Source organism: Candidatus Tisiphia endosymbiont of Nedyus quadrimaculatus (assembly GCF_964059235.1).
Classification (GTDB): Bacteria; Pseudomonadota; Alphaproteobacteria; order Rickettsiales; family Rickettsiaceae; genus Tisiphia.
Genome location: NZ_OZ060452.1, coordinates 865072 through 980414, shown reverse-complemented (window position 1 = coordinate 980414; position 115343 = coordinate 865072). Strand labels below are relative to the sequence as shown.

The 115343-nt window shown below is 32.5% G+C and carries 91 protein-coding genes, 1 tRNA gene and 7 pseudogenes (1 of these 99 running past the window's edge); 40 read left to right on the top strand and 59 right to left on the bottom strand.

The genetic code is table 11. The features are described from left to right. Nucleotides 1-288: 288 nt before the first annotated feature. From AB3211_RS04600 to hemC, 5 genes are all read left to right on the top strand, one after another. Nucleotides 289-2604, top strand: a complete 2316-nt coding sequence (locus AB3211_RS04600; protein WP_367363752.1) for a hypothetical protein — start codon at nt 289-291, stop codon at nt 2602-2604. Between the two features lie 374 nt (nt 2605-2978). After that, a complete protein-coding gene (locus AB3211_RS04595; RefSeq protein WP_367363751.1) occupies nt 2979-4796 on the top strand; it encodes an AAA family ATPase in 1818 nt (605 codons plus the stop codon). A gap of 470 nt (nt 4797-5266) precedes the next feature. Beyond that, a complete protein-coding gene (locus AB3211_RS04590; protein ID WP_367363750.1) occupies nt 5267-5416 on the top strand; it encodes a hypothetical protein in 150 nt (49 codons plus the stop codon). Further along, entirely contained in the window at nt 5370-5702 is a 333-nt protein-coding gene (locus tag AB3211_RS04585; RefSeq protein ID WP_367363749.1) for a transposase, read from the top strand. The genes AB3211_RS04590 and AB3211_RS04585 overlap by 47 nt, the downstream gene beginning before the upstream one ends. A 62-nt stretch (nt 5703-5764) precedes the next feature. Then, nucleotides 5765-6670, top strand: coding sequence for a hydroxymethylbilane synthase (gene hemC, locus AB3211_RS04580; RefSeq protein WP_367363748.1), 906 nt, complete (start codon nt 5765-5767; stop codon nt 6668-6670). Nucleotides 6671-6699: 29 nt separating this feature from the next. Here hemC and AB3211_RS04575 read toward each other — a convergent pair whose 3' ends face one another. Both AB3211_RS04575 and AB3211_RS04570 read right to left on the bottom strand, forming a co-directional pair. Beyond that, complete coding sequence (locus AB3211_RS04575; RefSeq protein ID WP_367364819.1) at nt 6700-7668, bottom strand: LD-carboxypeptidase; 969 nt, start codon at nt 7666-7668, stop codon at nt 6700-6702. 28 nt (nt 7669-7696) lie between these two features. Then, nucleotides 7697-8149, bottom strand: a complete 453-nt coding sequence (locus AB3211_RS04570; RefSeq protein ID WP_341754554.1) for a 23S rRNA (pseudouridine(1915)-N(3))-methyltransferase RlmH — start codon at nt 8147-8149, stop codon at nt 7697-7699. 267 nt (nt 8150-8416) lie between these two features. On the opposite strand from AB3211_RS04570, the gene AB3211_RS04565 reads away from it, so the two are divergent. Continuing rightward, a complete protein-coding gene (locus tag AB3211_RS04565; RefSeq protein WP_367363747.1) occupies nt 8417-8965 on the top strand; it encodes a DUF1543 domain-containing protein in 549 nt (182 codons plus the stop codon). Nucleotides 8966-9073: 108 nt separating this feature from the next. Here the strand turns inward: AB3211_RS04565 and lon are convergent, their stop codons facing one another. Then, the gene (lon, locus tag AB3211_RS04560; RefSeq protein ID WP_367363746.1) at nt 9074-11413 is read right to left on the bottom strand and encodes an endopeptidase La; all 2340 of its coding nucleotides are present in this window, start codon (nt 11411-11413) and stop codon (nt 9074-9076) included. Between the two features lie 90 nt (nt 11414-11503). On the opposite strand from lon, the gene AB3211_RS04555 reads away from it, so the two are divergent. Further along, nucleotides 11504-12505 (top strand): serine/threonine dehydratase, encoded by a 1002-nt coding sequence (locus tag AB3211_RS04555; protein WP_367363745.1) that lies wholly within the window; start codon nt 11504-11506, stop codon nt 12503-12505. A 107-nt stretch (nt 12506-12612) separates the two neighbouring features. On the opposite strand, the gene queF is transcribed toward AB3211_RS04555, so the two are convergent. The 3 genes from queF to acnA form a co-directional block, all read right to left on the bottom strand. Beyond that, entirely contained in the window at nt 12613-13446 is an 834-nt protein-coding gene (queF, locus tag AB3211_RS04550) for an NADPH-dependent 7-cyano-7-deazaguanine reductase QueF (protein ID WP_410521617.1), read from the bottom strand. Further along, the gene (locus AB3211_RS04545; protein ID WP_367363743.1) at nt 13443-13799 is read right to left on the bottom strand and encodes a hypothetical protein; all 357 of its coding nucleotides are present in this window, start codon (nt 13797-13799) and stop codon (nt 13443-13445) included. Before AB3211_RS04545 ends, queF begins: the two co-directional genes overlap by 4 nt. Nucleotides 13800-13916: 117 nt before the next feature. After that, entirely contained in the window at nt 13917-16568 is a 2652-nt protein-coding gene (gene acnA / locus AB3211_RS04540) for an aconitate hydratase AcnA (protein WP_367363742.1), read from the bottom strand. A gap of 147 nt (nt 16569-16715) precedes the next feature. Here acnA and ccmA point away from each other — a divergent pair, with 147 nt between their 5' ends. Beyond that, complete coding sequence (gene ccmA / locus AB3211_RS04535) at nt 16716-17318, top strand: heme ABC exporter ATP-binding protein CcmA (RefSeq protein ID WP_367363741.1); 603 nt, start codon at nt 16716-16718, stop codon at nt 17316-17318. Here the strand turns inward: ccmA and AB3211_RS04530 are convergent. After that, entirely contained in the window at nt 17299-18837 is a 1539-nt protein-coding gene (locus AB3211_RS04530) for an Npt1/Npt2 family nucleotide transporter (RefSeq protein WP_367363740.1), read from the bottom strand. The two genes, ccmA and AB3211_RS04530, sit on opposite strands and share 20 nt — an antisense overlap. A 342-nt stretch (nt 18838-19179) precedes the next feature. On the opposite strand from AB3211_RS04530, the gene AB3211_RS04525 reads away from it, so the two are divergent. Next, nucleotides 19180-19761: a transposase DNA-binding-containing protein gene (locus tag AB3211_RS04525; RefSeq protein WP_367363739.1), complete on the top strand. Its 582-nt coding sequence runs from the start codon at nt 19180-19182 to the stop codon at nt 19759-19761. On the opposite strand, the gene AB3211_RS04520 is transcribed toward AB3211_RS04525, so the two are convergent. Next, entirely contained in the window at nt 19751-20743 is a 993-nt protein-coding gene (locus AB3211_RS04520; RefSeq protein WP_367363738.1) for an IS630 family transposase, read from the bottom strand. The two genes, AB3211_RS04525 and AB3211_RS04520, sit on opposite strands and share 11 nt — an antisense overlap. A 52-nt stretch (nt 20744-20795) precedes the next feature. Between AB3211_RS04520 and AB3211_RS04515 the strand changes: the two are divergent. Together AB3211_RS04515 and AB3211_RS04510 are read left to right on the top strand one after the other, a co-directional pair. Continuing rightward, a pseudogene (locus tag AB3211_RS04515) lies at nt 20796-21011 on the top strand (transposase family protein); the annotation flags it as partial. Between the two features lie 216 nt (nt 21012-21227). Continuing rightward, nucleotides 21228-21749, top strand: a complete 522-nt coding sequence (locus AB3211_RS04510; RefSeq protein WP_367363737.1) for a pyrimidine dimer DNA glycosylase/endonuclease V — start codon at nt 21228-21230, stop codon at nt 21747-21749. 141 nt (nt 21750-21890) lie between these two features. Here AB3211_RS04510 and AB3211_RS04505 read toward each other — a convergent pair. Both AB3211_RS04505 and AB3211_RS04500 read right to left on the bottom strand, forming a co-directional pair. Next, nucleotides 21891-22266: pseudogene (locus tag AB3211_RS04505) on the bottom strand (helix-turn-helix domain-containing protein). Between the two features lie 585 nt (nt 22267-22851). Then, nucleotides 22852-25101 (bottom strand): tetratricopeptide repeat protein, encoded by a 2250-nt coding sequence (locus AB3211_RS04500; RefSeq protein WP_367363736.1) that lies wholly within the window; start codon nt 25099-25101, stop codon nt 22852-22854. A gap of 290 nt (nt 25102-25391) precedes the next feature. On the opposite strand from AB3211_RS04500, the gene AB3211_RS04495 reads away from it, so the two are divergent. After that, nucleotides 25392-26275, top strand: a protein-coding gene (locus tag AB3211_RS04495) for an IS630 family transposase (RefSeq protein WP_367363735.1) whose coding sequence is annotated in 2 segments (ribosomal slippage) — nt 25392-25712 and nt 25715-26275 — 882 coding nt in all. Because the reading frame shifts where the segments join, the coding sequence is not laid out codon by codon here. A gap of 150 nt (nt 26276-26425) precedes the next feature. Here the strand turns inward: AB3211_RS04495 and AB3211_RS04490 are convergent. The 7 genes and pseudogenes from AB3211_RS04490 to AB3211_RS04460 form a co-directional block, all read right to left on the bottom strand. Further along, complete coding sequence (locus AB3211_RS04490; protein ID WP_367363734.1) at nt 26426-26575, bottom strand: hypothetical protein; 150 nt, start codon at nt 26573-26575, stop codon at nt 26426-26428. 392 nt (nt 26576-26967) lie between these two features. After that, complete coding sequence (locus AB3211_RS04485; protein ID WP_367363726.1) at nt 26968-27678, bottom strand: ATP-binding protein; 711 nt, start codon at nt 27676-27678, stop codon at nt 26968-26970. Continuing rightward, the gene (locus AB3211_RS04480) at nt 27679-28761 is read right to left on the bottom strand and encodes a transposase (protein WP_367363733.1); all 1083 of its coding nucleotides are present in this window, start codon (nt 28759-28761) and stop codon (nt 27679-27681) included. Next, nucleotides 28719-28880, bottom strand: a complete 162-nt coding sequence (locus AB3211_RS04475; protein WP_367363732.1) for a hypothetical protein — start codon at nt 28878-28880, stop codon at nt 28719-28721. The genes AB3211_RS04480 and AB3211_RS04475 overlap by 43 nt, the downstream gene beginning before the upstream one ends. Then, entirely contained in the window at nt 28852-29142 is a 291-nt protein-coding gene (locus AB3211_RS04470; RefSeq protein ID WP_367363728.1) for a LuxR C-terminal-related transcriptional regulator, read from the bottom strand. Before AB3211_RS04470 ends, AB3211_RS04475 begins: the two co-directional genes overlap by 29 nt. A 166-nt stretch (nt 29143-29308) precedes the next feature. Next, nucleotides 29309-29866: pseudogene (locus AB3211_RS04465) on the bottom strand (MFS transporter); the annotation flags it as partial. A 121-nt stretch (nt 29867-29987) separates the two neighbouring features. Beyond that, nucleotides 29988-30170, bottom strand: coding sequence for a hypothetical protein (locus tag AB3211_RS04460; RefSeq protein WP_341757657.1), 183 nt, complete (start codon nt 30168-30170; stop codon nt 29988-29990). 349 nt (nt 30171-30519) lie between these two features. Here AB3211_RS04460 and AB3211_RS04455 point away from each other — a divergent pair, with 349 nt between their 5' ends. Next, a complete protein-coding gene (locus tag AB3211_RS04455; RefSeq protein ID WP_367363731.1) occupies nt 30520-30825 on the top strand; it encodes a toxin in 306 nt (101 codons plus the stop codon). Beyond that, nucleotides 30812-31093 carry a CopG family antitoxin gene (locus tag AB3211_RS04450; RefSeq protein WP_367363730.1) on the top strand — a complete coding sequence of 94 codons (282 nt, stop codon included), beginning with the start codon at nt 30812-30814 and terminating at the stop codon, nt 31091-31093. Before AB3211_RS04455 ends, AB3211_RS04450 begins: the two co-directional genes overlap by 14 nt. A 547-nt stretch (nt 31094-31640) precedes the next feature. Here the strand turns inward: AB3211_RS04450 and AB3211_RS04445 are convergent. Next, nucleotides 31641-31907, bottom strand: a complete 267-nt coding sequence (locus AB3211_RS04445) for a PIN domain-containing protein (RefSeq protein ID WP_367363729.1) — start codon at nt 31905-31907, stop codon at nt 31641-31643. A 210-nt stretch (nt 31908-32117) separates the two neighbouring features. Between AB3211_RS04445 and AB3211_RS04440 the strand changes: the two genes are divergently transcribed. Genes AB3211_RS04440 through AB3211_RS04430 form a run of 3 tightly spaced genes read left to right on the top strand, consistent with a single transcriptional unit; the run spans nt 32118 to nt 34298 of the window. Beyond that, nucleotides 32118-32408 (top strand): LuxR C-terminal-related transcriptional regulator, encoded by a 291-nt coding sequence (locus AB3211_RS04440; protein ID WP_367363728.1) that lies wholly within the window; start codon nt 32118-32120, stop codon nt 32406-32408. Further along, entirely contained in the window at nt 32380-33582 is a 1203-nt protein-coding gene (gene istA, locus AB3211_RS04435) for an IS21 family transposase (protein WP_367363727.1), read from the top strand. The genes AB3211_RS04440 and istA (AB3211_RS04435) overlap by 29 nt, the downstream gene beginning before the upstream one ends. Nucleotides 33583-33587: 5 nt before the next feature. After that, the gene (locus tag AB3211_RS04430) at nt 33588-34298 is read left to right on the top strand and encodes an ATP-binding protein (RefSeq protein WP_367363726.1); all 711 of its coding nucleotides are present in this window, start codon (nt 33588-33590) and stop codon (nt 34296-34298) included. Between the two features lie 166 nt (nt 34299-34464). Here AB3211_RS04430 and AB3211_RS04425 read toward each other — a convergent pair whose 3' ends face one another. Both AB3211_RS04425 and AB3211_RS04420 read right to left on the bottom strand, forming a co-directional pair. Then, entirely contained in the window at nt 34465-35688 is a 1224-nt protein-coding gene (locus tag AB3211_RS04425) for an IS256 family transposase (RefSeq protein ID WP_367363661.1), read from the bottom strand. 24 nt (nt 35689-35712) lie between these two features. Next, entirely contained in the window at nt 35713-35988 is a 276-nt protein-coding gene (locus tag AB3211_RS04420) for a transposase (RefSeq protein ID WP_367363725.1), read from the bottom strand. 223 nt (nt 35989-36211) lie between these two features. Here AB3211_RS04420 and AB3211_RS04415 point away from each other — a divergent pair, with 223 nt between their 5' ends. From AB3211_RS04415 to AB3211_RS04395, 5 genes and pseudogenes are all read left to right on the top strand, one after another. Then, nucleotides 36212-36601 carry an ATP-binding protein gene (locus AB3211_RS04415; RefSeq protein ID WP_367363724.1) on the top strand — a complete coding sequence of 130 codons (390 nt, stop codon included), beginning with the start codon at nt 36212-36214 and terminating at the stop codon, nt 36599-36601. Nucleotides 36602-36797: 196 nt separating this feature from the next. After that, a complete protein-coding gene (gene tnpA / locus AB3211_RS04410) occupies nt 36798-37238 on the top strand; it encodes an IS200/IS605 family transposase (protein WP_367364806.1) in 441 nt (146 codons plus the stop codon). Nucleotides 37239-37521: 283 nt separating this feature from the next. Beyond that, nucleotides 37522-37745 (top strand): annotated as a pseudogene (locus AB3211_RS04405) (transposase); the annotation flags it as partial. Between the two features lie 32 nt (nt 37746-37777). Continuing rightward, nucleotides 37778-37882 carry a hypothetical protein gene (locus AB3211_RS04400; protein WP_367363723.1) on the top strand — a complete coding sequence of 35 codons (105 nt, stop codon included), beginning with the start codon at nt 37778-37780 and terminating at the stop codon, nt 37880-37882. Between the two features lie 62 nt (nt 37883-37944). Continuing rightward, nucleotides 37945-38088 (top strand): annotated as a pseudogene (locus AB3211_RS04395) (IS6 family transposase); the annotation flags it as partial. Between the two features lie 63 nt (nt 38089-38151). On the opposite strand, the gene prfB reads toward AB3211_RS04395, so the two are convergent. Next, nucleotides 38152-39262 (bottom strand): peptide chain release factor 2 gene (gene prfB / locus AB3211_RS04390; protein ID WP_367363722.1). Its coding sequence is split into 2 segments (ribosomal slippage): nt 38152-39192 and nt 39194-39262, totalling 1110 coding nucleotides; the frame shifts between segments, so codons are not numbered across the junction. An 83-nt stretch (nt 39263-39345) separates the two neighbouring features. Here prfB and lepA point away from each other — a divergent pair. Continuing rightward, nucleotides 39346-41148: a translation elongation factor 4 gene (gene lepA, locus AB3211_RS04385; protein WP_367363721.1), complete on the top strand. Its 1803-nt coding sequence runs from the start codon at nt 39346-39348 to the stop codon at nt 41146-41148. 111 nt (nt 41149-41259) lie between these two features. Here the strand turns inward: lepA and AB3211_RS04380 are convergent. The 6 genes and pseudogenes from AB3211_RS04380 to AB3211_RS04355 form a co-directional block, all read right to left on the bottom strand. After that, nucleotides 41260-41427, bottom strand: a pseudogene (locus AB3211_RS04380) (IS6 family transposase); the annotation flags it as partial. A 126-nt stretch (nt 41428-41553) separates the two neighbouring features. Beyond that, nucleotides 41554-41982 carry a ribonuclease P protein component gene (gene rnpA / locus AB3211_RS04375; RefSeq protein ID WP_367363720.1) on the bottom strand — a complete coding sequence of 143 codons (429 nt, stop codon included), beginning with the start codon at nt 41980-41982 and terminating at the stop codon, nt 41554-41556. Nucleotides 41983-41985: 3 nt separating this feature from the next. After that, complete coding sequence (rpmH, locus tag AB3211_RS04370; RefSeq protein ID WP_341748129.1) at nt 41986-42120, bottom strand: 50S ribosomal protein L34; 135 nt, start codon at nt 42118-42120, stop codon at nt 41986-41988. Nucleotides 42121-42559: 439 nt separating this feature from the next. After that, nucleotides 42560-43459 carry a DUF2608 domain-containing protein gene (locus AB3211_RS04365; RefSeq protein ID WP_367363719.1) on the bottom strand — a complete coding sequence of 300 codons (900 nt, stop codon included), beginning with the start codon at nt 43457-43459 and terminating at the stop codon, nt 42560-42562. 144 nt (nt 43460-43603) lie between these two features. Further along, nucleotides 43604-46030: a DNA topoisomerase (ATP-hydrolyzing) subunit B gene (gene gyrB / locus AB3211_RS04360; protein WP_367363718.1), complete on the bottom strand. Its 2427-nt coding sequence runs from the start codon at nt 46028-46030 to the stop codon at nt 43604-43606. Between the two features lie 377 nt (nt 46031-46407). Beyond that, nucleotides 46408-47661, bottom strand: coding sequence for a hypothetical protein (locus AB3211_RS04355; protein ID WP_367363717.1), 1254 nt, complete (start codon nt 47659-47661; stop codon nt 46408-46410). A gap of 436 nt (nt 47662-48097) precedes the next feature. Between AB3211_RS04355 and AB3211_RS04350 the strand changes: the two genes are divergently transcribed. The 3 genes from AB3211_RS04350 (at nt 48098) to AB3211_RS04340 (ending at nt 51981) form a co-directional block, all read left to right on the top strand. After that, nucleotides 48098-49447, top strand: a complete 1350-nt coding sequence (locus AB3211_RS04350) for a TolC family outer membrane protein (RefSeq protein ID WP_367363716.1) — start codon at nt 48098-48100, stop codon at nt 49445-49447. Between the two features lie 152 nt (nt 49448-49599). Further along, nucleotides 49600-50142 (top strand): DUF2497 domain-containing protein, encoded by a 543-nt coding sequence (locus tag AB3211_RS04345; protein WP_367363715.1) that lies wholly within the window; start codon nt 49600-49602, stop codon nt 50140-50142. A 405-nt stretch (nt 50143-50547) separates the two neighbouring features. After that, nucleotides 50548-51981 (top strand): hypothetical protein, encoded by a 1434-nt coding sequence (locus tag AB3211_RS04340; RefSeq protein WP_367363714.1) that lies wholly within the window; start codon nt 50548-50550, stop codon nt 51979-51981. Here the strand turns inward: AB3211_RS04340 and rpiB are convergent. After that, the gene (gene rpiB, locus AB3211_RS04335) at nt 51978-52412 is read right to left on the bottom strand and encodes a ribose 5-phosphate isomerase B (RefSeq protein WP_341757886.1); all 435 of its coding nucleotides are present in this window, start codon (nt 52410-52412) and stop codon (nt 51978-51980) included. The two genes, AB3211_RS04340 and rpiB, sit on opposite strands and share 4 nt — an antisense overlap. Before the next feature lie 90 nt (nt 52413-52502). On the opposite strand from rpiB, the gene AB3211_RS04330 reads away from it, so the two are divergent. Beyond that, nucleotides 52503-53417, top strand: coding sequence for a murein hydrolase activator EnvC family protein (locus AB3211_RS04330; RefSeq protein WP_367363713.1), 915 nt, complete (start codon nt 52503-52505; stop codon nt 53415-53417). A gap of 201 nt (nt 53418-53618) precedes the next feature. Here AB3211_RS04330 and AB3211_RS04325 read toward each other — a convergent pair whose 3' ends face one another. Together AB3211_RS04325 and AB3211_RS04320 are read right to left on the bottom strand one after the other, a co-directional pair. Further along, on the bottom strand, nt 53619-55397 hold the full coding sequence (locus AB3211_RS04325; protein WP_367363712.1) for an ABC transporter ATP-binding protein: 1779 nt from the start codon (nt 55395-55397) through the stop codon (nt 53619-53621). Nucleotide 55398: 1 nt separating this feature from the next. Next, the gene (locus tag AB3211_RS04320; protein ID WP_367363711.1) at nt 55399-57183 is read right to left on the bottom strand and encodes an ABC transporter ATP-binding protein; all 1785 of its coding nucleotides are present in this window, start codon (nt 57181-57183) and stop codon (nt 55399-55401) included. A gap of 144 nt (nt 57184-57327) precedes the next feature. Between AB3211_RS04320 and AB3211_RS04315 the strand changes: the two genes are divergently transcribed. From AB3211_RS04315 to AB3211_RS04295, 5 genes are all read left to right on the top strand, one after another. Further along, nucleotides 57328-59931, top strand: coding sequence for an AsmA family protein (locus AB3211_RS04315; protein ID WP_367363710.1), 2604 nt, complete (start codon nt 57328-57330; stop codon nt 59929-59931). A gap of 314 nt (nt 59932-60245) precedes the next feature. Further along, complete coding sequence (gene pgsA / locus AB3211_RS04310) at nt 60246-60794, top strand: CDP-diacylglycerol--glycerol-3-phosphate 3-phosphatidyltransferase (RefSeq protein ID WP_341758125.1); 549 nt, start codon at nt 60246-60248, stop codon at nt 60792-60794. A 227-nt stretch (nt 60795-61021) separates the two neighbouring features. Then, nucleotides 61022-62455 (top strand): hypothetical protein, encoded by a 1434-nt coding sequence (locus AB3211_RS04305; RefSeq protein WP_367363709.1) that lies wholly within the window; start codon nt 61022-61024, stop codon nt 62453-62455. Then, the gene (locus tag AB3211_RS04300; protein ID WP_367363708.1) at nt 62448-64700 is read left to right on the top strand and encodes a tetratricopeptide repeat protein; all 2253 of its coding nucleotides are present in this window, start codon (nt 62448-62450) and stop codon (nt 64698-64700) included. The genes AB3211_RS04305 and AB3211_RS04300 overlap by 8 nt, the downstream gene beginning before the upstream one ends. 6 nt (nt 64701-64706) lie before the next feature. Then, nucleotides 64707-66947, top strand: coding sequence for a tetratricopeptide repeat protein (locus AB3211_RS04295; protein WP_367363707.1), 2241 nt, complete (start codon nt 64707-64709; stop codon nt 66945-66947). Here the strand turns inward: AB3211_RS04295 and AB3211_RS04290 are convergent. Beyond that, nucleotides 66944-67357, bottom strand: a complete 414-nt coding sequence (locus tag AB3211_RS04290) for a helix-turn-helix domain-containing protein (RefSeq protein WP_367363706.1) — start codon at nt 67355-67357, stop codon at nt 66944-66946. The two genes, AB3211_RS04295 and AB3211_RS04290, sit on opposite strands and share 4 nt — an antisense overlap. 434 nt (nt 67358-67791) lie before the next feature. On the opposite strand from AB3211_RS04290, the gene AB3211_RS04285 reads away from it, so the two are divergent. After that, nucleotides 67792-67881 (top strand) — tRNA-Ser (locus tag AB3211_RS04285). A gap of 112 nt (nt 67882-67993) precedes the next feature. On the opposite strand, the gene istB is transcribed toward AB3211_RS04285, so the two are convergent. From istB to AB3211_RS04190, 19 genes and pseudogenes are all read right to left on the bottom strand, one after another. Then, entirely contained in the window at nt 67994-68743 is a 750-nt protein-coding gene (istB, locus tag AB3211_RS04280) for an IS21-like element helper ATPase IstB (protein ID WP_367363705.1), read from the bottom strand. Continuing rightward, nucleotides 68743-70239: an IS21 family transposase gene (istA, locus tag AB3211_RS04275; RefSeq protein WP_367363704.1), complete on the bottom strand. Its 1497-nt coding sequence runs from the start codon at nt 70237-70239 to the stop codon at nt 68743-68745. The genes istB and istA (AB3211_RS04275) overlap by 1 nt, the downstream gene beginning before the upstream one ends. Before the next feature lie 160 nt (nt 70240-70399). Continuing rightward, nucleotides 70400-70876 carry a transposase gene (locus tag AB3211_RS04270; RefSeq protein ID WP_367363703.1) on the bottom strand — a complete coding sequence of 159 codons (477 nt, stop codon included), beginning with the start codon at nt 70874-70876 and terminating at the stop codon, nt 70400-70402. A 24-nt stretch (nt 70877-70900) separates the two neighbouring features. Continuing rightward, entirely contained in the window at nt 70901-71998 is a 1098-nt protein-coding gene (locus AB3211_RS04265; RefSeq protein WP_367363702.1) for an IS4 family transposase, read from the bottom strand. Nucleotides 71999-72131: 133 nt separating this feature from the next. After that, nucleotides 72132-72323 (bottom strand): type II toxin-antitoxin system Phd/YefM family antitoxin, encoded by a 192-nt coding sequence (locus AB3211_RS04260; RefSeq protein ID WP_367364818.1) that lies wholly within the window; start codon nt 72321-72323, stop codon nt 72132-72134. Between the two features lie 15 nt (nt 72324-72338). Next, on the bottom strand, nt 72339-73643 hold the full coding sequence (locus tag AB3211_RS04255) for a citrate synthase (protein WP_367363701.1): 1305 nt from the start codon (nt 73641-73643) through the stop codon (nt 72339-72341). Between the two features lie 352 nt (nt 73644-73995). Then, the gene (locus AB3211_RS04250; protein WP_367363700.1) at nt 73996-75201 is read right to left on the bottom strand and encodes a dicarboxylate/amino acid:cation symporter; all 1206 of its coding nucleotides are present in this window, start codon (nt 75199-75201) and stop codon (nt 73996-73998) included. A gap of 366 nt (nt 75202-75567) precedes the next feature. Then, a complete protein-coding gene (gene cutA, locus AB3211_RS04245; RefSeq protein ID WP_367363699.1) occupies nt 75568-75882 on the bottom strand; it encodes a divalent-cation tolerance protein CutA in 315 nt (104 codons plus the stop codon). Continuing rightward, nucleotides 75883-76299, bottom strand: a complete 417-nt coding sequence (locus tag AB3211_RS04240; protein ID WP_367363698.1) for a 6-pyruvoyl trahydropterin synthase family protein — start codon at nt 76297-76299, stop codon at nt 75883-75885. 127 nt (nt 76300-76426) lie between these two features. Further along, the gene (atpC, locus tag AB3211_RS04235) at nt 76427-76822 is read right to left on the bottom strand and encodes an ATP synthase F1 subunit epsilon (RefSeq protein ID WP_367363697.1); all 396 of its coding nucleotides are present in this window, start codon (nt 76820-76822) and stop codon (nt 76427-76429) included. Beyond that, complete coding sequence (gene atpD / locus AB3211_RS04230; RefSeq protein ID WP_367363696.1) at nt 76822-78255, bottom strand: F0F1 ATP synthase subunit beta; 1434 nt, start codon at nt 78253-78255, stop codon at nt 76822-76824. The genes atpC and atpD overlap by 1 nt, the downstream gene beginning before the upstream one ends. 161 nt (nt 78256-78416) lie before the next feature. Next, nucleotides 78417-79307, bottom strand: coding sequence for an ATP synthase F1 subunit gamma (gene atpG / locus AB3211_RS04225; protein ID WP_367363695.1), 891 nt, complete (start codon nt 79305-79307; stop codon nt 78417-78419). A 324-nt stretch (nt 79308-79631) separates the two neighbouring features. Beyond that, nucleotides 79632-81188: a F0F1 ATP synthase subunit alpha gene (gene atpA / locus AB3211_RS04220; protein ID WP_367363694.1), complete on the bottom strand. Its 1557-nt coding sequence runs from the start codon at nt 81186-81188 to the stop codon at nt 79632-79634. A gap of 50 nt (nt 81189-81238) precedes the next feature. Beyond that, nucleotides 81239-81802, bottom strand: a complete 564-nt coding sequence (gene atpH, locus AB3211_RS04215) for an ATP synthase F1 subunit delta (protein WP_367363693.1) — start codon at nt 81800-81802, stop codon at nt 81239-81241. 316 nt (nt 81803-82118) lie between these two features. Further along, nucleotides 82119-82313 (bottom strand): hypothetical protein, encoded by a 195-nt coding sequence (locus tag AB3211_RS04210; protein WP_367364856.1) that lies wholly within the window; start codon nt 82311-82313, stop codon nt 82119-82121. A gap of 80 nt (nt 82314-82393) precedes the next feature. Further along, nucleotides 82394-83782, bottom strand: a complete 1389-nt coding sequence (lpdA, locus tag AB3211_RS04205) for a dihydrolipoyl dehydrogenase (RefSeq protein WP_367363692.1) — start codon at nt 83780-83782, stop codon at nt 82394-82396. Between the two features lie 259 nt (nt 83783-84041). Further along, nucleotides 84042-85009, bottom strand: a pseudogene (locus tag AB3211_RS04200) (Fic family protein). A gap of 169 nt (nt 85010-85178) precedes the next feature. After that, a complete protein-coding gene (locus tag AB3211_RS04195; protein ID WP_367363691.1) occupies nt 85179-85439 on the bottom strand; it encodes a type II toxin-antitoxin system RelE family toxin in 261 nt (86 codons plus the stop codon). Further along, entirely contained in the window at nt 85429-85653 is a 225-nt protein-coding gene (locus tag AB3211_RS04190; protein ID WP_367363690.1) for a DUF6290 family protein, read from the bottom strand. Before AB3211_RS04190 ends, AB3211_RS04195 begins: the two co-directional genes overlap by 11 nt. An 83-nt stretch (nt 85654-85736) precedes the next feature. On the opposite strand from AB3211_RS04190, the gene AB3211_RS04185 reads away from it, so the two are divergent. Further along, nucleotides 85737-86429, top strand: coding sequence for a M48 family metallopeptidase (locus AB3211_RS04185; RefSeq protein WP_367363689.1), 693 nt, complete (start codon nt 85737-85739; stop codon nt 86427-86429). Here the strand turns inward: AB3211_RS04185 and rpe are convergent. Further along, nucleotides 86418-87068 (bottom strand): ribulose-phosphate 3-epimerase, encoded by a 651-nt coding sequence (rpe, locus tag AB3211_RS04180; RefSeq protein WP_367363688.1) that lies wholly within the window; start codon nt 87066-87068, stop codon nt 86418-86420. The genes AB3211_RS04185 and rpe overlap by 12 nt on opposite strands. Nucleotides 87069-87331: 263 nt before the next feature. Between rpe and AB3211_RS04175 the strand changes: the two genes are divergently transcribed. From AB3211_RS04175 to AB3211_RS04160, 4 genes are all read left to right on the top strand, one after another. Next, complete coding sequence (locus AB3211_RS04175) at nt 87332-88876, top strand: acyl-CoA carboxylase subunit beta (RefSeq protein ID WP_367363687.1); 1545 nt, start codon at nt 87332-87334, stop codon at nt 88874-88876. Nucleotides 88877-88897: 21 nt separating this feature from the next. After that, entirely contained in the window at nt 88898-90895 is a 1998-nt protein-coding gene (locus AB3211_RS04170) for an acetyl-CoA carboxylase biotin carboxylase subunit (protein ID WP_367363686.1), read from the top strand. A 267-nt stretch (nt 90896-91162) separates the two neighbouring features. Then, nucleotides 91163-93010 (top strand): sensor histidine kinase NtrY-like, encoded by a 1848-nt coding sequence (locus AB3211_RS04165; RefSeq protein WP_367363685.1) that lies wholly within the window; start codon nt 91163-91165, stop codon nt 93008-93010. Nucleotides 93011-93224: 214 nt separating this feature from the next. Beyond that, complete coding sequence (locus tag AB3211_RS04160; protein ID WP_367363684.1) at nt 93225-97235, top strand: autotransporter domain-containing protein; 4011 nt, start codon at nt 93225-93227, stop codon at nt 97233-97235. Nucleotides 97236-97291: 56 nt separating this feature from the next. Here AB3211_RS04160 and AB3211_RS04155 read toward each other — a convergent pair whose 3' ends face one another. From AB3211_RS04155 to rpsU, 3 genes are all read right to left on the bottom strand, one after another. After that, complete coding sequence (locus AB3211_RS04155; RefSeq protein WP_367363683.1) at nt 97292-101302, bottom strand: Sca4 family protein; 4011 nt, start codon at nt 101300-101302, stop codon at nt 97292-97294. Between the two features lie 908 nt (nt 101303-102210). After that, nucleotides 102211-103239 carry an IS110 family transposase gene (locus AB3211_RS04150; protein ID WP_367363682.1) on the bottom strand — a complete coding sequence of 343 codons (1029 nt, stop codon included), beginning with the start codon at nt 103237-103239 and terminating at the stop codon, nt 102211-102213. Between the two features lie 427 nt (nt 103240-103666). Then, entirely contained in the window at nt 103667-103867 is a 201-nt protein-coding gene (gene rpsU / locus AB3211_RS04145) for a 30S ribosomal protein S21 (protein ID WP_341748434.1), read from the bottom strand. A gap of 97 nt (nt 103868-103964) precedes the next feature. On the opposite strand from rpsU, the gene AB3211_RS04140 reads away from it, so the two are divergent. Together AB3211_RS04140 and ileS are read left to right on the top strand one after the other, a co-directional pair. Continuing rightward, the gene (locus AB3211_RS04140; protein ID WP_367363681.1) at nt 103965-104594 is read left to right on the top strand and encodes a COQ9 family protein; all 630 of its coding nucleotides are present in this window, start codon (nt 103965-103967) and stop codon (nt 104592-104594) included. Between the two features lie 16 nt (nt 104595-104610). After that, nucleotides 104611-107769, top strand: coding sequence for an isoleucine--tRNA ligase (ileS, locus tag AB3211_RS04135; protein ID WP_367363680.1), 3159 nt, complete (start codon nt 104611-104613; stop codon nt 107767-107769). Nucleotides 107770-108020: 251 nt separating this feature from the next. Here ileS and AB3211_RS04130 read toward each other — a convergent pair whose 3' ends face one another. From AB3211_RS04130 to tgt, 5 genes are all read right to left on the bottom strand, one after another. Beyond that, nucleotides 108021-110255, bottom strand: a complete 2235-nt coding sequence (locus AB3211_RS04130) for a tetratricopeptide repeat protein (RefSeq protein ID WP_367363679.1) — start codon at nt 110253-110255, stop codon at nt 108021-108023. A 134-nt stretch (nt 110256-110389) separates the two neighbouring features. Further along, nucleotides 110390-112144 (bottom strand): PHA/PHB synthase family protein, encoded by a 1755-nt coding sequence (locus AB3211_RS04125; protein ID WP_367363678.1) that lies wholly within the window; start codon nt 112142-112144, stop codon nt 110390-110392. A 330-nt stretch (nt 112145-112474) separates the two neighbouring features. Then, entirely contained in the window at nt 112475-113965 is a 1491-nt protein-coding gene (locus AB3211_RS04120) for a UbiD family decarboxylase (protein WP_367363677.1), read from the bottom strand. Beyond that, a complete protein-coding gene (locus tag AB3211_RS04115; protein WP_367363676.1) occupies nt 113962-115044 on the bottom strand; it encodes an LptF/LptG family permease in 1083 nt (360 codons plus the stop codon). Before AB3211_RS04115 ends, AB3211_RS04120 begins: the two co-directional genes overlap by 4 nt. A gap of 224 nt (nt 115045-115268) precedes the next feature. Continuing rightward, nucleotides 115269-115343: the 3' end of a tRNA guanosine(34) transglycosylase Tgt gene (tgt, locus tag AB3211_RS04110; protein WP_367363675.1), read on the bottom strand. It continues 1011 nt past the right edge of the window; only the last 75 of its 1086 coding nucleotides appear in the window; its start codon lies off the right edge, out of view; its stop codon occupies nt 115269-115271.

Genomic DNA, 115343 nt, shown 5'->3' with positions numbered 1-115343 from the left:
TTAACCAAAATTAACTAATTTTTTTATGTGGTTAGGGGGGGCAATAGTTTATTACAATAGGGGGGCAATAGCTGATTACAATTTACAGGAGCTACTATTTCTTTTTAGGTGGGTCAATTCTCTTTACAATTCTTGCTCTAAATACGTCAATAGTTCATTACAATTTACAGACTTAGAATTAGCTTTAGACTTTCTAGCAGGCAAAATATCATTGCTTAAATACGTGGATGTGTTACTATTACCATCTTTGGCTTACTAGATTATTTATATATAGAGATTGAGGTTCTTATGTCTAAAGATAAAGTTACCGAAGAGTCCTTACAAAAACAACTCTTTGAAGCTTTGAAAACTAATGCTCAAGTTAAAGATAAGAAAATATCTGACGTATGCGAAGTAATTGCAATGGCTACAATGGATATTCCTCAAAACCCATCATCGGATAAGCTAGATTCATATAACACTATATATAAATATCAATTAAAGAAATTAGACTTGGATATTAAAGATTTACAAAAGCTATCAACAGTAATAAATGACTCGTTTCCTGGCAATGAATATCAGGGATTAAGAAATGTTATAGATACCCATCTTGCAGAAGAACTAGCCAAAGAAGAAAACAGAATACGGCAAACCGAATTAAAAGCTGAGTTAGCTGGTAAGAGAAAAGCTTTCAATGAAGCCCCAGATTTCAAACTGGTCAAAGATTTGTTGCGTGATAAAGGGATGGCGGAGCAGAAAGCTTTTGTAGGAAAGGGAGCTAAGCAAGCAGGTTTGTCGGCTGGTTATATTGCTCAAGAAGAAGCCACCAATAATAGTTTCATTTTAAAGCAATTTTATAAAAGTCATACTGATTGTTTGGCTATAGACGATATAAATAAACGAATGCAGGCTTTGAACGATAGAAGAGACGGTGTGCAAGAGTTGATTGGTTCTAGCCTGTATCAATTACTATTATATGATCGCGCCCCTAAAGAAGAATTAGTAAAACCTGATCAGAACAATTCAAATTCACTTTTTGTTCGCTCTAAATTCTTTGACAATGTTGTGCAACTTACTGAATTTTCTAGCTCTTCACCTAATATAATGAAGGCAGATAGTAAAAAATTACAGAAACTAGAAGGGTTTGAAAAGGTAATTGCTGCTTGTCATATGTTAGGGGAGCTAGATTATCATGCTGGTAATTTGATGGTACAAGATGGTAAAACTGTAACTAAAATTGATCATGGTCGATCTTTTATAGAGTTCCATCAAGATTTTCCTGCTATGATTCAGGCAACAAATAGACATTTTGTACACTTTAACTATGCTGATGCTATTAGGCAAGGTAACTTATCATTTAGTATCGAAAAATATAGTGAATCATTGAAGCAAATGATCACGCAACTTGATGAGAGGCAAATAGAAGATATAGTGGATCAACGAATTGCTGAATTACAAAAAGCTGGCTTTAACCCTGAAGGTATTACTACAACGGCTAGATTCCAAGGTGGTAATGCTAAAGCTACACCTATTAATAATTTTGCTGATTTAAGACTATTTTATAAAGAAAATCTAAAAGAAAACCTGACTAACATGAAAGAGGTAGCAAAATCAGCAGAGATAGTGAGCAAATTTAGTAACGTCTCTCCTGCATTTAAACAAGGTCAGTGGGTAGAAGGTTTTGCTCGCTCAGGAAACCAAGATCCGGTAGCCTATGCTTCTAATTATGATATTAAAATTGAGGGAAAGAATGCTTTGCAATGGGCTCATGACAATGATTATCAAATAAAACTTCCAGCTACCCCAATTACGGAAATCGTTCAGGAACAGCAATGGCAGAAAAACACAGCAGATGGTAAATGGCAAGAGGCAGAAGTTTCGGTTACTAAAACTCGTAAGGCTACAACGAATCTAGAACCAGTAGAATATATTATACATGCAAAAGATCAGTTGAAGCTGCCACTCTCAAAATCTGAAACAGAGTTTCTTAGTTCAGCGGTTGCTTTAGAACTAACAAATGCTTCGGGCAAAACTTATCAGTCTATGGTGGAAAAATCAGTGGTAGCACAACTCAGCCTAGATCAAGGACTCAAGAAAAAAATGCACGATCAAGATCAAGCTGTTGGTAATAAATTAGTTCCTGTGATTGATAATTTTGTTGGTAAAACACTAAATAAAGAAGTAACAGCAGAACAAGTAGAACAGTTTTATGATAAGTTACTTACCCATCTTAAAGTAGAACATTATCTTACCAATAAGGATATTGCTGACATAAAGAAAGATCAGGATTATAAAAAGAATATTAAAGAAACAGCCAACTTAATAAAAACAACGACACCTGATTTAACTGGTAGCGATAAGACTTGTTACAAAGTAGCAAACTTTTGTAAAAAAATAGGATTATCTGGTTTATCAAATTATTTTATGAAGAAAATCACTCCTGACAAATTAGATAAGATTCATCAGGTAGAGAGGACGTTAACTGAAAGCATAAAAATCAATGAAATATTGTCAAAACCTAGCGGTGGTAAAGAGGGTATACAAACAAAAAGACTTGAAGCAGTTAAAAAAGTTACTCAATCTGATTTAGAAGCCAGAAAGTTAAAGCAAAGAGGTCGAGGATAAATCCTGACTTTGTCCTTTTATAGATTGTAAAAGGGAATTGTAAATATTGCATAGCATAATGCGTATTCGTACCATTTAATTAGAGAACTTAGAGTTTGTCCGCAAACTAAAATTAAGGTATGATGAAGTGAACAAAACATAGTAAAGCGCCAAAAGCAGATAATAATCGTCGTAATGATAGCTATAGAAGACAGTAATTGATGATGATGGTCGTAAGTCGTAAGTTGATGGTAGAAGTATCAGGAGATCAGGAAGGATTGACTTCAATATTGATAAAAAATAGTATGATTAGTAAAAATTTTACTAATATCTATTAGTGGATAATAAAACAGGTGTATAATGGTATTTATAGTTAGTAGAAACTCGTAAAAACAATGACAGAAAAAAAGAGTAAAAATAATATTAATTATCAACCAAAGATGTTAGTGGGTAGTGATGACTTCTATGATCTGCTAATTAATAGCGATATATTCGTTGATAAAAGTTTAATGATCAAGGAGTTATTAGAAGATAGCGGTAAGGTTATCCTCATCACTCGACCAAGACGTTGGGGTAAAAGCCTTAATATGGATATGATTAGGAGATTCTTAGAAATCGAAGTAGATGAAAAAGGCAAGCCTTTAGCTCAAGAAAAGAGAGTAAATCATAAACTCTTTACTGGAGGCATAGTAGATTTGGGCTTTGATGAAACCAAAGAGCTACAGCCTTTAAAAATATCCATTCATAAAAATATAATAAAGCGTCAAGGACAGTTTCCAGTAATATATATAAATTTTAAAGAAGTGAAGGGGAGTAATTATAAAGAAATTGTTAGTAGCATTATAGATCAAATAATAGAATTATACGAAAGATTTAATTATTTAGAACAATATATTCAAGAAGATAATAAATTTTTCAGTATTTCGCAAAAAGTAAAGTTAAAAAATTATCTAAGTGGTGATATTAATATAAGCTATTTAAAAAATAGCCTGAAGTTTTTAAGTCAAATATTGTATAAACATTTTAAACAAAAAGTATATATATTAATAGATGAATATGATACACCAATTAATAATGCATATTTAGAACTTGGACATAAAACAAAAGAGTTTGACCGAATTCTTAAGCTGTTTAGAGGAATACTTGGTAGCAGTTTAAAAACGAATCCCTACTTAGAGAAAGGAGTAATAACCGGCATTTTGCGTATTGCCAAGGCTAATTTATTTTCCGATTTGAATAATGTTACTGAATATACCTTACTTGATAAAAATTTTGCTAAGTTTTATGGATTTATCCAAACAGAAGTTGATGAGCTATTAACAAAAGTACCAACAATCATAAATACAGAACCGATTAAAGATTGGTATAATGGTTATACATTCGGTGGGGAAATAATCTATAATCCATGGTCAATTATGCAATGTCTAGCAAGTGGCGGGGAACTTGATCATTATTGGCTAGATAGTGGAGGAACAGGGCTAGTTGATAAGGCATTATTGTCAGATGAGATGCAGGAAGATTTACAGAACTTAGCTGCTGGGAGAAGTATTATCTCACCTATTACCAAACAAATAATTTTTGCTGATATCAATGAACCAGTAGGATTACTTAGCTTATTATTATTTAGTGGTTATTTAAACCCTACAGTTCAAAATTCAGAAGAAAATATATATGAATTGTCAGCACCGAATAGAGAAGTACGGTATATATATAAAGTAAGAATGCTCCAATGGGTTACCGATCAGTTAAAAATTGATAGTTCTAGATATTATTCGTTTATTAGTTTATTGCCAACAGGTAAAGTGGAGGAATTTAAAGAGCGTTTACAAGAATTGTTGCTAAATTCTACAAGTTTTCATCAAACAGGAGAGAAAAAGGCAGAATTATTTTATAGTGGCTTTATGCTAGGGCTTATTAACATGTTATCACCTAGCTACATAATAGCAAGTGAACAGGAGTCAGGAAATGGGAGGGCTGATATTATCATGATCCCAAAAGCTAGTAAAGGAGATAAGGCAATTATTATTGAGTATAAAATAGCTAAAAATAAAAAAGATTTAGCCTTAGTAGCTAAAATAGGATTGAACCAGATTATAGATAAACAATATGATACTAAGATAAAAGAACATTCTCATGTCAAAAAAATCATTAAACTTTCCATGGCTTTTTGTGGTAAAAATATGGATTTACAATATCAGGTTACAGAGCTTTAGTAATAGACTGTAAGCGTTTGAATAATCAGTAATTTTATGTCTATCGTGGTTCTGAAATTGTCCACTACGCCCCGCCACTTTGGTACAAGTTGTCGTTTTTTCAAAAATATCGAACGGGAAACGTAGGACAGGGTCTCTTTTAGTGTTTCGGAGTCCTTTTCTGATGCCTATTCTTTTAAAAACCTCTTCTATTTGCTTTAAAACCTCATCTTCCCTTATATATATTTTCTTGTTTAGGTTCTTATATCTTAAAAACATGTTATAAGTAGTTATAAGAGGGTGACTTGATAGGTTCTAGACTGAAATAGTCGTTCACAGAATAAGTACCCTCTTATCGTTAAGTTTGCTTTGAACAAATTGCAGAAGGTGCTGGAAGCAGCAGTATTGTACAATAAGATGAAGGAGATTATATCATCAATAAAATAATAGGTCTAGATGTAAGTAAAAAATGGCTTGATATATGTGTATATATGCCAAATAATAAACCAATATATCACCGTTTTGCAAATGATAATTTAGGTCATGAGGAATTTATAAAACTGACAAAAAATCAAGGAATTGAGCTAATAGTGTGTGAACCCACTGGAGGCTACGAGGCTGAAATTTGCCAAAAATTATAGTAGTAACGAATTATCAGCGATGCTTGGGATAGCTCCATATGCTCGGGATAGTGGTAGTAAACAAGGGCGAAGATTCATTAGAGGCGGCAGAAAAATACCACGAGATGCACTATATATGGCAGTACTAACAGGTAAAAATGGCTTTCAATATTTAAAAGCTTTATATGACAGACTTATTAATAATTTTAAACCTAAAAAAGTTGCGATAGTAGCTTGTATGCGTAGATTACTAGAAGTTTGCCATAAGCTTATTCAACAAAAACGTGTATTTGTTGTTAATCAATAATATTTTTTATTTATATAAAATACAGATAAAAAATATTTAATTTTTTTTAAAAGATAATTGCTATGAAGAAAGTAATAAAAATAGGTACAAGAAGAAGTCCTTTGGCTTTAGTACAGACAAATTTAGTAGTCGACCAAATTAAAATTCATTACCCAAACATAAATTGTGAAATAGTTCCAATAATTACCTCTGGTGATTTGATTAAGGATAAAAATCTGTATGATATAGGTGGCAAAGCTTTATTTTTAAAAGAAATAGAAAATGCTCTTATAAATGGCGAAATTGACTTAGCTGTACATTCCTTAAAAGACGTACCTTGCAAACTACCGTCAGAATTGATGATATGTGCTGTACTTGAGAGCGAAGATGCACGGGATGTATTTGTCTGCTTAGATTATAAATCAATAGAAGAACTGCCTTTTGCTAGTAAGGTAGGTACATCTTCAGTGCGTAGAAAAGTCCTAATACAAAGAAAAAGACCTGATTTAAAAATTGTTACTTTTAGAGGAAATGTTGATTCAAGAATAAAAAAATTAATGCAAGGGGATGTTGATGCAACCATTTTAGCTTATAGTGGTTTAAAAAGATTAGGGCTATTTGATACACAATATTGCCACTTAATAGAGACAAAGGAAATGTTGCCATCTGTAGGACAGGGTGTTATAGCGATAGAGATAAGAAAAAATGATAATAAAATGCAAGAAATATGTAATAAAATTAACCATTTTGAAACATGGGAGCTAATGCAAGCTGGAAGGGCATTTTTGGAATATTTAGATGCAGATTGTAAAACTCCTATAGCTGCTTATTCAACGTATATAGGTAATGATATTCATACAGAGTTTATGCTGTCTGATTTTGACGGTAGTAAAATAGTTTTTCATAGTGATATTTCTAATCCAAAAGATTGTAGAAATTCTGGCATACAGGCTGCAAAAGCTTTGATGTTAGATATTGACTATAGCTAAAACTTTCTTGGGTTAATTTAGAATTATTCTTAATAGCATTTCATTATTAATTCGAACTGGTTATCATTAGAAGGAATAATTTTCGTACTAGTATTGTAAATAATTGGATCATTAATTTGCTCATGACCAAACCTATTAGTCTTAAATACTGGAATTTTTAAGGTTGCTGCAAAATCAGTAAGAACAGTAATGATACTCTTACCATCACTTCCACAAGTCCCAAATATTATAGCGTTTACATGATCTAACAGCCCTGCTTGTTTTAAATGATATAAAGTACGATCTAGCTGATATGGTTTTATGTCAACATCTTCCAAAAAAAGGATCTTATCTGCTGTTTTTATTTGCCATGATGTACCTATAGATGTTTGTACAATAGTTAGATTACCACCAGTAAGATTACCTGTAACAATTTTGCTAGATTTTGCGGCAGGGTTGATTGCTGATAACCCTTTAATTTTAGCTAGAGTTTCTTTACCAGAAATTATTTTTGCTATTTTTATAAAATTCTGATGATCTCTTGTTGGATTAAATATTTCAATGATTCCATTACCATGAATTGTCTTCCATCCCCATTCTTGAGAAAAGAAAATATGTAAAGCAGTCATATCACTAAACCCTATAAAAAACTTTTCCTTTATAGGTTTTGTCATGCGTTGTAAGTCAGGAATCAATTTTGCTGAACCATATCCCCCACGAAGTGTCCATACTACGTCATTTGATTGATCCAGTAATGCGTTTTCCAAACACGATAACCTTGTTTTATCATCGGTAGAATGGAATAAGCTTTTTCCTCCAAAGCAACTATTTGGAATATCTAGTTTTAATGAAATAATATTTTTTAAATTAGATAATAATTCACTGCTTACCCCTGAAGCAGGAGCGACAACAGTAATTTTTGTATCTTTCAATAAGCTAATAAATTCCTTGTTATTTTTGTTAAAGTCTAGATTCGAAAATGCTGATAATAACATAAAAACAATTGGTAGGAGGATTATACGAATATTGATTCTCATCGGGTATAGCCTATTTATGATATGGATGGTTTTCTATTATAGTCTGAGTCCGATATATTTGTTCTAATAATATTATTTTTGCCATCTGATGGGGCATAGTCATTTTTGAAAGGCTAAGATTAATGTTTGCTTGTTCAAGAATAGTCTTATCTAAACCAAACGCACCACCAATAATAAATTGTATATTTTTACCGGATTGCAAATTATTTTCTATTAATTTTGTAAATTCATGGCTAGTATAACTTTGTCCAATAATATTTAATACTATTTTATAGGATTTTTCTTCTAAAAATTCTTTAATTAATTTGCCTTCAAATTGTTTAATTTGTTCAGGTGGTAATTTTTTTGAATAAGAAATTTCTGTAGATTTTATATTATATTTTATCAGTTTCTGATAATCTCTAGCAATTGGCTGATAATAATTATTAAGTTTGCCAACAGAAATTATTTGTATTTGTCTCATTATTTTATTATTGATTAATTAATTTGATTATACACGATAAAAGTTATCCACTAAGTAAAAATTAGTCAATGGCATCAATATTTTTTCTATTTATAATTAAGATGTTAATAAGATTTAATCAATACTTTAAGCAATTATGGTAATATATTTGTTTGTTAATAAGACATAAAATTAACTTGAACATGGATTTTACAAAATGATTATTCATTTTTTATTCACAAACTTATCCACAATGTTTTTATATTATAGAGGACTATACATAGTTATATGCAGCAATTCCAAAATTTTATATTTAATACTCCTAAATTAGGTATTTTTTATCTTGGTGGTAAGATTGAAGGATGTAGTATAGAAATACATGATGTAGTTTTCGTTGTTGGGAAATCAAATATAGATATGTCGGAGCAAATTAGAAAAAAATGGATTGGGTCGCCTAATTCTTTGCATATTGATTCTTGGTTTATAGCTGAAACTGTAGATGGTTTTAATATTCGTATTTCTGAAACAACTCCACAAACTAGAAAAAATCGTTTATTTTTTGTCAACCTTGGTTCTTATAAAAAGAACTTTTTTGGAGAATTTCATTTTATGTCCCTTATTGTTGCAGAGTCAATGCATGCCGCCATTGAAAAAGCAAAAATAAATGCACCCAAAAATGAAGAAATGCAGCATTGTGATAACATCTATGATATTGATGAATGTATCAGAATTGATAAAATTGATAATTATTATATTGTTCTTGATTACACTGGTATTGAACAAGAAAATACTGTAATCAATGGTTATCAAAAGCTGAATGGCAGTGTTGCGAACTGAATAGACTTATAGCACCCCAATTCGGGATAAGAATTAGTTAATTCTTATCCCAAATTGGCTTGAATATGTAGGTTTTAAGTCTATTCAAGTTTCTATCTTAATGTTTTTTTAGTTAGCAACCGTAAAATTATTATTCACTAAAGCTAATTTTAGTACTTCATCTATATTTGACACTGATAAAATTTCCAAGCTATTCTTTATATTCGGTGGAATATCTTTTAAATCCTTGATGTTCTCTTCAGGTATTAGTACTGTTTGTATACCCCCTCGGCTAGCAGCCAATAATTTTTCTTTTAGTCCTCCAATTGGTAACACTGTACCCCTTAGGGTGATTTCTCCAGTCATTGCCACAGTTCTTTTGACTGGTATTTTGGTCATAAGTGAAACAATAGTGGTAAATATTGCACATCCAGCAGATGGTCCATCTTTTGGAATTGCACCAGCTGGTACATGTAAATGGATATCAAGGTCTTTGTAATCTTCATACTTCAGTCCAAAATTATTAGCTCTAGAGCGGAAACAACTATAAGCTGCTTGAGCGGATTCTTTCATTACATCCCCAAGCTTGCCTGTAGTTTTAATATCTCCCTTTCCAGGGAATGACAATGCTTCAATGGTTAATAGTTCTCCGCCAACTTCTGTATAAGCAAGCCCCGTGGTACTACCTATTTGGTCTTCTTTCTCAGCTAAACCAAAATTATGTTTTCTAGCACCTAAATATTCTTCAAGATTTTCAGATAATATTGATATGCTTTTTACTTCTTTGTTACTCAGAATCCTTTGCAATACTTTTCTTGTAACAGAGCTAATTTCTCTTTCAAGCGATCTTACCCCTGATTCTTTGGTATAATATCTGATTAACTCTAAAATTGCTCCATCATCAATAGTTAGTTCATTTTTCTTCATTTGATGTAGTTTCAATTGCTTTGGTATTAAATAGTTTTTAGCAATTTGTGATTTTTCTTCTTCAACATAACCAGAAACATTAATGATCTCCATACGATCTAGTAAAGCTCTTGGCAAATTATAAGAATTGGCTGTTGCAATAAACATTACTTCTGATAAATCATATTCTACTTCTAAATAATGATCAACGAAATGGCTGTTTTGTTCAGGATCCAAAACTTCAAGTAAAGCAGATGCTGGATCGCCTCGGAAATCAGAACCCATTTTATCAATTTCATCTAATAACATAACAGGGTTATTAGTTTTAACTTTTTTAATTAAGTTTATGATTTTTCCTGGCATAGAACCAAGATATGTTTTTCTATGACCTCTAATTTCCGATTCATCTCTAATGCCGCCAAGAGCAAATTTAGTATATTTCCTACCCATTGCTTCAGCAATTGACTTGACCAGTGATGTTTTTCCCACTCCTGGAGGACCAATTAAACATAGTATAGGTCCTTTAATTTTTTTAGAGCGTTGTAATACTGCTAAATATTCAATGATGCGATCCTTGACTTTCTCAAGACCAAAATGATCCCGATCCAAAATTTCTCTAGTTTTATTTATATCAGTTTTACTATTATCAAATTTTCCCCATGGCATAGCTAATATTGTATCAAGATAGTTACGAACAACTGAGGATTCACCTGACATTTGATTCATAAGCTTTAGCTTTTTCAGTTCTGATTCGGCTTTTTCTTTTGCTTCTTTTGAAAGTTTTAAGGTCTTAATCTTTTTTTCTATATCAGAAAAGTCAGATTTATCCTGCTCAAGTTCTTTTTGTATAGCTTTCATTTGTTCGTGCAAGTAATAATCACGCTGAGTTTTTTCAATTTGTTTTTTTACTCGTAGTTGTAAAGCTTGTTCTGCTTCCATTTGAGCCATACTAGATGTTAATGTATCTATTATAGTTTTAATTCGTGTTTGAGGTTTTGTTTCTTCTAATAAAGTTTGTTTTATTAGTAATGGTGCAGTCAGATAAGAGGCTAGCACATTAGTAATATAACTAAAATTTGTCGGATCTTTGGTTATTTCATCAGCTATTGTTTCTATTATTTCTGGATTAATTTTTTTATGATTCTTGGTATATTTCATAAATAACTCAATGACAATTGATGTAGAAACTTTTAAAGCTTCCACATCAATTACCTCTTCATCTTGTAGTATGCTATATTCAGCTTCAAATGTTTCTTTATTAGTTATGTTATGAAGTTTAACCTTCTGCATTGCTTCAACAAGAATTTTTGCATTATTTTGTAATCTTACTGTTTGTATAATTTTAGCAATTACTCCTGTAGAATGGAGATCTTGAATATCTGGAGTGTCTTGATCTTGTTGTTTTTGTAACACCAATAATATATATCTATTAGTATCTGTAGATTTAGTATTAAGTAAGGCTTTTAGAGACTTTGTCCTACCGACAAATATGGGAGCAACCATGCCGGGAAATATCACCATATCTTTTAATACGAGTAGGGGTAATTTTTCTTTATTTGTCATACTAAAACCTTGAAAAATTTATATACTAAAGGGATTGTTAACTATATAATGTTGCCGTGCTGGGATTTCAAGCTACATTTAGTTTTATATATGCATTTATCACCTCAACCTTCAAATATAATATCAATAGCAAGTAATAGGGTAAAACAATATCTTCATTTGACTCCAATAGTCCAGTCTGAAACTTTAAATGAAATGCTGGGGCATAAAATTTTCTTTAAAATAGAATCGTTGCAAAAAACTGGAGCATTTAAGGTTAGAGGGGTATTAAACCATTTATTAGAGTTACAAGAACGAGAGCGTTTACTAGATAAAATTGTTGCATATAGTACAGGTAATCATGGAATTGGTCTTGCTTGGGTAGCAAAAATCCTTAATCTAAATGCAAGAATTTATTTGCCAAAAGATACTTCTCCAATTAAGCAACAAGCAGCAAGATATTACGGAGCAGAAATTATACTGACCGATACTAGGCAAGTGGCGGAAGATAGGGCAAAAGGTGACATAGAAAATGATTTCTACTATTTGCATCCTTCTGATAGCGATTCGAGTATAGCTGGGGCTGGTACTATGTGTTATGAAGCCTTGCAACAGCTAGGGTTTAGCCCAGATGCTATTTTTGCTTCTTGTGGAGGAGGTGGATTACTTTCTGGATCATATTTAGCAAAAAAATTACTGTCTCCATCCAGCTTGCTTATAGGTTCAGAGCCGGTTAATGCGAATGATGCTTTTTTATCTATTAAGCAAGGTTCAATATATAGATTTACTGATTCACCACATACTATAGCAGATGGCTTGCGTACTTTAGCAGTTTCAACACGTACATTTAATTATCTAAATAAACTTGATGATTTCTTTCTTGCTGATGAATATTCTATATATTACTGGACCGCTTGGTTAACGCATTTGCTAAAAATTGCTTGTGAACCATCATGTGCTTTAAATATGGTTGGAGTAGTTGATTGGTTAAAGAGACAATCAAAACCTAAGAGAGTTTTAGTACTTATATCAGGTGGAAACATTGATCCTGTTCTTTATCGGGAGCTTTGGAAGGGAAACTATCTATCTAATTTACCGAACCCATTAATGTAACCTGAGTTCGATATAAAACATCGGTTTAATCCCGATGTCTTCCCTACCCCTTCGCAGGGGTGACATCGTTGTGAGTCACTACAACTGTAGTACTAACTACTTTAGCATTATTGACGAATATGCCTTATATTACTAAGTTTCGTAACATCTACACTACAACTAGACCGTATAGGATTAATATCTATGCCACCACGTCTTGTATATCTCGCATAAACAGTTAATTGATCGGGAGTACAAAACTTATTAATATCACAAAAAATACGCTCAACGCATTGTTCATGAAACTCATTATGATTACGAAATGATACAAAATATTTTAATAAAGAACTATGGTCAATTTTTTTGCCTCTATAACTAATTTGTACTGATGCCCAATCTGGCTGGTTAGTAACTAAACAATTCGATTTTAACAAATTAGAATATAGCACCTCATCTACTACTTGCGTATTGTCTTCAGACAATTTTGGTAAATTTTGGCTAGTCTCAAAACTAATAATTGTTACTTCCAACTTATCCAAATTTATGCCTGAAAAGGACTGCAGCTTTGTTCCCTCATATGATTCTAAATCTTTTATAGCAACAGTCACAGGTGCTTGAAATATTAGACTTAAGTCCTTTGCAATTAATTCTTCTACTTGGTCTCCACTGTCAAACTTAGTGTTATTAAAAGAATTTAAATAAAGCTTTAGTGATTTTGATTCTATAATATTAGGCGAATCGCTACCTACCACAAACTCCAATATTTTTACTTCAGGTTTACCACTTTGACTTAGCCAAGAAACTTCATAACAATTCCAAATGTCAAAGCCATAGAAAGGCAAACAACCTACTATCTGTAGTTGACTTCTTGCAAATTCACGACTGATTGGGTATAGTAAACTATTGTCATACAAATCTGCATATTTACTTTGCTTTCCAAGTACGGTTTCAATAAACATTATTTTATCCAATAAGTCATATAGTTTGGGTGTTCTGTATCATTCAACAAATATTTGAGGCCTATAGCGATCCTTAATATAAACCAAACAAACAAGCATGCGTACAGCACCGGACCAATTAGTATTATAGTGGTTATCATAGATATTATAATACCAATAAATCCTATGCAAAAAGTACGTAATATAAAAGTGTAATGGCTAGCTAAAAGTCCATCTTTAATATCCTTATTAATATATGCAAAAACTGCTCCAATAATAGGTAATAACGGTGCAACTACTCCACACAGAAATAATATATAAATTACTATAAGGTTTGTTTTTCCTGCATTTATATATTTCTTAATCTCCTTATCCATGTTCATCTCTTTAAAATTAGCGTGTCTAACGTCATTGCGAGACCACGCAGTGGTCGTGGCAATCCATTTCTAATCACTTTTATGGATTGCCACTAAAGTGACTCCTCGCAATGACAATTAGGTAAGTCTACTAAAATTCTTAACCACTAAGTGCATTATACTACCATGTTTTATATAGTCTATCTCATTATCTGTAAAAACTTGTAATATTACTTTGATAGTCTCAACTATACCACTTTTTCTCTTTATGATACAATTAAGTTGCTCATAAGGCGTTATTTCATTACTCAAGCCGGTAATGGTGACATACTCAGAACCATCAAGTTTTAAGTCATTTACAGTAGAAGAAGAAAGAGCAAGCGGTAAAACACCCATACCCACTAAGTTTGACCTATGAATTCTTTCAAAACTTTCAGCAATTACTGCTTTTACTCCGAGTAAACTAGTACCTTTTGCTGCCCAGTCTCTTGATGAACCAGAGCCATATTCTTTGCCTGCAAAAATTACTAAAGGCACAGAATGAGCTTTATAATCCATTGCAGCATCATAGATACTCTCTTGATTACCTAGTTGGTTTATAGTTACCCCTCCTTCAATTCCGGGACACATAGCGTTTTTAATCCTATTATTGGCAAAAGTGCCTCGCATCATTACTTCATGATTGCCACGCCGTGATCCATAAGAGTTAAAATCAAGAGGTAGAATGCCCTGCTCAGTTAAATACTTAGCGGCAGGACTTGTTTTACTAATATTGCCGGCTGGAGATATATGATCAGTCGTAATAGAATTGCCAAAAATAGCTAATATTCTAGCTGATTCTATATCGTGCAAGCTACTAGATATATGTTCAATACCTTCAAAATAAGGAGGATTGTTGATATAAGTACTATCTTTACTCCAATTATAAGTATCGGTTTTAGTTACCTTAATATCTTGCCACTCTTTATCACCTAAAAATACTTCACTATATTTGTCTTTGAACATTTTAGAGTTAATAGACTGATCTATTAACTCTTTTATCTCTTGGTGGGTTGGCCAAATATCCTTAAGATATATATCCTTACCATTATGGCCTTTACCTATCACGTCAGTTTCAAGATCAATGTTCATAGTACCTGCTAGGGCATAAGCAACGACTAAGGGAGGAGAAGCCAAATAACTAGCTATTGTCAAAGGGTGTACCCTTCCTTCAAAATTCCTGTTACCAGATAACACCGAAGCAACAACAAGATTGTTCCCGGCAATAGTCTCTTCTATTTCCTGCATAAGCGGACCAGAATTGCCTATACAAGTAGTACAACCATAGCCGACAAGATTAAAACCTAAATGATTTAGATACTGGTCAAGTCCACTTTTTTTCAGATATTCTGTTACTACTTTTGAACCAGGGGCTAACGAAGTTTTAACCCATGGTTTTTTAATAAGTCCAAGTTCTACTGCTTTCTTAGCAAGCAAGCCTGCCCCAATCATCACAGTAGGATTCGAAGTATTTGTACAGCTTGTGATTGCAGCTATTACGACATCACCATGACCTATACTATATTGTTCATCAACAGGGTACTTTTTATCAATATCAACATCACCTCTAGTTAGAGAAGGTAGTTCAGTTTTAAAATTACTAGCAGCATTTTTTAGATTAACCCTATCTTGCGGACGTCTTGGACCAGCTAGGGAAGATTCTAAAGTAGATAAATCCAACTCTAATATATCAGTATATTCTGGAGTAATTATTGGATCAAACCATAATGACTGTAGCTTGGCATATTGCTCTACTAGCTTTATTCTATTTTGATCTCTAGCTGTAAAATTAAGGTATTTTATAGTCTCATTATCAATTGGGAAGAACCCACAAGTAGCACCATACTCAGGAGCCATATTTGATATAGTCGCCCTATCTGCCAATGTAAGGCAGGAAAGTCCATCTCCATAAAATTCAACAAACTTGCCGACTACATTTCTCTTTCTTAGCATTTGGGTAACTGTTAGCACCAAATCTGTAGCAGTAATCATACCATTTAAAGAACCACTTAACTTAAAGCCAATTACCTCTGGTAAAATCATTGATAAAGGTTGACCGAGCATTGCCGCCTCAGCCTCAATTCCTCCAACTCCCCAACCAAGAACTGCTAAACCATTAATCATCGTAGTATGACTATCTGTGCCAACTAATGTATCCGGATAAGCGAAAGTTACACCATCTTGTTGTTTACTCCACACAACATTGGCTAAATATTCCAAATTAACTTGATGACAGATTCCTGTTCCTGGAGGTACTACTCTAAAATTATCAAATGCTTCTTGCCCCCATTTCAAAAATTCATAACGCTCTAGATTCCGTGCTACTTCCATTTTAACATTCTTAGCAAACGCATCACTTGTTCCATAATAATCAACTTGTACAGAATGATCTATGACAAGGTCAACCGGGATCAGAGGATTAATCTTTAATGGATTACCCCCTAGTTTTTTTATAGCATCACGCATAGCAGCCAAATCAACAATAGCAGGAACTCCGGTAAAATCCTGCATTAGCACCCTAGCCGGCATAAATGGTATTTCAGCGTCGGATTTTCTAGCCTTAAGCCATTCTTTAAATAGTAATAAGTTTTCTTTACTACCAGTTAGACGAAGGACATTTTCAAATAATATCCTTAAACTATAAGGTAGACGCTTTAATTCAAGATTAATATCACTTGCCGCTTTATTTATATCAAAAATTTTATAAAGATTATCTCCTACAAATATTTCTTTAAGATAATCAGGATTCATGCCCGTTCCTCCAAATTTTTTTAATCATTAGGGTTTCACTTTAAGTATACACTTTAAAATACCTACCACTAAGCCTTTCATTTAACTTAACTTGAAAAAATAAATATTTGAAGTAAATTATATAAAAACTTTCTTAGAATCGTATAAATGCTGTCATTTGAACAACTCACTCTTATTATAGACGAAAAAACTATCTTCACTAATATTAGTATGACTTTTTTACCATCATCTATAGTTTATTTACAGGGAGCAAATGGCTGCGGGAAGACTTCACTACTTAGAATTGTAGCTAATATACAAAATCCAACAAGTGGTAATGTTTTGTATAGATCATTGAACTGTAAATATTTAAAGAAACCTTATTGTAATTATATTGGACATAATCTTGGATTAAAATCCCAAATAACTGTATTAGAGCATCTAAAATTTTGGTCTACAATTTATGATTCCCTTGAAGTTTTAGAATCTTCGATATACTATTTCAAGTTACATAATATTTTGTATGAGAAATGTTACAAGCTGTCTGCTGGTAACCAAAAGAAAGTTGCCTTAGCAAAACTCATTGCTTGCCAGTCAAATTTATGGCTATTAGATGAAGTAGAAGCAAACCTAGATCAAGAAAACAAAGAATTACTATATAACTTGATTATTTCGAAAGCAAATAATGGTGGAGTTATTGTGGCTACTTCTCACTCCAATATAGATATTCAGTCAGCACAAATAATCAATCTTAAGGATTATAATTTTTAGACCTTAGTAAGTTTTTGTAATATCGATTTAAGACTTTTACACCCAAAATCCAAACTACACAAACAACAAGAAAAACAGCCATCAGAAAACCAGCTAGATCGTTATGTACAGTATTTGGGAAAATACTGAAAGAGACAAATTGAATAATTGCTCCAGAAGATTTTCCTATTTTGTATCCAAGTACATCTACTGCTGCCTTTCCCTTAGTTTTCATTTCACTATCAAGAGGTATATATACCATTTCTTTAGTAGAATCAAACAGTGAATATTTTACGCTTTTCCCTAAAACATGCCACAAACCACCTACAAAAACAATGATCATTAATGGAGAAAGATAACTAAGACCGGTCATAATTGCCAACAGAGGTTTTTCTAGTACAACAAAGGTAAAAAACATCATACCTGATAACAGTGTTACGATAGGGGTGATCACTGCTCCCCAAAACCAACCACAAATCCTGACTAAACTACTACCTAGAAAAGAACAAATTAAAGTAAGTACTCCCGTCCAAAAAAACACCTCACCAGTGTAAGATATAAATGCTTGGGTAGAGGGATATAATTGCTTGGTTTTAGACATCCATAATCCTTCAATTAGGTTGATTGTCATGGAATATGAAATCATTAATACACAAATAATTCCTAAATATTTAGATGTAAAAATTATTTTGCTGCTGTCAACTAACCCTAGTTTTAGTATATCGGTTCTTTTGTTTTTGTATCTAATATTTTTAGTAGTTTCTATAATTTTCAATTCAACAAATCTATGTAAAATCAAACAAATCAGCCCAGAAATTATAATGATTAGCATAAACGATTTAAGGAGAATTTCTGTTTTGTCGTTAAGATGGGAAAATAGAGGTAACAAAAAATGTTCACCTTTTGCAAAATATATAATTATACTGCCAGATATTAGTAAGTTAGTTTGGCCAAATACAGAAAAAAACGAATAAAATCTTGGAGCTTCTTCAATACTGGTAATCTTATTAGCAAGTTGCCAGTATAACAGTGTAAATACAATTACTGGCCACAACTCCCCCATTATATAAAATAACACAATACTCCATTTTCCCCAAATGATGATAAACCATTTTAAATGTGGCAGTACGGTAACATAATAGGCTATTACTTCAGGATTTGGATGAAAATATTCCCGATATGGAAACAGCACAAAAGCAAATAATATGAAAAATCCCAAGAAAAAAGATACTACTATCCTAAACACTTGCTCAGTTGTCATAATATTACAAAGTTTGGAGTAAAGAATGACAAATAAGACACCCATAGGCATCTCGCCCCAAAGTTTTATAAAGCTTAAAACTTCCGTACTAATTAATGTCACTACCAAGCTATCTTTAATACTACGTACTAAATTCTGGTTAAGGAGAATACAAAACATTAGTAAAGCCATAGGTATAAACTTTACTAACTCGTTAGATCTAATAGGCCAAACAACGTGTCTAAATTTACTATTTCTAGCCCTATTCCACATATTAAAAGAAGAATTTACTGTATCCATTTTATACCCATGCTCATTTCCAAGCAACCTAAACTATAAGAAAAACCCTGTCAAGTAGTTTTATAATTTAATACAAAATCCTCTTGTGTAAAAGATATACTTCTCCTACTTCAAGAGTTGTTTTCACAACTCTTGAAGTAGGAAATTATTTAATTCTGAACAAAAGAAATTTACTAATGCTTTAAAGAAAGGTATAGTAACCTCAGTTTGATGTAAGAATAATTATTATTCTCTGCACGCTCGATGTCAATCCCCTAACAATTAGCCTTAAGTTTTAATTGCAAGGATAAAAAAGAAATAAGATAATATTAAATTTTATTTTTTAAGATTTGAGGCAAGCAATTGAGTAGTGTAGGACTAGGAGAAGGAAGTAATAAGTTATTTTTTGAATCAGAATTTGAAAGTTTAGTTTTAAAAGATCAACGTCTTAAATCAAGAGCTTTAAAGATTTTTACAGCCCTAATGGCAAAATTTACAAGCTGTATTAAAAATCTTTTTGATAATCCACAAGATCAAAGACAAGCTTATGATTTTTTTGTTAATAACAAAGTTAACAATGATCATTTAATAGAGTCGCATTTTAGGCAAACTACTGATAGAATTAACAACAATAATGATAATTTATTGCTAGTGATACAAGACAGTACGTATCTTAACTTTACTAAGCACAAAGCCAAGATTGACATTGGTAGGATAGGGAAAAATGGTAATACAGAGCAATATGGTATTATCCAACATTCCAGTTTGTGTACTACTTTAAATAATGAACCTAGTATAAAAGAGGTAGTTTTATTAATTGCTAGACTTAGTGGATACAAACATACAAAACACTCTGCTCCTCCAGGTATAAAAACTATGTGGACAGCTCTGAAAATTTTTTATTCAATCACACAAATGTTTTATTTGATGTCAACTAAAACTTAAGGCTAATTGTCAGATCTTTATAATCGGCGATGTTGCTGAAAAATTTGTTTATTGCTTCCGAAAATTGTTCAAAATTATGATAAAATTTATTATTAGTTGTAATACTGTGCATAAACTTCCATAATCTCTCAATTGGGTTAAGATTTGGACTATATGGTGGCAAAAATACTAGCTCTATTTTAGTATTTACTAGGTATTCCTTAACTTTCTTGGATTTGTGGTAACTAGCATTGTCACAGATTAAATATATTCTTTCCTTGTCACTATTCTCCTCTTCCAACCTTTGTAGAAAATTAACTATCTGCTCCCCATTTATTTTTGGGGTCTCTGTGCTTACTAATTGCAAATTGGCTAGGTTAATAGCACCAATCATGTGCTTTCTTCTCCAGCCACTGAATGTTGGTAAGGTCTTATCTTGGTTCTTTCTTATCCAACCGCACCTTGCCCTTGCTTGATACTGAGGATGAACACCATCCATAAAATATATGGCTTCCTTATCTCTGAGATTCCCTTTTAGCAAACTGTAGTTTAACTTAAATAATTCTTGCTTGTCAAAATCCAGCTTAGCCGGTACTATTTTCGGCTTCTTGTAAACAAACCCCAGTTTGTATAGTAATTTTGTTACTCCCGTTATCGTATATGTCACCCCATATTTATTCTCAATGTGATGCATGATATCTTTTGCATAAACATAATTATTTGCTTCTAGGTGAGTCACTAATTCTGTCTTCTCACCATCACTTAATTTGCTTGCGCTACCCCCATTGTCGGTATTAAGCTTATTGGCTTTTTGATAATCAACAATATGTTTTCTTATCGCTTCGTGGCTCAATAGTAGTACCTTAGCAATTTCTATATTACTATACCCATCGTCATACATCAAAACTGCCTTAATACGATCACGTATGCGTCCGTCTCGTTCTGTCTTATGACGTTCCTTCAACTTTTCTCTTTGTTCTGCTGTCAATACATTCTTACTCATAATGTCCTAAACTTTATAATATCTTTCCTATCTTTGCAACTCTTCATTTATGAGTAGTATACCAAAGAAAAAAAGCAAGAAAAATCCTTTAACTAAAAATGATAAAAAGAATAATCGTAGGTTAGCAGGAGAAAGAGTTCTGAATGAAAACGTTATTGGTATGCTAAAACGGTTCAAAATTATTGCTGACAAATATCGAAATAGACGTAAAAGATTCGGTCTTAGATTTAATTTGATCTCTGGCATTTATAATTTTGAACTACGTTAACCAGTTTCGAAAGAGGTCTAATGGTTTCCACCACAGCAAAAATATCTAGTTGATAAAGCTCACGATATTCATACAGAAGGAGTAGTACAAATATTTGATATGAAAGGTAAATTCTGTAATAAAGCAAAAGTAATCAAGGATTAAATATGCAAATAAAGACCAAATTCGATATGAGAACGGTAGATCAAATTAAAGAAATTGAGTATAATTAATATTATGAACATTTTTATTACTAATATTTGTCCAATATTATCAGCACAGGCACTTGATAATAAACGAGTCCTAAAAATGATAGTTGAGTCTGCTCAATTACTTAGTACTGCTATTTTCTGCAATAGTCAAATTGTATATCCTGATATTTATAAACCTACCCATTTGAAACACCCTTGTACTATTTGGACATCTTCAAATAGAAATAACTGGTTTTGGCTTTCTGAACATCTTATAGCTCTTTGTCATGAATATACACATCGTTATCATAAGAAACATAAAACTCAACAATTAATCAGCAACTTACTTAAATATTCTTCGCATTTAATCGACGATAATAATATGACACCATTCGTCAATTGCACTAAATCAGACTATTTACAAATTGATTTTTCTAATCACTCTAATACTTTTAAAGCATATCAGCAATACTTAACTGTAAAATGGAATAACGATATAATAAAACCAAAATGGACAAATCGTTCTATTCCAGAGTGGTATACTCAGAAATATATTCAAAATTATTAACTGATGTTACGCAGCTAACCATTCTCGCCTTTACACTGCCTAATTTTATAAAAATACTTAGTTGTTGTAAATCTTATGTCTGTTTATCGCTTTCTCTTATTCCATACTCTTGTTTTTCAAGCACTATTACTAATTATAACTTTATGATGTTTTAACTTCTTTAGTAATTAAAGATCGTATCAATGCATTAACCGCTTGCTGCTGCTCTGAACTACGAATTTTCATAAAATTCTTTGAAACCTCTATGTACATATGCTGATTTTCAACAAATACTGGCTGTACAGTATCAGCATCTTCTAAATCTTTATAAAAATACTCTATATTTTTATCTAGTGCCTTAGCAATAAGAACTAATCTACCTATTAATGCCTCTTTCGTATTTTTGTAACTGCTGCCCCGTTACTTCTACTATATCCGCCAGTTGTTGTCGTGACAATCCTTTAGCAAGTCTTAGAGAATAAATCTTTTCTCCAATAAGTTGATCGATCTTATGTAAATAGTCATTTCTTCTTGCTATCATTTTTTTAACATTGATGGTATCATATCTTAAAAGCCTTCATTATACTCTTCAAGTTTTCTAAGATTATGTTATGATAAGTTACTTAACGTGTCAATAATTTAATTTATTATTATAAAAGTAACCTTATTTTTACCTTTGATATATAACTAATAAAGCAATAAAAAAGTCGAACTTATTGATCTATATTAAAATTTAATCATTCGTTACCAAATCTATAAAAGTTTTTATAATAAGTATAGCTGCTGCATGCAGTAAATCATCGTTTTCTATATCTACTCAAGTATCCCTAGATGAAATGATTGGTAGGATTGCACCTACTAAAGATACTGACAATGGTAAATCTTCTGAACAAAGCTCTAGTAGTGATCCTGATCTGAATAATTTATAGCAATTGCTTTTTTAATCTTACATATTACTAACCATCATACCCTAAAACTCAACATTTAGTGAAGTTACAGGAAATAAAATATAACTTACAATCGTAATTGGGGTAAGGCTAAAAATAGTAACCCATCTTTAGTAAGTTGTTTAAAACCTGATCCTTAGTCCTAGACCTATATAAACTACACAGCTTAGATCCCCTTAACGGTTCTTGGCCCACAAATCCATATTATATTGTTTGCAATATTCAAACATATCAACGGTATTAGGATGGTGTATGCCAAACTCCTTAATTTGTGACTTGCCAAAAAATTTATAATTATATAAATCTTTGTTTTTACAGGCAGCTTTTGCTCCTTTTTTGTATAACTCACTTACTTGAGCAATATTTTTACTTTTATCTTTATATAAATAATGATATATAACAAACGCTTTTTTATAAGATTCTATGGCTTGCTCAAGGTTATTTTGAGTAAACAAAATATCACCTTCTATTGCATAACTGACGGCTAAATTGAAATTTTTAGAATAATTTGTTGCCTTAGGATTTATGTTTTCATGTGCTAAAAATATTGAAATAGCTTTATTAATGTATTCAGAAGCTTTATCTACTTTACCTAAACCTAATTCACTTCTTGCCATTTCTACGTAAAGATCTGCAAATATTTCATTATCCTTATACTTTGTCTTAAGCATATCATATAGCTGCTGAGCTTGAATATAGGCTTCTTGATATCTACCAAGAGAATTCAATATACTTGCTCTCAATATATAGGATCCAGAAAAGGTTAGGTCATTACTATGTACTCCATTGTTTATACGTAGCTCAATAACTTTATCTTCCCATTCTAAACTTTCCTGATATTTGCCTTGCATCTCACATAATGCACTTTTTAAATTATATATCATAGATATATCAATTTCTTGTATTACTCCTTGTTTTACTAGTTTTTCTGCTTTGTTAAGAAATTCTTCAGCTAATTTAATTTCGCCTAAAAGTATATAAGATAGAGAGATATTAATAAAAACATTAAATTTCAAGGAATAAGTAGTTTCATCATTATCAAGTTTCTCTAAAATCTTTAATGATTTAGTAAAATAAACAATAGCGTTTTCAAGATTTAACATTATATGATAATATCCTCCTATTATCATTAAATACCTAGCATAGTAAGACTTTTGAGATTCAGACATTTGCCACAATTTAAATGCCTTGTTTTTATCTTCTTGATCAAACAAATCAGCCATTTGTTGCACTTTGCTGTTATAGTTATAAGTGTTCATATATAGAGCAACTAACTCAACTCTTAAAGTAAGTATTGTGTATAAATTAATATTATATTTTTCAGAGTTACTTAAAAGAATTTCTAAATTTTCTGGTATAGTGTTGCCACTTCTCCACAAATATCCCGAATAAGTTCCTTTTGGTTTAGGTAATTTGCTAATAATATTTTCTAAATATATTTTATTATTATCACCATTTAGTTCCATTATTTTATTGCTAACTATGTCATGCATTTCAAAAATAGGGTTATCCTCGCTAGAATTAATATTACTGATTAACATAAATTTAGATAATTGATATACGTCATCATCTAAAGTATCTTTATGATCAGTAATGATGGTAAGAAGCTGTTTTGAAAAAGCTTGGTTATTTAATAAAGCTATTTTATTCAATAACTTTATTGCACTTGGTGTTAATTCTTGAATAGCCATATTAACATTCGTTGCTATTTTATCAGTCGATTGATAAATTTTCTTTTTATATTCCTCTTTATCTAAACCTTTAATTTTGTTAAGTAATTGAGCTCCCTGTACTATAAGTATTGGGTAACCACTGAAAGATCGCATTAAAAATTCGATACTGTTTTTTTCTTTATTATCCAATAAACTATTAGCCAAAGCTACGATAGTAGGCTTATCAAGTATAGGCATTGCTATAATATTAGGTAACTTTTCATTATCTTGCGAACAAAACACAACATGACCATTATGTTCCCAATCAATTAAGTCCTGTACTTTTTTATTTTCATTAACTTTTAAATTATCAAACACCAATAACCACTTATTAGTAGAAGTTAAATATGATATTACTTCTTTTTTTGCTAAAACAACTGCTTCAGATATATTAGTTTGTTTGATCATATTGAGTTGTTTAGCTAATCTGACAAATTGTTCATTAAAATCAAGGTTACAATCAAAAAACCAAATTAGATCATAATTATTTTTATTCTCATAACTATACATCCTAATTAGTTGAGTTTTCCCTATACCACTAGTACCAACTATACTTGCTTGTCTATATTTACTTAAATATTCATCAAGGATTTTAAGTTGTTGTTCATGATTGACAAAATAACTAACTGGAGTGATTAAATTAGATACTTGTTCTTGAGCAAAAGTATTACTATAAATAATTAGTAATATAAATAATGTTAAAAATTTTTTCATACACTGAGCTTCTGCATATATCTTTTATTTGACTATACCTAATTTTTCTACCATTTACAATAGATGCGATAGCATCCCCCAAGACATCGATTTATACTAATTATCTTTCAATATAGAATGAAGATGGTATAATTTAAGTTATAGAATAAAAATAAAAAAGCTAATGTCAGGTTATCAATATGTTTATCCATCAGAAACAGTTTGTCGGATGGAATTTTTGTTATAGCAGTTAACATATAGTTAGATATTAGTTATAATAATAGATAAGAAAAAAATTATATAATAGAAATATGCCGTCACCATACAGTTATGATTTACGTTCTAGAGTTATAGAACATTATGAAAAACATAAAAAAATAGCATTTACATGCGAGACCTTTAAAATTAGTCGGTCAATGCTCTATGTATGGATTAGATTAAAGAAACAAACTGGAGATATAAAGGCAAAAGAAGGATACCAAAAAGGGTATGGTCATAAAATCCCTGATTTATTAGCGTTTGGTAATTTAATAAAAGAAGATAACTCTTTAACGCTTACAGAGATAGCAAAAAAACTAGATAATACTGTAAGTATAATGACTATCAGTCGTGCATTAAAGAAACTCAATATTACTCGAAAAAAAAGACATATGCGTATAAAGAAAGAGATGAAGGAAAGCGACAAGATTTTCTCAGTGAATTAGAAAAAGTGCTGATAGAGAAACGAGTTTATCTTGATGAAGCTGGCATAAATGATAATGAATCATATGAATATGGATGGTCAATGAAAGGAAGTCGTTGTAATGGAAGTAAATCTGGGAGACGTAGTGAAAGAACAAGTTTTATTGGTGCGTTAAATCGGAATAGTTTAATCGCATCACTAGTCTTTACAGGGAGCTGTGATAGTAAGGTGTTTGAAGCTTATATAGAAAATTGTCTTGTGCCGGAGCTAAAGCTTGGACAGGTTGTCATTGCTGATAATGCAAGCTTTCACAAATCCAAAAGGGCTAAAGAATTAATCGAAAAAGCTGGCTGTAAACTAAAATTCTTACCGTCTTATTCCCCTGATTTAAATCTTATTGAACATCATTGGTTTCCGATAAAAAATAACATTAGAAAATTATTAGATAAAGGAATTTCTGTATTTGAGGCAAGTTGTAGAACATTTAAAATAATGTATGAACCTATATGTTAAGTGCTATAATAAAAGTTTTAGAGGAGGGAAAGATGTAAATTAGTAAAGAGCAATATTGTAATAAAAAAATTATCAACTGAGTATAGTGAAATATTATCTGAATCTGAATTTTAATAATGGTTAAAATCTGATCAAAAAACTATAATTCATTTAATTTTTTACTATGGTTTGGTGGGTCAATAGTTCATTACAATTTACAAACACTGCCTTAATACGATCACGTATGCGTCCGTCTCGTTCTGTCTTATGACGTTCCTTCAACTTCTCTCTTTGTTCTTTTGTCAATACATTCTTACTCATAATCTCCTAAACTCTACAATATCTCTCCTATCTTTGCAACCCTTCATTTATGAGTAGTATACCAAACAAAATGCTAGGCATTAAAGTTAAAAAGTATTCATATTTTTTAAGAAATAAAAATAATAAATGGTTGTAAATAGCTAATATTTTAGTTTAGTATAATTATAAGAATTAAAATAATGTGTTAGGTATTTAATGGATGATATTAGTTGTTGGCAATCAAAATTTCAATCTTGTTTGTAAATTGTAATCAGCTATTGCCCCCCTATTGTAATAAACTATTGCCCCCCCTAACCACATAAAAAAATTAGTTAATTTTGGTTAAAATTCAGATAGAATTTTCTAAAATCATTGTAATTTTTAATTAATACCGTAGTCTATTATTTTAATCTTTAATCTACATCTTTCCCTCCTCTAAAACTTTTATTACCAGTTTCTATGATTTGACAATGATGTGTCAATCTATCGATAATTACTTTTGTTGCCTTAGCATTACCAAACATATCATTCCATTCTTCAAATCTCAAATGGGTAGTAATGATCACTGAAGTTTGCTCATACAATTTAGCAAATAACTCAAATAACAGGAATCTAGCTTCGCCTTTTATTGGTACATAGCCTAATTCATCTACTACAATCAGATGGAATCTCTTAACTGAATCGATGAATTTGCTTTCATAATTATGGATTCTAGCATTAAGCAATTGGCTAGCTAATTCATTTAAAGTATAAAATCTTACCCTGTAACTTTTTTCAATGGCGGTGAACGCCAAACCAATTGCTAGATGAGTTTTTGCAGACCCAGAACCACCTATGAACATGATATTCTGATGATTATCAATCACTTTTTGTATATCAATATTTTCAACCAATTTAGCTTGGCATGTATCTGATAGTAACTTTATGGTTGGGAACTTAGCTAGTTGCAACCTATAACCTAGCGAGCGTGACTTCTTATATTCACACTCTGCTTCAAGAAGTTTCTTTAACACATCATACACACTAGTAGTAGGAACATCATTTGTTAAATTACTTGACTCAGCTAACTGCATCTTCATACCGACTAAACCTAATTTATCTAATAACAATATTAAGTCTTTCATTTAATTTACCTCCGTTGTTAAATGCAACTTGCTATAAATACTACAATCAGCATCAGGAGGATTTTTTAGCTGAATAAACTCAGTCTCTTGGATATCTAGTTTCATTGCTGGTTGCAACAAATATTGCTCAACTAATTTAGAGCTACAGCCGCCAGCAGCAATTGTTAGGTTACAAGCATTTGTTACCTTTTCTAATCCATACTTATTAACAAGTAGCAGGATATCTATAAATTGTTTATCACCATCCTTGTAAGTCTCTAACTTATTTCGTAGTTTGCCAAATATCTCAGGTAACAAACTCATTAACTCTTTGAACGGTCCACCATTACGTAAAGCACCGGGTTTACGTTCTAGAGCTGCTATATAGTGCCATGGATTATAATTCTTCTGATAGCGTTTAAAACTACGAACATGCTCTGCAATAATCTTGCTTTTATGTAAAATCACTATTTGCCAAGCATAGGATTTAATCTGTACGCTAAGTCCCACATATTCACACGGAACACTATACATATTGCTGTCGTATTGTATTAAACTCAAAGGTGATACGGTCGTTGGATGTAATCTATAACCGGTAAACTGCCCTCTATATCCTATTAAATATGCCTTCTCTTCCTCATATATTTCTAGAATCGTTCTTTCTGTAAATTCAGGATGTCTTTTAGTTTTAGCCCACTCTATAGACATCTCTCTTAGCTGAATGTTAATAGCTTCATAACTATCTCCTTTCAATATTGGAGTAAAAAAGTTACGTCTAGTGTCTCCTACTTGTTTCTCAACCTGTCCTTTCTCCCATCCTGATGCTGGAGTACAGGCAAGTGGCTCAAATAAATGGTGAGAGACCATTTGGATAAACTTCTCGTTAAAGATACGATCCTTGCCAATCAATATTTTTTTGACAGCCGTCTTCATATTGTCATAAATACCATTCTTACAACAACCAGCAAAAAACTTGAAAGCTTGATCATGGGCATCCATAACCATTTCCAGCTGCTCATTAGGATAAACCACTACCAAAGAATAACGACTATAGCATAGCTTTATTCTCGCTGCTTTAACTCTAGTAACCTCCCATTTAAACATATTTCTTCCTCTCCCCAATCAAACTGAAACGCCTGACCAGCTTCAAAATTTAATGGAATAAAAACTTGCCCGCCCCTTGCCTCGTATTCTCTACGGAAGTTTCGTACAATTAGATTCACAGATTCGTAACTTCCTGTATAACCCGATATCTGAAGCTGTTGGTATAGCTGCCGTCATTCTACGTCGAACCGACTCCTTGCTATTCTCTGCTAATAGCTGATTTAGTACTTCAAGATGATTGCCAAGAACAGGCTTACCTTTGCTATATTTTGCTAACTCAAATTTAGTTTGATTGCTGCAAATGACTTTTTTTACTGTATTCTTTGATATATTCAGTTCTCTAGCAATTGCTTTAATTGCTTTGCCATCAACGTAATACATTCTACGTATTCTTCCAATTGTTTCCACTATAAACAACCTTTTAAAAACTCCTTAAAAAAATATTAAAAATATTAATTTTTTGGAGATATTGTTACTTATTTAGGGGGGCAATTTTCATTACAATTTTTCCCTTAAAGGGGTCAATAGCTGATTACAATTTACACTTAGTTGCAACGAAGGCAATGCCTAAAGCTGTTGTTCCCCCTAAAATAGAAAAAATTGCAATTAACATTACAGCAGGATATTGCATAGGGGGTCTTACAAATTCAGTTAAATAAATCTCTGCCCCTACTATTTCTCCCATGGAAGAAATACCTTGTAGCATACGACATAGGGTAACTAGCCATGCTGCTGCTATACCTATTTGTTCATATGTCGGAAGAGTAGCTATTATAATACATGAAAGAGACATTAAAAATGTTGTAATAACAACAGTTATTTTTCGACCAATCTTATCACCTATTTGACCAAAAACGAATGCACCAACTGGTCTTAAAACAAAAACGGAACAAAATGCAAAAGCAGACTGTAATGAAGCACTAAAAGGATCAGCTTTTGGAAAAAACAACTCATTCAACAATACAGCCATGTGTACGTATAGCATCAGATCAAAATACTCTAGGAATGTACCTATCGAAAGCAACCCAACTGCTTCTTTTTGTTCTTTAGTTAGACTAGTCTGATTATCAATAATTCTTATATCTGCTTGGACAAATTTGCTCATAATTATCTAACCATATATTTTAAGTAGTTACTCAATAACACTATGTACTTTGTATTTCACGTAAGTTCTTGATAAATTCGATAAAGATTTTCAATTGTTTGCTCATAATCAATAGGTTATGCTATAGTCCAATTAAACTGGTTAAAGATATTATTGTTTTATTTAACTTGAACGCTGAACTAAGTTTTCCTTTATCTAATGCAGGACTACCATGTATTTTACCTTTTAGTCTAGCAGTGTTTATGCTTTCCTTAGTACGCTCTGCAATTAGAATTTTATCATCAATCGTGGAAATATTATCCATAGCCATCTTGATTTTTATACATATTGAACTTGTCTATGATAAAATCACAATATATTGAACTTGTCTATGATAAAATTGAACTTCACTTTGATAATTCTAGAATGAATTTATAAGGTTTTTACACAATCTGCTGAACTCAACTTTGAAAAATGACATAAATGGCGTAAATATTTAATAGATAAATGACGCAAGCAAACTGGTTAGTTTTGGATAACTGTAATTTTTTGTAAAATGAAGTCCAGCTAAAAATGGGGGGTACGTCTTGATGGGTATCTGTTCAGGTGAACGGTTAGTGACAATTACAATGATATATGTTGACAAAAGGCATATATTGTCATACCATGATTGAATGATAAAAAAATATATTTACAATTTTTCATCAGAAAAAAATCAAAAACTTATACTGGAAAGGGGGATAAGTTTTGAAGAGATAATTTCGGCTATTGAAAGTAATTGTATATTAGACGTAATTGAGCATCCTAATTCACAAAAGTACGCTAATCAACGAATGTATGTTGTTAAGTTTAATCATTATATTTATCTTGTCCCTTTCGTTACTGGAGATGACGGAACAATTTTTCTTAAAACAATTTTTCCTAATCGTAAAGCAACACAAAAATATTTAAAGGAGGTGAAGAGCTATGAAAAAAAATGATTTCTCAGAAATATTACTTGATCAAGAAGAAGAACTGCTATCTAATTCTTTTGATAATGAAGAATGGCAAACAATAAAAAACATTCAGCAAGAAAAAAAAAGAGCTTTAGAAGCAGCAAACAATTATTTACAAAAGGATATGAGAATTAATATTCGTATTTCTAGCAGCGATTTGAATCGTATCAAACAAAAAGCTGCTTATGAAGGATTACCTTATCAAACTCTTATAGCTAGTATTCTTCATAAATATTCTGCAGGACATTTATAAATTGAAGATGTGTAGCCACAAATGAATAAGCTATTATGTTGTATTTAGGTTTTGGTTTTAGTACAGTCAAAGTAAAGTTTTATTGTACCAATTAAGTTGCTACTTATATTACAAAGTAGTTAAATTATCCTAATAATTTTGTAATAATTGTGGGTGATCCATTAAAGTAATAATGCAGCCCTAATGTGACCACTAACAATTTCATATTTTGCTTTATTTCAATATTATTTAGCAAGAATATATTACAAAAACATTAAATATCCCTAACCATTCTATAATTTCTATCTTTTCCTAGGAAAGATCGTCTAATTTAGAACGCTTTTAAGTATAAGTGACAAATTTACACTTCAACCTTTGGTGTGCCACGAAGTGTAAATGAGCTAGCTGATGAAAGATCAGCCATAGAAGTGTTGACCTAGCACACTATGTATCGAGTCTTGAGCTAACTTTGGTACAAATACAAAACATATTTATCTTATACTAATTATTATCGATTAAATAGATAATAAATTAGAATTATGGTGATTAGGTAACTTGCAGAAATCGGCTAGGTTGACAACGATTTAATATGCCCTAAATTAGCCCAGGTAAGAATTTTTTGGTCTCTGGTAAGTAACGTAGCCCCATAACATTTTGCTGTAGCCACAATAATTCTATCAGTTGGATCGCCATGAAACTCATCCATAAGAGAAATACTTTCTGCAGCAATTTCTGGGGAAATATCTTTGATAGATAATCCGTTAATATTAGCTATGGATTCTAGGAAGTCTTTTATAGGTTCATAAATGTTAATACGTTTTTTTAATTTAAGCATAGCAATTTCCCATAGAGCCCAATACTAAAGATCATGCAAGGAGCGGCTGTAAATTGTAATCAGCTATTGACCCCTTTAAGGGAAAAATTGTAATGAAAATTGCCCCCCTAAATAAGTAACAATATCTCCAAAAAATTAATATTTTTAATATTTTTTTAAGGAGTTTTTAAAAGGTTGTTTATAGTGGAAACAATTGGAAGAATACGTAGAATGTATTACGTTGATGGCAAAGCAATTAAAGCAATTGCTAGAGAACTGAATATATCAAAGAATACAGTAAAAAAAGTCATTTGCAGCAATCAAACTAAATTTGAGTTAGCAAAATATAGCAAAGGTAAGCCTGTTCTTGGCAATCATCTTGAAGTACTAAATCAGCTATTAGCAGAGAATAGCAAGGAGTCGGTTCGACGTAGAATGACGGCAGCTATACCAACAGCTTCAGATATCGGGTTATACAGGAAGTTACGAATCTGTGAATCTAATTGTACGAAACTTCCGTAGAGAATACGAGGCAAGGGGCGGGCAAGTTTTTATTCCATTAAATTTTGAAGCTGGTCAGGCGTTTCAGTTTGATTGGGGAGAGGAAGAAATATGTTTAAATGGGGAGGTTACTAGAGTTAAAGCAGCGAGAATAAAGCTATGCTATAGTCGTTATTCTTTGGTAGTGGTTTATCCTAATGAGCAGCTGGAAATGGTTATGGATGCCCATGTTCAAGCTTTCAAGTTTTTTGCTGGTTGTTGTAAGAATGGTATTTATGACAATATGAAGACGGCTGTCAAAAAAATATTGATTGGCAAGGATCGTATCTTTAACGAGAAGTTTATCCAAATGGTCTCTCACCATTTATTTGAGCCACTTGCCTGTACTCCAGCATCAGGATGGGAGAAAGGACAGGTTGAGAAACAAGTAGGAGACACTAGACGTAACTTTTTTACTCCAATATTGAAAGGAGATAGTTATGAAGCTATTAACATTCAGCTAAGAGAGATGTCTATAGAGTGGGCTAAAACTAAAAGACATCCTGAATTTACAGAAAGAACGATTCTAGAAATATATGAGGAAGAGAAGGCATATTTAATAGGATATAGAGGGCAGTTTACCGGTTATAGATTACATCCAACGACCGTATCACCTTTGAGTTTAATACAATACGACAGCAATATGTATAGTGTTCCGTGTGAATATGTGGGACTTAGCGTACAGATTAAATCCTATGCTTGGCAAATAGTGATTTTACATGAAAGCAAGATTATTGCAGAGCATGTTCGTAGTTTTAAACGCTATCAGAAGAATTATAATCCATGGCACTATATAGCAGCTCTAGAACGTAAACCCGGTGCTTTACGTAATGGTGGACCGTTCAAAGAGTTAATGAGTTTGTTACCTGAGATATTTGGCAAACTACGAAATAAGTTAGAGACTTACAAGGATGGTGATAAACAATTTATAGATATCCTGCTACTTGTTAATAAGTATGGATTAGAAAAGGTAACAAATGCTTGTAACCTAACAATTGCTGCTGGCGGCTGTAGCTCTAAATTAGTTGAGCAATATTTGTTGCAACCAGCAATGAAACTAGATATCCAAGAGACTGAGTTTATTCAGCTAAAAAATCCTCCTGATGCTGATTGTAGTATTTATAGCAAGTTGCATTTAACAACGGAGGTAAATTAAATTAAATGAAAGACTTAATATTGTTATTAGATAAATTAGGTTTAGTCGGTATGAAGATGCAGTTAGCTGAGTCAAGTAATTTAACAAATGATGTCCCTACTACTAGTGTGTATGATGTGTTAAAGAAACTTCTTGAAGCAGAGTGTGAATATAAGAAGTCACGCTCGCTAGGTTATAGGTTGCAACTAGCTAAGTTCCCAACCATAAAGTTACTATCAGATACATGCCAAGCTAAATTGGTTGAAAATATTGATATACAAAAAGTGATTGATAATCATCAGAATATCATGTTCATAGGTGGTTCTGGGTCTGCAAAAACTCATCTAGCAATTGGTTTGGCGTTCACCGCCATTGAAAAAAGTTACAGGGTAAGATTTTATACTTTAAATGAATTAGCTAGCCAATTGCTTAATGCTAGAATCCATAATTATGAAAGCAAATTCATCGATTCAGTTAAGAGATTCCATCTGATTGTAGTAGATGAATTAGGCTATGTACCAATAAAAGGCGAAGCTAGATTCCTGTTATTTGAGTTATTTGCTAAATTGTATGAGCAAACTTCAGTGATCATTACTACCCATTTGAGATTTGAAGAATGGAATGATATGTTTGGTAATGCTAAGGCAACAAAAGTAATTATCGATAGATTGACACATCATTGTCAAATCATAGAAACTGGTAATAAAAGTTTTAGAGGAGGGAAAGATGTAGATTAAAGATTAAAATAATAGACTACGGTATTAATTAAAAATTACAATGATTTTAGAAAATTCTATCTGAATTTTAACCAAAATTAACTAATTTTTTTATGTGGTTAGGGGGGGCAATAGCTGATTACAAGGCTCTGTCCAAAAAACTGTGTAAATTCGAAAAAATAGGTCATTAAATTTTGTTAAGCCTATCCTCAAATTTAACCATCAAATGAGCCATAGCTTCATTCCAGTTTGGAATGGGCATAGTCCATTTTTTGGTCATATAGTCAATTGTCAAATATAAACTTTTAAAAACAGCATTATCATTAGGAAAAACCCGCTTATTATTTGTTACTTTACGCAATTGACTATTGACAGATTCAACTGAATTAGTTGTATAAATTACCTTTCTAATTGACTCAGGATACCCTAGAAAAATCATTAGATTGTCCCAATTATTATACCATGATTTGGCAATTTGTGGATATTGTTTATTCCATTTTTCTTCAAAAGATACTAAAGCTAAATGGGCTTGTTCTTCCGTTACTGCAGTATATATCGGCTTTAAATCGCTAGACAGTTGCTTCCTATCTTTATACGACACATATTTTAAACTATTTCTAATCTGATGTACAATACACAATTGATGTTCTGTTTTTGGATAAACTGCTTCTATTGCCTCAGACATACCAGTAAGATTATCGCTACAGGCAATCAGTATATCTTTTAGCCCTCTATTTTTCATTTCGGTAAAATTACCGAGCCAAAATTTTGCCCCTTCATTTTCACTGATCCATAATCCCAATATATCTTTTTTACCAGATAAATCAATTCCTAATGCAACATATACTGCCTTATTGATTATCCTTTTATCTTGCCTGACTTTTACTACTAAACAATCAAAAAATACTATCGGATATATCTCTTCTAATGGTCGACTCTGCCAAGCTTTAACCTCATCCATTACATCATCAGTAATTTGGCTGATTAAGCCTTCACTTATTTCAACACTGTATAACTCCTGTAACTGAATCTTAATATCAGATATACTCATGCCTTTAGCATATAATGATAGTACTTTATCGTCAAAACCATCAAAACGTTTCTGGCGTTTTGGTAGTATTGCGGGTTCAAAGGTATTATGCCTATCCCTTGGTACTTCTATTTCTACAGCTCCATGTTCGGAGATCAGTTTTTTGCTAGTTATACCATTACGAGCATTATCATTATCTGCACAACTGTATTTATCATAGCCTAGATGATTATTCATTTCTGACTGCAGTGCCTTCTCTATTAAACGTTTGGTCAATTCTTTTAATAAACCTCCTTCTTTCAGTATTGTACTTACATCTGTATCATTATCTATTAATAAATCTACTGCTTGCTTTATTGATTCATTAGTTTTTTTATTCATGTAATTTCCTTTTTTGTTATACTTTTATATATAACCTATTTCGAAATTTACACAGTTTTTTGGACAGAGCCGATTACAATTTACACCTTTGTCAACCCATCTCTTAAATCTGCGATAAATACTGTACCAACAACCATAATCATCAGGTAGAAGACGCCATTGGCAACCTGTTCTAACAATAAACCATATTGCTTCAATAAAATGTCTCATTTTTTCTTCATTCTTGTTGTGTATACCATTTTTTTTCTTAAAAAATGATAAAATTACTTCCCATGCTTGTTCTTCTATGTAATACTTCATATTGGTAGTTCCTTTTTTTGATAACTAGAAACTACCATTTCTTCTTACTATGGCAACTTTTTATTCCTCTTTCCTAACTATAATTTTTGTCAACAGAACCTAGTAAAGAGCAATATTGTAATAAAAAAATTATCAACTGAGTATAGTGAAATATTATCTGAATCTGAATTTTAATAATGGTTAAAATCTGATCAAAAAACTATAATTCATTTAATTTTTTACTATGGTTTGGTGGGTCAATAGTTCATTACAATTTACATACAGGGTGAGGTTCTACACTTTAAATGAACTAGCTAGCCAATTACTCAATGCTAGAATGCATAACTATGAACTCAAATTCATCGATTCAGTTAAGAGATTCAATGTTATTGTGATAGATGAACTGGGCTATGTACCAATAAAAGCCGAGGCTAGATTCTTATTATTTGAGCTGTTTGCTAAATTATATGAACAATCTTCGCTCATTATAACGACCCATTTGAGATTTGAAGAATGGGGTGATATATTTGGTAATCCTAAGGCAACAAAGGCAATTATTGATAGGATAACGCATCATTGTCAAATCATAGAAACTGGTAATAAAAGTTTCAGAGGAGGGAAAGATGTAGATTAAAGATTAAAATAATAGACTACGGTATTAATTAAAAATTACAATGATTTTAGAAAATTCTATCTGAATTTTAACCAAAATTAACTATCCCAAATGCTAAGCCACCGCTTTCAGCGGTGGAATCATAGAGTTTGACATATACTAAAGATATCCCTAAATGATTTTGCCGCTCAAAGCAGAATCAAGAAGGATAATGTATATGCCAAACTATAATAGTTTAAACCACTGTACATGGGAATGTAAGTACCATGTTGTTTTTACACCCAAATATCGCAAGAAAACGATATTTGGATTAATTAGGAAAGAGTTAAAAGAAGTGTTGCATCGTTTAGCGGGTCAAAAGGAATGTAAGATAGAGGAAGGATATTTAATGCAGGATCATGTGCATATGCTAATATCCATTCCTCCCAAACATTCTATTTCAACCATTGTGGGTTTTATTAAAGGTAAAAGTTCTATATGGGTAGCACAAAATATAGCAAATAAACAGCAAAATTTTGTTGGTCATAAATTTGGGGCAAGAGGATATTTTGTGAGTACCGTAGGAGCGAATGAAGAGGTAGTACGTAAATACGTTCAAAACCAAGAATCTGAGGATAAAAGAGCTGATCAACTTAACCTGTTTTACAGGTCAAAATAAGTAATATTAACCCGCTTTGAGCGGTTCTATAACAAACTCCCACTTCTAGGGGGAGTAATTGGCTAATTTTTTTATGTGGTTAGGGGGGGCAATAGCTGATTACAATTTACATATTTACACTTCGTGGCGCACTAAAAGGAACAACTATGAAAAATAAGGTAAGAATTTTCAGTGCCGAAGAAAAAACAAAAATAGTGCTAGAATTATTAAAAGAACCTCAGTTCGATATAAGAATTAATAATTCTTATATCGAACTGAGGTTACTTATGTCAGAACTAATGATGGTTTTATGTATTTAGCTGCTATTATAGATTGGCATAGTAAAGCCATATTGAGTTATAAATTATCAAATTCAATGGATGTGACTTTGGTAACTGATGTATTAAAGATGCCCTTAATAAATACAAAGCTCCAAAAATATTTAATAGTGACCAAGGCAGTCAATATACTAGCCATGACCATACACAGATGCTGAAAGATCATAACATTCAAATCTCAATGAACGGATTAAAGAACTAAAAGATAGTATTGATAATTATATGAATAAATATAATTATCAAAGATTTCATTCAGCTATTGGTTATAAAAAACCTATGAGTGTCTACCTTAATTATATGCAAAACTACATGCAAATCACTGCTTAATAAATGCAAAATAGGAAACAAAATTATCTTTTTTTTGTGTTGATTTTTCAGTCCATTATACCAAACCGATGCTGGGGTTTAAGAGTTTTCGCTCTGCTACTATTACTGGTATAGAAAATATTCGTATGATTCAAAAAAGACAAATTACTGGAGCTAATAATAATTTTGCTACTTTTGAGCATTTTGTTATGCTCATGGCATCATAATGTCCAAAATCCAAAGTTTTACGATTTTCGCTAGACCACGATTTACAAATGCGACAGAACCGTCTAATGACTAATATTACCAACACTCATTGATAGGCTGGCTGAAACGAATTTCTCTAAATCACCATCAAGTATACCCTTAGTATCAGAAGTTTCATGGTTGGTACGTAAATCCTTAACCATCTGATAAGGCTGTAATACATAAGATCTTATTTGATGTCCCCAACCATTTTCAGTCTTGGATGCATTTTGTTCATTAATATCATCGGTACGTTTTTTTAACTCTGACTCATAAAGCCTTGCTTTAAGCATTTTCATAGCTTGTGCTTTGTTTTTATGCTGCGATCTATCATTTTGGCACTGGGTTACGATATTAGTCGGTAAGTGGGTAATCCTTACTGCAGAATCAGTAGTATTTACATGTTGTCCCCCAGCACCGGAAGACCTATAAGTATCAATTCTAAGATCTTTTTCATCTATTGTAATGGAAATATCATCATCAATTTCTGGATATACCCAACTGCTAGCAAAACTAGTCATCCTTTTACCTGCGGCATTAAAAGGTGATATCCTAACTAGCCTATGCACACCAGATTCTGTTCTAAACCAACCATATGCTTGGTAGCCATTAATTTTAATAGTACATGATTTTATTCCAGCTTCTTCGCCATTAATAAGATGAATAATTTCACTTTTAAAACCCAGCCTTTCTGCAAAGCGTAAATACATACGCATCATAATTGATGCCCAATCGTGGCTTTCTGTTCCTCCAGCTCCAGCGTTGATTTCTAGAAAGCAATTATTACTGTCAAATTCTCCAGAAAATAAACATTCAGTCTCAAATTTTCCGGCAATAATAGATAGCTTCCCTAAATCTTCTTGAACTTGCTGCAAAACTTGTTGATCATTTTCAATAAATGCCAAATCCTCAAGTTCTAAACATTCCGTAAGATTAGACTGAAGTTGTTTAAACGAGTTAAGCTTGATATCTAGAAGTCTTTTTTCTTTTAGAATACTCGAGGCCTTCTCTTGATTATTCCACAGATCCGGATCTTCTGATATATTTTCTAGCTCTAAAAGCCTTTTGGTTGCGTTATCGAAATCAAAGCGACCTCCTGAGCAGTTCTAAAGACTGTTCAATTTTTTTTACATAATGTTCAATTTCAGCACGCATTATTAATTTTCCTACTATAAAATGGAATTTTATTATATAAAGATAAAACTTCTTTCTAATTTTAACATTATACCAAATATACCATGAATAATCAAAACTTTATCAGAAATTTTTCAATCATCGCTCATATTGATCATGGTAAGTCTACTCTAGCAGATAGATTAATTGAATATTGTGGGGGGCTGGCAACTCGAGAAATGAGTCATCAGGTACTTGACTCAATGGACATAGAAAAAGAACGTGGTATCACTATCAAAGCACAGACTGTTAGATTAACCTACAAAGCAAAAGATGGTAATACATACTATCTAAACCTAATGGATACTCCTGGTCATGTGGATTTCTCTTATGAGGTGAGTAGATCGTTAGCTGCTTGTGAAGGTTCTTTGTTAGTAGTGGATAGTAGCCAAGGTGTTGAGGCACAAACTCTAGCAAATGTTTATCAAGCGATCGATAATAATCATGAAATTATTCCAGTCCTAAATAAAATTGATCTACCAGCTGCTGATCCTGATAAAGTTAAGCAACAGATAGAGGATGTAATTGGTATAGATGCAAGCGATGCATTATTGATTTCTGCAAAAAGTGGTATAGGAATAGAGGAGGTACTTGAAGCAATTGTTAATAGGCTGCCATGTCCAAGAATTAATCAAACAGACATTTTAAAAGCATTACTGGTTGATAGTTGGTACGATTCTTACCTAGGGGTAGTAATTTTAGTTAGAGTTATCGATGGAGTTTTACGCAAGAATATGCGTATTAAAATGATGGCTACCAATTCTAGTTATAATGTTGAAAATGTTGGGTATTTTACTCCTAGAAAACATATATCAGATATTTTATACCCAGGAGAAATAGGCTTCTTTACTGCTTCAATAAAACAAGTTGCTGATTGTAAAGTTGGGGACACAATAACTGACGAGAAAAGACCTTGTAAGGAATCTTTGCCTGGTTTTAAACCGCATTTACCGGTAGTGTTTTGTGGTTTATATCCTTCAGATGCTTCTCAATTTGAGCATTTAAAAGATTCTTTAGCTAAATTAAAACTTAACGATGCTAGCTTTGAATTTGAAGCAGAGAGTTCAACAGCCTTAGGTTTTGGCTTTCGCTGTGGGTTTTTAGGGTTACTACATCTTGAAATAGTACAAGAAAGATTGGAACGCGAATTTGACCTTGATATGATAACCACCGCTCCTAGTGTGATTTATAAGATTAATATGCGTGGTGGAGATCAATTAGAAATACATAACCCAGCTGATTTGCCACCTGTGCAAAATATCGACTCAATGTTAGAGCCTTGGGTTAAGGCAACAATATTAGTACCAGATGAGTTTTTAGGTAATGTGTTATCTTTATGTACCGATAAAAGAGGGGTGCAAATTGAATTAACTTATGTAGCCGGTAGGGCTATGGTAATTTACCGATTACCGTTAAATGAGATAGTATTTGATTTTTATGATAAGTTAAAAAGTTACACAAAAGGCTATGCTAGCTTTGATTGGGAAATAGATGTTTATCAGGAGAGCGATTTGGTAAAATTATCTATTTTAGTTAATAGTGAGCCAGTTGATGCTTTATCTACTATAGTACACCGTTCAAGGTCAGAATATCGAGGTCGAGAATTGTGTAAACGCCTCAGTGATCTAATCCCAAGGCAATTATTTCAAATTGCTATTCAAGCTGCTATTGGCAGTAGAATAATTGCTAGAGAAACTGTCAAAGCAATGCGTAAAGACGTCTTATCTAAATGCTACGGCGGTGATATAACTCGTAAGCGTAAATTATTGGAAAAACAAAAAGCTGGCAAAAAACGTATGCGTAATATTGGTAATGTTGAGATCCCTCAATCTGCTTTTATAGCTGCTCTTAAAATAGGAGATGAGTGATATCATAACCTGAATTCAATACAACATTCTAGGGTTCTTATATCTTAAAAACATGTTATAAGTAACCTCAGTTCGATATAAGAATTATTAATTCTTATATCGAACTGAGGTTAAAGTAGCATGATCTATTCTAGCGCCTCTAATAATAGCCATTTCTTCTAAATCTTGATAGCTCAAAGAAAATCTACATTTCATATAAACAAATAACATGATAATTTTTGGTGAAGAACAGAATCCTTTAAAATATTTAAGCAGTTTCGGAGAAATATAAAATGGCATAGATATACTTTCTTTACACTATTCTACTCTTCCCTTGTGTTATTTGCAATAGATGCGACAGAACCGGGGGTATTTGTATATTAATAGGTTTATTACAAGCAAGGTAATTTATGCATTATACAAGGATTACACCTTTGAAACTATCTTATATAGTTCACTTAATAAAGTTGCAAATTCAATTTGCTCAAAACCTTTCCTAGGGACAACTATCATTGCCCAACTATTTTGTTTGAATTTTGATTCCTTGCTTAGCAGTCTAACTAAATGCCTAATGCGTCTTTTGATTTTATTACGAATAACAGCGTTTCCTAACTTTTTTCCGACTTTCATGCCAAAAAGTAATGTATTTGACGAATTATGTAGAATCTCACCAGATTTCTTACATAGCTGCACTTGGGTAGTTTTGTCGTCAATATTACCTTTCACATTTAGTTTTGCAAAGAGTTTAGTAGAATTCTTTGCTATTATTGTGATAAAATAAAGACAATGGAACTTTTTTCCTAATTTATTAACTAGGTCAAATTCTTTCTGATTTTTTAGGGATGAGATAAGCACTTACTACGCTGATAATTTTTTTCTGCCTTTTGCTCGGCGTTTCCTTAAAATTTCTCTACCGCCGACAGTCGCCATTCTTGCCCTAAATCCATGTCTTCTTTTTCTTACTAAATTGCTAGGTTGAAATGTACGTTTCATAAATTCACATCCAATACGAAATAATATATTTCTTTATAGTTAGATAATGTTAAACTGTCAACTTAAATAACCTGAATTCGATGTAACAAGTTACATCGAACTTTCGTGTTATATATAGAAACAATCAGGTTTGAAGCGGCTGCCCACCTGATTGTTAAAATATAACACTCCATTCAATATGTGATTTTAATAATTAAAATCACATATTGAATGATGAAAAAAGTTAAAATGCACTCGCGTCAGCCACTTCAAGAGTACATTTTTCCTTATAACAAAGCCAGTTCAATATAAGAATTATTAATTCTTATATCGAACTGAGGTTAAATAACATTATTTAAAACTAGGGCAGTTTGAAAGTCACAGTCAATAGTTGATATAAACTTAAATTTAACTACTACCGATGTCATTCGAGGGTTCTGTCACATTTGTAAATCGTGGTCTAGCGAAAATTGTAAAACCTTAGATTCCGGACGAAGCTCCTATTCAGTCGAGCTTGTGCCTCATCGTCACTCAACCATATATGCTCTTGAGATAATACCTGAAACTGTTTATCTGCTATATCCTGATTTAATACCTCATTTTTATCTTTGAGCTCAGTATAATGAATACCTAGATAATTAATTTGAGGATCTTTATCTTTAAGTACATTTTGTACTGAAATTAGATTTTTCAATCTGTCATCAACAAGAACGATATTTTTGTAATTTTTATTTAATTGCTCCAAGAAACCTAAAAGCACTTTCCCTTTATCTGTTTTGTTCGTGAATATAACACGAGAAATACATTCAGGAAAGTAACCCTTTAATAAATCATCATTATCTTTAAAATGATACCCAAGAGACTTTAAGCGTGATAAATGAAGTTGTGCTTCATTCTGAACGATACCGTATTTCCCACTGCTGTTGGTCGTAAACCCGACAATAGTCATTTTTTGAGAATCAAGTTCGTTAACAAAGCTTGGCATGTCCGAAGAAACCAACTCAACCTTACTAGAAGATAAAATCTGACTAGTTAAATACTCTTCCATCGGTACTTTACACCCATTAAGTACAATCTCTTTTCCTTGAAAATCTTTAAAGATGGCTTTGAGGTGTTTTGAACGATAATTGTCTTTCTCGCCCGCATATCTTAACACGCTATCCCGTGGCACAAACAGTACATAATCGAGGTCAAATAAAACAAGAGTGTTTTCGCCGTCAAATTGAGAAGTATATGTTTTAATCTCGTTAACCGAAGATGCTTGTACAATTTGAGCATTTGCTTCAAAAGCGAAAAAGCCCATGAACACCATGAATCCAATCTTGATACCCAATTTAATCTGGTTCAAGTAATTTTTCATCGTTACACAACCTTCTTGATGATGTCTAATAAAGGATAAGCATTCTCAATGGGAAATTAACGCAATTCTTGATTTTCATCGAGTATACACTTCTACTTCTTGCTATAAAAATTTAGTTAACCTTTAAGGGAGTGCCTATGAGTTTTAAACATCTAAATTAACTACATTCAAAGCATTTGCTTGAATGAATTGTCTTCTAGGTTCAACAATATCTCCCATTAATGTTGAAAAAATCACCTCAGCACTATCTTGTTCATGTACTTTAACTTGCAGTAAAGTTCTTTTTTGAGGATCTAATGTTGTCTCTCCTAACTGATCGGAATTCATCTCTCCAAGACCTTTAAAACGTTGAATAGCTATACCTTTTTTACCATGTTCTAATATATAATTCAGTAACATACTAGGTAACGTAATCATAAATTCCTGGTTTTTAATCAACAACTTTGCTTGTCCAATAAATAAATTTACAAGTGGGGTAAATGCTTTAGCTAGCTGAATAAATTCAAAAGACTCAAGCTGTTCTTTTGATAAAATTTTACTTTCTTTTACCCCCCGAACAAAGCGAAAAAATTCTATATTATTTGCGTTAACTATAAACTGCCAATCTGTCTTATCAGGTGTGATATCACCAAGATTTAAAATATTTAAAGCCTGATTTATTTCATTTGTCTTATCGTTATCAAATATTTGATTACCTAATAAACCTTTTATAGCTAGAGATTCTGCAATTTGCCGATTAAATTTTTTGCTTACTTGGTCAAGTAACGTAGTGAACCTGATAACCGCCTTTATTATCCCCTCAAGATCATTACCAATGATCTCTACCCCATTATACAACATAATTGTTGCATCACTAATAGTAGATTTGACTAAATAATCTTGCAGAGCTTGTTCATTTTTCAAGTAAAGCTCGTTATTACCTTTTTTTACTTTATATAAAGGCGGCTGAGCTATATATAGATATCCTTTATCAATTAATTGACGCATATGCCGGTAAAAGAAAGTAAGTAATAAGGTTCTGATGTGCGAACCATCAACATCAGCATCAGTCATAATAATTATTTTATGATATCTTAACTTATCCAAAGAAAAGTCTTCATTACCAATAGCAGTGCCAAGAGCTGTTATTAGAGTCCCTACTTGCTCAGAGTTTAACATTTTATCAAATCTAGCTCTTTCAACGTTTAAGATTTTACCTCGCAGTGGCAAAATTGCTTGAAATTTCCTATCTCTACCCTGCTTTGCTGTACCACCGGCAGAATCTCCTTCCACAATAAATAACTCTGAAAGAGCAGGGTCTTTTTCTTGACAATCGGCAAGTTTCCCAGGTAAGTTAGAAATTTCAAGAGCCGATTTCCGACGAGTTAATTCCCTTGCTCTTTTTGCTGCTTCTCTAGCAGTTGCAGCTTCAATAATTTTATTAATAATTATTTTTGCGTCACTAGGATGTTCTTCAAACCATTCTAAAATCTTAGTATATACGGCATTTTCTACGATAGGTCGAACTTCAGAACTAACTAATTTATCTTTAGTTTGTGAAGAAAACTTAGGGTCTGGTACTTTTACTGATAAAATACATGAGAGACCTTCTCTCGTATCATCACCAGTGAAATTTACTTTATTTTTTTTGTTAAGCCCAATATTTTCAATATAAGTTGTGACAACTCTAGTAAGAGCGGCTTTAAAGGCAATAAGGTGCGTACCACCATCACGCTGCCTTATATTATTGGTAAAACATAAAATATTTTCATGATATGAATCATTCCAATTCATAGCTAGTTCGAAAGTAATCCCTGTTGCTTGGTTATTGGTATTGAGTGCTATACATTTATGTAATGAGGTTTTGGCTCTATCAACATACTTGACATAAGCTTCTACACCACCGGTAAAGCAGAATTCTACTTCTTGTTGTTCAGAAAAACGATGATCCTTTAATAATATCCTTACACCGGAATTCAAAAAGGCTAGTTCTCTAAGCCTATGCTCTACAGTAGCAAAATTAAATTCAATCGTGCTAAAAGTTGTAATAGACGGGAAAAAAGTAATTTCAGTACCATTTTTCTCTGATGAATCTCCTTTCAGTAACAGTGGTACTTCAGTAGCACCATCTCTGAATTTTATAAAATACTCCTTATTAGCCCGCCAAATTTTAAGTTCTAACCATTCTGACAAAGCATTTACCACAGATACACCAACACCATGTAATCCACCAGATATTTTATAAGAATTCTGATCAAACTTGCCTCCAGCATGCAGTTGAGTCATAATAACCTCAGCTGCTGATATGCCTTCTTCATGAATATCAACAGGTATCCCACGTCCATTATCACGCACTGTTACAGATCCGTTTGCATTTAGTATTACTTCAATTAAGTTACAATAACCAGCTAAAGCTTCATCGATTGCGTTATCAACAACCTCATAAATCATATGATGTAATCCTGAACCATCGTCAGTATCACCAATATACATACCGGGTCTTTTTTTTACTGCCTCAAGACCTTTTAAAACTTTGATGGAGTCAGCTCCATATTCTAATTCTGCTATTGATTGTTGTTGATTAGTTGACATATTATACATAAAATGAAAGATAAAGAATAACTATACACCAAAATTACAGCAAGTGTATAGTTTTCAAGTAGTTTATTAAAATAAGGAAAAATGCATTCTTAAAGCGGCTAACGCGAATGCATTTTAAACCTTTCTAAAGCTAAAAACTCGATAATCAAGTTTTTTTCTGAAGGCTACAATTCATGGTAGTTTATGTCATCCCAGCGTAGGCTGGGATCTAAAAAAGTTTAAATAGTCTTTCAGGCTATTTTTTAGATTCCGCTACCTGTGCGGGAATGACATCTTCTCAGCTTCTTTTCATGATTTTCACACTGCCATGAATTATATAACTTAATAAAAACTTGATTATCGAGTAAAATCATGTTTTTAGCAAAATGTTACCTTTTTCGTACTACACCTTGGGTTTTACTACTACTATTTTCAAGGACTACTTTCATAGCATTTCCTACTTGTAGTAGTTCAGGTAACGATTCTAACGGGGTTCTTAACGATGTAAGGTTTTTCAAAAAATATGCTGGTAGAATATTTTTTGTCTTATCCTTAACTAAATTTGCAAAAGATGTGGTGATTTTTTCCCTGTCAGGTATTAATTTGACTGTTTCTTGTATTTTAGATTCAATAATCAATATATTTTTGGCTGCTTTGTGGCAATATCCTAACTTCTCAAGAATGCTTTTATTGGGATCTAATACAGCAAGGAGGTTTTCTTTTATGTGAGATAATTCGGTTTCAATTGATTTTTTTAGCTCTTTTCCTTGATCAGGTATATTTCCAAGGATTCTAGTCATACCTTTACGCAGAAGGTCAACACCTACCATTATACCATCTTTAGTATGAGGGATTTCTTCAGATAAGTCAATAAGTTTTTTAAAAGATTTTTTTTCTTTTGGATCTTGTGCAACCAATTTATTAATTTTCTTCAAAGAGTCAATATCTAACCCTAATTCTGCTACAGCTACAGGTGATACTCCTGCTATTTCTGTGATTTCAACAATCTGCGTAGCTTTGGAATATTTTTCTTTAAGATTTGTACTTTTTTCTATTTCGGCTCGTTTTTCTCTAACTATTTCTAGTTTTTCTTGCCAATTATCTACTGTCTTTGTTAGATTCTCAGTACTGAGAAAAGATTTTACTGAGTCTAATAAGCCACTTCCCTTGAGTATTAAACCGACTACAGGCATTTGCACAACTATTATACCAATTAATAAATTACCTAAATAATCAACGATCTCTTTTGACGCTCCAGGATACAAGATATCTAGTCTATTTTGAAACTCCACAATACTTTCAAGAACTTTTATTATTAGCTCAATGAAAGCATCTTCAAAGAATAATATCTCTTCCTTTACCGGTTGCTGTTCATCAATGTACTTTTCTAATTCATCTAAGGAATTACCTACTGTTTCTCTGAATGATTCAGCTATTTCTCGTTCCCTTTGTTGATCTTCTGAATCAAGAAATATGTTATATATATAGTCAACTCTTTTTTTAATAGCCCTTAAGTTCCTAGGAAACGTTTTGAGTGTTTTCATAGAATCAAACTTTAACTGTTCTATAGCACTAGCAATAGAAGCATCTGATAAGATAGTGGGTAAAGCGACTTTTGAAAGGAAAGAGTATATATTAGGCATATAGATAATTGAATTATATTAAAATTTTTAAATTATTACTCAAATAATACAAATAAAAACTGCACTTTAAAACTGTTATATTGCTCTGACAGTTAGTTTTTGATATGTTATAGCTAATTGATTTGATCTGAGCTATTATATAGTTAACCCGAGAAGGTTTTAGCCATATGTTAATGTTATCTTAGCTAAAGCTATGTCATCCCTGCATAGGCAGGGATCTACGATATATAATAGCCTTTCAGGCTATTTTTTATATTCCGCACCGAAGAGGGCATGACATCAAGGCTATCATCATTACTACGGCTTAAATATTTTTTGGTTAGCTATACGTGCTAGCTTTATCACAACAAATCAAGTTTTAGATCAAGAATACCTTTAACTTCTTGCATAAGCTAGCAAAATTTTTTAACATAAACATATTTTTAGAAAACCAATTATGCATAAATTCCTATACTTCACCGTTATCATTTTACTAAACTATTCAGTTTATGCTGTTAACTTATCTGATGCTCTAACTAGTGCATATAATAATAATGGTGAGTTACAAATCAATAGGCAGACTTTTTTAAATGAAATTGAACAGTTTTCTGCAGCTTTTTCAGGTTTTATGCCCAGTGCGTCTTATAATATTGATTCTGCTATTAATACGAATAAACCGAATAGTCAATATGCTGCTTCTTCTAAAAGAGAACTGAAATCACAACAGGGAGCTTTAGTAATAGAGCAGCCTATATTTAGTGGTGGGAGTAGTGTTGCAACTTTGAAAGCCGCCCAATCAGCTTTTAGGGCATCGCGCGCTAAATATTATGCAGAAGAACAAAAAATTCTTCTTAACCTAATAAAAACTTATCTCGATTGTTATGAAACAAAAGAAAAATATGAGATTTCTGAAATTAGTGTAAAAGCTAACAAACAGCAATTAGAAACCATTGAAGAAAAACTAAAATTAGGTGAGGCAACATCAATAGATTTAGCTACTGCTAAGGCTGGTCTTGCAAAAGCTGAAACTGAGAAGTTAACCGCATATGCTAATTATCAAGCAACAAAAGCAAGCTTCATTCGGATGTTCGGTATAGAAGCGAATGATATTGATATGCCTCCTATACCTGATAACTTACCTAATTCATTAGAGGCTTTAATGCAAAGAGCGATAAATGTTAATCCTAACATAGATAGTACAAGACATAGTGTTAAAAGTTATAAAGCTAGTGAACTGGCAGCAAAAGCTGAACTTTTACCCAAGGTAAGCTTTAAAGTTCAATCTGGTAAAACCCATAACACTCCAGAAAGCCCATATAATACCAATAATAGAAGTACTACATCTACATTATCAGTTAATATACCTATTTATTCTCACGGGGGTAGCGAATATTCAAAAATTAGGAAAGCTAAAAATAGTACTAGGAGTGCAGTTATTCAGCTTGATGATACAATAAAACAAATTCGGGCAAGTGCTATTGGTAGTTGGGAAGGATTTGAAGCAGCAAAGTCTAAAGTTATTGCCACATCACAAGGTGTAGAATCTGCTCAAATAGCTTACGATGGGACAATGCAGGAAGAAATTGTTGGTTCTAAAACAATCTTAGACGTTTTAATTGCTGAAGAAAAATTACATAGTGCTAGGGTGTCAAAAGTTGATGCACACAGAGACTCTATTTTAGCAGCTTACCAAATAAAATCTTTACTTGGGGAATTGACAGCAAAAAGCTTAAAATTAAAAGTTAAATATTTTACTCCTGAAGATGAGTTTAAAGGACTCAAGAAGAAACTTATTATAGGTTTTTAATTATACTCGATGAAAATCAATAATTGCGTCGTCATTATCCAAGATATGTGGTGTTCACGTACTAAATGTACGCCTAGCACCTCGACTTGGTAATTCCTGCTACTATCATGATTTTCATCTTCGTCTATTAACTTTTGGAATCATAGTAGTGTATGAGTAAAGATCATAAAAAAAACCAAGATATGTCAGTTGAAGAGATATTGAAATCAATTAAAGGAGTGATTGATAGTCGTGGTACAGTCAATTCAGGAGGATTGGGTAGCAGGAGCGATGGAGCAACGCCTATATGTAATAGGCAAGCGATCGAAGACGACACTACCGGCTTCTCCTCAATTGACTATAGTAATAGCCAATCTAACGATGATGAAATACTAGAATTGACAAATATAGTAGGGGATGAGGCAAATAAGTTAGAAAATAATAGGCATAGTGAACTAGAAGAGGAACTATCGCAGATATCCTTGCTATCCGATAAATCTGCAGCAGAAACTACTAAGATTTTCCAGCATTTCTCGAAAACAGCTCAAGAGATTACTGCAAATGCTTCGAACCCTACGGTCAAAACATTAGAGAAGCTAATTATTGAAATGTTACGACCACAATTGAGTCAATGGTTAGATAAAAACTTGCCTTTATTAGTAAAACAATTAGTAGAAAAAGAAATTCAAAAATTAATACCAAATGATCAAAAATGACTTAGTGGAGGACATCATTTGTGTTAGTCTTATTTTAACAGGGTAATTTAAAAGTCGAGCTATAAGCTTTGATAAATAAGGGATAGAATTCTTAATACGGCTTCGGTGTTATTCCCGCGTAGGCATTAACCCTTACGGGGATGCTACCATAACTGTTGAAAGTTAGTAAATACAGCTTCTTTATACGTCTATTAGCGAGAAGACCGTAAGGTCGACGAAGCAATCCAGTAACATCATTTATCTATAGATTGTTTCCTGGATTGCTTCGCTTACGCTCGCAATGACGCTATGGTATAGGTACTTGTAAACTTTCGACAGTTGTGGGGATACTACCTAGGCTATTTATCGTTTTTGATTACTTGTATAATAAATTTAACGTGAGAATAATTATAAATGTACTTTAACATGGAGAGTCAGAAGATTATCTTAGGTAATAAATTTTTTATAGTCCTAATAACTATCTTTTTGTTTATGGATAAGGCTGATGCTGCTCCACCACCTCTTCCCCCAGCATTGCCACAATTAGAAAGTGATAAAGTGAATAAACAGGAAGAAGAGGCAGATTCTTTGCTGGGAAAAATACAGCAATTTATGCATTCTAAGAAAATTGATAATGAAGTATCAGGATCAAGCAAACCATCATCCACACCACAAGATACTAATAATGAAGAAGGTGAGACAGATTCCTTCATTGATTTAGGGAATCATAAATTACCAACCTTAGAAAATACAAAAGAATTGGATCAATTAGATAAAAATCCATACCAAAAAATTGATCTAGATAGACCCAGTAAGAATGACAGTAATACCAATAAAGATTCTCCTACTCTTCCACCAGCTGAGGTTAAAGATGCTGTGCCTATTAAGTCACTTGATTCATCTGCCCAGTCTAAACCTCAAATAGATCTTCCGAGTAGTAATAAGTCTGAGCCACAAGCTACTACTCCTATCGTACCTTCTGTAACTATACCTGATAAAGAGAAATATCCAGTAATATTGCAACAGCCAAGTAATGAAGATAATAAAGAAGTGGTTGCTCCTAATCTAGATATATTGCCTTCTTCGCAAGAAAAAAAGCCTACTGAACCGCAAGTAACTGCTCCTATCGTACCAATAGTATTACCTAAGGAAAATACTGAATCTAAAGTGACTAAGCCTCAAACTCCTATACCAGTATTTGTAAAAAAGGATAAGCAACTAGATGACTCTAGTAAAACTGCCCTAGAGAAAGATAGTAATGTAATCAAAGAAGTGCAAGAAGTAAATAAGCATCAACCTAATCAATCTGCAATTACAAAAGATAAAGCTAGCACCATCAAAGAAACATCGCCAAAAATAACTGAATTTGTACAAGATGAAGCACAAATGTTACTTTTGCCAAATGATGATGTAGTATTGGGAGAGCTTACAGAAGAGGCAAGATTAGATCAAATGGATATGTATTCATTTATTCAAATGTTTAAGAAAATTTATGATAGTGACAATAGAAAGCAGCAAAGAAAGATGATAGATAATTTTATTGATAATTATGATAATGCTTTCCATACTGCTATAGTCAGTGATGCAACGGATAGAGCATTTGAGGCAGTTAGAAAAAATAATTTATTTGTTCTTAGGACTCTTTTGGATAATTATCCAATCATCCAAAGAAGGGGGAATGATAATTATACCCTTTTACATGAAGCTACAGAAACTAGTAATTACTATATAGCAAAATTGTTAATTATGCGTGGTATAAACATTAAGCCTACTAATTATCATTGTAGAACGGCATTGGACATCTCTGATGAACAAAATAATAATGTGGGCTGTTTGATAATAAAAGCAACAGCAAATTAGTTTATTTTTGCTAATCTAGCACTATGTCTTCCACCTTCAAATTTAGTCGTTAAAAATTTATCGATCATTTTACAAGCTAGTTCCTCATTGGGTATTTTAGCTCCTAACACTATTATATTAGCATCATTATGAGCCCTTGATCTTTCTGCCATAAATAAGTCAAAACATAAAGCTGCCCTTATTTCAGACGTACGATTTGCGGCAATTGACATACCTATGCCAGTTCCACAAATTAAAATTCCCAAAGGAGCTATATTTTCTAAAATCCCATCAACAACTTTTTTAGAATAATCTGGATAATCCACTGTTTCTTGATTGTAAGTACCACAATCAAGAATAGATATATTTTTATCGTGTAAATAACTGATAATTTTGCTCTTGAGTAGAAATCCGGAGTGATCACTGGCTATTATAACATCGTAAGTTTTCATAATTACTTAATTTTGATAAAAAATACTAGACTTGATTCTATATTAAAGTTAGTTTATTGCATAATAAAATTGCAAATTTTTTGGTAAGTTATGAAGGGTAATATAGTTTTTGTCTATTTTATAGTGTTTTTGATTTCTGGATGTAGCACACAACCTCCAGCCCCTATTGAGTATAATCATGGAAAGGATTTTGCCAAAAAGCCTACAACCATCAATTCACCAACTACAGCATATTCCGAAAATAAGAAGATATTAGAAAGCGATGAAGATGAAATAATAAGTAGAGAAATTGATGAGAAGGAAAAAGATTTTGACGCTCCAACTGGTTTCTTAAAAGATCGTAATGCCATAGAAACTGAAAATCGAGACGACGTAATAATAGTTCCAAAAGTGAAACCGAATGATAGTAAGCTAATCTACCACGAGGTACAACAAGGAGAAACATTAGTATCAATAGCAAATGATTATGGTCAGAAAGTTGAAGAATTAGCTGAGCTAAATAATATTTCCACACCATATCATCTTAATGAATCCCAAATTATCACAATAAAGATTAGTACTGAGTTATTAAATAAAAAAAATCAAGAAAGTCTTGTAAGAAAAACGAAAAATGCTGTTCAAACTAATACACCAAAATTTATCAAACCAATTGAAGGTAAAATTATTATCAAATTTGGTGAGCAAACATCTAAAGGAAAAAGCAAAGGAATTAATATTGCCGCAGACGAAGGAACTGCTGTAGAATCTATTGCAACAGGTCAAGTAGTGTTTGCAGGTAATGATACAAAGTTTGGTAATTTATTAATAATAAAGTTAGACAATAGCGACCTTTATGTTGCTTATGCTCATTTGCAAGACCTACTTGTTCAAAAAGGAGTAACAATTTCACAAGGCAAGATAATAGGACATGTAGGGAGTACTGGAGAGGTTAAATATCCTCAGCTGCATTTTGCTATTCGCGATGGAAAGATAGCTGTTGATCCGCTAAACTATGTAAGCTATTAGGTGTAAAGATAGGGCGATTTATAAATTTGTTGACACTATGATATAATTAACCTAGATTCTAATCCCCTTGATTTTTTTTATACTATTAGGCTTTTAGGACATGACAGTTCTACTAATGATGGTTGTAGTATTTTATAATAGAGGTTGAAATAAGGTGCAACTTTAGGCTTCAATGCCGTCAGGTATTTTTACTCTATATTTTCATACTTCCTTATTTTTATTATCTGGCAAAAATCCTCCAACTTGTGCATCCCACAATGTTCTATAAAAACCACCTTTCTCGAATAGTTTAGTATGGGTGTTCTCTTCAATAATTTTACCTTGATCAAACACTAGGATACGATCCATATGCATCAAAGTAGATAAACGATGGGCAATCACAATGGTGGTTTTACCTTGCATTAGTTCCCATAAGCTTTCTTGGATAGCGCTTTCAGTAAGAGAGTCTAGCTGAGAGGTTGCCTCATCCAAAATCAAAATTGGGGCATTTTTGAGGATAGCCCGAGCTATGGCAATCCGCTGACGCTGTCCACCTGATAATTTAACTCCTCGTTCTCCTACCAAAGATTCATACATTTGGGAGAGTTTGGTTATAAAGGTATGGGCATGGGCACGCTTCGCCGCCTCTATCACTTCTTCATCACTTGCATCAATACGCCCATAACGAATATTTTCCATAAGTGATCGGTGGAACAGTGAAGGATCTTGTGGAATCATGGCAATAGCTTCTCGCAAGGAATCCTGCCCGACTTCTTGAATATCTTGACCATCTATAAGAATTTGGCCATCTGTTACATCATAAAGACGCAAAATTAAATTTACAAAAGTTGATTTACCGCTACCGGAATATCCAACCAAACCAACCTTTTGCCCAGCTTCAATAGTTACTGATTTATTCTGAAATAACGGTTCAATGCCTTTGTAATGAAATTTAACTGATGAAAAAGTGATTTGACCATTGGTAATTAGCAAATTTGAGGCATTGTCTTTATCTTTGATCTCTAGCGGTATAAGAAGCTTGGCAATACTCTGCCTACATTTGCCAACAGCTTTATTTAACTCATCTACTTGCTCCATAGCCCACCAAGTCATATATCCTACTTCAAGACTCAAACCTAAAATAAGTGCAAAATCACCACTACTTACCATTTGCTTCATCCGTAACTGAATTAAAAAATAAAGCATGAATCCAAGCATAATAGAAAGAGAAATGCCCTGCATAAAATGCAATGTTATTGCAAATATTTCTTTTGCTTGAAAGGTTTTTTTTGTTATAAGCAAAGTTTTTTTAAGATAAGATATTTCATAAATACGTCTAGCAAAAATTTGTACATTACTGGTATTGGTAATACTATCGACTAATTGCCCTGAAACAATTGATTCAGCAGCAGCATGAGATTCTGATAAATTAACAAGCTTTTTGGACATGCGTAGACTAAAGGAAGCAAATACAAGAAGCCATATGAACAAGGCATAAAAAAACTTAGGATGCACATAATACATATTCACCAAGGACACCATTAGCAGTACAGCCACTCGAATAAGATGCCTTGTGATGTCATGCACAATACGTTCTATGTTATCAGCAAGTGTATTAATTCGAGTGGCAATAGCACCTGCTAAATTATCTTGAAAAAATTGTTGCGTATGTTGTAGTACATATCCAAAAGTTTCACTAATAATTTGATTCTTTATCATTGGCTGGAACTTATAGTTTATATATCCCATACCACGCCAACAAAGATTATGTATCTCAAAATTCAACACAAAAAATACAGCAAGCCAAAATATAATAGATAGCGTATTGTTTAGCTGTAATGTGCCTAAAGAATCAATCATATATTTAATAAGCAAGCTATTACAAGGACCCCAAAGTCCAGTAATCATAGCAAGACAAACAAAAATAATCACAAAACGTTTGTAGCCTCGCAAAAAATGCCATATAAAAGACCATAAATTTGGTGTTAATGTGTAATCCATATCATCTTTCCTTATTTTTACCATCTGGCAAAAATCCTCCAACTTGTGCATCCCACAGGGTTTTGTAGATTCCTCCTTTAGTAATTAACATAGTATGAGTACCATCTTCTACAATTTTGCCACGCTCGAATACTAAAATACGATCCATATGCAGAAGTGTTGATAAACGGTGAGCAATGACAATAGTTGTAGCATTAGTAGTTTCCAAAACTTCATTAATAGATTTTTGAATTAGAGCTTCAGTTGGTGAGTCAAGTGCCGATGTTGCTTCATCTAAAATAAGGATGGGTGCATTTTTTAAAATAGCCCTAGCGATTGCAATACGTTGCCGTTGTCCGCCACTTACTTTTACACCTCGTTCACCAACTATTGAATGGTAACCATTAGGCATTCTCTCAATATCATCATGTATTTTAGCTTTTTTACAAGCTTCTTCAATCTCTTGTAAAGTAGCATCATATTTAGCTAGCTGCAGATTCTCTAGAATAGAACGATGAAACATCGTAATATCTTGAGGGATTACTGAGATATTGCTTCTTAGCGACTCCTCCGTTACTTGTGAAATATCATATCCATCTACAAAAATATATCCGCTTTGTAAATTGAAATATCTAAGCAAACATTTAATTAAAGTAGTTTTCCCAGCACCTGATGTGCCAACTATACCGACCCTTTCTCCAGGTTTGATGTGCAATGTAAGATTGTCAAATATAGTACTTCCACTACTATAACGGAAGGTTACGTCTTGATATTTAATATCACCTTTGACACGAGGAAGCAACTTAGCATTTTCTGTATCAGTAACATCTGAGATAGTATGAATAAAGTTAAATGAAGATTTAATGGCAGCAATCTTAGGATTTATGGAAAATATTATACTGTCTAATAACTGATCAATCGCCCACTCAATGTTAAAAGTAATCGCTATAGTAACTGCAAATTCACCAGCGGTAATTTGTTCGGTTTGGTATAAATATGCCACTACCCATATTTGGGCTGCTGCTAGTATAGTAATTAATATGGAATCGATCAGATCTACATAATAAGCATCATATTGCCTAGTTTTTCTATCCCAGCCTTTCCATTTATCAATTGCAGGAAGAAGTTTTAGTTTTAGCTCCGTCCAGCTATTACCAATGATCTTAATACCGAAAATATTGGCAATAGAATCATTGATAATGCCAACCGCTTCTTGTCGAGCCTTAACATATTCTTCTTGCAGCTGCCCTTGTTTTTTTAATAAAACTGACATTATTGGTACATACACAACAAGAAAAGCAATTACAACCCCTGCTATCTTATAATTCATCATGAACAAAAATATTATGCCACTTACAATAGTTACAAGCTGTACCAAAGAACGATTGAGAACATTCACTATGGTTATAATACCATCTTGAAAATCAGTGATTTTACTGGCAATTTCTCCTGATAAATGAGAATCAAACCAATGTAAAGAGTGTCTGATAGTTTTGCCATAAGTGCTTTCGATGATTTCTGCAAGCATCGCTGGTTTGTATTTAATATCAAAAAGCCTAACGATAAAAAACGTACCGTGATTCATCATTTTATATAATGCAAACAACCAAAGAAGTAGGGTAACATCTATTTTTGGATCTTTGGCAATAGTATCAATAATTTCTTTAATTTGATAGTTAACGAACATATTAAACAGTGAAGCACCAATGGACATAAGCATAATGCTAGCTAGGTACACCCGGTATTTGTAAGCCAAGGCGTATAAGTATGATTTTAGTTCATAGTTTTGTTGTTTAATAGAGAACATAAAATATTTCTTTTAATTATAGAAAAATCCATTATAGCAGGTTATAATATCTCCACTAAGTACTATCTTTAGTATTTTTTTTAATTAGTGATAAGGTTATAACCTGCTATAATGAATTCTTTACATAATTAAAAGAGAATTGTAGTGCAAAAATTTCTAAAATATTCAGCTGGGTTATTTATTTTAATAATCGTTATATTGCTGATAATTCCTTTATTTATTTCCTTAGAATCATATAAAGGTTTAGCAACTGATAAAGTCAAAGAAATAACTGGTCGAGAGCTACAAATTAATGGTAATATCACCATGTCTTTGTTGCCTACTCCCACTATTACCGTTAAAGATGTAACACTTGCTTCCCTACCTAATGCTCATTATCCTTCTCTATTGGAAGTTAAGGAAATATCTGCTTCTCTTTCTATATTATCGCTATTTAGAGGAAATATAGAAATCTCAAAGATTGAAATTAATAAACCAGTACTTAATTTAGAACGGATGCGAAATGGTCTAGCTTCTTGGGAATTTCCTAAAATGCAAAGCAATGTTAGTAACAGTTCAACTGATAAAAATGCAGGGTTTTCGTTAGATATAAACTTAATTAAAATTGTTGATGCTAAGCTAAATTATGTTAATTTTAACGGTAGTATTAAAGGTAATAGTATTTCCCCAACAACAATAGATATTGATAGATTAGAAATTAAAAATCTCCATGGACCATCTGATTTAGCTTGCCAGTTCTATTCTTCCGGAAAGCATTATGATATCAAAGGTAATATAGAGGAGAAGCATGGTAGTATAGCTTTAACAGTGAATTTAAATGTTCTGCAAGAAAAAATTAATCTCTCAGGTAATTTTGCTTACGACAATATGACTTTTGCTGGTCAGATTAAGCTAGAAGGTGCTGGTAAGAATTTGCAGACTATTTTCCCTAATATATCTATCCCATATGATTTAGATCACAAACTAAGCTTTAACATCAATAGTGATAAGAAATTATTTAAAATAAGTAATATTGACTTTACGGCAGGTAAGCTATCAGCTACAGGTAATGCTAATTTTTATTTTGAAGATAATAAGGGAGATTTAAGTGTTAAATTATTGGATAAGCCATTCTCTTTTGCCACAGGCTTTGCATATTTAGATCAAAATTTATTGCTAAATAATATTAATCTAATTGTCGATAAAGCTAATTTAACAGGCAATATAGGTCTTAAGGATTGGGATAAAGACCTAGTTATTTCTTATAATTTAAAAATTAGTGATATACCAACCATTGCTAACTTATTGGGTAAGACTCTACCTATTAATCTTGGCAATGCTTTGGTAAAAGGTGAGACTATTAAACAGCAAAATCTTTTTAAAACTAATAGTATGATAATGCTGGCAAAAACTACTAATAACATTAAGGGAACTATCTCTTTAGATAAGGATATTAAACCTGCTATTACTATTGAGAGTTTTGGTGATAATTTAGGTCAAACTATAGGTCAATTAACCAATAGCTTGCCTAATAAAATACTTGGTAGCTATTCTCTTTCAACACAAGTCGCAGGAGATATGACAGAAATTATAAAAATCAACATAAATAAATTTACTGTCGCGTTAAAAAAGAACCCTGTAAATTTTAGTGGAGCAGTAAGTATAAATTTGACATCTGCTAAACCAAAGATTCTATCAGATATAAAAATAGCTTCCTTAAATTTAGATGATTTAAGTGACGCACCTCCTAATAGTGGCCCTACTAACTCTGTGCAAAATGTAGACAACTCTGTGCCTTGGTCTAAAGATACGATAGATTTGTCATTTTTAAACAAGTTTGATGGAGATTTAACCTTAACTATACAGAAAATTATTAAAGGGAGTATGATTTTTGATAATATAAAAACTACTATGCTATTAGCAAATGGTGTGCTGGATATAAAATCTTTAAATGGCAATTTATATGGTGGCACTTTAATCGCTACTGGACAAATTTCTTCTCAAGTTAATCAACCTGTTAGCTTTAAAGCCAGTATTAAGGATGCCGAGTTAAAAAATATAGTACCACAAGGAGGTAAAATTAAAGTTACGCAAGGGATTGTTAATTTTGTACTCGATCTAAAAACAAAAGGTCAGAGCCAATTGCAATATGTAAGTAACTTATTTGGTAAAACAACATTAACGGCGTCCAACGGTAAAGTTAGTGGATTTGATCTACAAAAAGTATTAGATAGCCTTAAAAACATTAAAGACCTTCAAACTATTTTAAAAATGCTCGATGGTTTCTTTGCAAGTGGTGAAACAAAATTTCAAAAACTTGCTGTAGATACTGAAATAACAGAAGGCATAGTTAATATAACACATGGTACATTAGATGCTCCCTCGTCAAAGGTAGCAGTTACCGGCAATATTAACCTTCCTGCCTATACATTTGATACAGATAGCGTTATTACTGTCGATATAAAATTAATGCCACCATTCAAAGTTCGTTTTTATGGCTATCTTAATAATCCACAACATAAACTTGATACTAAAGCATTACAGCAATATCTTGTGAAGAATTTAGTAAATAGCGTGGTTAACGATGTTAAGAAAGGTAAAAAACCTGAAGACATACTAAAAGATATTATTGGGATAGGCAAAGATAAACAGCCCACAGGAGAAGAAGTGCAAAATGATCAAGATAGGGGATCTTCTACTAATGGAGAGCAGCCTATCAACAAAGTAAAATCTACTATTGAAAAAGGTTTAAAAGGGTTATTTAAATAATGCCTTTAATGTATAATTTTTAATAATTATATTAACTTGAGTTCGATATAATACCATTTCCCAAAACTAAATTAGCACTAGGAGTACGAGTGTCGAGCACCGGAGCGTACAACTAGTACGTGAGGAGCGGAGATCATGAAGTACGACGACGTGATGATTAGTTTTCGGAAGTGGTATAAGACATCGGTTTAATAGCCTACTAGGTTAGTTCTTTTAAGTTATTCTATAAAAATTTGTTCCTATTTTCTTGGATTTAGGTCATAATCCGTCGTTGTCATTTCCTCAAGAAATCAAGAAGTAAAAATATATAATAAATGAATATTGATAAAAATATACCAAATTATCTGACGATAGCTCGTATTGTGGTTATTCCAATTATTGTAATGACCTTTTATCTAGATAACTCTAAACTCGCTCATAGAATTGCAGCGTTATTATTTATTATAGCTAGTATTACTGATTTTTTTGACGGTTATCTTGCTAGAAAATTTGATTTAGTATCAGGGTTTGGTAAAATGTTTGATCCAATAGCTGATAAATTATTAGTAGGCTGTGTAATTATAATGTTGGTAAAAAAAGGAGCAGCGGGAGAGATACCGTGCTTATTAATTTTAGCTCGTGAATTTTTGGTGGCTGGACTACGTGAATTTCTAGCTTTGATTCAAGTAAGTATTCCTGTGTCTAGATTAGCTAAGATTAAAACATTTACCCAAATGTTTGCTTTGTCAGCGTTAATTCTTGGTTCTAAAGGTTCAGGTATAATTTATATGGATTTAATAGGTCAAATAGCTTTATGGATTGCCGCACTTTTAACTGTAGTAACCGGATATTCATATTTGAAGGCCTGTAGTAAATATTTTTAATTACTATTAGTTTAAATTCTTGCTTTCACGAAACAATCATTCATTATAATAAAAAATAAAATTATTGATGCCATAATAACTTAGCGTAGCATAAAAAGTATGATATATAACTAAGTGATAGGTATATTTACGCTATGCAACGTGGTTATTAACAAAGATGATAAAAATACTTGCCTAACATAGCCTAAAGAACCTTATGTAATCTCTAACTATTAGTTTATTGGATCATGAAGGAGCAAAATTCACCATATTTAGATAAATTAAGGCAAAATTTATTCAAAATATTTATCTTAATTTTTATAGCTTATAGTACAATTATAGCTTCATTGTATAAATATTATAATGCTAAAGTTGAAATGGAAAAAACACAAATTCTACAAAACCAGTATAATAAAATAGTAGAAGTGAGCATGGATAAAATCTCTGCCCTCGCCTATCATTTATCTAGCAATATTCAGGAAAAAAATATTTCAATCAACAGTAATATTAGTGAGCTTGAGATATGTAATGAGGCAGAAAAATGTATAAACTATAATCTTTTTCATTTTGGAGCATTATTGAATAAGCATATTCCGGAATTCATTTATTACAAGATAGAACTCAATAAAAAATTTCTTTATTCAAATATCAAAACTCAAAATTATCAAATAGATAAAACATATCCTATTAACATTTCTAACCAACTTAATATTAGTTTGGCAATTAATAGTATATATTGGCATAAAGTAAAAGCAGATATTAAAAGACCATTTTGGATATTAACTGCATTTATTACTGCTAATCTTCTATTGTTATATTTTCTCTTTAGAAGCTTATTTAAGAATCTCAATAAATCATATGCATTACATTATCAAGACAAATATGCTACAGAATTAGAACAACTTAAGTTTAATTATCAGCAGGAATTAAAAAATTGCGAAACCTCTTTAATGAGAAAAATTTGGAATAATGATTTCAATAAACAAAAAGATTTAGAAATTAATTGTTTATTTGCTCAGGAAGCTAATCAAATATCCTTGCTTGATAAGAGTTCTAACAATCAAGAAGATATGATCAAGGATTATAGGTTAAAAAACTTTGGTGATAAAGTACCTTGCTCTATACTTCTGTATCAAGAAAATAAAATAGAAGAAATTAATGCCAGTAAATTAGTTGACTTATTTACTGACAGATTTAATCAGGAAGATGAAAATATATCGGTTGAAATTTTAAGCAAAGCAAAAGTATTATATTTTGCTTCTAATGCAGCGTTGTACCAAATCATTTATAGTGTTATTAACTATCTATTTTTTTTGTTAAAGAAACAATCTTCTACTACCAAACACAATATTAGATTAACTATCGATAATATAAAACAAAAAATAGAGCTACGTTTTGAATATGACGGTTATCCTATAATGACAGCAGAAGAGCTGCTAAAAACATCAAATCATTTTTTCAAAACTCATGCTAACCCTTTTTTACTTAATTTAAGTCAAGTATTTAATATATTAAGAGCTGATGGATTCAACTATAAAATAAGTTATAACCAAAGCAATATTATAGAAATCTATCCAAATGATTCAAGCATAAGACAGAACAACAAAAGTAACCCGCAACCAGTAAAAACAGAAAATAATGTGATTCTACTAACTTCTTTAACTAGGAAAAAAAATGAATAAATATTTATTGTCACTTATGGTGTTATTTATAGTCAATAATTCATTTGCCCATACACAAATATCTAATGTGATTACACCAGTTAGCTATTTTATCAATCATGGGAAACAGCTTAAGACACTTAAGGATATCTTAAGTAAATATAGACAAGCAAGTATAGTAGGAACTAGCGGTATCGGCAAAACACAATTTGTCAGAATGTATGCTTATGAAAATAAAAATAATTATGATATTATTTGGTTTTTTGATTGTAACCTTGATCTTAATGAGGAATTTGTCAAGTTAGCTAAACAGCTTAATAGTATCAAGCAAGCTAATATATCTGAAGATGTTACTTTTGCTAAGAAAGAAGTAATGTCATATTTAACTCATAGTAATAAGTGGTTATTAATATTTGATAATCTAAAAGTTAGTGAGAATAAGAAAGTTCAAGATTTAATTGATTGGGAACATACTGGCAATGTAATATTTTGTTCACAAGATAGCGAAATTTTACCTAATGCGATAGAGATGGCTTTATTTGATAGAGTTATGACCATAGAGTTAGCTAATAATCTATTGGATAATAACGATAAGAATGATATTGAATTTTTGACAGAAGCCTTTAATGGTTATCCAATACTTATAGTTCAAGGTACTCAATTATTAAATAAGGTCAAAGGTTTAGATAAAGAGGAATATAAAAAGAAAATCCATCAATCGACTGATAAAATAGCAACAAATATTAGTATGGCTATAAAGGAATTAAAGCCTAGTGCAGTAAAGTTACTTAATAAAATAGCTTTATTAAATAATCAGAGTTTCTCGAAGCAACTCCTTACTATCATTACTGATAGTAAAGAGACTCTAGATGATGATATATATCAATTATCTAAGTTTCTGCTGATTAGCAATATTGATCCTAATGAAAATAATCCTATTTTTGAAATGCATGATGTTGTTGCTAATAAAATAATGGAGATAAATGGCAATAATAACAAAATATATTTAGAAAATATTATTAGCAAAATACCTAAATTTAAAGGGTCTTATTCAGGATATTTGTGGAGAGGTGCCAAAACTACACCAAAGAATTTAGCAATTCTTCTAAAAAACTCTGAGAAATATAATATTAACATATATGCAATACTTACCTTAAGGAGTGAATTACTTTCTCTATATGTAAACCTTTATAATAATAATAAAGCACAACAAATGGTTGATTGGTTTAGTCAGAAAGATAAAAACAAAGAATTTAAATTGTGGCAAATGTCTAAATATCAAAAATTTTATTACGCTAGATATTTAGGAGCAATAGGAGTGTATCATACAAGAATATTAAGAAATTTTGACACAGCGATTTCTTATCTTACTAAATCATTAAATATTTTAGATAAGCTTGAGGATGATGCATCTAATCATTTCCTTAAATTTTATTTTATATCCTATATATCTGCATCTCATATATTGTTGGGTAATATGACACTTGCTGAAGAATCTCTTAAAAAGATAGAAAAATTAGCAAAACAAGGAATAATACAAGAAGCTGATTCATTTATAATATATCTTTTAAAAGCTACATTATTTAGTATGCAAGGCAAATATAATGAGGCTTTAGAATGTGTAGATAAAGTTATTAAAATATTTATAAAAAGTGGCTCACATATTAATGACCCATACTTTACTTCAGCTTATATGCTTAGAACACAAATATTGAATTCTCTTGATAGATATCAAGAAGCCTATGCTCAAGCTAAGCAATTATATGACATGTATAAACCTGTACAAAGTGAAAGAGATACGATATTTGCTTATATTTACACCCAAATGGCAAAAAGTGAATTAGGTTTAGGTAAAGTAGATAAAGCTTCTGAATACATTAATAAAGCTATTCCCATATCTTTAGCAGTGGAAAACAGCAATCCAGAGAAAATAAATTATTCTAAAAATCCTAGCTTAGCAGCTAGTTATGTAGTACAAGGTGATATTTTGTTCGCCCAAGATAGCCTTCAGCAAGCTATAGAATCTTATAAAAAAGCGTTTGTTATATATCATTACTTATATAACGAGAGAAGTAAAAATGTTGCTAAAGTAAGTGATTTGTATAATCATGCAGCAAAAGCAGCTTGTAAAAGCAAAGATTTATATAATTATAAATTCTTTGGTAAACCGCAAGTTAAAGAATTTGGAATACATCACCCTAATACTACCAGTATGTTTGAATATTGCAAACAATATAATATGGATTTGTGGGCAAAGAAAAATTAAGGTTATATGAATAAATATTTAGTGCTAATAATATTATTAATCACAAACTGTGAATCTTTTGCTCAAGAACAAAAAATATCTAATTTGATTACACCGGTTAGCTATTTTGTCAATCATGAGAAACAGCTTAAGATATTGAAGGATATCTTAAGTAAATATAGACAAGCAAGTATAGTAGGAACTAGCGGTATCGGCAAAACACAATTTGTTAGAATGTATGCTTATGAAAATAATTATGATATTATTTGGTTTTTTGATTGTAACCTTGATCTTAATGAGGAATTTGTTAAGTTAGCTAAACAACTTAATAGTATCAAGAAAACTAAGATACCTGCAGATGTTACTTCTGCCAAGAAAGAAGTAATATCATATTTAACTCATAGTAATAAGTGGTTACTAGTGTTTGATAATCTAAAAGTTAATGGAAATAACAAAGTTCAAGATTTAATTGATTGGGAGCATAATAGCAATGTAATATTTTGTTCACAAGATAGCGAGAATTTACCCAATACTATAGAAATGACTTTATTTGATAAAGCTACTACCATAGAGTTAGCTAATAATTTATTGGATAATAAAGATAAAAATGATATTAAGTTTTTGATAGAATCTTTTAGTGGTTATCCAATACTTATAGTTCAAGGTACTCAATTATTGAATAAGGTTAAAGGATTAGATAGAGAAGAATATAAGAAGAAAGTTTATCAATCAGCTGATAAAATAGCGATAAATATTAGTATGGCTATAAAGGAATTAAAGCCTAGTGCAGTAAAGTTACTTAATAAAATAGCTTTATTAAATAATCAGAGTTTCTCGAAACAACTACTTACTATCATTACTGATAATAAAGATACTCTTGATGATGATATATATCAATTATCTAAGTTTATGCTAATTAGTAATATTAATCCTAACGAGGATAATCCTATTTTTGAAATGCATGATATAGTTAGCAATACAATAATGGAACTAAATGGCGATAATAATAAAATATATTTAGAAAATATTATTTCTAAACTCCCTAAACCCAAAGGTATACAGTCGGGACAATTGTGGAGGACAGCAAAGACTATACCTGACAACCTAGAGGTTCTTCTACAGAATTCTGAAAAATATAATATTGACATATATGTAATGCTTGATTTAAGAGTCGAGTTGTTTGCTATATATGTAAGGGATCATAATCTATATAAAGCAAAACAAATGATTGATTGGTTTGAATACAAAGATAAGGACAGAGCATTCAAACTGTGGAAAATGTCTGAATATCAAAAATATTGTTATGCTAGATATTTGGGGTTAATAGGAGAGCATAGTAGGTTGTCATTAGCAAATTTTGAAATAGCCATTTCTTATCCTACTAAAGCATTAAAGATTTTAGATAATCTTAATGGTGATTATGCTTTTTTAAAATTTAATCTTAACTCACACATCGCTGTATCTCAAGTATCTTTGGGCAATGTACACACTGCCAAAGAAATCCTTAAAAAAATGGAAGAATTATTTAAACAAGGTTTACAAGAAGCTGATATATTTAGAATCTATTATTTAAAGGCACGTTTATTTTTTATCCAAGGCAAATATAATGATGCTTTAGATTACATAGATAAATATGTTGAGGTATTTATAAAAAGTGGATTAAATATTAATCATCTACACCTTACTGCACCTTATGTATCTAGAGCAGAGATACTAGGCTATCTTGGCAGATACCAAGAAGCTTATGCTCAAGCTAAGCAATTATATGACATGCATAAACCTATAAAAAGTGAAGACCATAGGACATTTGGTTATATCTACAGGACAATGGCAAGAAGTGAATTAGGGTTAGGTAAGATAGATAAAGCCTTGAACCATGTTAACAAAGCTATTATAATATTTTTAACAGATGAATATGGAAATCCCAAGAATACAGAATATTCTCAAGATCTAAATTTAGCGGGAGGCTATGCACTACAAGGAGATATTTTGTTTGCTCAAAATAATATTAAACAAGCAATCGAATCCTATAAACAAGCATTTACCATATATCATTACTTATATAAAGATAACAGTAAAAATATTGTTCAAGTAAGTGATTTATATAATCATGCAGCAAAAGCAGCTTGTAAAAGCAAAGATTTGTATAATTATAAATTTTTTGGCAAGCCACAAATTAAGGAGTTTGGCATACACCACTCTAATACAGTTGATATGTTTGAATATTGCAAACAATATAATATGGATTTATGGGCAAAGCAAGATTAAGGTTTGTGATATTTATCAATCATCCAATCTATAAATGTATTATCAACAGACTGCTTTTTCAGTGCATATTCATATACTTCTTTTATTAGAGCTGTAAGATTTGTAGATGAAAAAATTAAGTTTCTTTCAATTAACATATTAATTGTTGCACTAGTGGCTTTACTAAAAATTTTCATTTGATCAATAGTTAGCACTTCATGGCTTATTTCGTTATCAACAACAAGAGCTTCTAGGCTAATATCTAAGGCTTTTGCAATTAATTGTAAATTATTAGCACTAGGATTTTTTGAACTACCATACAAAATGCTATAAACAGTATTTCTACTTAATCCAGTTTTTTTCTCTATCTCTACAGCATTTATATTTTTTTGCATCATTAATGAGCTAAGTTTGGTTTGTAAATTTGCCATAGATAAGATTTTATATGTAAAATTAATATTTCTAAATAATAAGGTATAACTATCAAAAAGTAAATAACTAATAATTAATTATAATTAATTGATTTGGATTACGAGAGTTTGTAACACTAATTTTTAATGATCTAATAAAAAGTTTAAATTACCATACCCTCTCCAGGGTAATTTAAAAGTCGGGTTGTAAGCCTAATAGATAAGGGAAAAAGTGCTTAATATGTACTTGATGTCATCCCAGCGAAAGCTGGGATCTAAAAAAAATAGCCTGAAAGACTATTAAGTAATATAGATCCCTGCCTTCGCAGGAATGACATCGATAATGGTTAAACTTACATCTATAACAACTAATGACTGTGACTTTTAAATTACCCTGCCCCTCTCACAAATATTTATACTTGAATTTTTTCAATCTATCTGATATGTATTATCTCGGATAGGTGTCCGAGTGGTTTAAGGATCTAGTCTTGAAAACTAGCGTGCGGGCAACCGTACCGTGGGTTCGAATCCCACCCTATCCGCCATTCGGTACAAGTTGTCGTTTTTTCAAAAATATCGAACGGGAAACGTAGTGTCAATAAGCGTTGAAAAATGACCCAGGAAGAGCGTTGAAAAATGACCCACATAAGTCTAGAACTATTGTTTTTTTTTCATACGATAACTTTCATTTCCCGTTTCAATGATATCACAATTATGACAAACTCTATCAAGTAGCGCTGAAGTCATTTTATTACAACCAAATATTTGTGACCATTCTGAGAATATAAGATTAGTAGTAATAATAATTGAAGTGTTGGAATGTATTTTAGATAATAGATGAAAGATAAGTTGACCGCCATTCTTAGAAAATGGTAGATAACCAAGCTCATCTAGGACTAGTACATCTATTTTTTGCAAGGAAGCTGCTAGTTTTCCTACCTGAGCAGAGTTCTTTTCATATTCTAATTGATTAGCAAGATCTACAAGATTAAAAAATCTTGATTTATAACCTTTTCGTACTGCTTTTGTACTTAATGCAATAGCTAGGTGAGTTTTACCGCTACCAGTACCACCAACTAGGATTATATTTCTAGATGTTTTAATAAACTCGCAACTATATAGATGCATAATTTGTTCTTGGTTTATTGGGGTATCGATAAATATGAAATTATCTATATCTTTTTTCTCAGGAAACTTTGCTGCGCTAATCCTACTTTGAATAGACCTAAGAGTTCGTGTTGTTAGTTCAGATTTTAATAAATTATGTAAAATATAATTCGAGGCTTCTTTACGCCTTATGGCATCAGATATAATTTCATCATAAGACTCAAGCATCCCTGTAAATTTTAGCTTTCTCATAACATTTATAATATCTTCTCTAGTAGATTCTTGATATACATTGTTCATTACTTACCTCCTAACTTGAGAAAATTATCGTATATCTCACAATTAGCTTTCGGGATATGTTTTAAAGTATGATATTCTTGGTAATTACTTGGCTCTGTTACTTTTAACTCATCTTTATTACGTAATATAATATTTAAAATTACCTCCTTACTAACAGTTCCTATTTTTAGTGCTTGGGTGCATGCTGATACTACTGCTTCTATGGATTCCATTGCTATATACGATAATATATGAGCAAAATCTCTTGTACCTGCTGGGCTGCTCTCAAGACGTCTTCTAACTTCTATGAGCTCTTCTGGTAAATTCATATTAAGGAATGGTTCACCATTTCTTAATGCTCCGGGTTTATACCTTAATATTGGCAGATAATGATTGACGTCATAACAAGTTTCTCCCTTAGTAAATTTCCGTTTATGACGACCTACCTCTTGACCATTATAAATAAATACTAGATGTTCAGCATATATCTTACATTGTACTATTTTCCCAGCACAACTACAGTGAACGCTATAATTATTGCTTTCATATCTAGCCAAACAAGTAATAGAAACCTTGATATCTATTTCTTTGCAACCGTTAAATAATACAGGCACGGATACTAAAAAATTACGTTCTAGTTGATATGCTTCATCTATAGTCTTATCTTTATATTCGGGGTGTTTATGAGAGCTATTATAAGTAACTAATCTGCTGGTTAATATATCGTTTAATTCTTGCAAGGTTAAAGCTTTTGGCATAGGAGTAAAGAACTGTTCCCGGTCAATCTGTACTTGTCGCTCAACCCTACCTTTTTCATTACCTCGAGCTGGAGAACATGCTATCGGTTCAATGAGATAATGTGCGCAGAGCTTTTCAAACTTTGGATTCCATTCTCTATTATTAGAGCCTTTTAAAACCTTACTGACAGCAGTCTTCATATTATCATAAATCCCTTTAGTTGGACTACCACCAAAAAAAGTAAAGGCTCTAACATGTGCATCAAATACCATCTCTTGAGCTTCAGTAGGATAAATATAGATAAATTTTTTACGGCTATAACACAAAACAAAGTGAGCTACTTTAACATTTATTATTTCTCCAGCTAATATTACTTGCTCACTACTCCAGTCAAATTGGTAAGCTTCCCCAGGAGCAAAGGATAAAGGTACGCAAGCTTTTATATTAATCTCAAAATTTCTATCATTCCAAGTGTTAATATAACGACTAACAGCAGAGTAACTGCCTTGATACCCATAAATCTTTAACTCCTCAAATAAAGCTTTCCCTGTTTTTTTAGGCTTTGAATTCTTATTATCCCGCAACATCCTCTCAAGACTCTCAATATATTTCCCAAGTTTAGGTATAGGTTGAATTATTCGTATATAATCAGATTTAATCTCTCCTTGCGTACGAATGATACTTCTAACTGTATTACGTGATATATTTAATTCTCTACTTATTGAACGTATACCTTCTCCACGACGATAACGTCCTAATATCTTTCTCTTACTTTCCATTATTAACATCTCTGATTTTATACTCCTATTATTTATTCTGAAAATAATAGAAGTATAGGTTGATAATAATGGATTAATAACGTACTACTTTTCCCACTTCTTAGGTGGGTCATTTTTCAACGCACATTAACCCATTTAGTGGGTCATTATTGCACGCTTTTTAACACCAAGCTTTAACCTCATCCATTACATCATCAGTAATTTGGCTGATTAAGCCTTCACTTATTTCAACACTGTATAACTCCTGTAACTGAATCTTAATATCAGATATACTCATGCCTTTAGCATATAATGATAGTACTTTATCGTCAAAACCATCAAAACGTTTCTGGCGTTTTGGTAGTATTGCGGGTTCAAAGGTATTATGCCTATCCCTTGGTACTTCTATTTCTACAGCTCCATGTTCGGAGATCAGTTTTTTGCTAGTTATACCATTACGAGCATTATCATTATCTGCACGACTGTATTTATCATAGCCTAGATGATTATTCATTTCTGACTGCAGTGCCTTCTCTATTAAACGTTTGGTCAATTCTTTTAATAAACCTCCTTCTTTCAGTATTGTACTTACATCTGTATCATTATCTATTAATAAATCTACTGCTTGCTTTATTGATTCATTAGTTTTTTTATTCATGTAATTTCCTTTTTTGTTATACTTTTATATATAACCTATTTCGAAATTTACACAGTTTTTTGGACAGAGCCTTGTTATAACTTCCATCCATTTTTCCATCATTTCTTCAATATTCAAAAATATTCTCTGCAAGTAATCTAAGCCATACCTGAATAAGGAGATAGACTTTCTACCATGTTTTTTAAGCTTTATAGGTTTGATAGAATTTTGCCATTGACCCACAACATAAGCAAAAGTAAATGCTATAGCAAGTAAACCAAGCAATTTACTAATTCTATCTAAATGTATTATATGGGTATTTTCAAAATTGAAACCCCGCGTCTTAAGGCAAGCAAAAAGGCTTTCTATTTCCCATCTTTTTTTATATATATTTAGTGCTACATGCGGATTATCATTGGTAGCTATGATTACTAATACGCCTTCATCATTACGCAGTGCAGCCACAGATACTTTAGGTCCTTTATAATTCTTACCCAAATATCTTTTTCCTTTAAACAATATATATTCACCATTCTGTAACTTCTTAATTAAATGATTAACAGTAACTAACTCATCTTCTGCTCTACCAATGGCAAGATTGGCTTTGATTCTAATATAAAATGGTATCATTTTATCGGCTAAAAACTTTAGCCATAAATCACCAATAAACTCCCGATCCCCAAGCAATGCTGACATCTTCTCTATGCCAAATACAGTAATAAACCTTTCCATTAATTGCTGACGTTCAATGTTATTAGAAGTTCCTGCTTTTGGCAACATATCCCACATAATTGGTATAGCAATGCCTTTATGGCAAATAGATAATACTAAAATATTGATGTCAAGCTTGCCAAATTTCCAATTTGTCCGATCAAGCACTAGTAACCATTGATCAGTATCAATTCCAGCCAACCTCACCAATAACTTGGCTAAGGACGTATATGATAATTCACATTTGGCAAAAAATCTCTGTAATTTCTTATAGCGTGATTCTTGCTTATCTCCTTTTATCGTTAAGGCAAGCTGGGTAAGATTTACATCTCTCACTTGCAGTAATCCTAATATTATTTGTTCTATTAATTTTATGCTTGCAAAACTCTTAAAAAAATAGTTTCCTAATAGTTGTGATAACGCTGAACTCATACTCCTTCTTCTTAAGCTTGAATAACCTAAGTTATAGGACTTTGATTATGCGTTATCCACTCTTTTTTCTTCTCTCCTTAATCTCTTTGTCCTGTACTGAGGAGTATACATAAAAGTTTATAAACAATTTAAATCAACTGCTATAGCTTCTTTCTTTTAGTCTTTCTTCAGCAAGTTTAAGTAAATCTCTATCATCTAATATTTCAACTACTTGTTCGTATAGCTCAGCTGGAAGTAAATAAGCCGTTGGTTTATTATGATTCAATAAAGCAATAGGCTCACCACTAGATTTAGCCAGCAATGCCGTAGGACTCTTTTTTAATATAGGATTTTACTACAATTATCTTTTATCAAAAGGAATAAATTCTCTTTGTACATACCCAGTATATAATTGCCGAGGTCTGCTAATTTTTTGTTCGGGATCTTCATGCATCTCTTTCCATTGTCCCATCCAACCAACAGTTCTTGCTATAGCAAAAAGCACTGTAAACATCTGTGATGGTATCCCCATAGCTTGATAAATAATACCAGAATAAAAATCAACGTTTGGATAAAGCTTACGCTCTATAAAATATTGGTCATTGAGAGCAATTTTTTCAAGCTCAGTAGCGATTTGTAGTAATGGGTTATTATTTTCTCCTAATTCCTCTAATACTTCTTTGCAGGTCTCTCTAAGTACAACTGCTCTTGGATCATAACTTTTATAGACTCGGTGACCAAAACCCATTAAGCGGAAAGAATCATTTTTATCTTTTGCTCTTGCAATATATTGTGGAATACGATCTATTGTCCCAATCTCTTTCAGCATATTAATTACTGCCTCATTTGCTCCGCCATGTGCTGGTCCCCATAAAGACGCTATGCCAGTACTGATACAGGCAAACGGGTTAGCACCGGATGATCCGGCCAAACGTACTGTTGAAGTGGAAGCATTTTGCTCATGGTCAGCATGGAGAATAAATATTTTATCTAAGGCGTTCTTTACTACTTGGTTTACCTTATATTTTTCACAAGGCGTCGCAAACATCATATGGAGAAAATTTTCAGTAAAATCTAAACTATTATCAGGATATATAAAGGGCTGACCTATTGAATATTTATATGCCATTGCTGCAATAGTTGGCATTTTTGCAATCATTCTAATAGCAGCTAACTCGCGTTCATTTTCTTCTACGTTTAAAAAATTTGGATAAAATGCAGATAAAGATCCTACCACAGCCAACATAATTGCCATAGGATGAGCTGAGTGACGGAAAGCCATAAATAAACTTCTAAGCTGTTCATTAACCAGCGAGTGATTAGTAACTTTCTGAGAAAAAGATTTATACTGATTCGTGGTGGGTAATTCACCATTTAACAGTAAATAGGCAACTTCTAAGAAATTACTTTTTTCTGCTAACGTTTTAATATCATATCCTCGATATCTTAATATCCCTTGATCCCCATCTATGTACGTCATTGCAGATTTACAAGCTGCTGTAGACATAAAGCCAGGGTCATAAGTGAAATAGCCTGTTAATGAATATATACCGCTAACATCAATAACATCTTGACCAATCGATGCTTTTTTTATTGGTAAATTAAAAGACTTATCACCTATTTTTAATTCAACATTTTCTAGAGTTTTGATTCCATTATTTGTCATATGTTCTCTTTTATCATATTTTATGTTGCCCACTAATACAAAAAATGTATTTTTTTATATATTTTACCAAATTGTCATCAACCCCTGCTTCGGTGGAATAATACCATTTCCCATTATTAACTACGCTATTTAGCACTACAGTTGTAGTACTAATGTCAAAACGATGTCATCCCAGCGAAAGCTGAGATCTAATAATGTTTAATAGTCTTTTAGGCTATTTTTTTAGATTCCGCACCGAAGCGGGAATGACAGCTCTAGATAGTAACTACAACTGTAGTATTAACGTAGTTAATAATGGGAAAATAACCCCTCACCGAAATACTACCTAGAACTTGTACACTTGGTATATTTGTTAAAGCGAGTTATATGTATCTCTATCCAAAGTACCTTCACTGTTATCGATAATCAAGGTAATTGTTGCATCACCTGTAATATTAATGGTAGTACGTAACATGTCTAATATCCTATCAATTCCAGCAATTATAGCAACACCTTCAATCGGTAAATGGATTGAAGACAGAACCATAGGTAGCATTATTAAAGAGGCCCCTGGAATACCAGCACCACCTATAGATCCAAGAGTTGAGGTAATAATAATGACTAAATAATCATGCACCGCTAAATCTATACCCATCATTTGAGCAAAAAATATGGTGGTAAGAGCTAAATTTATAGCAAACCCATCCATGTTTATCGATGCCCCAAGTGGCAATATGAAAGAAGTGCTAGATTCAGAGATACCTAGCCGTTCACGACAAACTTGCATAGTTGTAGCAAGCGTTGCTTTACTACTAGAAGTAGAGAAGGCAAGTATTTGGTATTCCAAACTCTTTTTATAAAAAGGTAATGGTGACATTCGACAAAATACATAAATTAGCGTGCCAAAAATACCATATTGACATATCATGGCAATCACTACGGCAACAACTAATTTTGATAAACTAATCATTACATCAAAGCCTTGTGTACCGACTACCCAAGCCGTTAAAGCAAATGCACCATATGGAGAAAGTTGAATGATCATTGAGATCATTTTTAACACCATTTTTGATAATCTATGAAATAAATCTTTAATGGGTGCAGCACTAGCTCCCATTTTATTTAGTATAAGTCCAGAAAATATTGCAAAGAATACAATTTGTAAAACATTAGAACTGGCAAAAGCCCCTACGACATTATCAGGCACAATATTCACAAAAAAATCAATCATATTAAAGGATTTCTCTTGTGAAATATTTGAGGCAACATCAAAGTTAATATGAACACCATGACCTGGCTTTAATACAAGAGCAACTGTAAGACCAAAAACTGTGGCAAAAAAAGTAGTTCCTAAAAAAGCAGCAACAGCCTTTATTCCTACTCTGCCAAGAGAAGTAGGGTCACTCATACTAGTTATGCCTGCTACTAAACTAAAAAATATTAAAGGAGCAATAATCATTTTGATCAAACGCAAAAAAATATCTCCTACCGGTTTTATATAAGATACATATTCAGGACAATATATACCAAACATTATACCTAGGATTAATCCCAAGGTAACTTTTTTCCATAATTTCATTGTTCTACTTAATTAAATTAAAGAGTGTTTTGATTAAACTTATTTTGCTGATTTCATGTAAATGTCTATAGCTAACCCGATTAGCATTACTCCCAATTCACATACGTCATTGCAAGAAGTAGCGAAGCACAACAAAGTAATCCACGTTGTTTTTAATCATAGATTGCTTCGTCGACCTTATGGTCTCCTCGCAATGACGTTGGGTAAAAGTACTGCCGTCATTGCGAGACTACGTGAGTGTAGTGGCAATCCACATTCATTAGATTGCTTCGTCGCCTTCGACTCCTCGCTAATAGACGGAGTAATAACAGGGTTAGCTATATATATATTGGGTAAATCTTAGTGCTAATAAACACTCTATTAAAATTAGATACTTTGAGTTACCCAATTTAAATAGCTAAACAGCCCATCTTGAATGTCGAGCTTTATTATTTGCGGAAGATCATAATTATGTATATCAGTAATCACCTTTTCTATTGTATTGTAGTTATCAGACTTAGCCTTTATCACAATACGATATTCTAGCACAGAAGAAATCTTGCTTTCCCATTTAAAATAGCTGACTATATCATCTACTTGTATGCAAGCAGCTAGATTTGCTTCCAATAAGTTAGTTGTTATTTTGTCTACCACCTGCCGGTCATTGGTCGTAGTTAAAATCACACAACATCTTTGTACCACTTATACCTCAACAAAGCAATTAGGTGTTTCAAATAATTTGACTTTTGTAATAACAAAAGAACTATTAGTAAATAATTTGGGCAAAATATCCAATTTTAGGTATAACGCTATATTTTCTGCGGTTGGATTTTGTTGCATATAATATATTTTTTGACCAGTCCAGTCACATATTCTATCTCCCATTTCTCTATCATTTTGATGTAATATAAGATTATGATCAAAATTATCATCTATCCACTTTTGTATTATTGACTTCATGTGACCAAAATCTATAACCATACCAAGATTATCGGTAACACTTGATCCCGCTGTAACTTCAAGGACATAACGATGACCATGTAGAAATTGACACTTATTCTCATGTCCAACAACTCTATGACCTGCATCAAATTCAATTTTACGAGTACACTTTATCATAATTAACCTCAAATATCGATGTAAGACATCAGTTTAATAGCCTAGGGTAACCCTGAATTCGATGTAACAAGTTACATCGAATTCAGATTCCCTATGACTTTTAAATGCCATGCGTAAGGGGAGTTCTTTAAATATGAGCCAGCAAAGATTCATATCTAGCAATATCCAATTTAATAATATCAATTTTTGTATCATCAATTTCTTCGTCTATTTCTTTTGTTAAAGAGTCTATTTTCCTAATTATCTCATGTAGTTGCAAACTGCTAGTATCAACAGCAAACTCTGTTACTATATTTACATTTGTCCACGTGACCTCAGCTAACCCTGAGTAGATAAAGTACTTAAATACAGAATTATCTACTGTAATTTTTGTCAATCCATCTTTTAAATTTGCAATCAATAACTCATGGCCTGGTAAAACCTCAAATTCTCCTAATTCTCCCGGCATTGTTACCATCCGAGCTCCCATGTCAAACACAACATTCGCTGGCGTTACAATTTTAACCCTAATTGTTTTATTCATTATGCCACTTTTTCTTTAAGGGTTTCACCTTTCTCTACTGCTTCATCAATGCTACCAACCATATAAAAAGCAGCCTCTGGTAAATAGTCATATTTGCCGGAAACCAACCCATGAAACCCCTCAATAGTATCAGCTAAACTAACAAATTTCCCAGCTATACCTGTAAATACTTCGGCAACATGGAAAGGTTGAGATAAAAAGCGTTGAATTTTCCTTGCCCTAGTAACGGTTAATTTATCTGATTCCGATAACTCATCCATTCCTAGAATGGCAATTATATCTTGCAGAGACTTATATGTCTGTAAAACTTTTTGTACCTCACGAGCAACCGAGTAATGTTTCTCTCCCACAATTGCCGGATTTAGTAATTGTGAACTACTATCAAGTGGATCTACTGCCGGGTAAATACCAAGCTCAGCAATTTGTCGACTAAGTACGGTAGTCGCATCCAAATGGGTAAAAGAGGCAGCAGGAGCAGGATCAGTTAGGTCATCTGCTGGCACATAAATAGCCTGCACAGAGGTAATTGATCCAAGCTTTGTTGAAGTAATACGCTCTTGTAGCTCTCCCATATCTGTTGCCAGTGTTGGTTGATAACCAACTGCTGAAGGTATTCTGCCTAAAAGGGCTGATACCTCAGAACCAGCTTGGGTAAAACGAAAAATGTTATCGACAAAAAACAAGACATCCTGTCCTCCATCTAAATCCCTGAAACTTTCGGCTATAGTAAGACCAGTTAAAGCAACTCTAGCTCTTGCACCGGGTGGGTCGTTCATTTGCCCATAAACAAGAGCTACTTTAGATTTTTTGGGATTTTTTAAATCAATTACCCCAGAGCCAATCATTTCGTGATAAAGGTCGTTACCTTCTCTAGTCCTTTCCCCAACTCCTGCAAAAACCGTATATCCTCCATGTGCTTTTGCTATATTATTAATAAGTTCCATAATTAACACTGTCTTTCCTACCCCAGCACCACCAAATAACCCAATTTTTCCTCCTTTTGAATAAGGAGCTAAAAGATCAATGACTTTAATCCCTGTAACCAAAATGTTTCTTTCAGTTGATTGATCAACAAAATTTGGAGCTGGTTTGTAAATTGAAGCAAAGTCAGTTGAATCAATCTTACCTCTTTCATCAATTGGTACACCAACCACATTTATTATGCGTCCGAGTGTGCCAATACCGACAGGTATCTTAATAGTCTCTCCTGTATCTGCTACTGCTTGCCCTCTTACTAGCCCTTCTGTTGGACCCATAGATATACATCTAGCAATATCGTCTCCTATATGCTGTGATACTTCTAGTATCACTTTCTCTCCATTATTATCGCATTCAAGTGCATTGAGAATTTTTGGCAATTTACCATCACTACTAAACTGCACATCGACTACAGCTGAAATAATCTGCACAATCTTGCCAATAGTTTTCGTCATATTTTACCTATACATATTATTGTCTATCCTAAGTATTATAGTTCGTCATTGCGAGGAGTCACTTTAGTGGCGACGAAGCAATCCATATTTTATTATTTTTGGATTGCCACGCTCACATACGTTCGCTCGCAATGACTAGCTATTTACCAATATAATTAATTTTATACGGCTTCTGCCCCTGCAATAATCTCTATCAAGTCCTTAGTAATCAGATCTTGTCTAGATCTATTAAGTTTTAGTGTTAACTTATTAATAAGCTCCTTAGCATTTTTTGTTGCATTATCCATTGCTGTCATTCTAGCTCCTTCTTCGCTAGCTCTATTTTGTAGTAGAGCATAATTAATTTGAGCCGATACATAAAGATTAATCATATGCAAAATAAGCCCTTCACCTTCATATTCATAGCTCAAATATTTCTCATTTGAACATAGCTGTTTTTCAATTGGCAATATTTGCTTTTTAGTTGGAATCTGTATCATAGCATTTTTACAGTTGTTAAAATATATTTGACAATTGCTAATTCCAAAATCCTCTACCATCTCCATCAGTTTTTCTTTGAGCTGAAATGACAAATTATTATTATGAGCTTTTGGAAACTCATAATAATTATCAATATAATGGGAATATTGCCCCTTAAATGCATCATAACCCTTTTTGCCAATAATAATAAGCCTTACTTGTTTACCAGCATTTTCCAAATTTGCAATATCAGATTTTACCTGCTTGGACAGTAAAAAATTAAAAGCTCCACATAAACCTCGTTCGGAGGTGACTACTATTAGTAAATGTAGCTTATTTATATTCAAGTCACCTTGGTCTAATAATCCTTCTGAAAAAAATTTTTTCTGTTCGATCGGCAGATCCTGTAAATTATTGCTAGATGCCACGCTAGACATTATATCCTGCAGAATCCCAATATAATCCTCTGAGTCCTTAACTTGGTTTTTGGCTTTTGTAAACTTAGTAGCCGAAACTATCTGCATAGCCTTAGTGATTTTTTGCGTTGTTTTAATGCTCTTAATACGAGATCTTAACTGTTTTAAACCTGACATACTACCTAATTAATCTTAACCTAAAGTCGATACAACATTACCATATCATCAATGTCATCCCATCGGATGACATCACCTTCGCAGGGATGAATAATTATACCATTTCCCATTATTAACTACGCTATTTAGTGCTACAGTTGTAGTACTAATGTCAAAACGATGTCATCCCAGCGAAAGATGGGATCTAATAATGTTTAATAGTCTTTCAGGCTATTTTTTAGATTCCCGCCGTTGCTAAGAATGACAGCTCTGGGTAGTAACTACAACTGTAGTATTATCGTAGTTAATAATGGGAAATGGTATTATTCTTATATTGAGCTCAGATTAACTTACTGAACAAGCATTAAAGTTCTGCACAAAATTTTCTAAGAAAATTTTTAACTTTTGTTCCATTTTTTCAGTAATTTGTCCTTGCTCTCTAATAGATACTAAAATATCGTTTTCACTCAGTTTTATTTCTTGCAGCATTCTATGCTCAAATTCTTTTATTCGTTCAACAGGAATACTATCAAGATAATTTTTTACCCCAGCATAAAGACTAACCACTTGTTCCTCAACAGGGAAAGGGCTATATTGATCCTGCTTCAATATTTCGCTAAGCTTTGTACCATGTGAAATAAGTTGTTTAGTTGAAACGTCTAAGTCTGAACTAAACTGAGAAAAAGCTGCTAATTCCCTAAATTGTGCTAACTCAAGTTTCACACTTCCTGCCACTTGCTTCATAGATTTTACTTGTGCTGCTGATCCTACCCTACTCACTGATATACCAATATTTACTGCCGGTCTGATACCTTTATAGAACAGCTCATTTTCTAAAAAAATCTGTCCATCAGTAATTGATATAATATTGGTTGGAATATATGCGGAAACATCCCCTGCTTGGGTTTCAATAATTGGCAAAGCTGTAAGAGATCCACCACCAGCTTTATCTGACATTTTTGCTGCTCGTTCAAGTAACCTAGAATGTAGATAAAATACATCCCCTGGATAAGCTTCACGTCCCGGCGGTCTTCTAAGTAATAGTGAGATTTGTCTATAGGCAACAGCATGTTTGCTTAAATCATCGTAAATAACTAGTGCATGCATACCATTATCACGAAAATACTCACCAATACTGCAACCAGTGTAAGGTGCAACATATTGTAACGCAACAGGATCAGAGGCAGTAGCTGCTACAACTGTGGTATATTCCATTGCTCCTGAGTCTTCTAATCTTTTTACTACCTGTGCAACAGTCGATCTTTTTTGACCAATAGCTACATAAATACAATAAATTTTATTTTTTTCATCGCCGTTAAGATGAGCTTGTTTTTGGTTAATAATAGTATCGATAACAATAGCGGTTTTACCTATTTGCCTATCACCAATAATTAACTCCCTCTGACCTCTACCAATAGGAATTAGGGCATCAATCACTTTAATACCCGTTTGCACCGGCTCTTTAACACTTTTTCTAACAATTATCCCCGGAGCTTTTTCCTCTATATTCCTATATGTATCAGTTATAATCTCACCTTTACCATCAATAGGATTTGCCATACCATCAACGACCCTACCAAGCAATGACTTACCAACTGGTACTTGTAAAATCTTTCCAGTTCTTTTTACCGCATCACCTTGTTTGACTTCTCGATCACTACCAATTAATACAATACTTACAGAATCTGTTTCAAGATTAAGAGCAAGACCTTTCACTCCTGACGCAAACTCGACTACCTCGCCAGCTTCCACATTATCGATACCATATACCCTAGCTATACCATCGCCAACTGTTACAACCTGCCCTACTTCCCGTAAATCGCTAAGCTGATCAATGTTAGCAATTTCTTTTTTTAATATTTCAGCAAGTTCGACAGCCTTTAATTGTTGGATAGACCCCATAGTTATTCCTCATATAAAATTTATTTAACACGCGAATTCGGGATAACAAGTTATCCCAAATTCGGCTGTATCTTTGTAGCTTTCAAGGTTTTCGTTATTTTTTCTAACATTCCCGCAATAGAATAGTCCCTAACTATGCTATCATATTGCACCACAATACCGCCAATAATTGACTGACTTTGGCAAAAATTTATAGCAACCTTCTGCTGAAAGTCATCTGCTAAATATTTTGTTAACCATTCTTTCTCTCTAGTCTGCAAAGATTTAGAAGAAGTTACTTTTACCATTTTAATATTTCTGCTATTATTAAGTAGTTGTTGGTATAATACTACTATGTTTGATAAAATAGGCATACGTGAATGCCTTAGTAATATTAACAAAAACCGCTTAACTATAGATTCGATATTAAAGGTTTCTGTAATTAACTCAATTATTTTACATTTGTCAACATCCTTTACTATAGGAGAAAATATAACAGCCTTGATTTGCGAATTATCCTCGATAAATTGATTAATAATGGTAATCTGCTGTAATATTTTATCTTCCAAGCTACTTGCCAATGCATTATCAAATAAAGCAGAAGTATAGTTACGTACTAATTTATTGTTAATCATTATGTTTTTATATCCATTAAAATTCTATAACCCTAGTACTACAGTTGTAGTACTAACGTCAAAACGATGTCATCCCTACCGCCATTATGTCATCCCAGCGAAAGCTGGGATCTAAAACTATATAACATACCTTCTATGCTATTTCTTTAGATTCCGCACCGAAGCAGGAATGACATCGTTTCATCGTATATGTCACCCCTGCTTACGCAGGGGTGACATTGTAAGATCGTATTAGATTTCGCTACCTACGCGGAAATGACATCAATTCTATCACCATTACTATGCCTTAAACCTTTTCGGGTTAGCTATACTAAAACTAAATCAAACAATAATAAGCCACATACAGCCAAGAAAACACGCCATGTACGATTGCCCATAATACAGAATGGTTTATATTAAATGAAATAGCCATAGCAAGTGCCGAACCAAATGACACGCCATGCTGCATAACAAGGTTTATTTTCCTCCTTGGTGGGTAGATTCCATAATCTTCACGGTTCATTTTACTCATTTCTTTTTCCTCATATTAATTCTAGGACAATTTATAACATAATTTATGCTTACCACTAAGTAGCAAAAAGAAAATTTTTTTTATATATGAATAGCCCTACCATAAGCCTGCAATACCGCCTCTCCCATCATTTCAGATAAAGTTGGATGTGGAAAAATGCTATTCATTAAATCAAGCTCTGTACCTTCCATAGTTCTAGCAATTACATAACCTTGAATTAGTTCGGTAACCTCTTCACCTATCAAATGAGCTCCTAACAATTCACCAGTCTTTACATCAAAAATCGTTTTAATCATTCCTTCATTATAACCATCAACCAAGGCTTTACCGTTAGCGATAGATGGGAATCTGCCAATTTTTACTTGGTAACCAGCTTTTTTCGCTTGTTCTTCAGTGAGTCCTACACTAGCAATCTGTGGTGAGGAATAAGTACAGCCTGGAATATTACGTTTCTCTATAGGATGAGCCTTAAGACCAGCTATAGTTTCCGCAGCAATAATACCTTCATGACTTGCCTTGTGGGCAAGCCATGGTGCTGATGTTACATCACCTATTGCATAAATGCCTTCTTCCGAAGTTTGCATAAACTGATTGGTAATAATATGACCTCTATCTATTTTGATATTAGTTTTTTCTAAATTAAGGTTTTCCGTGTTACCAACTATACCAACGGCTATAAGCAAAATTTCAGCTTGTATCTTGTAATTTTTGCCATCTATCTCAACTTCAACTACAACATGGTCTTGGGTTTTGCTATGATTTAACAATTTGCTATTAGTATGAATTTTTATCCCTTTCTTTTCAAAGGTTTTTCGTGCCATTAAAGAAATCTCCTCATCTTCACTAGGTAAAATCCTATTTTGTGCTTCAATTACAGTGACATTTGTTCCTAAAGCATTATAAAATGAAGCAAATTCTATACCAATCGCTCCTGATCCAACGATAATCATAGATTTTGGTAATTTATCAAGAACCATAGCCTCTTTGGAGGTAATAATTTGCTTGCCATCCGGCTCAAATCCATCTAAGATTCTATATCTTGCACCTGTTGCAATTATTATGTCCTTTGCTTTAATCGAAATTTTTTGACCATTATTATTGATATCTACTACCTTGCCTGTTCCTAGCCTAGCCGTGCCATCAATTATCGTAACCTTATTTTTTTTTAGCAGAGATTTAATACCAGATGTTAACTGCATCGATATATCTCTAGAACGCTGTACTATTTTTTTTAGGTCAAAACTTGCTTCGCCTACTATAATACCATAATCTTTAGCATGTCTAATTTTTTGAAATAATTCAGCTGATTTAAGCAATGCTTTTGTTGGTATACAACCCCAATTTAAGCAGACTCCCCCTAAATGCTCCTTCTCAATCAACACAACTTTTTTATTTAGTTGTGCAGCCCTAATCGCAGCCACGTAACCACCTGGTCCACCACCAATAATCGCTAGATCGTAATTTTCCATTAATATGTCCACTTATTCATTCATTACTTTTTTAATATTTTCTCTACCACTAACCCAATAGTATCCGTCATTGCGAGGAGCTACTTAATAGTAGCGACGAAGCAATCCACGAAAGTAGATTAGAAATGGATTGCCACTACACTCACGTGGTCTTGCAATGACGTCTTACGCGAATTCGGGATAAGAATTGACAAATTCTTATCCCGAATTCGCGTATTTTAGTATATTCAACCTACTATAACTCCACTAATAAAAATGGCTACTGAAATTTATAACAAGTTTGATTTTTTATACCTTTATGAGTTAGGATACCTTCCTTAACACCAAAGATTAGATCACGACTGGCCGACGCAGAAGAAATATCCTTATGTAATAGAATATAATCTTTCCTTGAAAACCAACTATTTGGTAATTTTATTTTAGCAAATTCTAACCTAGACTTAGGAGTTTTGACTGGAGATACTACATTATTAACATATAGTTGCAGAGCCTTTAGTATCTGTGTTGCCATAAATTCAATGAATAAGGTAGACTCCCCTGCTTTATCACACTCAGCTAAAACGTTATAGTACTCACTTTGTTCGTTTTTTATTAGTACCTCCACCGGAATATATTTAAAAATTGGATCTGCTTTCATTAATAATAATTGTTGCCATAACCTACCCATTCGTCCATTACCATCTGAGAAAGGATGGATAAATGCTAGCTCATAATGAAATACACAAGCTTTAATTAGCCACGGAATATCCTTATTTTTTTTATGAACTGAAATAATTTATCCATTAATAATGGGACACGACTAGCTTTAGGAGCTATATGAGTTATTTCATCGCCTTTAAATATGCCAACTCCGCTAGCTCGAAAATAGCCATTATCAACTATTAATTCTTGCATCAATAATCTATGTGCCTCTAGTAAATAATCTATTGATAATGGATTTAGTTTATGTAAATTATTATATAATTTAATGGCATTGTTAACTTCAATAATATCATTTTTAGAACCTAGTACCGGTTTCCCATCAATTATATTGGTTATTTGGTCTAAACTTAAACTATTACCTTCAATTGCTAAAGAAGAATGGATAGTCTTTATTTGGTTACTTTTTCTAAGTTTTACTGCAGGCAGAGAAAGCTTAGCTCCAAATAAAATACCAAGCTCATATGCAATATCTTGCAGTAATGTAAGTATTTTATTACTTACTTGAAAAGGTGGTTTGTTATTCATAAAATGATAGTATCATATGATACTATCATTGGCTATAAAATAATATTAGATTTTAAATACAAAGTAATTTGAACTTTGCAGCTATATAGGCTTAATAACGACGTTGGGATGATAAGCGAGAGTCCTCTAGCCTCCATAATTTCTAGTATTTAGATGTGCTAAATCGGTTTTAATCATATATTTCACGTCTATGTCCTACATCAATAACCAAGATCAGCGATTCGTTATTACTAATATTGCAAATAATTCTATAATCATCAACTCTGTAACGCCAAAGACCTTTCTTCTCTCCAACAAGACTTTTGCCAAAATCATGAGGATTAATAGAGATTCTGCTTTCCAAATAGTGAATTATACGTTGTTGTATATCTTTATTTAATTTTGAAAATTGTTTTCTACTACGATCCGTAAACAGAATACTATAAGCCATTTTCCTTTTTAATTTGATTTAATGAGTAAGTTTTAAAACCATCGTTATAAAACTCATCTAAAGCTTGCCTGCCAATTGTAAGATCATTTTGATTGACTAAATATAACTCTACAGCTTTTCTTAGTACATAGGCTTTACTACGGTCATGCACTTTAGCAAAAGTTTCAATTTGTTCATTTAACTGATCATCTACATCAAAAGATAAAGTATGCATAATTAAGTTACTCTTAATAAATTTAATTAACTATAATCATCAATATACTATATTAGTAATAATTTTTAAATTAGATTTTAAACATGAAACATCAGCAGATTACTTTAGATAAACTAGGGTCTGATATTAATATTCCAGTAAGATATAGTAATAAAGCCAAACGAATTAGCATTAGAATAAACCACAAAGGAGCTGAATTAGTTTTACCTAATAAAAATTTTAATACAGGATATAAATTCTTGTTAGAAAAAGAATCTTGGATTAGACAAAATTTGCAAAAATTCTTAAACAAGCCCCCCGTCGATTATAACACAATAACAGTCTTTGACGAAGTATATTCGTTATTAAATATTGATGCAGATTATGAAAAAGTACAAATCACGGATGATGTTATTCAAATATATTCTTTACCCTCACAACACAAAAGTACTTTAGTAAGGTTTTTGAAAGATATGTTGTTACTAGAAACCACAAAACTGGTTACTCTTCTAGCGAAAGAACATAATATAAACTTTACTAAAATTAAAATTATGAATAATAAGGGCAAATGGGGAAGTTGCTCTAGTAAGGCTGTACTTGCTTTTAATTGGCGTCTTATTTTTGCTCCAAAAAAAATATTAAAATACTTAGTGGTCCATGAAATGTGTCATATAATTGAAATGAATCACAGTCCTCGTTTTTGGAATTTAGTAGCAAGACTTTATCCAGACTATAAGTTGGCTAGATTATGGCTTAAGGAACATGGCAATAATCTCCATCAATATTTAATGTCTTAGTAAGTCTATTTGTTTTTTATAATCTTTTGATTGGAAAATAAAATTACCTGATACTAAAATATCAGCTCCAGCTTTTATACAGTTCTTACCGGTAACATCATTTATTCCTCCATCTACAGAAAGCATTATAGGTTTACCAAAATTTTTGATTTTTTCTGAAATAATTTTGACTTTCTCTAGCTGATTCTCTATAAACTTTTGGCTAGAAAAACCGGGGTTTACGGTCATTGCTAGAATTAGATCTACTTTATCAATAATATAATCTATAGAATTTGGACTTGTAGAGGGAAGTAGTGCCACCCCAGCTTTTAGCCCTAAATTTTGAATAATACCTAAAGTTCTGTCAAGATGGATAGTGGTTTCAGGATGGATAGTGATAATATCCGCTCCGCTACTAGCATAGTCTTTAATCGAATATTCTGGGTTATTAATCATTAAATGTACGTCAAATGGTAATGTAGTGTGAACTCTTAAAGCTTTTATTATAGGAGGTCCAAATGTTAAGTTAGGTACAAAATGTCCATCCATAACGTCTATATGGATCATATCAGCCCCAGCTTCCTCCAAAGAACTGATTTCTTTTTGCAAATTAGCAAAATCTGCTGATAGTAACGAAGGTGAGATCTTAATTATTTTCACTTTTGTTTTTATCCTCAATATGAACTTTTTGGCTATTTTTTCTTCTTGCTATATTCTGTTTTAAAGCACTAGACAGTTTTTGAAATTTACTCTCACTATTTTGTAATTTCTGCTGCTTTTCCTTTGTTATAAAAACCCTCCTATAAATTCTTCAAGTTTTACTACTGACATTCTATAACTATTCAAATAAATTTCTACTATCTTTTCGACATTTTATTATTATACTACAGGTTATGATTTTATAATGAACTAGTATAGCCATAATGAATCAACATATTGTAAATTCTCCTGAATCACTTGATGAAAAGCGTAATAATGCCCGTCAAGGTGGGGGGGGAGAGAGAATCGCCTTACAACATAAAAAAGGTAAGCTTACTGCGAGAGAAAGGATAGAAGTATTGCTAGATCCTGAGAGTTTTGAAGAAACAGGAATGTTTGTTGAACATAGATGCAGTAACTTTGGCATGAACGACAAGAAATTCCTAGGGGACGGTATAATAACTGGACATGGCACTATAAATGGTAGGTTGGTTTTTGTGTATAGCCAGGATTTTACCGTGTTAGGTGGATCTCTTGGGGAATATCACGCTAAAAAAATTTGCACTATACTCGATTCTGCTTTGGCAGTAGGAGCACCAGTTATTGGCATAAATGATTCGGGGGGTGCAAGAATTCAGGAAGGGGTTGACGCTCTTGGTGGTTATGGAGAATTATTTCAACGCAATGTAATTGCTTCCGGTATTATTCCACAAATCACCTTAATTATGGGGCCTTGTGCTGGTGGTGCTGTTTATTCCCCCGCCTTAACAGATTTCATATTCATGGTTAAAAATACTTCTTATATGTTTGTAACAGGACCAGACGTAGTTAAAACTGTTACAGGTGAAGAAGTAAGCCAAGAACAACTTGGCGGAGCAAAAATGCATACTACAAAGAGTGGTGTTGCTGACCTTGCTTTTAAAAATGATATAGAGCTACTTCTAGAAACTAGAAGGTTCTTTAATTTTTTACCTCTATCAAATCGTAGTCCCCTACCACATCGTCGTACCGAAGACCCAGCTGATCGGGTTGATATGTCTCTAAACACCTTAGTCCCAAGCATTCCGAACAAAGCTTATGACATGAAAGAATTAATTGAGCGTATTGTTGATGAAGGAGAATTTTTTGAGCTGCAACCAGATTTTGCTAGAAACATTATAATCGGCTTTGGTTATATGGAAGGAAGACCTATAGGATTTGTTGCGAATCAACCATTACATTTAGCTGGCTGTTTGGATATTAACGCATCAAGAAAGGCAGCAAGGTTTGTTCGTTTTTGTGATGCGTTTAATATCCCAATAGTAACTCTAGTTGATGTACCAGGTTTTTTACCTGGCACTGATCAAGAGCATAACGGAATTATTAAACATGGAGCAAAATTGTTATATGCGTACGCTGAAGCAACTGTACCAAAAATTACCATAATTACTAGGAAAGCTTATGGTGGAGCTTATATAGTGATGAACTCAAAACATCTTCGTGGTGATATGAATTACGCGTGGTTCAACTCAGAAATTGCAGTACTTGGGGCTGAAGGAGCTGCTGAAATAATATTTAAAGAAGCATGCAAAGATCCAGAATCAAAAAAACAAAAAATCCAAGAGTATAAAGATACTGTTACTTCTCCTTTCGCTGCAGCATCTAGAGGATACCTAGACGATATTATAAAGCCTCAAAATACTAGATGGCGCATATGTAAAGCACTAAACTTTCTTCAAAACAAAAAAATACAATTACCATGGAAGAAGCATGATAACTTACCACTTTAGTATACTTAAGCACGAGATTTTATGACTAAACCATTATTTGATAAAATTTTAATCGCCAATCGTGGTGAAATAGCTTTGAGAATAATGCAAACCCTAAAGAAGATGGGTATTAAATCAGTTGCCGTATATTCTGAAGCAGATACACATTCAATGCATGTACAATATGCTGATGAAGCTTATTATATCGGCAATTCTCCTGCCACTGAGAGCTATTTGTCAATTAAAAATATTGTAAATGCTATTAGAGCAAGTGGTGCTTCGGCGGTGCATCCAGGATATGGATTTTTATCAGAAAATTCAAATTTTGCAAATATCTTAAAAAGGGAAGGAGTTGCCTTAATAGGTCCCAATGCTTCTGCTATTAAGAAAATGGGTGATAAAATTGAAGCAAAAAAAATCGCTATGGAAGCAGGAGTCAGCCTAGTCCCTGGCTATATTGGGACTATCAGCAATATAAATCAGGCCATAGAAATTGCAGAAAAAATAGGTTTCCCTGTTATAGTTAAGGCAACAGCTGGCGGTGGTGGTCGTGGAATGAGAGTGGTAAAAAACTCTGAAGAAATGGCTAATGCCTTTGAATCAGCTAAGCTTGAGGCAGTAAATAATTTTAGCGATGGTAGATTATTCATTGAAAAATTAATTAAGTCCCCAAGGCATATTGAAATACAATTATTAGCTGATCAGTATGGTAACAGTGTTTGTCTTGGTGAGCGAGAATGTTCAATTCAACGTTATCATCAAAAAGTGATTGAAGAAGCCCCAAGCTCCTTTATTACCGAGGAAATACGGCAGAAAATGTATAAAGAGACCTTAGCTTTATCTAGCAAGGTAGGTTATTACTCAGCCGGTACAGTTGAATTTATAGTTGATTTAGATAAGAATTTTTATTTCCTTGAGATGAATACTAGGCTACAAGTTGAGCATCCAGTAACTGAACTGATCACTGGTATTGACATAGTAGAAGAAATGATAAAAATTGCTGCTGGTGAAAAATTATCATTTTCTCAAGAAGATATAAAATTAAAGGGGCATGCGTTTGAATCTAGAATTTGTGCAGAAAATCCAACGCGTGGATTTCTGTCGTCTAGCGGTAGAATTACTGAATATGCAGAACCACCAAAAAATGCTAACATACGTGTGGATACAGGTCTTGGACTTGGTGGAGAAGTCAGTATGTTTTATGATTCAATGATTGCAAAACTTTGTACTTACGGAGAGACCAGAGAACAAGCTATTGAGGTTATGCGTTCTGCTTTAAGTGCTTACATAATACAAGGTATTTCTCATAATATTAGTTTCTTAGAAGCAGTAATATCACATCCTCGTTTTATAGCAGGTGATATAAATACTGCATTTATAGAAGAAGAATATCCAGATGGTTTTTCTGGAGCAAGCTTAACTTCTGAAATCACTAAAATATTCCTCGCTACAGCCATTTTTATTTATATTGCCGAACAAAAACGTGCTTCGTTAATTTCTGGTCAAATAGTCGATCAAACTCATAAAATCGGCACTAGATGGGTTGTATCAATTGATGATAAACTATTTCCAGTTTTAATTAAATCAGTAGATTATGGTTATAATATAAGACAAGAAAATGATAGAATTTATATACGTAGTAACTGGAACTTAGGCAGTAGACTCTTTTCCTGTATTGTAAATGGTAGAAAAGCCAATATAAAACTTGACAATATCTTAACAGGTTATATGTTATCACATTCAGGTATTACTGTTAAAGCCTATGTCCGTTCCCCACGGATGTCTGAACTAGAAGCGTTGATGATTACAAAAAATATCCAAGAAGAGCAAACAGAACTGCACGCCCCGCTTGCGGGACAAATTATTGCAATTAAGGTTCAAGAAGGCAGTAAGGTAGTTATTGGTCAAGAGATTATGGTTTTAACTGCCATGAAAATGGAAAATATACTTGTTGCTGAGCGTAATGGGAAAATTGCTAAAATCCTAGTTAATGAGAAAGATCAGGTGGTTAGTGGGCAGGTGTTACTTGAATTTGCTTAGGTTTAAACTAGATCTAATAATAGCTTGAAAATTAATTGTAACTAGTACTACAGTTGTAGTATCACTAGATTATCAGTAGTAAAACGATGTCACCCCTACTTCAACACCTTCCTATTACCCACATCTTTGGACTCGTGGAACGTCATCCTGAATTTATTTCAGGATCTATTAAAAATGCTATAATCTAGATATTGTGGGTAACTACAACTGTAGTACTAGGTAGGTGGTAGAACTTCAAATATACTCAAATGATTTTGAATAATAAAAATGTTGAATTACTTTTATCGAGATCTTAAAAAATATTGTAATAGCGGTAAATTAATATTTGTTCTAATAATTGTAGCCATTATATTGGCTTGCTCAACTTATTATGTGATTTCAATTGAGTCGAAATCTCTTGGTCCAGACCCAAGTAGAGTTATAGGGCTTATATTAGTAGATCTTGCTGTATTCTTATTTTTAGGCATTTTATTAGCTCGTAAATTTTTACGAGATTTTATTGATAAAGGTGAGAGGGAGACGTCTTCAAAATTACAAAATCGTATCATTATTACCTTTAGTTTGATTGCTACAATCCCAACTATTATTGTTTCAGTGTTTTCAGCATATTTCTTTAACTTTGGTATTCAATCTTGGTTCGATAAAAAGATTTCTGCTGTGCTTGATCAGTCGATAATAGTAGCAGAATCTTATATAGACGAACATAAAATGCAGTTACGCGAAACAGCATTATCTGTCGCTGATGATTTAACTGAGATGTATTATAATTTAATACATAATCCCCTTTCATTTAATGAAGCATTAAATACTGAAGTTGAGATGCGTTCTCTTGATGAAGCTATAGTTTTTCATAGACCTACTAATACTGTTATTGCTAATACATTCTTAAGTTTCGCAATTTCATTTGCTACTATTCCAGCTCATTTAATGAAAAGAGCTGAGGTAGGAGAAATTGTTGAAATAAAATCTGATCCTAAAAAGATTCGAATGCTTACAAAACTTAAAGATCATAATGATATATATTTGTTGGTAGGTAGATTGATTGATGCCAAAATTATTGATCATATTGATAAAACTAACGGTGCAGCTGAAGAATATTATCGTCTTAAAAAACATATATCCAGTATGCAGATCAAATTTTCTATAGTATTTATTTTTATTGCTTTATTACTGCTATTAGCTGCAATAAGCTGGGGGATGATTTTTGCTACAAAGATAGTAAAGCCTATTCGGAAATTAGTGATTGCTACTGAAAAGGTTAAAAATGGTGACTTAACTATTCAAGTGCCAGAAGACCTTGTTAATAAAGATGAAATAAGCGTTTTATCCTCAGCTTTTAATAGGATGATTAAACAAATTGATCATCAACAAAGAGATCTAGTTATAGCTCAGCGTGCACTTGCTTGGTCTGACGTAGCAAGGAAAGTAGCTCACGAAATTAAGAATCCTTTGACACCTATTCATCTTGCCTCCGAAAGATTGCTTAGGAAATTTAGTAATCAAGTTGAAGATAAGGCAGAGTTCAACAAATACATACAGATGATTATACGTCATACTGACGACATTAAGAAAATTGTCTCTGAATTTGTTAATTTTGCAAGATTACCAGCCCCAATATTTATAGATTGTGATCTAGTAATTCTTATAAAGAATATGGTTGAATCACGAAAATTAATTAATGATAAAATATTATATAAGTTCATCACAACTGATCAGCACATAGATTTCATCTGTGATACAACTCAAATTAATCAGATTATGGTTAATTTGTTAAAAAATGCCGAAGAATCTATAGGACTTACTAGATTTCAACAAGGTGTTATTGCTGTTTCTATAACCAAGTCTAACCATCAGATTACTATTACAGTAAATGACAATGGAGTAGGATTCCAAGCAAATTTAATTGATAGGGCTACAGAAGCCTATATAACAACTAGATCTAAAGGAACTGGTTTAGGGCTAGCCATTATCAAAAAAATAGCACAAGATCATTGTGCAACACTAGAGTTAGCAAACAAGCACGAGGGAGGGGCAATTGTCAACATAACGTTCAACCTTGATGAATTAAAATTAAAGATCCATAATTCGAAGTCGATAAATCACATTTTCACTTAATATTCTTGCCTTACTTTACTTTTTTCTTGGTAGTTCTCTCATATTTAAAGTCATGCTTTATAACAATATACTTAATCTGTAATCGTGATTTTTATCACATATTAATAAATTCTCCTTTAAAAATAAAATTATAAATACACTTTTTACTTTCCCTCTCTATGACAATCGCATTAACATTAATTAATCTTTAATAAATAAATTAATAGGTAATAAAATGGTTTTATTTAACAAGCTACAAAATAACTTTCTTATTAATATATCTAATAGATATTTAGTAACAAGGTGCATAATTTTTCTTTTTTTTTTATTACAAGGGTTTGGTACATCTAATGTTTTGGCAGCAGGACTAAGAAATGAGCAAATATACTCAAATGATTTGGAGAATTGGAACGTAAAACAAGGGGTGAGCGAACGGAGCGTACATGAAGTACGTGAGTACGCGAATACCCCGCAGTTTTACGAAACCAATTCTTCAAAGCAGAAGAGTATAAATCTACCTCATCTAGACCCAACTACTAATAAAGAATACTTTGAAAATGAAATAGAGGCAACTCTGCAACTTATTTATGAAGCTCGTGATGAGTTGGAAATACTAGAACAAACACGTAATTCACAAATAATAGACAGATTTGGGGATTATGACAATGAGTTGAAAAAAGTATTTGGTTTACAAAACAATTATTATTCAGGAGTACTTGAGTTACTAGAAGCAGATTATTTAACATTACTTGATTCACAGAAAGAGTATAGTTCAAAGAAAAACATGATCGAAGAAAAAATATCAGATAATAAAACGCTGCAAGGTATAAAGAAGAAAGGTTTAACCGCAATAGAGCAACTAATAAAGAGCAATTCTGAAGAATATGACAAAGCTCAATCAGAAGCTAAACTAAAGGCTTTTGAGGGAAAGAAAGAATATTATCAAGCTCAATCAGAAGCTGAACGAAAGGCTTCTGAGGAAAAGGCAGAATATTATAAAGCTCAATCAGAAGCTAAACTAAAGGCTTTGGTGGACAAGGAAAAATCTTTGTCAGAAATAAAAAAAGAATTAGAGGAAACCCCACATCAAGATGCTGTATCCTTGAATAATTTGAAGAATGAGAACAACAAACAAGGAGGGAGCGAATACAACGTAGTAAACGCAGGTCCCGAAAGTATTTACGAAGGCAATTTTTCAGATCATTTAAGTATAGTTAAAATTCTAAAAAAAATAGACCTATCTCCACAAGAGCTAGGGTACGATGATAACGCAAAAGAAACTCTCTATACTAATCAGCTTAATGAAGTAAATAAAAATTTAGAAGATTTGGCACAGAAGATAAGTGAGACAGAACAGCAAGAGTCAATACTCAAGCAAGAAAAAGATAATTACGACCAACTATCAAGTGCTATCAATATAAAAAAAGAAAAAATCCGCAAGTTAAACAAAACAAAAGAATACTGTGAATCTAAGCTAGATTGTAAAGAGGCTGATAATTTATTACCTACTTTACCAAAGAAGAAACTACAGTTTAGGGATGTGGCAGCACACATTATTTCTATTATCAAAGCACAACCTCAAACTTCTAATAATTTGGTGTCAGTAAAATCACCTTATATATCTCTTGATGACCAACCTCCGCCTCCAAGCTTAAGTATGCAAACAGAGATATTACCATACCAAATAGAGGCTTCTGTTGTTACACCTCTAATATTAGATACCCCTAATAATGAAACGCTAACCGATAAAGCTATACCACAAGTAAACACTAAAAGTTTACACGATGAATTTCAAGAGTTTTCAACAGAAAATGACGGTAATAATCAATGTAAGGAGATTATTACTCGCAGACATAGCGTCGAAACAGAACAACCTAAATATTATCAAGATAAGAAAACTATTACTCGTACGTTTAGCCTCGAACTCCCCCGACCCCAATCACTAGACGAAGGTTTTTTTTCTCATCACAGCACATCAGAATCTGAAAAGGAAGAGCGGAGCGACTCTGAAGATGAATCACCCATAGATTTTCCCTTAAAAAGGTTTTCACGGTCATCTTCATTAGCACCACTCGATCCACTATATTATTCAAGAAGATCTTCTTCAGCTCCTCCTATATTGCAATCTCAGCCTCTAGAAATAGATAGAACTCCAAATGCAACATCTGATCAAGATGTTGCACCCTCTCAAAACAGTAATGAAATAGCAGTAGTAACGTTTCTACCAATAACTCAAGAGGCTGTGCCAATAGTAACTGAATCTCAGTCTCTTGCAAAAACTACACCTCCAGTAACTAAACTTCAGTATCCTGTAGAAACTATAGCTCCTATAGAAACTATGCCCTCAGTAGCTAAATTAACTAACCCTCCACCTCTTCTAGAACCGACATTCTATGAGGATAAACCTCCACCAATAACTCAAGAACAATCTTCAACAATGCACGCAATAGTTGACCAAGTTGTAATATACAATGTGGACAATAAACAAGGAGTAAGCGAAAACAACGTAGAGCTACATGAATATGAGAATCCACCGAAACTTTACAAAACTAAAAGGCAGAAAAGGAGTTTTGAAGATAATCTTGGGTTAGAAGAATTATTTAAAGAAGAGGCTGTGCCAATAGTAGCTAATGTTCAACTTCCTAAACCTGAACATCATGCAGTTGAACATATTGTAGATAAGCCTGAATATCACGCAATTGAACATATTGTAGCTAGACCTGAATATCACGCAGTTGAACATATTGTAGCTAATGATCAACCTCTTGCAGCTGCCCCTGCACCTCAACCTCCTGTAGCTAATGAGCAGCATCCTGTAGCTGATCATCAACCTCTTGCAGCTGCACCTCCTGCAGATGTAGTCCATGTAGTAGAAAATGATCTTCCTGCAGTTCAACCTCCTGAGGATGAATATCTTGCAGCTAATGGTCAACCTCAGAAGCCTGAACATGATATATTTGATGAAGATAATCTTGGGTTAGAAGAATTGTTTAAAGAAGAGGCTGTGCCAATAGTAGCTAATGATCAACCTCCTGCAGATGTAGTCCATGTAGAAAATGATCCTCCTGCAGTTCAACGTCTTGTAGCTAATGATCAACCGCAGGAAGATCAACCTCAGAAGGATAAACATCATGCAGATAATGATCAATCTCAGAAAGATGAACAGATTGTAGATAATAAGCAAACTCTCGTAGCTGCACCTCAACCTCCTGCAGAAACTATAATATTAGTTGAAAAAAAACCTTATATCCCGCCTATTAATTTCGATATCGAACAAAATATAGCAAAATATACTACATATATAGAACTTGATTACTTGGATTTAATTTCAAATGCTTTAAGTACTAGAAATAATCTATTAAAACATGATTTTACGGTAAATATGGCAGCGGCAGGGGATAATGATTATTATATTAAAAAAGGAGGGTGGATTCAAGTTATGAACTCTACTAGCAAACAAAAAGGAAATACTTTACCCTTTAAAAATAATCAGCAAGGCTTCGTTCTAGGTTTTGATGCACAGCCTCTTGATGAACTTATTATAGGAATCGCATATGCTAATGCAAATTCATACACTGAATTTCAAAGCATCTTTAATGATAAGCAAAATACTATTTTACACGTAGCTGCAATTTACAGCAAATATACCTTATCACCAAATATGTATCTGAGTTCTTATCTTAAATATGGTAAAGCCTTTATTAAAAATCTAGGGAAAAGAGATACTATATCAATTAACAGCAAGACTAAGGGTTATGTAGGACGTGCGAAGCTTGAAACTCACTATAAAGTTGATTTAGATAAATTTTTGTTCAAACCAATGGTAGGAATAATATTTGATCGTTTTCTAATCAAAAATTTTACAGAATATAGGAAAGATTTTAATATTAATGTACCAACTAGAAAAGGAAAAAGAGTATCACTTGAAACTGGAATTGATTTCAGTAAACGCATTTTGGTAAAAAATATTTCAATTATTCCTAAGGTACACTTCAAACTAGATCATACTATTCTACTAAATAATTCAAACGACATTATTAATTTTACTAGCATAGAACACCATACTCAAACAGTAGCTATCACAAAATCTCTAAGACCATCTCCAAAGAATGTTATGTATACTTTAGGAGGTTGTATAAACATGCAATCTGTATCAGCACTTGAATTAGGTGCTGGTTATGATTATAGTTTAAAGAAAAATTTTACTACCCACTCTTTCTATGTTAATGGATCAGTGAAATTTTAATACAAGTTACGCGAATTCGGGTAAGTTGCTAATGATTACATAATTAGCAACTCTCGTTAAAACTTTCCGACACTACCTACATTTCGGTTAGGTTTTTTATGAGCAAGTCCTTTCATATCTAGAGAACCATCTAGAGCAGGGGTGGCATTAGCATCGTGTAATAGCTGAGACGCATCCTTAAAAAGAGGGTCAGCTGTTACACAATCAGGTTGCAACCCGTGAACAGCAGCTGACTTTACCCTAATATTACCCTGGGCATTTTTAACTATTCCTACATATTCTCCTTTGTTTTTAAGGACTTCTTGCTCAAGTTGCTCAAGAGTGCTTTTATCTACTGGTAAAGTATAAGTTTTACCCTTACGTTTCAAATATAAAGGTGACTTATTGTCATCAGAACAAGAAAATATTTCTGTAGGTTTGGTCAGATGCACTAACTTGCCATTCTTATAGTGAGCAGTCAAATATACAGCATCTTCTTTACTAATATTACGTCCATTTGTATCTTGTACTGCAAAAGACATATGGCACGCCCCTTTCATATCTATAGATAACGGTATATTTACCACACGAGCATTTTTAATTTCTTCTCCCTTACTAGTTTTATATTTAGCATTTTTGTCATCATGATTCAATGTTGTTTCATTTATTGTCACAACATCCTGACCGTTTTGCTGCAAGCTAAAGCTTTTACCTGATGCTTTTTCTTGCCATTCAATATCTTTATACTCAGCTGCAAATTTTTTATGAATATCTGTATAGCCTCTTTGTTCAATATTTTCTATCTCTCGTAGTACTTTTGAGTCCCGAAATGCTTCGGATAATTCTCCAACATTTTCTTGGGCAAATTGAGCAAAACTGCTTGTAGATTCCAAAGAAAATTTATTAACAATTGGCTGGACTTGCTCTCTTGACAATTCCTTAAAAGCTTGCAATATTTTATCATCGTCATAAACATTACCCTTAGTTTTATTCTGAACCAACACTTTATCTACAGTTTGCTCTTCAATTGAAGTAGGTACTGTTTGCTCCTGAACAATTACCTTTGTCACATTAGTTGCAACTTCCTCGGTTGACACGCCACTATCCATCCTAGGTCTATACTCTGTACCTACTGATTGATACAACTTTTGCCTATTATCTGTTTGGCTATCAACTGCTCTAAACTCTTTAGTAATATTCTCTGTTTCCGTACTTACTGACGTCTTCTCTTTACCAGCTATCTCATCCGTTTGAATCCCAGCTCCTTGTACTTCCGGCTTAATTTGTAATTTTTTCAACTGCTCTAGAAGTGCAGCATTTTTAGCTTCAAGTTCCGCTATCCTAACATCCTTATCTTTAAGCTCTGTTACCCTAGCCTGTTCATCTTTTTGGATTCTTTGGGCATGTTCCTGAGCAACCTCCAACCTCCCCCAAAGTTCATCTATATCCCCTTTTTGTTTTTCTTCTAAGGCATTATACTCTAAATCTTTTCTTGCACTAAGTGTTTCTAGCTGATTTTTTGTATCTTCTTTTATTTTTTCTAACTGAGATTTTAAACCCTCATTCTCATCGGTTACTTTATTTAACTGAGTTTTAAAGTTTTTATTTTGGTCATATTGCTCATCAGAAATAAGTTTTTCCAACGTTAATTCTTGTTGAATTTTCTTTAGCTCTGCCTGTTGTTTTTCGTATTCTGCCTCTAAATAATTATACTCTAAATCTTTCTTCCCACTAAGTATCTCTAACTGTTCTTTTGCATTTTCTATTTCTTCTAACTGAGTTTTTAAACTATTATTCTCATTGGTTAATCCACCTAGCTGAGCTTGTAATTCTTTAGCTTGCTTACTTTCTACACCATATTCTTGCTCAGCTGCCTTTAGGCTTTCTTGAACGATTATTAATTCTTGTTGCTTCTTTTCTAGCTCACTCCGACTTTCTTGCTGCTCTAATTTTAGTTGTGATAATTCCTTATTTATCTCTTGCAATTCTGCTGCAGCTGCCTCTGATTGTTCTTTAAGCATTGCTTCATAGGCTAATCGTGCTGCCTGTAAGTCGAGAGTTGCTGATTCTTTTTCTTTAGTAAGTCCTGCTATTCGACTTTCTGCCCCTTCTCTTGTTTCTTTTAACTCAGTCGTTAGTTGATGCTGAACCTTGGTTAATTCCTCTACCTGATCTTGTAATTTTTTAGCCTGCTCACTTCCTTTTCCATGCAATTCTTCAGCTTCAAGCAATTTCTCACTAGTACCGGTTAATTCTTCTCTTGTTCTCTCTAACTCTGCCTGTTTTTCTTGCTGCTCTAATTTTAGTTGTGATAATTTCTCGTTTATTGTTTGCAATTCTGCTGCAGCTGCCTCTGATTGTTCTTTAAGCATTGCTTCATAGGCTAATCGTGCTGCCTGTAAGTCGAGAGTTGCTGATTCTTTTTCTTTAGTAAGTCCTGCTATTCGACTTTCTGCCCCTTCTCTTGTTTCTTTTAACTCAGTCGTTAGTTGATGCTGAACCTTGGTTAATTCCTCTACCTGATCTTGTAATTTTTTAGCCTGCTCACTTCCTTTTCCATGCAATTCTTCAGCTTCAAGCAATTTCTCACTAGTACCAGTTAATTTTTCTTTTGTTCTATCTAACTCTGTTTGTCTTTCTTGCTGCTCTGATTTTAGTTGTAATAATTCCTCATCTACCTCTTGCAATTTCGCTGCATAATTTTCTTTTGCTTTACTATACTCTAAATCTTTTTCCTCACTAAGTACCTCTAGCTGTTCTTTTTCATTTTCTATTTTTTCTAACTTAGTTTTTAAATCATTATTCTCTTGGGTTAACTCACTTATCCGAGCTTCTAACTTTACAAATGCATTTATTTCAAGTGCTTTTTCTAGTTCATCCAATAAACTAAGATCCTGCGGTGTAATAACTTTCTGCTGCTCTATTTGCTGCTCTTTTTTTTCTCTTTCCAGTTCTCCAATCCGTTCTTGGAGTTCACTTATTACTGCTAGATGTTTTTTCCTTTCTTGATTTACAGATAATTTTTCCGTATCTATCAATGACTTTAATTGCTCTAATTGGTAGGTTTTATAAGCTGCTTCTTCCTCTGCAATATCAAGCTTAGTATTCAACTTACCAAGCTCAATTTGATGTTTCACTGACGCCTCAACATCATTAGCTCTTTCTTGTAATATAGGATAATGACTGACTGGATCTTCTTGTTGTTGTTTTGCACTAGATAGAGGGGGGTAAGATTTTTCTTCCAATTGTTTTAATTCTTCAAACCACTGCCCTTCTTGCTGCTTACTTTGCTCAATGATTTGAGTTTTTTGCTCTATTTGATCTTGGATTTTCTTTATTTCTTCTTCTTGTAGTTTTACATTTTCATATTGCTTCACTATTATAGGACTGTCTGCTAATATAACGTCTATTTCTTTTTCTATCTCCGCTTGCCATTCCTTAAACAATTCTTGTAGTTTTAGCTGAACATAAACTGCTAGATTATCAGCTAAATCTTTATTTTGTAACTTCCCTTTTTGCTCGATTAAATAGGCCTCCCTTTCTTCTAAATTCTGCTTACTGGCATTAAGCTCGACCATAAACTGCAAATTTTTCTCAAGTAATTCTTTTTTGTTATCTTCTTTAAGTAATGCATTTCCTTCAAGTAATTGAGAAAATTCCTTTCTTCGCTCGACGTCTATATTATCAATATCTTTTCCATCTTCATGTAAAAACTCTTCAAACTCTCGGCATAGCTTAAGATTTGATACAATGTCTTTATATTGCTGCTTGATCAGTTCTAACTCTGAATCTATAAATTCATTTTGTTCTTGGATGGCTTGTGTTATTTCGTCTGCTGATTTAGCAAGTAGGTGTCCTTTTATTTTTTCCTGCTGTTTCCAAAGTTTTTCCAACAATTTTAATGCATCATTATCTTGTTCCTGCAAATTCTCTCTTAGAGTATTTAATGCTATTTGCTTATCTCGGAGATCTCTTTGTAGCACTTTGAGGTCTTCATTAGCTTTTTCAAATATACCCTGTCCAGTTTTCATCTTTTTTTGGAGTTGTGTTATTGCGGATAAAGTTTCTTCTGATTCTTGTAATGACATTTTATTTACCCATAGTTAAAATTATCTAAATTAACCTCAAATATCGATGTAATAAATTAATAGTAGGTCAAGTAATCATCGCCATTAGGGGTGATGTCACCCCTGCCGCCATTATGTCATTCCCACCCCTTCGGATGTCACCCCTGCATAGGCAGGGGTCTAGATATCTAAAGCACCCTTCCTGTCTATTTCTTTAGATTCCGCTACTTTCGCAGAATAACATCGTCCCTGCCACCATTATGTCATTCCCACCCCTTCGGATGTCACCCCTGCATAGGCAGGGGTCTAAAAAAATAGCATAGAAGGTATGTTATATAGTTTTAGATACCGCACCGAAGCAGGGATGACATAATGGCGAGCAGAGATAACACCCTAGGCTATTAAACCGATCTCTTATATCGAATTGAGGTAAAATTAATCTTATAAAATTATTTAAGTATAACTATAACTTCAAAAGTTGTTAAAAACAACTTTTAGAAGCATAATCTCTAGATTATTGGAAATCTTCTATGTTAATTTCGTGGATTTATAAGAATTCTTGCTAAAGTAATACCATTTCCCATTATTAACTACGCTAATACTACAGTTGTAGTTACTACCCAGAGCTGTCATATATGGACGAGTAAGTAAGTCAATAAGAAAAATGATGCGGGAGTAATAAAAAAATAAGCTGTCATATATTCGGCATCTAGTGCCATAATAGTTTTCGCATTCCACGCAATCCTTGGAGTTATCCACTCATTCTTACGGCTTCTAGAGCCTTGACATAAAATCTCGGACTTGTTTTTGGAATGCCCTTTTATTATCTCCAATCACTTTCGCTTATATCGTACCTCTTAAATCCTATTTACTTACTTCTTCTTTTTATATAGATAAAATACAGATAAATCTATATACACCACCAACTATCAAGCATATGCACATTTTCTTGTAACACATACATACGCTATTCTAGCTAATTTGTTTGCTATTGCCACAGCAGCCTTATTAAAGCTCATCCTTTCCAGCAATTTCTTTGCCCATTGCACTAAATGATCAGTAGGATCCTTTTGTATTTTTGCTCTGATTGCAATAGACCTTGCTCCTTGTATCAGCATAGTTCTAACATATCTATCTCCTTTCTTAGTGATAGATCCAAGACTTGTTTTACCACCTGTGCTATTTTGCTTAGGCACTAATCCCAAACTTGCAGCAAAACTTCGACAATCATCATAATTTTCATAAGCTGCTATGCTTAGTATATTAGCATTAATTTCTCCAATACCTGGTATTGTTTTTAATAAAGTAGCTGTTTCAGATTCTTTATTTATTGCTATTAGCTGTTTATCTATTGCTGATTCTTGTATTAATAACGTAGCAATTTCTTCAGCTATTACCTTCATTTCCTTATACATTCTCTCTGAAATCACACCAGCATTTTTGGCATCTTCTACTATATTTAATGCCTCACGGGCAAATTTAGATTTACTCATTTTTATGTAATAACCAAATTCAAGTAAATCACTCATTAAACCATTACTATATTGTACTCTTTGTCTAATAATATGTTGCCGACGTTTATGTAACCAACTAATCTCTTGTTGTGATATATTTTTTATACGAACCGATTTTAACTCCGGATCTTTTCCTGCTCTTGCTATTGCCAAAGCATCATTTGTATCATTTTTTTGCCGAGTTTTTGCAAAAGCTTTTACATCACATGGTTTAAGTAATTTTACTGTAAAACCTGATTCCATAAACTTATTGCTCCAATAATGACAACTGCCACATGCTTCCATTACCAATAAACTATTCTTGGGAATGTTTGTTAAAATGTAGTCTTCAAATTCTTCTCTGTGTAATTTTTTAGCTAATATTTTTTCACCATCTTTATTTAATGCAACAATATGAAAAATTGTTTTTGCTAAATCAATGCCTAGTATATTAATATCTTTCATGGTATGGACTCCTTTTTAATTATTAAATAGTATAATTATGTGACCGAATTATATTCGTGATCACGGTAGTAAGTAAAGTTTCTTTTACTTACTCGTCCATACCATCATTCTTAGCAACGGCGGGAATCTAAAAAAATAGCCTAAAAGACTATTAAACATTATTATATCCCAGCTTTTGCTGGGATGACACAATGGCGACATCACCCCTAATGGCGATGATACTGAACCTAGTATTAACTTGTTACATCGATACTTGAGGTTACTTACGATAATTTACGCTAACTACTTGATTTTCTAAATCCTGAAATAAATTCAGGATGAAGTATGCTCTAGTTTTAGATGACAACCGACTTAAACCGGACAGCAGTGCTACCTACGCGGGAATGACACACCACTGATCCACGCGGCAATGCCGTTTACAACGACATCAACCTTCCATTAGTTGTTTACGTGCAACTTTTCTTTTTCTTCTTTCTGTTTCTTGATCTTTACGAACACGTTTTACTGAAGGAGGCTCATAGAAACGCGACATTTTCATTGAACGGAACACAAGCTCTCTTTGCATTTTTCTTTTCAAATTTTTAATTGCTTGCTCACCATTCCCAGCATGAACGTTTACTAGTATCACTTTTAATTACCCCCTTTTTAGCATAAATTAGACTATTGAATGATAGTAACATTATCTATATACTAAGCTTATATGTCAAGATTAAAAGATGCATTTAATGACTATTTACGAAAAATATCATAGTTTGAAAGTACAATTTGTACAAGTTCTAGCAAGACTACTAATCTTTGATGAGTGGAATAATAAATTATTGGCAGATGCGGAAAAGGAATGTGATTTTGTTAAGGGGTATTGTCATATAATTTTTCCAAATGGTCTAAGGGAAATAGTTGATTTTTTTGAAAGCTGGCAAGATCAAAAAATGCTTGAGTTATTATCTCAACAAGAAACCTCAGCTAAAATAAAGGATAAAATTGATTTAGCTTTAAAAATTAGAATAAAAAATTGTACACCTAAACTTGTACATTTGAAGAATCGTACTTATTTTACCACACCATCAAACACTCTATTTGCTACAAAAATAGGCTTTCGTACCTGTGATTTAATTTGGCGTTATGCAGGTGATAAGTCTATAGATTATAATTATTATACTAAGAGAAGTTTATTACTCAGCGTTTATATAAGCTCGATACTCTATTACATTCAAGATGAGTCAGAGAATAATATAGATACCGATAAATATATTACTAAATCCTTATCCAATATTATAACTATAACCTCTAAATTTAAGAATATTGTAAAGCTACCAAATCCTGTCGATATACCAATTATTCGACTATTTTCATAATAATCAAGATTACAACATGACTAATAAATACTACCAAGATATCCAATCTAATGTCGATTTTCCAACGATTGAGAAAAAGATTTTAGCTTATTGGCAGAAGAACAATATTTTCCAAAAAACGATAGATGCTAGACCATCCATAAATAATGAGTTTGTATTCTATGATGGGCCACCCTTTGCTAATGGCCTACCGCATTATGGCCATCTGCTAACTGGTTTTATCAAAGATGTTTATGCACGCTATCAAACTAGTAAAGGCAAAAGAGTCGAGCGACGCTTTGGTTGGGATTGTCATGGACTCCCTGCCGAAATGCAAGCAGAGAAGGAATTAAGTATTTCTGGTAGAACGGCTATTATCAATTTTGGTATTGATAAATTTAACGAGCATTGTAGATCATCGGTCATGAAATATGCTAATCAGTGGCAGGAATATGTTAATCGACAAGCACGATGGGTGGATTTTACCAATTCCTATAAAACCATGGATAAAGCTTTTATGGAATCTGTGCTATGGGCTTTTAAAGAATTATATAACAAAGGACTGCTATATGAATCAATGAGAGTAATGCCTTATTCTTGGGCATGTGAGACACCTTTGTCTAATTTTGAAACAAGGCTAGATAATTCATATAGAGAACGAACTGATAAGGCGGTTACGGTAAGTTTTGTACTTGAGGGTAAATTACCAAATTCTGTACAATATAACGAGTACAGAATGCTGGCATGGACTACGACGCCATGGACTTTGCCGGCTAATTTAGCATTAGCCGTTGGACCAAATATCGAATATGTTCTAGTACCAAATGGCCCTGTTTGTTATATTTTAGCTAAATTTGCTTTGGCTAAATATCAGAAAGAATTAGGGCTTAGTGATGAACAAAATTATGATATAATTGAAGGTAAGTACCTATTAAATCTTACTTACAAGCCATTATTCGATTATTTTGCCAATCATCCAAGTAGCTTTAAAGTACTTTCCGGAGATTTTGTAGTTGAAGGAGACGGCACCGGTATCGTACATATGGCGCCTGGTTTTGGTGAGGATGATCAGATTCTTTGCACCTTGCAAGGAATAGAACTTGTTTGTCCTGTAGATAATGCTGGGAAATTTACTAAAGAAATTTATGATTTTGTCGGTTTACAAGTATTTGATGCTAATGATCAAATTATCATTAAGCTAAAAAATCAGGGTAATTGGCTTAAAACCGAGCAATATATTCATAGTTATCCCCATTGTTGGCGTACTGACACCCCTCTTATATACAAAGCCGTTCCTTCTTGGTATGTAAAAGTTACCGAATTTAAAGACAGAATGGTTGAATTAAATCAACAAATTAACTGGATACCCTTACATGTTAAGGATAATTTATTTGGCAAATGGCTAGAAAATGCTAAGGATTGGTCAATTAGCCGCAATAGATTTTGGGGTACACCGCTGCCTGTATGGAAATCAGATGATCCGGCTTATCCTAGGATTGATGTGTATGGATCAATAGAGGAGTTAGAAAAAGATTTTGGGGTTACAGTTACCGATTTACATAGGCCTTTTATTGATCAACTAACTAGAAAAAATCCGGATGATCCAACCGGTAAATCAATGATGGTTAGAGTAGAAGATGTCTTTGATTGCTGGTTTGAAAGCAGCTCTATGCCTTATGGGCAAGTACATTATCCATTTGAAAATAAAGATTGGTTTGAAAAGCATTTTCCTGCCGATTTTATAGTGGAATATTCAGCACAAACACGCGGTTGGTTCTATACTTTAATGGTACTGTCAACAGCCCTTTTCGACCAACCACCTTTTCTAAATTGTATTTGTCATGGGGTTATATTAGACAGCACCGGGCAAAAATTATCAAAGCGTCTTAATAATTATGCTGATCCGCTAGAATTATTTGATAAATATGGTTCTGATGCTCTAAGAGTTACCATGCTCTCTTCCAATGTAGTCAAAGGTCAGGAACTACTGATCGATAAAGACGGTAAAATGGTTTATGAGAGCTTACGTTTATTTATCAAACCCATTTGGAATGCTTACCATTTCTTTACTCTGTATGCTAATAGCGATCAGATAAAAGCAGAAAGCCACTTTAATTCTCAAAATGTGCTAGATCGTTATATTTTATCAAAACTAAAAATATCAGTAGAAAAAATCCAGTATGGGCTAGATAATTTTGATACTCAAATAGCTTATAATAATGTTGGCAATTTTTTTGAAGTATTAAATAATTGGTATATTAGAAGAAGTAGAAATCGTTTTTGGAAAAGTGAAAAAGATCAAGATAAAAAAGATGCTTATAATACCTTGTATAGTTGTCTTGAAATAATGTCTATTGCTCAATCCAGTTTACTACCATTAATTTCTGAGGAAATTTATTTAGGACTTACAAGGCTAGAAAAGCAAGGAGGCAGTGTTCATTTAGCGGATTTTCCTGAACTTGATATGATAAAAGTTGACTATGATTTGGTCAGCATCATGGATCAAGTATTAGATATTTGTAGTAATGCTTTATTCATTAGAAGTAACGAAAATATCCGGGTTCGACAACCACTGAGCAGTTTAACGATCATTAGTAAAAATAATGAATTACTAGTAAAATTTGAAGAATTAATTAAAGATGAGATTAATGTTAAAAGAGTAATTTATAAAGATGATGTAGAAAATCATGCTGATTACAAATTATCGATTAACTTTCCTAATTTAGGGAAACGTCTACCTCATAAAGTCAAAGATATCATAATAGCTTCTAAAAAGCATCAGTGGCAACTGATGAATGAGCATCTAGTAATAGCGGGAGAAACATTAAATCAAGATGAGTTCTCGCTAATTTTAGAACCTAAAAATGTTAAAGGTACAAAGTCTTTAGCTAATAATCATGGACTAATATTACTGGATTTAGAAATAACAAAAGAACTATACGAAGAAGGTATTGCAAGAGATTTAGTACGCTTTATTCAACAAGCGAGAAAAGATGCCAATTTTGCCATGAATGATAGAATCTTCCTAGAAATCATAGGCAAACCAAATTTTATGCAAATAGTTGAGCAACATAGTATATTCATTCTCGAGCAAACCTTAAGTGAATTTGCTAGCGATTTCACGCCAGAATATATGACTAATATTGAATTAAATTCAGACATAATAACTATAAGGGTAGCAAGATTTTCTAAGTAACCTCAAGTATCGATGTAAGACATCGGTTCAATAGCCTCAATGTCCTCCCGGTAAGAATTTATGTCATCAACTATGATTTTTAAAGAATTAAGTTGGTTAGAGAGTTAGCAAATAAATCTCTAGGCTTAACATTCGCAATAAACCATGACTTGATAGAAATTTAAACATATATTTATTTAAATTTCTATCAAGTCTTTGCTAATTTTAAATAATAATCATTAACAATGACTGTTGGTTAACACAACTAATGCTTAATGATTCTTGATCCACAAATCCATGTTATATTGTTTGCAATATTCAAACATATCAACTGTATTAGGGTGGTGTATGCCAAACTCCTTAATTTGTGGCTTGCCAAAGAATTTATAATTATATAAATCTTTGCTTTTACAAGCTGCTTTTGCTGCATGATTATATAAATTACTTACTGGGGCAATATTTTTACTTTTGTCTTTATATAAGTAATGATATATGGTAAACGCTTGTTTATAGGATTCGATTGCTTGTTTAATATTATTTTGAGCAAACAAAATATCTCCTTGTACTACATAACTTTCTGCTAAATCTAAATCTTGCAAATAATTTACTGTCTCAGCTTTTTTATATTCATTTGTTGAAAATATTGCCATAGCTTTATTAATGTGTTTAGATGCTTTATCTATTTTACCTAGGCCTAGCTCACTTTTTGCCATTTGTGTATAAATACGACTAAACACATAGCTCCCTTTTTGTATAGATTTCTGCATGTCATATAATTGTCTAATTTGATCATAAGCTTCTTGATATCTACCAAGGTAGTTTAACATTTCTACTTTATTTAAATAACTACTAGTAAGATATGGGCTATTAGGCGGTGTCCCATTTTTTATGTAAATTTCAATATTTTTATTATAATAATGTAAAGCTTCATTGTATTTACCGTGCAGAAAATATAAATAGCCTTTCAAACTATATATAATATGTATATCCGATTCATTAATTCCTCGTAGTTGATCTATTTGCTTTATGTATTGTTCAGTAATTTCAATATTGCCTAAAGATGCCTGAGATCCTATTATGTTTGAGATAAGAGTAAATTTTAAAAAACTATCATCATCACTAAGTTTCTCTAAAATATTTAATGCTCTAGTACTATACGAAATAGTCTCTTCATAATTTGTCAGTAAAACATTATATACCGCCATGACATTCAAATACTTAACATAACGATATTTTTGATATTCAGACATCTTGTGCAATTTAAATTCTTTATTCTTATCTTTCTGTTCAAACCAATCGACCATTTGTTTTGCTTTATAGAAATTATGAGAATTTATATATACAGCAGATAATATACATCTCAAATCAAGCATTGCATATAAATCTATATTGTATTTTTCAGAATTATTTAAAAGAGTAGTTAAATTCCCGAGTATAGTATTTGCCGTCATCCAGGCATATTGTAAATGTCTAGTTTTTGATTTTGGAAGTTTAGTAATAATATTTTCTAAATATATTTTATTACGTTTATTGCCATTTAGCTCCATTATTTTATTGCTAACTATATCATGCATTTCAAAAATAGGGTTATCCTCGCTAGGATTGATATTATTGATTAGCATAAATTTAGATAATTGATATATATCATCATCTAAACTATCTTTATGATCAGTAATGATAGTAAGAAGCTGTTTTGAGAAGCTTTGGTTATTTATCAAAGCTATTTTATTAAGTAAATTTACTGCACTAGGTTTTAATTCTTGAATAGCCATGCTGATATTTGTTGCTATTTTATCAGTTGATTGATAAATTTTCTTTTTATACTCTTCTTTATCTAGACCTTTAATTTTATTGAGTAATTGAGTCCCCTGCACTATAAGTATTGGATAACCACTAAAAGATTGCGTTAAAAATTCAACACTATTGTTATCTTTATTATCCAATAAGCTATTAGCTAAAGCTATAATAGTAGGCTTATCAAGTATGGGCATTGCTATAATATTAGATAACTTTTCATTATCTTGCGAACAAAATACTATATTACCATTATGTTCCCAATCAATTAAATCTTGTACTTTTTTATTTTCATTAACTTTTAAATTATCAAACACCAATAACCACTTATTAGTAGAAGTTAAATATGATATTACTTCTTTTTTTGCTAAAGCAATCTCTTCAGATATATTAGTTTGTTTGACTATATTGAGTTGTTTAGCTAATCTGACAAATTGTTCATTAAAATCAAGGTTACAATCAAAAAACCAAATTAGATCATAATTATTTTTATTCTCATAACCATACATCCTAATCAGTTGAGTTTTACCTATACCACTAGTACCAACTATACTTGCTTGTCTATATTTATTTAAATGTTTCTCAAGAATTTTAAGTTGTTGCTCATGATTGACAAAATAACTAACTGGGGTGATTAAATTAGTTATTTGTTCTTTTGCCAAAGTTCTAGTATTAATGATTAATAATATGATTAATAGTAAAAATTTTTTCATATAATGAAACTGTTGAAAAAAAATTATGCCCTAACGGTACGTATAAAACATATTATACGAATAACTATAAAGAATAAGCAAAAATAACTCAACTTAAGCTTAAATATTATATAATGGACTGAAAAAATTAGGGGTTATATTCTTTTATGAGCATATTTGCCGGGGGCAAGTTCGATGGATTTTAAACTATCATAATCTATCGATTTTATTAACTCACCACTATTATCTTCTAACCAAGTAAGCCAGTAAGGCCACCATGATCCTTGATGTTCGTCAGCATTAATAAACCATGATTCACTAGTAAAGGTTAAGTCTTTATTAGTTTTATAATTATATTTAGACATTGCAGGAGGATTAACCACACCTGCAACATGTCCAGAACTTGCAAGACAAAAGGTTTTGTTACCTTTTAATAGTTTTAATCCTTCATACACCGATTGCCACGGAGCTATATGATCCTCATTTGCAGCAAGGAAAAAAGAGTTACAGTCAATCTTGCTCAAATCAATTGGCGTACCAAATAATGATAAGTTACTCGATTCTTTCAATAAATTATTTAGATACATATTACGTAAGTAATAGCTATACATATTAGTTGGTAAATTCGTTGGATCAGCATTCCAATATAATAAGTCAAATGGCATTGGAGTTTGACCAAGCAGATAGTTATTAACAAAAAACGACCATACTAAATCATTAGCTCTTAGCAAACTAAAGCTATTCGACAAATAACGACCATCAAAATATCCTTTAGAATTCATTTCTTGTTCGATCATAGCAATCGATGATTCATTGACAAAAATACTTACTTCCCCGGGATTTTTAAAGTCTAAAAGGGTAGTAATAAAGCTGACACTATTAATATAATTTAAATTATTTGCCTTCAGATAAGCAATGGCAGTCGCAAGAAAAGTTCCACCAATACAATAACCCATAGCATTAATATGGTTATATCCAGACTGCATTATATATTCACAAGCTTCTAAAACTCCTTCTTTTAAATAGTCCTCAAAACTTTTATCAGCTAGAGTTTCATCGGGATTAACCCAAGAGACCATATATACTTGAAAATTATGTTCGACAAGAAATGCGACCATTGAATTATGTTCAGATAGATCAAGTATATAGTATTTATTAATACAGGGTGGAATTATAAGTAATGGTATCGACCGTGTTTTTTGCTTAGGTTCATAACATATTAACTGTATTAATTGATTCTGAAAAACAATTTTTCCTTTAGTAGTAGCTATATTTTTGCCAAGTAAAAAAGCATTATTATCGGTAGTTTTTATATTTAATATATCACTCGAATTTCTTATATCTGCAAGAAAGTTCTCTAAGCCTTGAACAAGATTCTGACCACCTGTTTCCAAAATTTTACTAAGAACTATTGGGTTGCCAAAAGCAAAATTTGACGGAGAGAAAGCATTAATAAATTGATGCGTCATAAATGCCAAATGCTGTTTAAGGTCAGGTGCTAGTTCATATTGTTCGATATTATCCTGTAACCATTCTGAAGACATTAAATAGAACTGCTTAACAAAATCAAAATACGCATTATCCTGCCAAGCTAAATCCTTAAACCTTCTATCTTTACTATTTGGTGAAAAAAGAGGAGTAGTTGATTTTCCTACAAATTTCTCTACTGAATTTATGACAAGATCCTGAAATTTCTCAACATACTGAATATTTAGTTGCCAAAATTTTTCAGGATTTTTTATAAATTGTTCACTTAAGCTTGATAAAATAACTCTATTTTTATCCATATCAATAAGAGATGCAGGGATCAGATTCCCCCTACCCTGCATAAGACAAAGTATTATCTCTTGGTATTTATCACTAACTTCTTTTATATTTTTGATTATTTCATCACTAGAAATATTATCCATTATATCCAATTCCAATTCTTCAAATCATTTAAGTAGCCTCAAATATCGATGTAAGACATCGGTTTAATAGCCTAGGATGTCATCCCTGCCCCTTCGGATGTCACCCCTGCGTAGGCAGGGGTCTAAAAATGTTTTAATAAGCTTTTGGCTATTTTTTTAGATCCCAGCTTTCGCTGGGATTAATGGCAAGTAGGGGTGACATCACCCACAATAAGGATGATTACTTGAGCCTAGTACTAACTTGCTAAGTATAATATATACTATAAATTTCTAACACTAAGTGTTTTAAGAAAAAATTATTTAATAAGTCAATATTGGCTTATCAATATTTCAAGTTTTTGCGGATATACCAAGCATATCCCAAATTTTGTCAATCTTTTCAACAACTTCACTAGTCATTTCTATTTTCTTACCCCAAACTCTATTAGTTTCTGGGGCTATTTTATTAGTTGCATCTATTCCCATTTTACTACCAAGGCTAGACACAGGTGAGGCAAAATCAAGATAATCTATTGGTGAATTATCGATAAAAGTAGTATCCCTAGAAGGATCTACCCTAGTCGATATTGCCCAAACCACTTCTTTCCAGTCACGAATATCTATATCATCATCTACCACAATAATAAATTTTGTATACATGAATTGTCTTAAAAATGACCAAATCCCCATCATTATTCTTTTTGCATGACCTGCATAAGCTTTGCGAATAGATACCACAGCAACTCTGTAAGAACAGCCTTCAGGTGGCAACCAAAAATCAACGATCTCTGGAAATTGCTGTTGAATTATCGGAATAAACATTGCATTTAATGCTTCACCAAGTATAGATGGCTCATCTGGGGCTTTACCAGTATAAGTACTTAAATATATGGGTTGCTTTTTCATGGTAATAGTCTTAACATTAAACACTGGAAAATATTCAACATCATTATAGTAACCTGTATGATCGCCAAATGGTCCTTCTGGTAGATACTCCTCAAAACTTACATGCCCTTCAATAACAATTTCACTATGAGCTGGCACTTTCATATCTATACTGACACAATTTACTAGTTCAATTGACTTACCTCTTAATAATCCAGCAAAATTATACTCAGACATATTATCGGGTAGCGGCATAACAGCAGCCATAGTTACAGCAGGACTTGCCCCAATAACCACTGCAGCAGGGAAAGGTTCAATCTTTGCTGATTGCCAACGCTTATGTTGCTGAGCTCCACCTCGCATTTTAAGCCAGCGCATAATAAGTTTGTTACGCTCTACTACCTGCATTCGGTATATACCAAGGTTAAAATTATCTATTTTTTCTAAGCTAGGTCCTTTTGTAACAACTATTGACCAAGTAAGTAGTGGCGAAATATCAAGAGGCCAGCAGGTTTGTATCGGCAATATATTAACATCAGGATCATTAATTATCACTTCTTGACAAGGAGCTTTTGACAAAATCTTGGGCGACATAGCCAATATTCTTTTGGCGAGTGGCCACATAGCAAAGGTTTCTTTAAAGGAAGAAGGTAGTTCTGGGGCTTTAAGAAAAGCTAGCAATTCACCAAATTTCTTCAACTCTTCTGTATTCTTTAAACCAAGTCCCAAGGCGATCCGCCGCGTGCTGGCATATAAATTAGTTAAAACTGGCATATCAGACTTAGTCCCATCATCTCTAATAACATTTTCAAACAAAAGAGCAGGACCATCTTTTATTAAAACTCTTCTACTGATTTCTGTTATTTCAAGGTTAGATGATACAGGATAAGATATACGATTTAGGAGACCATTTTGCTCTAAAATTTTTAGAAATTGTGGTAAATCTTGAAAACTCATATAATTTTACGAAAATATAAATACAGGCTTAAAATAATAGCGATAATAATGTTAGCATAACAAGCAAAGATAAAATTTAAATCTTTAGAAGCAAGATTTTGTAATACAAAGTGTAAATATGTAATAATTATTGCAGAAAGTGCCGTAATTAAAATCTGCCTTAGACTAGATTTTTTATTATAAGCCTGTCTTAAAAAAACCGACAATGTTAGAAAAACAAGTACAAAATTATACATTGGCCAAATCAACCTTTGATGTCCCTCAGCAACTAATTTAATCTTCCTCTGCTTCGATAGATTATTGTTGGGTTTTAATAATTCATGAATATAATATTCATTGATTTCTCGACTATACTCTTCCTTTTCCAATCTTTTAGCATCATTACTGACTAATTCTACTGTTAGAACATCAAATGATAAATTAGTTAAATTACCATTATAGTCATATACCTGCCTAACTCCATCTTTTAACTGAAAAAATGAAGAGTTGTTGTGTATTTTAAATATCCCATATCTAGAAAATAAAATTGCATGATTATCATGTTTACGATTATCAAAAAGGATTAAATCTTTCATTGTACCATCAGCCAATCTTTTATCAAAATAAACCGTGATATCTTTAGAAATTGTATTAAATGTCTTCTCATTTAGTAGAGTGGATGCATAATTATTTTTCATGAAATTAAGATCTGATTTAAGCTTTGCATAAGATAATGGCAATAAACTAGTCGAAATATAATAAGCAAATAACGTAACTGCCAAGGCTACAATCAATGCTGGACTAGCTAGTTGTATATTACTTAATCCCAAATTTTGCAGAATAATTATCTGACGCCTCTCACTTAAAGCATTATAAGTATAAATAATAGTGATAATAGTTGCAAAAGGTAACAAAATAAATAACAAAGATGGAATAACTAAAATAATTAAATTTAAGAAATCCTGAGCTTTTATTCCTTTATCAATTAAGTGTAAAAACTTTAATATCTGAGTAATCCATACAAGGCTAGTGATCGAGAAAATAATTATCACCAAGGATGGTACAATATTTCTTATTATATAACGTTTATATATTAACATTCTGTAATCAATCTATTGTCTTTCAAATATAACTATTTGGCTATTTTAACCTAAGTTTGATGTAATAAATTAATAGTATAATCATCCCCATTAGGGGTGATGTCACCCTAGGCTATTAAACCGATGTCTTACATCAATATTTGAGGTTATTTTATACTATTTATTATTTACAGCTATTAATTAATATTTTCTGATAAAGATATACTTAAAATTATCTCTTATAACTAATTTTCAAAATCAAAGTCTTTCCCTTGTTCAATATATTGTCTTATTCTTGACATTAATTCTTGGAAATACAC

What these genes read in the sequence shown, in the direction of transcription:
- AB3211_RS04600 (WP_367363752.1), top strand. Translation starts at nt 289, where the DNA reads ATGTCTAAAGATAAAGTTACCGAAGAGTCCTTACAAAAACAACTCTTT.
- AB3211_RS04595 (WP_367363751.1), top strand. Translation starts at nt 2,979, where the DNA reads ATGACAGAAAAAAAGAGTAAAAATAATATTAATTATCAACCAAAGATG.
- AB3211_RS04590 (WP_367363750.1), top strand. Translation starts at nt 5,267, where the DNA reads ATGCCAAATAATAAACCAATATATCACCGTTTTGCAAATGATAATTTA.
- hemC (WP_367363748.1), top strand. Translation starts at nt 5,765, where the DNA reads ATGAAGAAAGTAATAAAAATAGGTACAAGAAGAAGTCCTTTGGCTTTA.
- AB3211_RS04570 (WP_341754554.1), bottom strand. Translation starts at nt 8,149, where the DNA reads ATGAGACAAATACAAATAATTTCTGTTGGCAAACTTAATAATTATTAT.
- AB3211_RS04565 (WP_367363747.1), top strand. Translation starts at nt 8,417, where the DNA reads ATGCAGCAATTCCAAAATTTTATATTTAATACTCCTAAATTAGGTATT.
- lon (WP_367363746.1), bottom strand. Translation starts at nt 11,413, where the DNA reads ATGACAAATAAAGAAAAATTACCCCTACTCGTATTAAAAGATATGGTG.
- AB3211_RS04555 (WP_367363745.1), top strand. Translation starts at nt 11,504, where the DNA reads ATGCATTTATCACCTCAACCTTCAAATATAATATCAATAGCAAGTAAT.
- AB3211_RS04545 (WP_367363743.1), bottom strand. Translation starts at nt 13,799, where the DNA reads ATGGATAAGGAGATTAAGAAATATATAAATGCAGGAAAAACAAACCTT.
- acnA (WP_367363742.1), bottom strand. Translation starts at nt 16,568, where the DNA reads ATGAATCCTGATTATCTTAAAGAAATATTTGTAGGAGATAATCTTTAT.
- ccmA (WP_367363741.1), top strand. Translation starts at nt 16,716, where the DNA reads ATGCTGTCATTTGAACAACTCACTCTTATTATAGACGAAAAAACTATC.
- AB3211_RS04530 (WP_367363740.1), bottom strand. Translation starts at nt 18,837, where the DNA reads ATGGATACAGTAAATTCTTCTTTTAATATGTGGAATAGGGCTAGAAAT.
- AB3211_RS04520 (WP_367363738.1), bottom strand. Translation starts at nt 20,743, where the DNA reads ATGAGTAAGAATGTATTGACAGCAGAACAAAGAGAAAAGTTGAAGGAA.
- AB3211_RS04510 (WP_367363737.1), top strand. Translation starts at nt 21,228, where the DNA reads ATGAACATTTTTATTACTAATATTTGTCCAATATTATCAGCACAGGCA.
- AB3211_RS04500 (WP_367363736.1), bottom strand. Translation starts at nt 25,101, where the DNA reads ATGAAAAAATTTTTAACATTATTTATATTACTAATTATTTATAGTAAT.
- AB3211_RS04490 (WP_367363734.1), bottom strand. Translation starts at nt 26,575, where the DNA reads ATGAGTAAGAATGTATTGACAAAAGAACAAAGAGAGAAGTTGAAGGAA.
- AB3211_RS04485 (WP_367363726.1), bottom strand. Translation starts at nt 27,678, where the DNA reads ATGAAAGACTTAATATTGTTATTAGATAAATTAGGTTTAGTCGGTATG.
- AB3211_RS04480 (WP_367363733.1), bottom strand. Translation starts at nt 28,761, where the DNA reads ATGTTTAAATGGGAGGTTACTAGAGTTAAAGCAGCGAGAATAAAGCTA.
- AB3211_RS04470 (WP_367363728.1), bottom strand. Translation starts at nt 29,142, where the DNA reads ATGTATTACGTTGATGGCAAAGCAATTAAAGCAATTGCTAGAGAACTG.
- AB3211_RS04460 (WP_341757657.1), bottom strand. Translation starts at nt 30,170, where the DNA reads ATGGATAATATTTCCACGATTGATGATAAAATTCTAATTGCAGAGCGT.
- AB3211_RS04455 (WP_367363731.1), top strand. Translation starts at nt 30,520, where the DNA reads ATGATAAAAAAATATATTTACAATTTTTCATCAGAAAAAAATCAAAAA.
- AB3211_RS04450 (WP_367363730.1), top strand. Translation starts at nt 30,812, where the DNA reads ATGAAAAAAAATGATTTCTCAGAAATATTACTTGATCAAGAAGAAGAA.
- AB3211_RS04445 (WP_367363729.1), bottom strand. Translation starts at nt 31,907, where the DNA reads ATGCTTAAATTAAAAAAACGTATTAACATTTATGAACCTATAAAAGAC.
- AB3211_RS04440 (WP_367363728.1), top strand. Translation starts at nt 32,118, where the DNA reads ATGTATTACGTTGATGGCAAAGCAATTAAAGCAATTGCTAGAGAACTG.
- AB3211_RS04430 (WP_367363726.1), top strand. Translation starts at nt 33,588, where the DNA reads ATGAAAGACTTAATATTGTTATTAGATAAATTAGGTTTAGTCGGTATG.
- AB3211_RS04425 (WP_367363661.1), bottom strand. Translation starts at nt 35,688, where the DNA reads ATGAATAAAAAAACTAATGAATCAATAAAGCAAGCAGTAGATTTATTA.
- AB3211_RS04420 (WP_367363725.1), bottom strand. Translation starts at nt 35,988, where the DNA reads ATGAAGTATTACATAGAAGAACAAGCATGGGAAGTAATTTTATCATTT.
- AB3211_RS04415 (WP_367363724.1), top strand. Translation starts at nt 36,212, where the DNA reads ATGGTTTGGTGGGTCAATAGTTCATTACAATTTACATACAGGGTGAGG.
- tnpA (WP_367364806.1), top strand. Translation starts at nt 36,798, where the DNA reads ATGCCAAACTATAATAGTTTAAACCACTGTACATGGGAATGTAAGTAC.
- AB3211_RS04400 (WP_367363723.1), top strand. Translation starts at nt 37,778, where the DNA reads ATGAATAAATATAATTATCAAAGATTTCATTCAGCTATTGGTTATAAA.
- lepA (WP_367363721.1), top strand. Translation starts at nt 39,346, where the DNA reads ATGAATAATCAAAACTTTATCAGAAATTTTTCAATCATCGCTCATATT.
- rpmH (WP_341748129.1), bottom strand. Translation starts at nt 42,120, where the DNA reads ATGAAACGTACATTTCAACCTAGCAATTTAGTAAGAAAAAGAAGACAT.
- AB3211_RS04365 (WP_367363719.1), bottom strand. Translation starts at nt 43,459, where the DNA reads ATGAAAAATTACTTGAACCAGATTAAATTGGGTATCAAGATTGGATTC.
- gyrB (WP_367363718.1), bottom strand. Translation starts at nt 46,030, where the DNA reads ATGTCAACTAATCAACAACAATCAATAGCAGAATTAGAATATGGAGCT.
- AB3211_RS04355 (WP_367363717.1), bottom strand. Translation starts at nt 47,661, where the DNA reads ATGCCTAATATATACTCTTTCCTTTCAAAAGTCGCTTTACCCACTATC.
- AB3211_RS04350 (WP_367363716.1), top strand. Translation starts at nt 48,098, where the DNA reads ATGCATAAATTCCTATACTTCACCGTTATCATTTTACTAAACTATTCA.
- AB3211_RS04345 (WP_367363715.1), top strand. Translation starts at nt 49,600, where the DNA reads ATGAGTAAAGATCATAAAAAAAACCAAGATATGTCAGTTGAAGAGATA.
- AB3211_RS04340 (WP_367363714.1), top strand. Translation starts at nt 50,548, where the DNA reads ATGGAGAGTCAGAAGATTATCTTAGGTAATAAATTTTTTATAGTCCTA.
- rpiB (WP_341757886.1), bottom strand. Translation starts at nt 52,412, where the DNA reads ATGAAAACTTACGATGTTATAATAGCCAGTGATCACTCCGGATTTCTA.
- AB3211_RS04330 (WP_367363713.1), top strand. Translation starts at nt 52,503, where the DNA reads ATGAAGGGTAATATAGTTTTTGTCTATTTTATAGTGTTTTTGATTTCT.
- AB3211_RS04325 (WP_367363712.1), bottom strand. Translation starts at nt 55,397, where the DNA reads ATGGATTACACATTAACACCAAATTTATGGTCTTTTATATGGCATTTT.
- AB3211_RS04320 (WP_367363711.1), bottom strand. Translation starts at nt 57,183, where the DNA reads ATGTTCTCTATTAAACAACAAAACTATGAACTAAAATCATACTTATAC.
- pgsA (WP_341758125.1), top strand. Translation starts at nt 60,246, where the DNA reads ATGAATATTGATAAAAATATACCAAATTATCTGACGATAGCTCGTATT.
- AB3211_RS04305 (WP_367363709.1), top strand. Translation starts at nt 61,022, where the DNA reads ATGAAGGAGCAAAATTCACCATATTTAGATAAATTAAGGCAAAATTTA.
- AB3211_RS04300 (WP_367363708.1), top strand. Translation starts at nt 62,448, where the DNA reads ATGAATAAATATTTATTGTCACTTATGGTGTTATTTATAGTCAATAAT.
- AB3211_RS04295 (WP_367363707.1), top strand. Translation starts at nt 64,707, where the DNA reads ATGAATAAATATTTAGTGCTAATAATATTATTAATCACAAACTGTGAA.
- AB3211_RS04290 (WP_367363706.1), bottom strand. Translation starts at nt 67,357, where the DNA reads ATGGCAAATTTACAAACCAAACTTAGCTCATTAATGATGCAAAAAAAT.
- istB (WP_367363705.1), bottom strand. Translation starts at nt 68,743, where the DNA reads ATGAACAATGTATATCAAGAATCTACTAGAGAAGATATTATAAATGTT.
- istA (WP_367363704.1), bottom strand. Translation starts at nt 70,239, where the DNA reads ATGGAAAGTAAGAGAAAGATATTAGGACGTTATCGTCGTGGAGAAGGT.
- AB3211_RS04270 (WP_367363703.1), bottom strand. Translation starts at nt 70,876, where the DNA reads ATGAATAAAAAAACTAATGAATCAATAAAGCAAGCAGTAGATTTATTA.
- AB3211_RS04265 (WP_367363702.1), bottom strand. Translation starts at nt 71,998, where the DNA reads ATGAGTTCAGCGTTATCACAACTATTAGGAAACTATTTTTTTAAGAGT.
- AB3211_RS04255 (WP_367363701.1), bottom strand. Translation starts at nt 73,643, where the DNA reads ATGACAAATAATGGAATCAAAACTCTAGAAAATGTTGAATTAAAAATA.
- AB3211_RS04250 (WP_367363700.1), bottom strand. Translation starts at nt 75,201, where the DNA reads ATGAAATTATGGAAAAAAGTTACCTTGGGATTAATCCTAGGTATAATG.
- AB3211_RS04240 (WP_367363698.1), bottom strand. Translation starts at nt 76,299, where the DNA reads ATGATAAAGTGTACTCGTAAAATTGAATTTGATGCAGGTCATAGAGTT.
- atpC (WP_367363697.1), bottom strand. Translation starts at nt 76,822, where the DNA reads ATGAATAAAACAATTAGGGTTAAAATTGTAACGCCAGCGAATGTTGTG.
- atpD (WP_367363696.1), bottom strand. Translation starts at nt 78,255, where the DNA reads ATGACGAAAACTATTGGCAAGATTGTGCAGATTATTTCAGCTGTAGTC.
- atpG (WP_367363695.1), bottom strand. Translation starts at nt 79,307, where the DNA reads ATGTCAGGTTTAAAACAGTTAAGATCTCGTATTAAGAGCATTAAAACA.
- atpA (WP_367363694.1), bottom strand. Translation starts at nt 81,188, where the DNA reads ATGGGGTCTATCCAACAATTAAAGGCTGTCGAACTTGCTGAAATATTA.
- atpH (WP_367363693.1), bottom strand. Translation starts at nt 81,802, where the DNA reads ATGATTAACAATAAATTAGTACGTAACTATACTTCTGCTTTATTTGAT.
- AB3211_RS04210 (WP_367364856.1), bottom strand. Translation starts at nt 82,313, where the DNA reads ATGAGTAAAATGAACCGTGAAGATTATGGAATCTACCCACCAAGGAGG.
- lpdA (WP_367363692.1), bottom strand. Translation starts at nt 83,782, where the DNA reads ATGGAAAATTACGATCTAGCGATTATTGGTGGTGGACCAGGTGGTTAC.
- AB3211_RS04195 (WP_367363691.1), bottom strand. Translation starts at nt 85,439, where the DNA reads ATGGCTTATAGTATTCTGTTTACGGATCGTAGTAGAAAACAATTTTCA.
- AB3211_RS04190 (WP_367363690.1), bottom strand. Translation starts at nt 85,653, where the DNA reads ATGCATACTTTATCTTTTGATGTAGATGATCAGTTAAATGAACAAATT.
- AB3211_RS04185 (WP_367363689.1), top strand. Translation starts at nt 85,737, where the DNA reads ATGAAACATCAGCAGATTACTTTAGATAAACTAGGGTCTGATATTAAT.
- AB3211_RS04175 (WP_367363687.1), top strand. Translation starts at nt 87,332, where the DNA reads ATGAATCAACATATTGTAAATTCTCCTGAATCACTTGATGAAAAGCGT.
- AB3211_RS04170 (WP_367363686.1), top strand. Translation starts at nt 88,898, where the DNA reads ATGACTAAACCATTATTTGATAAAATTTTAATCGCCAATCGTGGTGAA.
- AB3211_RS04165 (WP_367363685.1), top strand. Translation starts at nt 91,163, where the DNA reads ATGTTGAATTACTTTTATCGAGATCTTAAAAAATATTGTAATAGCGGT.
- AB3211_RS04160 (WP_367363684.1), top strand. Translation starts at nt 93,225, where the DNA reads ATGGTTTTATTTAACAAGCTACAAAATAACTTTCTTATTAATATATCT.
- AB3211_RS04155 (WP_367363683.1), bottom strand. Translation starts at nt 101,302, where the DNA reads ATGTCATTACAAGAATCAGAAGAAACTTTATCCGCAATAACACAACTC.
- AB3211_RS04150 (WP_367363682.1), bottom strand. Translation starts at nt 103,239, where the DNA reads ATGAAAGATATTAATATACTAGGCATTGATTTAGCAAAAACAATTTTT.
- AB3211_RS04140 (WP_367363681.1), top strand. Translation starts at nt 103,965, where the DNA reads ATGACTATTTACGAAAAATATCATAGTTTGAAAGTACAATTTGTACAA.
- ileS (WP_367363680.1), top strand. Translation starts at nt 104,611, where the DNA reads ATGACTAATAAATACTACCAAGATATCCAATCTAATGTCGATTTTCCA.
- AB3211_RS04130 (WP_367363679.1), bottom strand. Translation starts at nt 110,255, where the DNA reads ATGAAAAAATTTTTACTATTAATCATATTATTAATCATTAATACTAGA.
- AB3211_RS04125 (WP_367363678.1), bottom strand. Translation starts at nt 112,144, where the DNA reads ATGGATAATATTTCTAGTGATGAAATAATCAAAAATATAAAAGAAGTT.
- AB3211_RS04120 (WP_367363677.1), bottom strand. Translation starts at nt 113,965, where the DNA reads ATGAGTTTTCAAGATTTACCACAATTTCTAAAAATTTTAGAGCAAAAT.
- AB3211_RS04115 (WP_367363676.1), bottom strand. Translation starts at nt 115,044, where the DNA reads ATGTTAATATATAAACGTTATATAATAAGAAATATTGTACCATCCTTG.